Raw genomic sequence first — 115,343 nt, 5'->3', positions numbered from 1 at the left:
AAGCCCGCCCGAAAGATCGTCAGGGCGCGGCCGGTCAAGGCTGCGAAAGACGCGGTGTGATGCAGGGGCCCTTCGGGGCCCTTGTTTTTTGGCGATCCTTGACTGGTCGCTGTTTGCCGGCAGCGGGTCTCCGGCGCGTGGCTGGCGTGGCGGATTTTGCCGCGGACGCCACGATCATCACATTCCCGTGCAGGGCGAACGCACCCTGCATCAGGTGCAGAACAATCATACATTGTGCAAAAGGACATAGGACGAAAATCGGAGTTACAAAGTTCGCTGGCCGTGGTTCTATTTGACCAATGAGAAACCGCCTGGGAGGCTCCCGTGGCTGCGATCAAATTGACGGTCAATGGCAAACCGGTTTCGGTTGACGTTGAAGACCGGACGCTTCTCGTTCACCTGCTGCGCGATCATCTGGGACTGACCGGCACCCATGTCGGCTGCGATACCAGCCAGTGCGGCGCATGCACCGTTCATATCGACGGCCGTGCGGTCAAGTCCTGCACGGTCCTGGTCGGGCAGGCCAACGGCAGGAGCATTACGACCATCGAAGGCATCGCCAACGGCGATGAACTGCATCCGATGCAGGCGGCGTTCCGTGACAATCACGGCCTCCAGTGCGGCTTCTGCACGCCCGGCATGATCATGGCTTCGATCGACATCGTGCGCCGCCATGGCCGCGAGTTGACCGAGGACGTCCTGCGTCAGGAATTGGAAGGCAATATCTGCCGCTGCACCGGCTATCACAACATCGTCAAATCGGTGCTCGACGCCGCTGGCCGGATGACGACAGCGCAGGCCGCGGAATAACCGACCGGAGGTCGCTCGGGAAACACTGGTCGCGCCCCATTCGATGGAAGAGGCGCGTCATCACTCCGAAGGGAGCGAATGATGGGAATCGAGGGAATCGGCGCTCGCGCGCTGCGCAAGGAAGACAAGCGCTTCATTACCGGCAGGGGCCGCTACGTCGACGATATCCGCCTGCATGGCATGACCTATGCGGCGTTTGTCCGCAGCCCGCATGCTCATGCCAAGGTGGCCGCGATTGACACCGCGCCGGCGCTTGCGATGCCGGGGGTGGTTGCCGTCCTGACCGGCAAGGAATTGGTCGACGACAAGATCGGCAACTTGATTTGCGGCTGGATGATCCATTCCAGGGACGGCTCACCGATGAAGATGGGGGCATGGCCCGCGATGGCGCCGGAGACCGTGCGCTTCGTCGGGCAGGCCGTTGCCGTCGTCATCGCCGAGACGCGCAATCAGGCGCGCGACGCGGCTGAAGCTGTTGTCGTGACTTACGAGGAGCTTCCCGCGGTCGTCGATATGCGCGAGGCGGTCGCAAGCGGCGCGCCGCAGCTACATCCGGAGGCGCCGGGCAATGTGATCTTCGATTGGACGCTCGGCGATGAAGCGGCGACCGATGCGGCGTTCAAGGCGGCCGCGAATGTGGTTTCGCTCGACATCACCAATAATCGTCTGGCGCCCAATGCCATCGAGCCGCGCGCCGCGATCGCCGAGTATGATCCGGCGGAGGAGCACTTCACGCTTTATACCACTTCGCAGAATCCGCATGTGGCGCGGCTTGTGCTCTCGGCGTTCTACAACATCGCGCAGGAGCACAAACTGCGCGTGATCGCGCCCGATGTCGGTGGCGGCTTCGGCTCGAAGATCTTCATCTACCCCGAGGAGATGGTGGCGCTGTGGGCCGCGAAGAAAACCGGCCGCCCGGTGAAATGGACCGCCGACCGCACCGAGTCATTCCTGACCGACGCTCACGGCCGCGATCATCTGACCAGGGCCGAGATGGCGTTCGACAAGGACAACAGGATCACGGGATTGCGCGTGAAGACCCATGCCAATCTCGGCGCCTACATGTCGCTGTTCTCCTCGTCGGTGCCGACCTATCTCTACGCCACGCTGCTGTCGGGCCAGTACAACATCCCCAACATCTTCGCCGAGGTGATCAGCGTCTATACCAACACCGCGCCGGTGGACGCCTATCGCGGCGCGGGCCGGCCCGAGGCGAGCTACGTTGTCGAGCGGCTGATGGAAACCGCGGCGCGCCAGCTCAAGGTCGATCCGACCGAACTGCGGCGCAAGAACTTCATCACCCAGTTTCCGCATCAGACGCCGGTCATCATGGCTTATGACATCGGCGACTTTAGCGCGTCGCTCGACGTCGCCATGAAGGCGATCGACTATGCCGGATTCGCAGCGCGCAAGGCAAAGGCAAAGAGCGAGGGCAGACTGCGCGGCATCGGCGTGTCCTGCTATATCGAAGCCTGCGGCATCGCGCCGTCAAAGGCCGTCGGCAGTCTTGGAGCCGGCGTCGGTTTATGGGAATCCGCGGAGGTGCGGGTCAATCCGGTGGGTACTATCGAGGTGCTGACGGGGTCGCACAGTCACGGTCAGGGACACGAGACGGCATTCGCGCAAGTGGTCGCCGGGCGCCTTGGCATTCCGATCGATCAGGTCCAGATCGTGCACGGCGACACCGACAAGGTGCAGTTCGGCATGGGCACCTACGGCTCGCGCTCGGCGGCCGTGGGCTTGTCGGCCATCGTCAAGGCGATGGAGAAGGTGGAGGCCAAGGCGAAGAAGATCGTTGCGCATCAGCTTGAGGCGTCGGAAAACGACATCGTCATCGAGGAAGGCCAGTTCAAGGTGACAGGCACCGACAAGGCGATCGCGCTGCCGATGGTCGCGCTTGCCGCCTACACCGCGCACAACCTGCCCGAGGGCATGGAGCCGGGGCTGAAGGAGAGCGCCTTCTACGATCCGACCAACTTCACGTTTCCGGCGGGCGCCTACATTTGCGAGGTCGAGGTTGACGCCGATACCGGCAAAACGTCGTTCGTCAACTTCGTCGCAGCGGATGACTTCGGCCGCCTTATCAATCCGATGATCGTTGAAGGGCAGGTCCATGGCGGCCTCGCGCAGGGCATCGGCCAGGCGCTGCTGGAGCACGCGGTCTATGACGAGAACGGTCAGTTGCTCACGGCCTCGTTCATGGACTATGCGATGCCGCGGGCCGAAGACCTGCCGTCTTTCAAAATTCAGCACACCATGACGGAGTGTCCGGGCAATCCGCTCGGAGTGAAGGGTTGCGGAGAAGCCGGCGCGATCGGCGCATCTGCCGCCGTCATCAACGCCATCACCGACGCCATCGGCAATAATGATCTCGCGATGCCGGCCTCGCCTGACCGCGTCTGGCACGCGATCCACGGCTGAACGGCGGGCAGGGAGACGCGGCCATGTATCAGACCACCTATCATCGCCCGGCCAGTATCGATGAAGCCGTTTCGCTGTTCGCCAAGGCTTCCGATCCGAAATATCTCGCCGGCGGTCATACGTTGCTGCCGGTGATGAAGCAGCGGCTGGCGGCTCCCTCCGACGTGATTGATCTTGCCGGGATCAGCGAACTGATCGGTGTGGAGGCGTCCGGCGATACGCTCACGATCAGGGCGGCCACCACCTATTATGACATCATGACCAACGCCGATGTGAAGAAGGCGATTCCGGCGCTGGTGCATCTGACGTCGTTGCTCGGCGATCCCGCGGTCCGCTATCGCGGCACCATCGGCGGATCGATCGCCAACAACGATCCGGCCGCCGACTATTCGGCTGCCGTCCTGGCGCTTGGCGCAACCGTAAAGACCAACAAAAGGTCGATCGCAGCCGATGATTTCTTTAAAGGACTGTTCACGACGGCGCTGGAGGACGGCGAGATCATCACCGAGGTCGCTTTCCCGATTCCGGAAAGAGCCGGCTACGCCAAGATGCGTCATCCGGCTTCGCGCTTCGCACTGACGGGCGTATTCGTCGCGAGGACCAAAGCCGGCGAGGTGCGCGTGGCCGCGACGGGCGCGTCGCAGAATGGCGTGATGCGCGTCAGCGCGATCGAGACGGCGCTCGGGGCCGATTGGTCTCCTTCAGCGCTGGACGCGATCAGGATTCCGGACGCCGGCATGATCGCCGACATCCACGGATCGGCGCCCTATCGCGCCAATCTCGTCAAGGTGATGGCCCAGCGCGCCATCCAGCAGGCGAACTGATCCGGCCGATCTGAATTCTGACGTATTATGCGGTCCCGTCAGCGTGCCGCCTTGCGGCCATCTGTTGGCGTTTGCAGATGTGTCAAAAGATGAATTGACTATCGATCTTAATCGGGTGAATATACATACATACGAAGTGATTCTTTGTATCTCTGAATTTAGAGGATCGGCTGAAGACGAAGCTCTTTTCCGGCGACCCATTGAGGCGACAGGAGCGGTCATGTGTCAGACAACTGAAGAGGCTGATGTCGCCGAGATCGACTTCCGCAACCTGAGTTCGGCGCAGCGTCACACCAAGGCTTCTCAGATTGTTGGTGACCTGAGGGCAGGCGAGTCATTCATTCTGGTCAACGACCACGATCCGATGCCGCTCTACTCTCAGATCCAGGTCAGTTATCCCGGCGAATTCTCCTGGACCTATCTGGAGCAGGGTCCGTCGATCTGGAAGGTGGAGATCGCCAAACAGTTCAAGGTGGCTTGACCCACAAAGCGGTCGGAGACGACTGCTCTGCCACCTTCGTCGACAAGATGATCTTCCGCAGGGATCGCTTGTCGACCGCGCCGGCGGCTCTCACTCCGCCGGCGCCTCCCTTTTGAACGCTGGCCGCGGTGGTGTCCTCGTCGGCAGAGGACGCCATCGGGTCAGGGAATATTCCAGATATCCTCGGCATATTCCCGGATGGTGCGGTCGGACGAGAACCATGCCATGCGCGCGACATTTAGAATGCTTGAGCGTGTCCACTCCGGGCTGTGCCATTTCGTGTCGACGTCGCGTTGCGTACGATAGTAATCCTCGAAATCCGCCGACACCATGTAGTGATCGAGAAACCGCAGCGCGTGTGCGATGGGCGCAAAGCGCGAAGCGTCGTCCGGCGAAAACACGCCGCGTTCGATGGCTTCGATCACGCCGGCCAGCCTCGGCGACGACGAGATGACGTCGGTGGCATCCAGTCCCGCGGCGCGGCGCCGGACAACCTCTTCCGCCTTCATGCCGAAAATGAAAATATTGTCCTCGCCGACATGCTCCAGAATTTCGATATTGGCGCCGTCCAACGTTCCGATTGTGATCGCGCCGTTCAGTGCGAGCTTCATGTTGCCGGTTCCGGAAGCTTCCATACCGGCGGTGGATATCTGTTCGGACAGATCGCTCGCCGGGACGATGATCTCGGCGGCGCTGACGTTATAGTTCGGCAGAAAGACGACCTTGAGGAGGCCTCTGATCGCGGGATCGTTGTTGATCACGTTGCCGATGTCGTTGATGAACTTGATGATCAGCTTGGCCTGCCGATAACTTGCAGCCGCCTTTCCGGCGAAAATCTTGATGCGCGGCGTCCAGTTTCCGTCCGGGTTGGCAAGGATGGCCTGATAGAGCGCCACCGCCTCGATCGCGTTGAGAAGTTGACGCTTGTATTCGTGAATACGCTTGATCTGAACGTCGAACAGTGCCGACGGATCGACGGCGATACCAAGCCGGCTGGCAATGATCTGGGCGAGTGCAATCTTGTTGGCCCGCTTGACGGCCTGGAAGCGTTGTTGAAACGCGCGGTCATCCGATAATCGCTCCAGCATTCGCAACCGCTCGGGCTCATCAAGAACCGCGGCGGCGCATGCCTCCTGCAGCAATGATGTGAGTTTTGGATTGCATTGATGCAGCCAGCGGCGGAAGGTGATGCCGTTGGTCTTGTTGGTGATGCGGCCCGGATAAAGGCTGTTCAGGTCGGCGAACACGGTCTCGCGCATGAGCTCGCTGTGCATCGCTGAAACGCCATTGATGCGATGGGAGCCGACGAAGGCGAGATGGCCCATCCGAACGCGGCGGCCGCCGGTTTCGTCAATCAACGATATCGACGCTCTAAATCGACTATCGGCTCCCGAATGCTTTTCCGCCGCGGCAAGATGGTCCGCGTTGATCCGGTACACGATGTCGAGATGGCGCGGCAGCATTCGCTCGAACAGTTCGGCCGGCCATGTCTCGAGCGCTTCCGGCAATAGAGTATGGTTGGTGTAGGAGATTGTCCTGGTGGTGATGTCCCAAGCCTCGCCCCAATCGATTTGATATTTATCGACCAGCAGTCGCATCAGTTCGGGAACGGCGAGGCTGGGATGGGTATCGTTGAGCTGAATCGCGGCATGGGATGGCAGCGAGCGGATGTCACCGTCAGTATGCAGATGGCGGTCGAGGATATCCTGCAGCGAGGCCGAAACGAAAAAGTATTCCTGACGCAGGCGCAATTCGCGGCCGGCCGGCGTTTCGTCGCTTGGGTAGAGAAATTTCGAGATCGCTTCGGCGCGCGCCATCTCCGACATCGCGCCAAGATGATCGCCGCTGTTGAAGGTGTCGAGGCGCATCGAATCGACCGCGCGTGCGGACCACAGCCTGAGCGCATTGACGTGACGACCGCGCCAGCCGACGATCGGCGTGTCGTAGGCAACCGCCTGAATGGTCTCATCCGGTATCCAGAGTGTACGGACCGGCTTACCCGGCTGCTCGATGCGGTCCAGACGTCCGCCATACTGGATGTCGAAGATCACGTCGCTGCGTTCGAATTCCCAAGGGTTTCCCGAGAGAAGCCACTGCTCGGGAAACTCCTCCTGCCATCCGTTCGAAACAACCTGGCGAAACAGTCCGTGCTGATAACGAATACCGTAGCCCTGCGCCGGGATCGCAAGGGTTGCCATGCTTTCCATGAAACACGCAGCCAGTCGGCCCAGGCCGCCGTTGCCGAGCGCGGCGTCGGGCTCCACATCGCGCAGTGCGTCGAAATTGATGCCGAGATCCTCAATCGCCGTGCGAAACGGCTCCATCAGTGACATGTTGGTGAGGGCATCGGTCAGCAGCCGTCCGATCAGGAATTCGAGAGACAGATAATAGACGCGCTTGTCACCGTTGCTCTGAGCGGACCGATCGGATTGAAGCCATTGATAGACGATGCGGTCGCGCAACGTCAGCGCCGTCGCAACATACCAGTCGTGAATGTTGGCGTGTTTCACATCCTTTCCGACGACCAGAATGATCTTGGACAGGATCGCGCTTTTGATCTCCGCGACGATTCCATCGTTATCGGACCTGGTCCGCATCGACGGGTCGTCGTCAAAGCTACGATCCTGCTTGGCGAAAAGTTTGAAGACCATCCTGTCATCCAGATCTGTTTTGCGCCGATAGGGTACGGTCAACCGCGAATTGCCAGATTTCGCAAAGTTTAATGCTCAATTCCGTGCGCGATCAATTGGCGGTCTTATGGTTCTTGAGGTCGACGCTATCGCGGTTATTTCGTTTTTGGAACTCTTGTTTCAACCGCGCCGCACGACCAATCTCCGACCTCGTCGAAACTCGCGCGGTCAGAACGGCGACGGGAAGACGGTCAAGCAGTCGCTTGAGATCGAGTTTCTGGTCCATCACCGCCGGATGGATCAGCGTCAGATTGCCGAAATCCACACACGCGTCGAGCTTGTCAAAGCTCGGCCACATCATGCCGGAATCGGTGAAAGGCGCAAAATGTCGCAAGGCGACGACGACGATGGCCTCGCTGCGATGAGTGCGGGCAAATGCGATGACGTGGCGACGATGCGCGCCTTCGACGGTCAACGGCCTGAAATCTCCGTCATCGAAGATTTTCGCATGGCGCGCGCGCATGTCGAGCAAGTGATGTATCCATGCGAGCTTGATGCGGCCATCGGTCCAACTCCCGGTGAGAGCTGAGATATCAGCGACTCCCGCGTCGAGAATGGCTTCGCACGCCGTAAAGTCCACCGGCCGGCGGTTATCCGGATCCACTAGCGAGAAATCCCAAAGTTCGGTGCCTTGGTAGAAATCCGGAACACCGGGAATCGTCGCCTTCAAGGTGATCTGGCTCAGCGAATTCAGCGCGCCGATCAGCGATGTGCGGCGTGCGAAAGTTTTCAAGGATTGAATAAAGTCGGACGATTGGTGTTTGTCCAGAATGCCTGCCAGAAATTGCCTGACGCCGGCTTCGTAGGTCGCGTCAGGATTGAGCCAACTCGTCTGGAGCTTGGCTTCGCGGCATGCCTTCTCGGCATAGGACTGCATTCGCGCAACGAATGTGTGATCGATATCATCGAAGGGCAGGGCGCCGATCAGCGCCTGATAAAGCATGTATTCGTCCGCGACGGACGGGCTGCGGACGCCGTTGTTCGTGGATACCAAACCCGCATTGAAGGTCTTCCATCGCCCGACCATGCTCGCCCATTCGCTCGACAGTTCGGTCAGTGCGAGAATCCGCGTGCGCGCATCCTCGCCGCGCTTGGTGTCATGGGTAGCCGTGGCAATCAGTCCGTGGGTCCGGCGCCCGACGCGATCGAGCATCTTTCGATGGAAGCCGGCGACATCGAGAGCCGGCGCAGCAGGATCCCCGCCGACCTCGTTGAAAGCAAGAAGGCGGTGATAACGATAAAAGGCAGTGTCTTCGAGCGACTTGGCCATCGTCGGCCCGGTGAACTGCTGGACTTTGAGCGCGAACCGGCGAACCCGCTGACGGCTATGCGGCGGCCTTCCGGGAGCAAGCAGATCGAGCGTCAACGCATCCTGCAGGAAATCAAAAATCCCGTCGTCGGCCGCGAACCACTCCTGTCGCGCTTTGGCGATCGTCTCGGAGATGAGTTTCCGCTCGCTTTCGCTCGGCCCGGCCTGGGTGATGTAGGTGCGGTAAACCGGAAAATGCAGAACAAACAGTTCGAAAGCCTGGCGAAGACTATCGGCGGAATAGTCGCGTGTGGAATAATGACCCGCGGCGATGCGGGTCAGCAAACGTGTGAGCACGGTGAATTCGCTTGCGAGCAATGTCTCGATCACGCGTCGTTTCGAAGCCCGTAATACGGGATCGAAGGCGGGCGCGATATCGCTGGCCTGACGCCAAACTTCGTCGAGGGTCTCCAGACCATTTTCGTCGGCGAGAACCTGGGAAATGGCGTTCAGGCACTCGTAACCCGTGGTGCCGTCGATGCCGGCGAATTGCGGCGGCGCCTCGTGATCTCCGAGAATCTTTTCAATCAGCAGATAGAACGGACGCCGATCTGCGCCTTGCGCGTCGCGGATCAGTCGCCCCAGACGCCTGCAATACTGTGCAGGATCGTACAATCCGTCGATATGATCGAGCCGCAAGCCCTGTATCTTTTTCTCGGCAATCAGCCGGCGGACGAGACCATGGATGCGGTCGAACGTGTCGCGATCCTCGACGCGAAGTCCGGCCAGGGAGTTTACGTCGAAAAATCGCCGGTAGTTGATTTCGCTTGTTGCAAGCTTCCAGTGGGCGAGCCTGTAGTGCTGCCGTTCCAGCAGGTGGTGAAGGGCCTTGGTTTGCGCGGGATTGTCGGGGCGGGCCTGGTAGGCCTTGAGGCCTTGATTGATGGCAGCCTCACCTCCAGCAATAGCAGCGAGGTCACGCTTGAGCGCGGATGCCCGGCTGCGCCCGGGGCCGCCGTCTTGCCCGGCGACGGCAAGCAGATCGTCGCGGGGCCGCCCCGGCGGAAGCTCGCTGGTGATAGCCTTGAGGATGTCGCTGTAACGTTCCGGCGCAATCGGCAGCCGGTGTTCGAAATACCACGCCGAGAAACTTCCGTCCCGCGGATCATATTTCAACTCGATCTCGCCTCGCGTGAGCGAAACGCCGTAGGCCGCTCCCAATATCGGAAGCAGCAGTCCCGGCTTGGCGCGGAAGGGAAGAACGTCCCAATCGATATCGAAGGACCCGGCGAACGCCGACTTCGGCCCCCATTCGAGCACGTCCAGCCACCAGTCGTTGTCGGCATAGTGCACGCCCATGTGGTTTGGAACGAAATCGAGAATCAGCCCCATCCCGTGAGATGTCAAAACGTTGCTCAGGCGGTTGAAGCCGTCTTCACCGCCGAGCTCGGAGTTGATGACATTGTGATCGACGATGTCGTAGCCGTGGGTGCTGCCGCGGCGCGCCTTCATGAAGGGCGATGCATAGAGGTGCGTGATACCCAGCCTTTTGACATATGGAACGATCGCCGCGGCGTCGTCGAAAGTAAAATGCGACGTAAATTGCAGGCGATAGGTCGCACGCGGAACGGCGCTGTCCATCAGACCGCTCCGATCGACCAGAAAACGGACCAGGCTGGCAAACGCGCGGGCGGCTCTTCACCCCAGATCATCCGGCCCCGCATCGGCGAAGCATCGTTGGTGACGTTGTGATCGGAGATGTTGGCGCGAAGATGCAGGAGTGAACCATTGCCGAGGCGCCAGTATGCCAAGAGCAGGCGATCGTTCTGGCGGAGTTCGGCAGAGGCAAACGCTGTGTTGTTAAGATGCGGCATGAGTTCGTCATGGCGAATGCGCAATAATTTCTTGATGAACGCATATCGCGGCGGATATTGACCGTCCTTCGGCCATGCCAGGACCGCTGACTCGAACGTTGACTGCGCAAGGGGATCAGGCACATTGTCCCCGAACATCTCATAAGCCTCGGCGAATTCCCTGCGCCGTCCGGATCGCACCGCTTCGGCGAGGTCGCCTTTGAAGTCGCAAAAAAACGGAAAGGGCGTGGTTGCTCCCCATTCCTCGCCCATGAACATCAACGGCGGCATCGGCGCGAGCAGGGTGATTGCGAGCGCGGCCTCGATAGCTCTTGCGTCGGCGGTCCATTCGAGTCGGTCGCCCAGTGCGCGGTTGCCGATCTGATCGTGGTTCTGAAGGAAGTTCACGAAGGCGGCGGGCGGGAGCGCACCGATCTGCTCGCCGCGAGAGCGGCCGCCGCGATGGGCAGAAGGTTCTCCCTGATAGGCGAAGCCGCTGCACAGCGTTCGCGCGAGCAGGCGGCGGGGTTGCGTGGCGTAGTCGCCGTAATAGCCGAGCGTCTCCTGGGTGAGAATGACATGCCAGAGATGGTGGTAATCGTCATTCCACTGTGCGCGATACTTTCCATCCGGGATGGTGGACAATGGATCGAGCAGCACCGCGCGGTTATCGTCGTTCTCCAGTACAAGGTGGATATGCCGTCCGCTCTGCCGCGCAAGAACGCCGGCGGCGCGGCTGATATCGTTCAGAATCGTCGGTTCACCCATCTCGGCGAGAGCATGCACAGCGTCGAACCGCAGCCCATCGAACCGGTAGTTGCCGAGCCAATGCAGCGCATTGTCGGCAGCGAAGGCACGCACTTCGGTAACCCGATAATCAATCGCGGATCCCCAAGGCGTTTCCGCGCAGAAGAACTGCGGTGCGTAAAGCCCGAGATAATTACCCTCCGGTCCGAAGTGGTTATAGACGACATCGAGAAAGACCATCAGTCCGCGCAGATGAGCTTGATCGATCAACTCTCTGAGATCATCGGGCGTGCCGTAAACGTGATCGGGCGCATACCACAACACGCCGTCGTAGCCCCAATTCCGGGTGCCGGCGAAGTCGGCCAGCGGCATCAATTCGAGGGCTGTGATCCCGGTCGCAACGAGATGATCGAGCTTGCCGATCATCGCGCGATAAGTGCCCTCCGGAGTGAAGGTGCCGACATGGCATTCGAGGATGACCGCCTCGTGCCATAGCCGGCCACGCCAGTCGGTCGCCTTCCACGGAAAGCGGTCGTGGTCGACCAGCACGCTCGGACCGGACACGTCATCGGGTTGATACGACGATGCCGGGTCCGGCACGTCGAGACTGCCGTCAATTCGAAAACGATAACGTGTGCCGGGTCGGGCTGCCGCCACGTCGGCCATGAACCAGCCGCCGCCGTCTTTTGTCATCGGATACGCAGCGTCGGTTACGACTTCCACTTCGGCTGCCGCCGGCGCCCAAAGCCGGAACGTCGCGCCCTCCGGCCGGAGAATGGGGCCGAAGCGGCCGGCTGTCATGGCCGGCCTGCGAACGCGATGACGCTGCGAGGCGGCGCCTGCATCGTCGCATTGGGTTGGTGCGTACTGCCTTCAGTCTCGTCGTTGGAGGTATGGAGCACGACCGACCATGTCTTGTACTCTTCCATGCCCGGAATTCTGAATTCTATCGGCTCCGGAGCGGCGTTGAGTACGACGTAAAGGGCTTCAAGGTCGCGCTCCATCGGTCCAAGTACGTAGGACAGGAATCGACCCTCCGGAAAATTCCAGTCGGCGTCCGTCATCTCGTTGCCCTCGGGCGTCAACCACAGCACGCCATAGGAGCCGTCAGCCGTCTTGCGGACGACCCATTGCCGCGACCTGATCTGCGCAAACCGCTTGCGGATCGCGGTCAGACGTCCGACGAAATTCGTCATGTCGTCGCCCACATCGGCAAGACCGCTCCAGTCGATCCATCCGATCTCGTTGTCCTGACAATAGGCGTTGTTGTTGCCGTTCTGGCTGTTGCCGATCTCGTCGCCTGCGAGGAGAAGCGGGACACCCTGGGCAAGCAGCAGGCACGCAAGCTGATTCTTGCGAAGCTGACGGCGGAGCGCAACGATCGCCGGGTCATCCGTCGGTCCCTCGTTGCCGCAGTTGTTGCTGTGATTGTCGTTAGAGCCGTCCCGATTGTCTTCACCGTTGGCTTCGTTGTGTTTCTCGTTATAGGAAAACAGATCGGCGAGCGTGAATCCGTCATGGACGGTGACGTGATTGATGCCCGCGCGGGGTGAACGATCGTCATGATTGAAGAGGTCGGACGATCCGGTCATGCGGCCGCCGACATCGCCGATCAGATTTCCTTCGCCGGCCCAGTATCGCCGCAACGTGCTGCGATATCGGTCGTTCCATTCCGACCATTGTGAGGGGAAGCCTCCGACCTGATAGCCGCCGGCGCCCACATCCCAGGGCTCCGCGACAAGCTTGACGGCGGCAAGTGAGGGATCCTGACGGATCGCATTGAAGAAGGAACTGTTGCGGTCGAATCCATGGGGACCGCGCGCCAGCGTGCTGGCAAGATCGAAACGGAAGCCGTCGATGTGGCAGACCTCGACCCAATAACGCAGCGAGTCCATCACCATCTGCAGCACGCGTGGGTGAGTCAGATTCAACGAATTGCCGGTGCCAGTGAAGTCGTCGTAATAACGCGGATTATCCGGCATCAACCAGTAGTAGGACGCGTTGTCGATGCCCCGGAACGACAACGTTGGCCCGAGGTGATTGCCTTCAGCGGTGTGGTTGTAGACGACGTCGAGCATGACCTCGAAGCCGGCGTCGTGAAGGCGGGCAACCGACATGCGGAATTCGTTGAGCGCATCGTTCTTCGCGAAACGCTGTTCTGGCGCGAGGAAAGAGATGGAATTATATCCCCAATAATTGCTCAGCTTTCGCTCGACGAGATGCCGGTCGTCGACGAAGCCGTGAATCGGCAGCAGTTCGATTGTGGTGACGCCGAGCCGACGCAAATGGTCGATCATCGCGGGGGCTGCAAGTGCGCGGTAGCTGCCGCGCAAATCGGGAGATATATCCGGACGCGTCTTGGTCAGGCCTTTGACGTGAGCTTCATAGATGATCGTATCTTCCCAGGGAATGCTGGGCCGAGGTTCGCGCCGGCCCCAATTGAACGTCTCATCGGTGACGGTGGCTTTCGGCATTGCGCGCGCATTGTCGCGCCGGTCGAAGGACAAATCCTCGCGCGGGCTGCCGGTGCGGTAGGCGAAATGTGCGTCGCTCCAGACGAGTCGTCCGCTGACCTTCTTCGCGTAAGGATCGAGCAGCAGCTTATGAGGATTGAAACGATGCCCGTGTTGAGGATCGTAGGGTCCGTACACGCGATAGCCGTAGAGTTGACCGGGCGCTACGTCGCTCAGGTAACCATGCCAGACATCCTCATTGTGCTCGGGCAGGGCTATGCGCTCGATCTCCCGTCGTCCCTGGCTGTCAAACAGGCAAAGTTCGACTTTTTCCGCATGTGCTGAAAAAAGCGCAAAGTTCGTGCCGCGCCCATCCCAGTTCGAACCGAGGCGGGCATGTGTGCCTTCCGAGATTTTCATCATGCAGGTTCCGGCACCAGAAAGATCACCGCGAGCGGCGGGAGCGTCAGGCTGAGTTCGGGAATGACGCCGTTCAGTGTCTCGACCATGCCGTCATTGCCGACGTCACTTCCGCCGTAATGCGCGGAGTCGGTGTTGAGCGTTTCGCGCCACTTGCCTGCGAAAGGCACGCGTACGCGGTATCCGCGATGGACCGTAGGCGTGAAATTGGCGACCACGAGACAGCGTGATCGTCCGTTTTCGCCCTTGCGCATCCATGCGAAGACGCTGTGGTCGGCATCGTTCGCGACGATCCATTCGAAACCGGCCGGATCGCAATCCAGTTCGTGCAGCGCTGGCAGAGCGCGATAGAGCGCGTTGAGATCGCGAACGAGGTTCTGTATTCCCCGGTGACGGGCCTGATCGAGAAGATGCCAGTCGAGAGCGTGATCGTGGTTCCATTCGCGCTCCTGGCCGAACTCGGCGCCCATGAACATCAGCTTCTTGCCGGGGTGGCCGAACATGAACGCGTAGTAGGCGCGGAGATTTGCAAAACGCTGCCAGTCATCGCCCGGCATTCGGCCCAAGATCGAGCGTTTGCCATGCACAACTTCATCATGGGACAGCGGCAGGATGAAGTTTTCCGAAAACGCATAGTGCAGTCCGAAGAGAATTTGACCGTGATGGTGCTTGCGATAGACCGGGTCCTTGCCGATGTAGTTCAGCGTGTCGTGCATCCAGCCCATGTTCCACTTGTAGCCGAAGCCCAGGCCGCCGAATTCGATCGGGCGCGAGACTTGCGGCCATGCCGTCGATTCCTCGGCCACCGTCGTGGCGTGAGGGAATTGTCCGAATACTTCTCGATTGAACCGGCGCAGAAATTCGATGGCTTCGAGATTTTCCCGGCCCCCGTGCTTGTTGGGAATCCAGCCGCCTTCAGGACGGCTGTAATCGAGATAGAGCATGGAGGCGACGGCATCGACGCGAAGGCCGTCCACGCCGTAGCGATCGAGCCAGAACAAGGCGTTGGCGACCAGGAAATTGACGACTTCAGTGCGGCCGTAGTTGTAGATCAGGGTATCCCAGTCGAGGTGGCGGCCCTGCAAGGGATTGGCATGTTCATAAAGCGACGTGCCGTCGAAACGGCCGAGCCCGTGGGGATCGTCGGGAAAGTGGCCGGGTACCCAATCCAGCAGAATCCCAAGCCCTGCGCGGTGGCAGGCATCGACCAGATGCGCGAAATCCTCAGGCGGACCGAAACGACTGGTCGGTGCATAGAGGCCGGTGGGCTGGTAGCCCCAGGAGCCGTCGAACGGATGCTCGTTCACCGGCATCAGTTCGATATGCGTGAAGCCAAGGTCGCTGGCATAATGCGGCAGCGCGTCCGCGAGTTCGCGGTATGACAGCCAGCGGTTGCCGTCGCCGCGCCGCCACGATCCGAGATGGACCTCGTAGATCGAGATCGGCATGTTGCGCGCATTGATCGCGGCGGCTGCCGGCGTCGGGCGGGGCAGCGCGGTCTCGTCGAATACGATTGAGGCGGTATTCGGCCGCACTTCTGCGGCAAAAGCCATCGGGTCTGATTTCAACGGCAACAGGCCACCGCTCTGGTCGGTGATCGCGAATTTGTAGCGGTCGCCTGTCCGCGCACCCGGAATAAACAATTCCCAGAATCCGTTGGCTCGCACGCGCATCGGATGCCGGCGCCGGTCCCAGCAATTGAAATCTCCGACCACGGCGACGGCTCGCGCATTGGGCGCAAGCACCACGAATCCCGTGCCGTCGACGCCATCCATCGTCATCGGATGGGCGCCGAGTTTGTCATAGAGCCGCTGATGCGTGCCTTCGCCAAGCAGATAGAGATCGAAATAGCTGAGGATCGGCAAAAAGCGGTAGGGGTCCTCGAGTTCGACCGTGTCGGCGCCATAGCGTGCGCGGAGGCGGTAGCGCTCGGCGCCGTTCGGCAGGTCGCCGAGGAAAAGTCCGGCGTCATGAATACGCGTCAGCGCCGTCTCTTCGCCGCGCTCGTCGACAAGGCGCACCTCGGAGGCCTCGGGCAGATAGGCGCGGACCACTTTGCGGTCATTCTCGCGATGACAGCCGAGATAGTGGAAAGGATCGGAATGCCGTCCTTCGACAATGGCGCGGGCTTCGGAAGACAGTTCGGTCATGCGCGATCTCGCTTCCTATTTGCGCAGCACGCGCAGCGCGCCGCTCAAGGCAACCCGAAGCCAGTCGGGACGATGCGCGAGTTCGTAATCGATTTCATAGAAAGCCTTCTCGAGCAGGAAGAACCGCAGCGTGCTGTCGGCTTGGTCGTTATCCTGCGGCCATAGCCGGGAATCGGACATCGCTTCGCGGTAGGCGATCAGGAAGGTTTGCGTCGCCTCATCGCGCCATGCCGACAAAGCTGCGGCCAGCCGGCCGTCGTCGTCCGTTCCCGTCTTGAGGGCGCGCTCTTGTGCCGAAGTCACGGAATAGTCGATTGACCTGATCAACCCGGCGACGTCGCGGGCTGCCGGCGCCTTCATTCGACGCTCGAGAAGACCTCGGCGGGGCTCGCCTTCGAAGTCGATGATGAAGATATCGTCGCGGACGACGAGAATCTGCCCGAGATGAAAATCGCCGTGGTGCCGGATGTTGTACATCTGAATCGAAGGCGGGAGCAGTTCCGTGAGCTGGTCATGCAGCGACCGGCGGATGTCCAGGAGTTGGCCGGCAAGACGTTGATCCGACTCGGAAAGCTTCGCTTGGGCGAGGCGGTCGAATGTTTTCTCGGCGCGGGCCATCAGCCGATCGATAAGGTGCGCGACGCCCGAAGCAGTCAGGGGTTCAGGCCGGAAATCCGCGATGTCTTCGTGGCCGGCCAGCGCGACGTGCATTTCGGCGACCCGCTTGCCGGTTTGCATCATGTAGGGCTGGTATGCCGCCTTTTCCTCCAGCGCCGGAGCCGAATCGCTCGCCCCGACCAGCCGCTGCTCGTCGACAAAGCGATCCAGCGCGGCGCTGCTGACGGTCCATGCGTCGCCCTGATTGCCGACAAAGGCATGAACGATGGCGACGGCAGCCTGAACATCGGGTCCCGTCAACTCGACGCTGCCGAGCAGGGCCGGCGTATTCGCGAACCCGGCGACGTCGGTCAGGAAGCGGCCCACTTCCACTTCCGGATTGATGCCGTTTTCCAGTTTGCGATAGATCTTGACGACAAACTTGTCGTCCACCAGTGCGGTGCTGTTCGACTGTTCGGTCTGCACCGCGCGCACGTTGGAGATCGGCTCCTCTGCAATCGAGGCGAGCCGCTCCGTGGGGCGGTAGACAAGCCGCAATTCGCCTTCCTCGAACCTTGCCTGTTGGCGCAGGCAGTCGATGATGCCAGCGATCAAGTCGCTCTCATGAGCGGTGTCGATCAGCGTTCCTTCGCGCGATCCCTGCCGCACCGCGGCGATGTTTCGGGGATCGAAATTGCGACGATCGAGCCGGTCCCATCGGATCCGGATCGGCATCGCGTATCGTCCCGACTGGCCGCGATGGGTAACGTCGAAGATCATCAGCCATGGCCGGGAAACCTGATCTTCCATGAGAGGCACCGCCGCCGGAACGCGCGCGGTGATGGCGCCGGCCGATCGCTCCGGAAACCAGCGAGCGCGGGCGAGATGCGAAGGCAGAACGTCGCGCTCAAAAATCGAGCGGGTCCGCGCCAGCGACATCCAGGTCGAGCCCAGCGGAACCACGAGGGTCTCATAATCCGGCACAATCACCGTGGCGACATTCGGCGAGGGTGGCTTTTCAGTCAGTTGGAACCAGTAGAATCCATAAGGGGCAAGCGTGATGAGATAGGCCAGCTCGCCGATATCGGGAAATGTCGTTCGCCCCAGCATTTCGACCGGCGAGCGGCCCTTCCAGTGCGACAGGTCGAGTTCGGAGGCTTGTGCCGATCGTGACAGGTTGGCGACGCAGAGCAGAACCTCGTCGCCATGCTGCCGCACGTAAGCGAGCACGCTGCGATTGGAGGAACGCACGAAGGACATGGTGCCGCGGCCGAACCCATGGCTGGATTTGCGAACCGAAATCAGCTTCTTCATCCAGTTCAACAGCGATGAAAGGCTTCGTGACTGAGCCTCGACATTGACGGACTCATAGCCGTAGACGGCATCCATGACCTGGGGCGCGTACAGGCGCGCGGGATCGCAACGCGAAAATCCGCCGTTACGATCCGGCGTCCATTGCATCGGAGTGCGGACGCCGTTGCGATCACCAAGATAGATATTGTCGCCCATTCCGATTTCGTCGCCGTAGTAGATGATGGGAGTACCTGGAAGCGACATCAGCAACGAGTTCATCAACTCGATCTTGCGCCGGTCATTGTCCATCAGGGGCGCCAGGCGGCGGCGAATGCCGAGATTGATGCGCGCGCGTGGATCGGCGGCGTAGGTGGACCAGAGGTAGTCGCGCTCGATATCCGTGACCATTTCGAGCGTCAGCTCGTCATGGTTGCGCAGGAACATCGCCCATTGGCAATTTGCGGGAATATCTGGTGTCTGCCGCAGGATGTCGGTGATCGGAAAGCGGTCCTCCTGTGCGATCGCCATATAAATGCGCGGCATCAGCGGGAAATGATAGGCCATGTGACACTCGTCACCATCGCCGAAATAAGACTGGACATCCTCCGGCCATTGATTGGCCTCGGCGAGGAGCACCTTGCCCTTGGCGTAGGAATCGAGCTCGGCGCGAATGTGCTTGATCACCGCGTGCGTTTCGGGAAGGTTCTCGTTGTTGGTGCCGTCGCGTTCGCACAGATACGGGATGGCATCTAGCCGGAATCCATCGACGCCTGCGTCGAGCCATCGCTTCATGACCTGAACGACGGCCCTGACCACGCGCGGGTTGTCGAAATTGAGATCCGGCTGGTGCGTGAAGAAGCGGTGCCAGTAATAGGCGTTGGCCTCGGCATCCCATGCCCAGTTCGACTTCTCCGTGTCGGTGAAAATGATCCGCGTGCCTTGGTACTTCTTGTCGGTATCGCTCCAGACATACCAGTTGCGCGCGCTCGATCCGGGCGGACTGCGCTGCGCGCGCTTGAACCAGCTGTGTTGATCAGAGGTGTGGTTGATGACGAGTTCGGTGATCACGCGAAGTCCGCGACGCTTCGCCTCGGAGATAAAGCGCCGAAAGTCCTTCATCGTGCCGAAGTCCGGATTGACTGAACCGTAATCGGCAATGTCATATCCATCGTCGCGCCCCGGAGACGGATAGAACGGCAGAAGCCAAAGCGTGGTGACGCCCAATTCCTGAAGGTAATCGAGTTTGCTCGTCAGGCCGACGAAATCGCCGATGCCATCGTTGTTGCTGTCGGCGAAGGCCTTGACGTGAAGCTGATAGATGATGGCGTCCTTATACCAGAGATCGTTGGTGTGGACGTATCTGTCGGCACGGATTTGGGTCATGTCGTTCATGACGCGCCTCACGCCAGACAACGAAACAGGAGCGCGGGATCGCGGAGCGGATCAATCCTCAAACGCACACCGCCCCACTCGATGGCGTGCCGCTCTCCGGTCATGATGTTTTCCAATGCAACCGGAGGCGACAGGTCGCTAGCGACCCGGACACGGATAGAATCGAGCGGAAGCCAAAATTCGGAAGCATCGCGCGACAGCGCGATCGCGCCCACGATAACATTGCCGGCGTCCGTCGTTTGCTTGACGAAGGCGACGATCTGGTCGCTGTCGACCGGGAGGAATCTCAGATCGCGCGTTTGCAAAAGCGCGGGATTCTCGCGACGCGCGTGATTGAGCGCGGCGATATAAGACTTGATGTTGCCGGGTGCATTCCAGTCGCGGACCTTGATCTCGTATTTTTCCGAGTTGAAATACTCCTCGCGACCGGGAATGGGTTCGTGCTCTAGAAGCTCGAAACCGTTGTAGATTCCATAGTTACTCGACAGCGTTGCCGCGAGCGCCACGCGCGACTTGAACATCCAGGCTTCGCCGCTTTGCAGGTGGTAGGGGAGGATGTCCGGCGTGTTGACGAAAAAATTCGGTCGGTAGTAGTCGCGTTCCGGATACCCTGTCAGTTCGTTGAGATAGGACTCGATTTCCCACTTCCGCGTACGCCAGGTGAAGTAGGTATACGATTGCGTGAATCCGAGCTTCGCCAGGCCTTTCATGACCTTCGGCCGCGTGAACGCCTCGGCGAGGAAGATGATGCCCGGATCTTTCGTCTGGACCTCGCGGATCAGCCATTCCCAGAAATTGAACGGCTTGGTGTGCGGATTGTCGATGCGGAAGATGCGCACGCCCTGGTTCACCCAGAACAGTATAACGTCGCGCAGCGCGTTCCACAGCGAGCCGGCATCGTCGCAACTGAAATCAGGATTGACGATGTCTTCATATTTCTTTGGAGGATTTTCCGCATAACGCATCGTGCCGTCGGGGCGCCGCTTGAACCAGTCGGGGTGCTGAGTCAGCCAGGGATGATCGGGCGAACACTGCACCGCGATGTCGAGCGCGACCTCCATTCCATGAGTCTTGCAGGCGGCGATCAGATCACGGAAGTCGTCAAAGGTGCCGAGTTCGGGGTGGATCGCATCGTGCCCACCCTCGCGTCCGCCGATGGCGTAGGGGCTGCCGGGGTCACCTTCGGCGGCGGTCAGCGCATTGTTGCGGCCTTTGCGATTGGTTCTGCCGATCGGATGAATCGGCGTAAAGTAGAGAACGTCGAATCCCATTTCGGCGATATCGGGCAGACGCGCGATGCAGTCGCGAAAGGTGCCGTGCCGGCCGGGCACGGGGCTCTGGCTGCGGGGCACCATCTCGTACCACGCTCCCGCTACGGCCAGGTCGCGGTCGATCGTTAACGGGTAAAGCTGGGACCGCGTGAGGTCGCCGCGTTCGAGACTCTCGGCCATGGCACTCACCAGTTCCGGCACAAGCAGGCACGCGGGATTGCCGCTTTTCAGATAGTCCTCGCATTGGCGGACGATGACCGTGGTAGCTTCTTCGCCGCCGTACTGCGCGCGTGTCAAAAGCGTGGCTCCCTCCAGCGCATCGAGGGAGACATCCTGGCCGGCCTGTTGCTTCAGCTCGAAACTATGCTTCCATGTGGCGAATTCATCGGTCCAGGCCTCGATGGCATAGACGTAGCGGCCGGGATCGCGAGGCGTGAAACTGCCGAACCAGCGATCGTTGTCGTGCAGCGTTATCGGCGACTTCCGCCAGTCCCGATCCGTCTCGCGCCGCCAGATCAACTGCGCGGCGATGATGTCGTGACCGCTTCTGAAAATATCTGCCCAGACGTCGACAACGTCGCCTGCAAGGCGCTTGACCGGAAATCGGCCGCCGTCAATGCAGGGATATACGTCCTCGATGTGGAAACTGCCTGTGGCTGCGCCGCGCACGCCTACCCGTAACGGCATGTTTTTTTGCGTTGATACGGACATCACGCGCTGCCGACCTGCTAGTGAATGAAGGACCCGCGCATTAACCCGTGCAGTGCCGCAAAGTTCCCGGCGGAACCGTGATTGAGCTATCGTGTTAACTTCTTCCGTGACGTCGTTTCCGACAAAATCCCGGATAGTCGAAATCTCGGATGGTGGGCCTGCAGCTTGAGGCTGGGGAATGGACGTTTATTCAAAAGCGCGCGACCATGGCATCGATCTGGAATTTGTCGACGGGCAGGGTCACCGCCATGTGGTAAGCGGCGAGCGCCTGCGCGCCGTTATTGATGGTCTGCCGCCTCCTTCGCGACACCCGTTCCTGAAACAACCCGTAGTTATTGTCGCCGACGCCGGCAGTCGGCGGGTGTCGCTGGACGCTGAAGCGAATGGATTGGGCTGGCGGCTCGTTGAACTTAATCAGGTGCTCGCGCGAGGGGGCGTGGACGGCGGGGCGATCGATTTGCCGCCGGCGATTCCCATCGGAACCTATCGGTTGAAAATCGAGAACGAGCACGGAGATACGATCGATTCGATTCCGCTGCTGGTGACGCCGGAGAGAGCCTATCAAGGATCTTCGTTTGACAAAGCCTGGGTTCTGTCAGTTCAACTCTACGGGCTGTCTTCGTCGCGCAATTGGGGAATCGGCGATTTCACGGACCTCGCCGCGCTGATCGAATTGACTGCTGGTTGGGGCTGCGCCGGAATAGGACTCAATCCGCTTCATGCGCTGTTCGATGACCGGCCGCTCGAATGCAGTCCCTATGCGCCAAACAGCCGACTGTTTCTCAATCCGCTTTATATCGATCCCGAGAGTCTGCCGGATTTTCCGGGTTCGTGGCTGAAACGACATCGCGAACAGCTCGATCGTGCCCGCTCCGGCGACCTGATCGACTACGCGGCTGTTGCGGAATTGAAACTGGCGGCGCTTCGGCACACGTTCGGGATCTTCCAGACTACAGATACGGCCAATACTGCACGTGCGGCCGCTCTCGTTGCATTCGAGTTGTTCAGGCGGGAGCGCGGCGAATTGCTGCAGCGCTTTGCATGTTTCGAGGTGCTGCGACGGCAATTCGGCTTGCTGCCGTGGTGGCAATGGCCGGAGGAATGGCGGCGCCCCGATGATGCCAGAATTCAAGCCTTCCGAAATGGTCCACAGCGTACCGAGATCGAATTCGTGGAGTTCGTGCAGTGGTGCGCGGCCACCCAGTTGCAGTCATGCGCGGATATTGCTGCCAAACGCGGAATGGCGATCGGGCTTTATCTTGATGTCGCCGTCGGCGTGCAGGCCGGTGGGTTCGATGCCTGGAACGAGCAGGTTGCCATCTCGCGCGCGCTTTCGGTGGGTGCGCCGCCAGATCAACTCAATACGGCCGGGCAGGATTGGGGGCTGGCGGGGTTCAACGCGGCCGGACTCGAGGCCAGCGGCTTCGAACCGTTTCGAGAGATGCTGCGCGCATCGATGCGCTACGCGGGAGCGATACGGCTGGATCATGTCCTCGGTCTCAACCGGCTTTATCTGATACCGTCGGGAACATCGCCGCGGGACGGCGTCTATGTGGAAATGCCGCTGCAGGCGCTGCTCGGCGTCATCGCGCAGGAGAGCGTCGCCCAGCGCTGCGTTGTGATCGGCGAGGATCTGGGAACGGTGCCGGATGGCTTTCGTGATGTCCTCGCGACATGGGGTGTGTGGTCGTACAAGGTGATGATGTTCGAGCGTGGCCATGACGGCGCGTTTTTCGGGTCGTCCAGTTATGCCGCGAACGCGCTTGTGACCTTCAACACGCATGACCTTGCCTCATTCGCAGGCTGGCAATCGCATTCCGATCTCAAGCTGAAGCGAGGACTCGGTTTCGATCCAGGTGAGACCGACGAGATGCGGACGCACGCCCGCCGCGCGTTCGAATGGAAGCTTGGCGAAGAATATATCGCGCCGAAAAGCTTTTTCGGAGCCGTTGAATTTCTCGCGCGCACGCCCTCGCGCATACTTGCGATCGCGCTCGATGATCTGATCGGAGTGAGCGATCAACCGAACATTCCGGGCACGGTGAATGAGCACCCTAATTGGCGCCGGCGGCTGCCGGTTGAATTGAAGGATATCGGCCATTGGATCGATCTCGCCGCGCTTCGGCACGCGCTCCGCGATCGGTGAAATGTCTCGCGCCGCAGCGATATGATATTATGACACGACCTCCTTGACCGTAGTCGGGCTTTCGCGGCCGAGCGGATCGACGAGGGCGACATAGACGTTCGTGGTCCCGTTCGATGCAATCGCACCGGTCCACTGGAACGGATTGACGGTCGGTATCCCATCCGCAAGCAGGACGGGCGATGCGCCATCCTGCTCCGCCCATATCCGGATACGGTAGGGACCGACTGCTTGCGGATGAGAAACGGGTACGTCGGCAATAAGGACTTGAAGCGCAAATCCGCCGCTCGCAGCAGTGATGGTGGCGGTGATCGAAGCGGCGTCGAGCGCGTCCGGCGCGCCCAGCGGTGCGTTCACCACGGTAACCGGGGCTGACAGAAGACTGAACGCTGCGGGCGCATCCTCGATCTGCGCGGTGTTCTCCGCCGTAATCGCCCCCGGCGGCGGAAGCACCGTCGCGCCGCGAGGGAGACGCCGCTCCGCAGGCAGGCGGACCTCTGCCCACCAGGTATAACGTACGAACGGAAGCAACCCGGACGTATCCACGAACGTCGCTGCGAAGCGGGGCGTACCGCCGCTGCGATCGAGCGAAAGAGGGCGGATGCCGCCGATCATGCGCGCGTAGAGCGGATCGTTGACCGTGCCGCTGGCCCGGCGCAGACGATAGTGAGGCGGGTTCGCCGCGGTTGGCGGTTGCGCGAACAAACCGGGCTCTGCCGCCTCAATCGCATTCAGGTCGAACCCCACCGCCTCTACCGTCAGTTCTGGCTTGCCGTCGGTATTCAAGGCGAGGGTGAGGCGCGGGATCGCCGGGCGCTGATCGTTCGGCACGGCAACCGGTACAAGACCGCAGGCGTCGAAGTCCGCCTGCACGAGGCCGCAGACGTTTGAGTTCTCTTCGGGGCCCCCAGCGGTTTCCGGCACGATCCGCAGGAATCCGACCGTCTGCAACGTCCGCGGCAGCGTCGTTGCAAGGCGCGCGCGTCCGTCGCCGTCGGCGGTTATTGGCGTGTCGGTGATGAGCCGGAAACGGTCGGCGCGACCGTTCAAATGGCCTTGCTGTTGCTTCGTGTAGCCGTCGAGCGCAATAGCCGCGCGGGTTGGAGCCGCGGCTAGCTCAAGGCCGCGCTGGTCGGCGATCCACGCCCGATAGGTTTGTCCCGGCTCCGCCGGCCATGACAGGCGTAGTTCGACGTCTGGCGACGGGCCCGGACGGCTGGTCCAGATGATGCCGGGACCGGCGGGCGTCGGGCGCGGACGCCGGCTGTCGGTGATACTGATGGTCTGCGTAGATTGAGGAGAGGGATTGCCTTTATCGTCGATGAAGTGCGCGGTGAGAGACCATGCGTCGCTTTTTTGTGGAGCCAGCGCGGGCAGCGCGAACACCTGCGTGATCATTGTACCGGGTGTTGCGGCAAGTTTGTGCGTCTCGTCTGCGAAAGCGAGTTCCAGCGTTGCGATCGGGCGGCCACCGATACCGATCGAACTGTTGTCGGGAACGGGCACCCGCACATCGAGCGAGCCGGGCGATAGCTCGCCGGGGGCCTGATCGTCGAGCGCCGCGCGCAGCGGCATTGCGCGAAGCACCGGAGGCGGCGGAGCGGGGCGGTCGGGATCGGGCACGTCGATGTCTGACGGCTTGCCGAAGCGGCCGAACAGATCGCCGGAGCAAAAACGATAACGGTTCTTTGCGCCAGCGGAGATCGGCGCATCGGATGCAATCTGGTTGCCCGCACTGTCTTCTCCGCGCAGCAGCACGACGTGCCTTCGCACGGTCTTGGTCTTGATGCAGCGCGTCCGCGGCTTGAAGCCCTTGCCGTCGTCCCGCGCCATCGCCAGCAGCGGCGCGAACGGCGTGGTCGACAGGGCGAAGCCTTGCCGGAACGAGGTGCTGATGCCGCTCGCCGCCGCGATCCACTTTGCATCGGCGAGTGAAACGCCCGGCGCCGGCAGCGGATCGGGCGGGGGCACCGCGCCGGCGGCCGCCGTGAAGCAGCGGATGTCGAAACCCTTGTTGCGGAGTTCGTCCGCGATATCCCTGGCGCCGGTGAGGTCGAGTACGCGCTCGATCATCGCCTGTTCGTCGGCATCGAGCGGCGGCAGCCGGTCTTCGAGCCGCGTGACAAGCTTGAATGGACCGAACTGGATTTCGGAAATAACCCGCTTCGGATCGACCGCGAACACGCCGGAGACGACAAGCCCGATCATCGGCTGCGCCATGTCGCGGCGGATCGCCTTGCCGATATTGTCCGCGAAGCCGAGATAGCGCGCGAAGCCAGGGTCGCATACCGGCATCAGCACGCTGTCGAGCTGCGGCACATCGGCGCTTTGCGGCGGCGAGCTACCTTGGTTGGGGACAGCGAGCGTCACGTCCCACGGTGCCTCGGCGGGAGCACGAACCACTGCCTCCAGCGCGGCGTCGACCTCGGCGCGTTGCGCATCGATCCTGGCAACTTCGTCTTCAGGCGTGAGCGATTCGAGCTGTCCATCGGGCTGATCGAGCGCCGTATATCGACGCGGTGCGCCGCGCGCCACGCGCTTCAGACCTTCTTCCTGGGTGATGCCGCCGTAGTACCAGCGGCAGTCGTCGGAAATGGGCAACGGCAGGGTAGCAATGGGCTTCTCTTCGCGTGTCCGTTCGCTCGACTTCGAATAGATCGCATAGATCTTCAGACGGGCGCCTGCGACGTTGCCGCCAAGACGCACCCGACGCGTCACCGGACCGCCGACGATGGCAGCCTGTTTTGACCGTCGCGAAATCAGTCCGCCCGTGTCGGGATCGAGCAGCGAGATTGTAGTCCTGCCGCCGCTGGGAGGAACAGCCTCGACCGCGACATAGCGCGTCGTGTCCCGCTCCGACTCCGGCGGCTCGACCGGGAGGATGGTCTTGAGCCGTTTGGGCTCGCGCGGTGCTGCCACGGTGCGGGTGCTGACAGGCACCTGCCAGACGAGCCACGGCGCGACCGGGAGGCCGAGCAGCGGGGACGACTGAATGCGGATATGAACGCCGTCCGGCAGGTCGGCGTCATTCTCCGCTTGCAATGCGAACAGCGCGAGCCAGGCAGGCGAAGCGAAGCGGATCATCGGGCTTCTCCCGCGAACAACGGTGCTTTGGGAAGAAGGAGGAGTCCTGTGAGCGCCGCGATCGTTCCATCGGGTCGATGATCGGTCATGTTCAGCCGCAACATGGGTTGGTGACTCAGAGGTATCGGCAGCGGCTTCACTCCTCCGGGCTTAATGACCTGGCCCGCGTGACCAATGACCGGGGACGGCACGGCCGGCGCCTTGAGCGATTTCCGTGCGATCTTGGTGCGCGTCGTCGCGGCCTTGCCGGATCGTTGAGGCACGGTGCTGTTGGAGGAGGCCTTCGTTATCGGTTGGGCAAGCTGCTTGAAAATCCCGCCTGGGATTTTACTGCCGGGAACGAGATGACCGAAATCGAACCAGGGCGAGGGCAGGAACGGTGTGTCGGTCAGGAATAGAATGCGCGAGCCGGAGCGGTCGCGGAACTGGGTGTTGAAGGTCACGACCGGATGACTCGGTGCAAGTACGGCGCTCAATCCGTCGATGGTGCAGCGGCCGTCGCGATGGATCGGCTCGGGCGATTCGATGAGGACGCCGGCGCAATCCCAGCCGCTGCCGTCCGCGCGCGCCAGCCACAAGAGACTCGTGCGCGGTTTCTCCGCGATCGGCCAACCTTCGAGGCCGATCCGGCGAAGCGCATCGTCGAATGCGCCGTCGTCGCCAAGCACGGGTCCGCGCGCAAAACCGGAAACGGCTTGGATTTCGAGATCGCCCGTTGCATTGCCGGCCGTTGTCGCACCGAAGCTCAGGGCAGCGAGCATGTCGGCCGGCGCGAACCAGCGTGACGTTTGGAAGCTGACGCCCGGCAGCCGCGCGGCGGGCGCGCTGTGGATTGTGGAATCGATATGAACGTAAAGTTCGTACCAGGCCTGCGGCTCAAGCTCTGCGGTGGCGTCGAGGGTGAGGCCGGGCTTGGGCACGGGGCAGGGATTTGTCTCAGCCACAACGACATCGCCGTTGATCAGGGCGACCCCGGTCGCGACCTGGTAGCGGCGCTGGTCGGCTCCGCTCAGGAAGGCCGGATTGAGCGCTGCGCTGAGTGAGGCAACCAGCAGAGACAGGTTGCCGGAGGGTTCGGCCGTGTCGGTGCGGCGCAGGCCGAGCTTGAACGTGTAATTGTAGAGTTTGGCGAGCGCTTCGACATGCCCGACGTCGAAATGCGCGCGCAGCGGATCGTGGCGGAAGCGCGCGACCTCGCTTTGCGCCGGCTCATAGCCGGAGAGGTGTCGTTCCAGTAATTCCGGCGCGAACGTATCCTGCGCACGGCGCAGCGTCTGAAGATAGTTCGGCGATCCGAACTTCACGGCGGCGATCGGCTGCCCGTAATAGACGGCGCCGCCGGGCGCTGGCTGCGGCTGCGGCGCGGGCGTTGGAGGCACGGGTGTGGTCTTGACGAAATAGCTGCGCTTTGTCGGCAGCGTCGGATCGACGTCGGAGCTTGATGTCGCGACCGGCACGCGCACGCCATAGATGATCTGCCTGTAGAGCGTGCCGGTCCACGCCAGCTCCACGTCGAGGCGATAGGTCTTGCCCGGTTGCAGCAGGCAGCGTGAGGCGCCGCTTTGATGTGCGGTATCGGTAAGCGGTCCGTCATTCGCGGCGTGCTGCTGAGTGGCTGCGGCTGCGGCTTGCGCATTGTTGCGCGCCTGTGCGGCGGCGAGCGCCGTTGCCGTCATGCCTTCCAGCCCGAGCAGGCCAAGCTGCTGCGTCGCCGGCCATTCGATCCGTAGCGCCGTCACACTCCCCGGCGCCTTGAAAATCAGCACTTGCTGGCCGTTGCCGATGTCCTTCGCGTCCGGGTACCACGCATTGCTCCGATCCCTGGGATCATACACGCGCACGAGGCCCGGTCCTTTTCCGTCCAGGCTTGCAGACGGCACCCACAGAAACAGGAAGCCGTCGCTGGCGATTGGCTCATCGAGATAGATCGTCGCGTTGAAGCGAAGATTGAGCCTCTCGAACATGACTTCGTTGCCGTCGGCCGGGGTCGCATATTCCAGCAGCAACGCGCCGGTGAAGTCCCGCTCGACCTTGATCGGAGAGGGGAGGGACGCGTTGCGCGGCTTCACATAGTTCACCATCGGCGGCAGCGCCTGCCGTCCGATCTCGTCGAGCGCTGTGACGGTTTGCGCGTCCGACCGCGTGAATCCCGGCGTTAGCAGCCCGCCGATGCGGCTCTGCGTCGGATCCATGCTGACGGTCTCGGGCGACAGGCGCCAGAGTTCCTCATGCGCGACTGCATCGAAACCCAGCGTCCAGCCGATGCGCGCTCGTGCATCGGGCCGGCAGATGTGGCCGATCGCGCCGATCGGATCGCCCGGCAGCGACTGGCCGGCGTCGCTCATGCGGTCGATGAAGAACGTGCCCTTGATATCGAACAGGACCAGCTCGGCCGGCTCCGCCGACGTGCCCGGGTTGCCGGTACGCCCTGCCTGCCAGGCCGCACTCAATTCGCCTGACACCAGCGTTCCCGGACCTTGCTCGTCGCCGGTGACATCGAAAAGCTGGAGGCTGCGCAACTCCCATTGATAGTCGAGCAGATTGCTTCCGAACGGCCGGGCGCGATCACCCTCCGGATACTGGTCGATGGTTGGAAACTGCGCGCCGCCACAGCCGCCAGCGAGACGCGGCGGAAATGCGAAGGTGAGGGCGATAAGCGCGTCGGGCCAGACCGTCTGCGCTTCTTGCGGCGCCTGCGCCATTTCATGGAGAAGCTGATACTTGTCGTCGATCAGCATGGCGTTCTGGCCGACGATCTGGCCGCCTTCGAGCCGGTCGAGCGGCAGCGATGTCGGGGGAGGCACCGTCAACGGCGGCTCGGATCCGAACTTGAGTTCAACGCACTTGCGGACCTTCGTGAACAGCAGGTTCACATGTCCGCAAACCTTAGCGTAGATCGACGTATTGCCTTTGGCGACGAATGCCTGCAGGTCGGCGGAGACACCGACGGAGACCGGGCCGATATGCGCGGAGCCGTCGACATGACCGAAGCCTGCGAGGATCAGCGGACTCGTCGCAACCAGGATATCGGCCGATGCATGAACCTCGGCCCACACGATCGGTCGTGGACCGAAGCTCAAGTCGATGCCGAAACCAAAGGCGAGGATGAAGCCCTCGAAGCTCATCGGACCGCCGCGCGGCCACTTCTCGATGCCGTTCCCGCGCAGCATGAAGTAGCCGGAAGCGCCGACGTTAAAAATGTCCGGCAGAACCCTGACGGTTGCGGGACCAATGTTGCGCCCCTGGCCGTTGTAGCCGTCGGCGCCCATGTAGAGGTCCCAGTCGGACGTGTCGCCGGTGACCGGAAAGCGTCCGCCGGACGGAATCTTCGCCGTCAGCAGCACCGGAATGTTCAGCGTGCCCGATATGCCGAACGTCACCGCATCGTGAGGATCGACGATGATCGCGCCGCGCAGCGCGATGAAATCGGGATCTGGATCCGGCTTGTGCGTGATGCTCATGCGGCCCGAGAGAATCGTCGCATCGATCGCGCCGAGCACGACGAGGTCCGGCACCGTGAGGAACAGGCCGGCCTTGGCGCTGAAGGCGAAGCCCATGTCGGGCAACGTCCCGATCACGGCTTCCAATCCGAAGGTGAAGTTGCCGGGCGACTCGTTGAACGGCTCGGGGCGGCCGGGCGGCGGTGGCTCCTGCGGGTCCCACAGCAGCGCATGCTCGATCGGATCCTCGCCCGGAGCGGGCGGTGCGATCGTCGTCGCGATGCCGAAGGTGCCGCCGACGCCGAACAGGCCGAGCCCGCTGTTGGCGAGCGGCAACGGTCCCGGCAGGTCGGCTGCGAGTTCGAGCAGCACCATCTTGCCATGCAGCCGCAGCGACGCTTCGGCATTGAACCCGGCCGGCACGACCTGCACGCGGATCATCGCCTCGAAGCCGGCGTCGCTGACGCTGACCTTGCCTTCGCCTTCGATGACGCCGGGCATGGTGATCTGCGCGTCGAGACCGCGGATGCTGGCTGTGATCTTGTGAGTGCCGGGATCGAGCGTTGCGCGGATGGTCGCACCGGAGACGCGCACCGGGCCGAGATCGAGCTTGAAGCGAAGATCGACCTCGATCCAGATCGAACCCCGCCCGCTGCGTGAGCCCAACACGTCGAATAACGAGCCCGGGCCGTTGACGAGCCAGCGGCCGGGATCCTCGACCTCCATCGTGGCATGCCGGTAGTCGAGCCCGATCATGCCGAGGCCACTTTTGGAATGGTCGAGCGAGAGCGCCACCCCGCGCAAGCGGATACGCAGCGGCTCCTCGGGGGCGAGCGAGACCGACATCACGCCCAGGTCGATAGGACGGATCACGACATCAACAGCGTAGTCCAGCGTGAATGTCTGCTTGTCCGTGAGCGAGAGGCCCTTCGGCTTGCCTTCGGTGGCAAGCTCGACGCCATGAACAACCAGGCGCCCCTTATCGTTGAGCAGCGTGCTGAGCGCCATCCCCGCGGTGAGCAGCGCGGCCGCCGGTGTCCCCGCGCCGGCGCTGCCGAGATTCTTCTCCGCGATCAGTGCGGTCGCAAACGCCCCGGCGGCAATGAAGCCTTTCTCGGCGATGCCGCCGCCCGCGGCGCTGACGGCAAGGATGCCGTTATCGCCTTGCGCCTCGATGCCGATCGACAGCCGCGTGGGAGCGGCAGCGTCATTGGTCTCGCGCGAGAAACGGGCGCGCGCGATCAGCGGCCGGCTGGCGAGAACATGCAATGTCCCGCCGTCGACGTTCTCATGGTACTGGTCGACCGGCAATTCTGCTGCGACCTCGACCAGCGTCGGAAGAAAAGAAGCGAGACCGGTTGCGGTCGGATCGATGCATTCGATGCGCACCGTCATTGCAGGCCTGCCGTCCCGCGCCGGCACATGGGCCTCCGCCGACAGCGCGATGCCCGCGGGATCGAGGCCGATCTCGATCTGCGCATCGATGGCGGTGCGGCCGAGCAGCGGCACGCTCTCCGGCAAATAGAAGCGCGCATTGCGGATCGACAATCCCTTCCATGCCGGTGTGTCGCCGGGCACCACGATCGGATGACCATCGACCGATGCGGGTGGCGCGGCCGCCTGCGTGCTCATGTCGATGAAGAAGCCATCCGGTAGCTCGAGGCCGAAGCCGCTCGATCCCAGCATGACGGTCGGCGGATCGAGCGTGAGCTTGACCACGCCGTCCGGCTGATCGATCGACGGCCCAAGACGCATGGTCGCCTGCGCGCCCTTCCGTCCCTCGATCACGAGCGCGATCGTTGCGCCCAATACCTTGACCTGACCTGCCGCCGCGGTCAGCCATTCCTCGCCGCCGGCGGTGCCGTTGTGGATCGCGGGCGTGAATGCGCGTCCTGCACTGTCGGCCGCAAGATCGGTGAAGCGAGTGGCGGGAGGCACCTGTCCGAGGTCAAAGGCGAGATCAAAGCCGTCCGGACGAAGGGCGAAACGAAACAGCAGCGGAGGACCAAACGGCGCGAGCGAAAGGTCGAAGAACAGCGGATGCGCCGCAGCTCCCGCTTGCGCTTGACCCTTATAAGCTCCGCCGACCGGACTGCTGATGGTGGCGGTATCGACTTCGAGTGCGCTGAGCAGCGTGTCGATCTTCGATGTTAACAGTATTCCTTGAAGCCAATCATTACTCTCGATCCAGGATCGCAATGTCGTCAAAATGCCCTCCGCCGACACGGCAATGACGCGATACAAACAATTCCGTCAAATTGAGTTTGATCTGATCGGCTCATCCTTAGAGATAACGGATGACCTCCAAAATATGGAAAACAGGAGGCGATCGAGACGTAGCGAATCAACGCTTACAAGCTCTCAATCAAAGTGCGCATTTTTGTGACAAATGCCGTTCAAAGCTCGCGCCGCGGCCGCTTCAGCGATCGACGTGGGAATGTCATTGCCGTAGCATCGCGCGGGAAGCGGATCGACCCGCGCAATCGAACATCGCTTCAGGGATAGCCGTGCAGCATCAATCGGTCTGCGCGAACTTCCCAGCTCTCGAGCCTGTTGAGGAAACTCATCCCGAGAAGGTTTGTTTTCATCTGGCCGCGCGGCACCACGAGGGCCGGCACGGATCGCTCCACGAGCTTTCCGACCGCAAGGCGGTCGAGGGTTAGCCGCGCCGCGCGTGCGTGTCCGCCCGCCGTTTCAACGTCGACGTCGTAGTTCAGCAATTCCAGCGGCAACCCGGCCGCCTTCGCGGTCTCGTAGGTGAGGACGACGGAGGTTGCGCCGGTATCGATGATCATCGCCGTTTTCACGCCGTTGATCTTGGCGTGCAGCGTGAAATCGCCGCTCTGGGCGCGGGGAATCTGGACGCTGCGCGGGGGACCCGCCCCGGCCTCCCGCAGCATGGTCGAGACCACGCTTTTCGCCGCCGATATTCGTGCCGGATCGCCATAAGCGACCACGGCGCCCGCCGTCGCCGCCAGCATCCCGATGACAAGCAGGATACGGATCACGATGCACCCATCATGTTTTCGGCTGTCGTGGGTCGATGCGACGTGCTCGGCATGGCGGTTCGATACTCATTCAGGATCATGACGATCATTCATGCACTCCCGAACCCTTGTTTAAAGACCTGTGCCCGCGTTCATGATCGGCTTGTTCCGCAGGCGACGCCTTTCATCCATGGTCGGATCGGCTGCCGGAGCCGGTTGCAGCGGTGGAGCTTCCTCCGCCATTGGTGCCAAAGCGGACATCACGCGCTCCGGTGGAAACGTGACGATAACCTCAGTGCCGATCCGGAGCTTGGATCGCAGAGTGAACGTGCCGCCATGCATATCGACCAGGCTCTTCGCGATCGGCAGTCCGAGGCCCGCGCCTTGCTCGGCGGATTTGATCGAATTCGAACCCTGCCCGAATGAGGCCAGCACGATCGGGATTTCGTCTTCGGCGATTCCAGAACCATTGTCCTTGACGCTGAGATATTGCCCGCCTGAAGCGGTCCATCCGACCTTCAGCCAGATTTCGCCGCCCTGTGGCGTGAATTTGATCGAGTTCGACAGGAGATTGAGCACGATCTGACGGGTGGCGCGTTCGTCGCCCCAGATGCGCGGCATGCCTTGTTCGAACACCTCGTGAATGGTGATGCCGCGGCTGGAGGCCCGCAGCTTCAGGAGATGGTGACAGTCCGCGACGACATGGACCAGAGAGACCGCTTCCTCGTTGAGCTCGTAACGGCCGGCCTCGATCCGCGACAGGTCGAGAATCTCGTTGATGAGATTCAGCAGGTGAACGCCGGAATTATGAATGTCGGCCGAATAGTTCTTGTAGGCTGCGACCGCATGCTCGCCGAAGATCTCGCTCTTCATCACTTCGGAGAATCCGAGAATGGCATTGAGCGGCGTCCGCAGTTCGTGACTCATTTGAGCCAGGAATCGCGATTTTGCGACATTGGCCGACTCCGCGCGATGTCGCGCTTCGTCCGAAATGGCCTTGGCCTGCTCAAGTTCGGCGATCAGGGCGTCCTTTTCCGCGCGGGCTTCGAGCGTCGCCAGCGTGGTGGAATGAAGGCGATGCGCAAGCAGCGCGAAATACCCTTCCGCAGCCAGCGCGAGAACGGCAAGGATATAGTTGTTGAAGGTGCCGCCGATCGAGAACTTCAGCGCGATCGCCGAGGTCACCGGCGCGGTTGCGGCGAGCGCTGCGATGGGCAGGCTGGCGGCGAGCATGCTCGAAACCGCAACGATCAGCAGCATCAGGGACACCATCAGGGTAATGGCAACCGGGTCCGAACCGGAGGGATGGATCAGGATCGCCATCCAGCACAGGCCGTACAGCAGGTCGAGCAGGATGAAGCGCGCGCGCCATCTGCGCGTGCTGTTGTTCGATGAGGTCTCCTTGAGGAAATTGTTGCAGTTGTAGATGATGAGGGCATGGATGGAGAGCATCACGAACATCCATGCCGCAGCCGTGGTGGGCTCCATCCAGAAACCGAACAGCACGCCGGCGGCGACCACAAGCAGCATCACCACGAACGAGGCCGACAGCCGCGTTTGCGCATATTGACGGAGCAATTCGTGATCGAACGCGGGACGCGTTCCGCTCGTCGAGGTCAACCGGTCCCGCGCTTCGCGGACCCGCTGGGTAGCGGCGCGCCGATGACGCGCGGAAGGAACAATCGCGGGCGCGACCGGAACCTGGACGACTTCAGGTTTATCGGCGGGGGTACTCATCAAACAAACACGAATCCTGCACGCGGCCGCGCGAGTCTCTCACTCGCTTATCTCTGGCGCTAAATCATTAAGGGCTGCCTTAAAGTGCAGGCCAATTCAGTTAACGGGTGGTTAAATCCTGCTCGAAACGGGATTTCCTGCGGCGAATGGCCCGGGTCCCACTATCGTGAATCGGGCATCCGTTAACGTTCGAGCCGCGCCAGGAGACTGGACGTATCCCAGCGGCGGCCCCCCATTTTCTCGACCTCCGCGTAAAACGCATCCACCAGGCTCGTAATCGGAAGACTGGCGCCGTTGCGGCGCGCCTCAGATATGCAGATCGAGAGGTCTTTGCGCATCCATTCGACGGCGAAGCCGAAATCAAATTTGCCTTCGTTCATGGTTCTGGAGCGGTTTTCCATCTGCCACGATTGAGCTGCGCCCTTTGAAATCACTTCAATCACCGAAGTGACGTCGAGTCCCGCCTTCTTGGCGAAATGGATGCCCTCCGACAGTCCTTCCACGAGTCCCGCAATGCAGATCTGATTGACCATTTTGGTCAACTGACCCGCGCCCGCCGGGCCGAGCCGTTTGCACATCCTGGCATAGGCTGCGATGACCGGTTCGGCGCCTGCGTAAGCGCTCTCCGCTCCACCGCACATGACGGTGAGAACGCCGTTTTCAGCGCCGGCCTGGCCACCGGAGACCGGGGCGTCGATAAAATCGAAGCCGCGCCTGGTCGCTTCGGCGTCGAGTTCGCGCGCGACCTCTGCTGAGGCGGTCGTATGATCGACAAAGGTGGCTCCTCGTTTCATTCCGGCAAAGGCGCCGCCGGCGCCGATCGTGATGGCGCGCAAGTCGTCGTCGTTGCCGACGCAGGCCATCACGAAATCCTGATCTTCGGCTGCCGCCTGTGGGGTCGGTGCGGTTTTGCCGCCGAATTTCTCCGCCCATGCCCTGGCTTTGGCCGGCGTTCGGTTGAACACGGTCACCTCGTGGCCGCCCTTTACGGCGAGATGTCCTGCCATGGGGAATCCCATGACGCCGAGACCGAGAAATGCGACTTTGGCCATGTCCGAACCTTATTCAAAAAACCTGGGGTGTTTTCCTCATCGCGGCCAAGCCGACCTGACGGACACTTGCGGGTGAGAGCGGGACGAGGGTGTCGCGATCGAGTGTTGCCCACCATCCAGCATAGCCCCTGAGGTCGCGACGGCAAAGAAGGGAATATTCTGAAAGAGCGCGCGCAACGCGATGCAATGAGAAGATGGAGGGTTGTCGCCGGCGGAATTCCAAGGCGCTACAAAACGCGTTAGAGTTGGATCGGCATCGGTTTATCAGTTGGACACAGGAGCGCCGCGAGATGAGCGTGGGTACGCTTGATCATTTCAACATCCGGACCCGCAAACTTGCCGAGACGGTACGCTTTTACGAGGAGATTCTCGGTTTGACCAAGGGCGATCGGCCGAACTTCGCGTTTCCCGGCGCGTGGCTGTATAGCGAGGGCAGGCCGGTGGTTCACATCGTCGATATCTCACCGACGGCCGAGCCGCAGAAGCCTGATTCCGGTGTTGTTCATCACATCGCCTTCGCCAGCCGCGATTTCAGGGGCATGAAACAGCATCTGGAGTCGAAAGGCTTCGCTTTCAGGGCTCGCGAAGTCCCCGGCGGAGCCTTGTGGCAGATTTTCGTCAACGACCCAAACGGGGTGATGATCGAGCTGAACTATGATGCGGCGGCCGAACGGGATTGATCTCCGCCATTTCGAGCCTGGACTTGCCGTTCGATTAGTCAGGCAGGGACGTTGACCGGGGTGAGCCGGGTAGCCATGTTGAACCTGTTTCGCAACTGGGGATCCGATTCCAGTGTTTGCATCCCGTTGCGGCTGGCTTTCTTGCTCTAGTGAGCCGATCCCGGAGTGATGATTTGACTGTAACGCCGCAACAAGTTCTCGATCGCGTGGCCGGGGTTCTTTCTCCGGGCGGCGTGGCATTGACTGACGCCGGCGTCCTGTCGGAGATCGCCATTAACGGCGACAGGGTGTTTTTCTCCATCAATGTTCAGGCGTCGGAGACTGGCGCGTGGGAGGACGTTCGCGCCCGGGCAGAGGCGGCTGTGCGTGTGATGCCCGGAGTGTCGGTGGCGATGGTTGCCTTGACCGCCGAACGCGAGCCAGGCAACGCCGCCACTCCGCAGCCGCGGCGCGGAGAGGGGATTCCGCATGTGTCGGCACATCGATCGCCGCAGAAGCCGTCAGCTTCGCCGATGTCGCGACAGGCGGAGATTCCCGGAGTTGCCGCCGTTATTGCCGTTGCGTCCGGGAAGGGCGGCGTCGGCAAGTCCACGACCGCGCTCAATCTTGCACTCGGTCTGCGGGCTCTCGGTTTGCGCGTTGGTCTGCTCGATGCGGACATCTATGGACCCTCGATGCCGAGACTGACAGGTATTCGGGAAAAGCCGCAATTGAACGACGAGAAGAAAATGGTTCCGATCGAGCGTTTCGGGCTCGCGATCATGTCGGTCGGCTTTCTGATCGAAGAAGAAAGCGCGATGATCTGGCGCGGCCCGATGGTGACATCCGCGATCAGGCAGATGCTGGGGGATGTCGCCTGGGGCGAACTCGATGTGCTGGTCGTGGACATGCCGCCGGGGACCGGCGATGCGCAACTGACGCTGGCGCAGACCGTGCCGCTCAAGGGGGCCGTCATCGTTTCGACCCCGCAGGATTTGTCGCTGATTGATGCGCGGCGCGGGTTGGCCATGTTCAGAAAGGTCAACGTGCCGGTTCTCGGAATCGTCGAAAACATGAGCTTTTTCCAGTGTCCGCATTGCGGGGCGCGAAGCGATATTTTTGGTCACGGCGGAGCGCGGCATGAAGCGGAACGGCTGGGAGTACCGTTCCTCGGGGAAGTCCCGCTCCACATGTCGATTCGCGAGACATCAGATTCAGGTCATCCAGTGGTGGAGAGCGATCCCGACGGACCGCACGCGGCGATCTACCGTACGATTGCCGGACATGTGCGCGACCGGCTTCAGGAAACGATCGCTACCGTCTAGATCCGTCTGCCGATTGCACGCAGGAATTCAAAGAAACGTCCTCACAAGGAGTGCCTGAATGAAACGCCGTGATTTTTTGAAGGTCTCAGCAGCCGGTGCCGCCGCGGCAGCCGTCGCCTCGCCCGCAATCGCGCAATCGGCGCCTGAGATCAAGTGGCGCATGACGTCGAGCTTCCCGAAGTCGCTCGATACGATTTATGGCGCCGCCGAATTTTTCGCGAAGCAGATCGCGGAAATGACCGATAACAAATTTCAAATCCAGCTTTTCGCTGCCGGAGAAATTGTTCCGGGATTGCAGGCGCTCGATGCGACGGCCAACGATACGGTCGAGATGAGCCACACGGTTTCCTACTATTATGTTGGAAAGGATCCGACGTTCGCGGTTTTCGCGTCTGTTCCCTTCGGGCTCAACGCACGTCAGCAGAATTCCTGGCTGTATCAGGGCGGAGGGAATGAACTTGCCAATGAGTTCTTCAAGAAGTTCGGCGTCATCGGCTTTCCCTGCGGCAATACCGGCACGCAGATGGGCGGTTGGTTCCGCAAGGAGATCAAGACGGTCGCCGACTTGTCGGGCCTGAAGATGCGAATCGGCGGCATCGCCGGGCAGGTGCTTCAGAAGGTCGGGGTCGTGCCGCAGCAGCTTGCAGGTGGCGACGTCTATCCCTCGCTGGAAAAGGGCACGATCGACGCGGCTGAATGGGTCGGCCCCTACGACGATGAAAGGCTGGGTTTTCAGAAGGTCGCGAAGTACTATTACTATCCCGGCTTCTGGGAAGGTGGACCTACGGTTCACGCATTCTGCAATCTCGAAAAGTGGAATACCTTGCCGAAGGCCTACCAGACGATCGTCATGAATGCGGCTGCGAACGCCAACACCTGGATGACGGCTCGCTACGACATGCAGAATCCCGCCGCGCTCAAGCGTCTCGTCGCAGGCGGCACCCAACTGCGGCCGTTCAGCAACGAGATCCTCGAGGCCTGTCTGAAAGCCACCAACGAGTTGTGGTCCGAAATCTCGGCGAAGAATCCCGAATTCAAGAAGGCGATTGATACGATGCAGGCCTATCGCTCGGACGAATATCTGTGGTGGCAGGTGGCCGAATATACCTACGACAGCTTCATGATCCGGTCACGCACCCGCGGCTGAAGGCGTGCTCACGCCACTTGGGCATGCAATACTCTATTGCTGTGGTTTCGGCGGTGGACCGAAATCGAGCGGCGCGACGTCGATATCAGGGACCTCGATCTTGATCTTGTCGAGATCGACGGTCGCCGGTTTGCCGAGCAGTCCCGTCACGGTTGCGGGGAACGCGATCACGAGCACGACCATGATAATCTGCAGTCCGATCCAGGGCATGGCGCCCCAGTAGATATCGGAACTCTTCACCTCGCGCGGCGCAACTCCGCGCAGGTAGAACAACGCGAAACCGAACGGAGGGTGGAGAAACGAGGTCTGCATGTTGACGCAGATCATGACGCCGAACCAAATCAGGGCGGCGTCCGCGCCGACGATGGGAGCGAGAAGCTTCTGTGCCACCGGGGCGACCATCGGCAGGATGATGAAGGCGATCTCGAAGAAATCGAGGAAAAACGCCAGGAAGAAGATGAAGACGTTGATGAAGGCGAGAAAGCCCCACGCGCCGCCTGGCAACGACGTCAGCAGATGCTCGAGCCATTCGCCGCCGGATACGCCGAGAAACACAACGGAGAAGCAGGTCGAGCCGATCAGGATGAAGGTCACCATGGTGGTGAGGCGCATCGTCGATTGATAGCCCTGTTTGATGAGGCCCCGAAGCTCCGGAATGCGGACGGCTTCCAGGCAAATCCACACGACCGCGAGATAGGTAACGGCGAACGCGATCTTGAAGACCAACCCTTCCGCGACGAAGATGCCGACGAGCGTGCCGATGCCGCCGGCGATCACGCCGACAATCAGGAATCTTCGGCCGGTGGTGCTGAAATCCTTGTGGTGAATGGCCGCAAGAACGATGGCGCCGACGGCGCCCATCGCGCCAGCCTCCGTTGGCGTCGCAAGCCCCATCATCATGGTGCCGAGCACTACGAAGATCAGGACAGCGGAGGGAATGATCCCCATCAGGCATTTGCGCCACAGCGGCCAGCCGGTGAGCGTGCGGAATTCCTTCGGCACCGCGGGGACGTGATCGGGTTTGAAGATGCCGAGCAGAAAAGTATAGCCGGCGAACAGCGCGATCTGGAACAGCGAGGGGCCCCACGCGCCGAGATACATATCGCCGACCGACTTTCCGAGCTGGTCGGCAAGAACGATCAGCACCAGCGATGGCGGAACCAGTTGGGTGATGGTGCCGGATGCCGCCAGCACCCCGGTGATGTAGCGCGTATTGTAGCCGTAGCGCATCATCACCGGCATCGAGATCAGCGCCATCGCAATCACCTGCGCCGCGACCGTGCCGGTGATGGCACCGAGAATGAATCCGACGAGAATGACCGAATAGCCCAGGCCGCCGCGGATCGGCCCGAACAACTGGCCCATCGAGTCGAGCATGTCTTCCGCGAGACCGCAGCGCTCCAGCACCGATCCCATGAAGGTGAAAAACGGAATCGCGAGCAGCAGTTCGTTGGACAGTACGCTGCCGAACACGCGTCCCGGAATGGCTTGAAGGAAATTCAGGTCGAAGAAGCCTAGATGGATCGCAAGGAAGCCGAAAGACAGCCCGACCGCAGCCAGCGTGAAGGCCACCGGAAAGCCGATCAACATCGCCAGAACCAGCCCGCCGAACATCATCGGCGGCATCATCTGGAGCGTAATCATTGGGTCGGTCTCTCGTACGTCGTATCGATCGTGACGCTGCCTTGCAGTGCCGCGATGCGCTTGATCACTTCCGAGACGCCCTGAAGCGCAAGCATGACGAAACCGGCCGGGATGACGAGCTTGATCGGCCAGCGGACCAGGCCGCCGGCATTCCCCGACATTTCGCCGACCGCGTAGGACTGCATGAAGAATGGCCAGGAGAGGTAGCTCAGCAGCAGGCAGGCTGGAATCAGAAGGAATAGCGTGCCGAGAAGGTCGAGCCAGAGCTTGCCGCGCTCGGAGAGAAACAAATAGAAGATCTCGACGCGGACATGTTCATTGCGTTTGAAGGTGTAGGACGCACCGAACATCACGAGGACGGCGAACATGTACCACTGCAATTCGAGCCAGCCATTCGAGCTGTAGCCGAATGCATATCGGATCATCGCATTGCCGGCGCTCACCAGAACGGCGAGTAGCACGAGGATATTGCAGACGTACCCGATCTTTTCGTTGAGCTGGTCGATGGCCGCGCTCAGGGCCAGAAACGGACGCATCACATCCTCCTCGCGACACGCCGCGATTTTGGAAGCCGGACTGCAGACCAGCAGCGCTCACGCAGGTCACTGCAGGACAGGGCACTCGTCGCGCAGCGAAGTTTCGGCGCTTTCCCGGAATGGAGCGGAACGCTGGCCTGCGCCACCCATGCAGCCAATGCACCATTCCAGCGCCGGGCTGCCGTCGTCAACCGGAGGCTTGTCGATATCGGGGGAGTATAGAGCGGCACACGCGCCGTCCGGGGGGCTGCCTAGAAAATGATTTCCGAAAAGTGCGAACCGGTTTTCGGATAAGATCATGCTCGATCAAAAGGATAGGACTGGCATCTGATCCAGGAAATTGGGTCGGACTCTAACCGCCGGTTACGCTCATGTGCCGGCTGACGCTCGGGCGGTTGTGGCGGTCGATGATGAAGTCATGGCCTTTCGGCTTCAGGCCGATGGCGCGATCGATCGTTTCATATAGCAGGTCGTCGCTGGCGGATGCACGCAGCGGTCGCCGCAGATCCGAGGCGTCTTCATGGCCGAGACAGGTATGCAGGGTCCCCGTACAGGTGATGCGAACGCGGTTGCACGACTCGCAGAAATTGTGGGTCATCGGCGTGATGAAGCCGAGTTTCCCGCCGGTCTCGCTGACACGGACGTAGCGGGCAGGGCCGCCCGTGCTGTCATCGACGTCGGTGAGAGTGTACTGGCTGGCGAGCCGCGCGCGCACCATCGACAGCGGCAGGTACTGGTCGGTGCGGGACTGTCCGATATCGCCCATCGGCATGACCTCGATGAGGGTCAGCGCCATGCCTCGGCCGTGCGCCCATTCCATCAGAGCGGGAATTTCATCTTCGTTGAGGTTTTTGAGCGCGACCGCGTTGATCTTCACAGCAAGGCCGGCGGCTTGCGCCGCATCGATGCCGGCCATGACCTTCTGCATGTCGCCCCAGCGCGTGATCTCGCGAAACTTGGCGGGATCGAGCGTATCGAGCGACACGTTGATCCGCCGCACGCCGCAATCCTTCAGCTCAGAGGCGAAACGCGCCAGTTGCGATCCGTTGGTCGTGAGCGTCAGTTCGTTCAGCGCTCCGCTCTCCAGGTGACGTGACAGCGAATGGAATAGCGACATGACGTTGCGGCGAACCAGCGGCTCGCCACCCGTCAGCCGCAACTTGCGCACGCCCTTGGCGATGAACGCCGAGCACAGACGGTCGAGTTCTTCGAGCGTAAGCAGATCGACCTTCGGCAGAAACGTCATGTCCTCGGACATGCAATAGAAGCAGCGAAGATCGCAGCGATCCGTGACCGATACGCGCAAATAGCTGATGGACCGGCCAAACGGGTCGACCATTTTCCGGGAGCTTGAAACCTCGGTGAGGACAGAAGAACCGGTCATTCAATTTGCCTTGTCGCAACGGCAAGCGGCGCCTATCCCGCAATGTAGGCAGATTGCAGCTACCATACAATGCGCAATGCGCTAAGGTTTGTGTTTGCTGCAGTGCGTAAGAAGTTAACGGTCAGGGGCGGGTGCCGAAACTGTCGCCGGTTCGGGGAAAGGCGAGGCTGACGCGGGCGAGGAGGCTGCCGGAGTAGCGGCGGCGGCGGCTTTGGGTGCGCGTCGTTTGCGGGGTTTTTTCCGAACAGGTTTTGGAGGCGTGACCGGCTGCAGTTCACCGACTACCGGGTTTGGATCGGCCGTCGTTGTCGCGGGGGATGTCAAATCGCCGGGCTGATGCGTCACCTCAACCGGCACCGTCAAAGGTTGATAGTTGGCCAGGGTATACGACACGCTGAAGCCTTCGGCGGCCGGGACTTCCACGGAGCAGGGGGTCTTGCAGGACTGTCCCTGCGAGGTCCGGGCCTCCGCGCCCTGCGGCACCGAGTCCAGCTCAACTGTTACCTTCGGTGGCGCGGGCTTGAACGCATCAGGCGAGAACAGCCGGCCAGACCGATGCCTGCCAAGGCGATCACGATAAACCGGCGCATGGTTGATAAATCCGTCACTTGCGGTTGCGGCGAGCCGCCGCAGCCTCCCCACGCAGACCATAGAAGCGGGATAAGACTATCGCAATACCGCCGACCACCCTTGTCGAGGGGGCTGTTGATATCCGTAGTCGCCGACTTTATTTACTGCAAAATCAGCAGTTTATGTCAGTGCCGAGGCACGAAGGGCGAGGACGGCTGCCGGCAATTCCCGCATATGCGCCACGAGACGGTCGGGCTTGAGTTCTGCAATTGGAACCTCAGTATAGCCGAACTCGACCCCGATTACGGGAATGCTGGCCCGGCGCGCCACCCCGATGTCGGGGCCCGCATCGCCGACCATGATCGTGGTCTCGGGGCGGCCGCCGGCTTGCGCGATTGTCTGCAGCAGAATAGCCGGATCCGGCTTTGACACGCCGAAGGTGTCGCCGCCGCAGATCGTGGCAAAACGCGGGCTCAATTCCAATTCATCGAGAAGTTGTTTGGCAAGCGCTTCCAGCTTGTTGGTGCAGACCGCGAAGCGATATCCCCGCGCCGCCAGGTCGTCGAGCGCCTCGATGAGCCCATCGAAGGGGCGGGATTTGTCGGCGATATGCGCCGTATAATAGTCAATGAAGTCACCCATCATCCGCGTGACATCATCAGCCGTCGCGGGGTGATCCTCGCGTTCGAGGCCGCGCTCGATCATGCGCCGAACTCCCGCGCCGATCATCGAGCGGGCCGTCGGCAATGATACCTCGGACAGACCTTCGCGGTTCAAAACGAAGTTCAGCGCTGCGGCGAGATCTGGTGCGGTATCGACCAGCGTCCCATCGAGGTCGAAGACGACTAGAGGAGAGGGTGAAGACGTCATAATGGCGGATCGGTACCTTCCTTCAGCCGGACATGCAAGGACGACGTGCGAAGGGAGATTTGAGCGGCTGAAAACACCGGAAGGCCCTGTTCCTTACAGCCGAACGACGCTAGTGTGGTTTGGTTTAGGCTCAGAAGTTCGCCCTTTTTCTTTGCAAGTCCTTCCTATCTGCAAATTCTTCAGGCGAACTTCTAAACCTAAACCACGCTGGAATCACAAATTTGCCAGCGTTCCGACCGACATGTCCTTGCGGCAACCCTTGACGCGGACTTCGGGATCAACGGGACGCCAGCAACCCCACAATTCGTGCGGATCCGGGAGTTCGCTTGACCGACCCTCGGCGGCGAGTCACCGGAAACGCCTCGCCGGACAGGCGGACTGCGTAAAATCGAGGTCGGAATGACGTTGGATGAATTGAAAAGACAGGCTGCTGCCCGTGCCCTTGAATACGTCCAGGACGGTATGAAGCTGGGTCTCGGAACGGGATCGACCGCCAAGCACTTTGTCGAGCTTTTGGGTGAGCGCGTCCGGGACGGGCTGAAGGTCGTCGGCGTGCCGACATCCGAAGCAACGCGAGCCGATGCGGAGCGGTGCGGTATTCCGCTGACCACTCTGGACGATCTTGACCGGCTCGATCTGACGGTCGATGGCGCCGACGAAGTCGATTCCGACCTGAATCTGATTAAGGGCGGCGGCGGGGCGCTCCTGCGCGAGAAGATCGTGGCTGCGGCCTCGGAGCGCATGATCGTAATCGCGGACGAGACGAAGTGGGTGGAAAGGCTGGGCCGCTTTCCCCTTCCGATCGAAGTCATTCCGTTCGGGCTCGCGGCGACGCGGCGCGCGATTGCCGAGGCGTTCGAGAAAGCCGGCGCTTCCGGTCAAATGGTCGTCAGAAAGGGACCGGACGGCCATGCTTTCGTCACCGATGGCGGCCACTGGATTTTCGATGCCCATCTCGAGCAAATACCCGATGCCTCCCATCTGGCCAGGTTGTTGAATCCGATACCTGGCGTCGTCGAGCACGGGTTGTTCATTGGCATCGCGCGTGTGGCGATGTTGGCGGGCGCACAAGGAATTCGTGTTGTTGAGCGGCCGTCGAGCCGCAACCAGGAGAGTTGAGATGAAGGGTCTTTCAGGGTTTCTGTCGGCGGCTTGCCTTGCCGCGGCGCTGATGTTCTCGGGCATGGTGTCGGCTCAGCCGTCCGCCCAACCGTCAGCCGCCGCCATTGCCTCGGCGAAGGAGCTTCTGACTCTGAAGCACGCGGATGCGATGTACGCAAATGCCGTTCCAGGGATGGTGGAGCGGACCAAGACCACGCTGCTTCAATCCAATCTGAACTACCAGAAGGATCTCAACGAGGTTGCCCTGGTCGTCGCCAAGTCGCTGGCGGGTCGTGAAAAGGAGATCGGCGACGGCATGGCGAAGATCTATGCCAGCCAGTTCACCGAGCAGGAGTTGAAGGACCTGGTCACCTTTTACAAGTCTCCGCTCGGACAGAAGCTGCTCGCGCAGGAACCCAAGGCGATCGAGCAGAGCATGGGATACATGAACCAGTGGGCTCAGCAGTTCGCGGAGATCGTCAACGGCGAATTCCGCTCGGAAATGCGCAAGCGCGGCAAGGAAATCTGAGTCGGGTCTAAGCTGCGGATGGCTGATTTCGACGTCGATCTGTTCGTCATAGGCGGAGGATCCGGCGGCGTGCGCGCCGGTCGTATCGCCGCCGGTTACGGCGCGCGCGTCATGATCGCCGAGGAATACCGGATGGGAGGCACCTGCGTCATCCGGGGCTGCGTGCCGAAGAAACTGCTGGTCTACGGATCCCACATCCGCCACGACATCGAGGATGCCGCGGGCTTTGGCTGGTCGATCCCGTCTGCGACGTTCGACTGGCCGACGCTGATCGCCAACAAGGACAAGGAGATCGCCCGGTTGGAGGCAGCCTATACATCCAATGTCGAGAAGGCGGGCGCGCGCGTCGTCAAGGCGAGGGCCGTATTCGAGGACCCGCATACGCTGAGGCTGGCGACAGGCGAAACCATCCGTTCGAAATACGTGCTCATCGCAACGGGTGGCGCGCCCAACCACGGGCGGGTCATTCCCGGCATCGAGCACGTGATCTCCTCCAACGAGGTGTTTCATCTCAAGGAGTTGCCGAAGCGAATTGCGATCCAGGGCGGCGGATACATCGCGCTCGAGTTCGCCTGCATCTTTGCAGGATTCGGCAGCGATGTGACGGTGATCTATCGCGGCGACAATATCCTGCGCGGTTTCGACGACGATGTTCGTGCGCACGTCCGTGCGGAGATGGAAAAAGAGGGCATCACCGTTCTTACGGGATGCACTGTCGACAAGGTTGATCGGCACGGTGACGAATTCACATCTCATTTGTCGAACGGGTCGAGCGTCGCCTCCGATCAGGTGCTGTTTGCGATCGGCCGGCATCCGAATGTTGCAAATCTCGGTCTCGAAAAGGCAGGCGTCGCCATCAATCCGGAGAACGGCGGCATTGCCGTTAATGGTTTTTCGCAAACCAACGTGCCGCACATCTACGCCGTCGGGGATGTCACGCACCGCTTCAACCTGACGCCGGTTGCGATCCGCGAAGCTCATGCATTTGCGGATACGGTGTTCGGAAACAAACCCACGCGGGTGGATCATGCGGACATTCCGACCGCGGTGTTCTCGCAGCCCGAAGTCGGCACGGTGGGACTGACAGAGGCGCAGGCGCGCGCGCAGTTCACCCATGTCGATATCTACAAGACGAGTTTCCGGCCGATGAAGGCGACGTTGTCCGGTCGCGACACCCGCATTCTGATGAAGCTCGTCGTGGACGCGACGACGGATCGCGTGCTGGGCTGCCACATCGTCGGCGACGGCGCTGCCGAGATGGTGCAGGTTCTCGGCATCGCGATCAGGATGAAGGCGAAGAAGGCGGATTTCGATGCGACGATGGCATTGCATCCCACTGCGGCGGAAGAACTCGTGACCATGCGGACGCCGGTCGCCCGTCACGTGCGCGAAGCGGCAGAGTGAGGGCTTTCCGAACGCTGGTTTCAAGTCGTTGCCGATGACCCCGTGCCCGTAAGCGAATATCCATGGCCAAACGAACCGGATTCGCCCGATGCCGACTCAACCGGTGGCCCGACGAAGCCGGTTGGTAAAATTACATTTTATTTTCAATGCCTTGCATTGAGAAACTTAATGCCAACTGGCGCGGCGCGGCCAGCCTGTGTATATACGGCCCGTCGCCTCTTCCCCGGTAAGTGGCGGTTTTTCCTCAGGAGTTGACCTCATGTCCGAGCGGTGGACACCCGATAGCTGGCGGGCCAAGCCCGTGCAGCAAATGCCGGATTATCCGGATGCGAAATCATTGGGCGAAGTCGAGGCACAGCTTGCCACGTTTCCGCCGCTGGTTTTTGCGGGTGAGGCGCGCAATCTGAAGAAGGCCCTGGCCCGAGTCGCAAACGGCGAGGCCTTCTTGCTTCAAGGCGGCGACTGCGCCGAGAGCTTCGCCGAGCACGGCGCCAACAACATCCGCGACTTCTTCCGTGTGCTGTTGCAGATGGCGGTGGTCCTGACCTATGCCGGTGCGCTGCCGGTCGTGAAGGTCGGCCGCATTGCCGGCCAGTTCGCCAAACCGCGCTCGTCGCCGATGGAGAAAATCGACGGCGTCGAACTGCCGAGCTATCGCGGCGACATCGTCAACGACATCGCCTTCACCGCGCAGTCGCGCGTGCCCGATCCCCATCGTCAGATCATGGCCTATCGGCAATCGGCCGCGACGCTGAACCTGCTGCGTGCGTTCGCGACCGGAGGTTTCGCCAATCTCGGCAGCGTGCATCAGTGGATGCTGGGTTTCATCAAGGATTCCCAGCAGTCGCGGCGCTACAAGGAACTGGCCGACCGTATTTCTGACGCGCTCAATTTCATGCGCGCCTGCGGGCTCAATCTCGAGAGTCACCCGGAACTGCGCGCGACCGATATCTACACCAGCCACGAGGCGTTGCTGCTTGGCTACGAGCAGGCTCTGACGCGGATCGATTCCACGACTGGCGACTGGTACGCCACTTCAGGCCATTTCATCTGGGTCGGCGACCGCACCCGTCAGCTCGATCACGGCCACGTCGAATATTTCCGCGGCATCAGGAATCCGATCGGGCTGAAGTGCGGCCCCTCGCTCAAGCCGGACGAACTGTTGAAGCTGATCGACGTGCTCAATCCGGACAACGAGCCGGGGCGGCTGACGCTGATCGGCCGCTTCGGTTCGGACAAGGTCGGCGATTACCTGCCGCAACTGATCCGCGCGGTGCAGCGCGAGGGCCGCGTTGTGGTGTGGTCGTGCGATCCGATGCACGGCAACACCATCACTTCGACCAGCGGCTACAAGACCCGTCCGTTCGACCGCATCCTGTCGGAGGTCAAATCGTTCTTCAGCATTCACGCCGCGGAGGGCACGCATGCCGGCGGCGTTCATCTGGAAATGACCGGACAGAACGTCACCGAGTGTATCGGCGGCGCGCGTGCCATCACGGACGAAGACCTCAACGATCGCTATCACACCGTCTGCGATCCGCGCCTGAATGCCGAGCAGTCGATCGACATGGCGTTCCTGATCGCCGAATTGCTCAGGCAGGATCGGGCGGGCAAGGTCAAGCCGATCCCCGCGGTCGCGGGCTTCTGAGGTGTCGCGCTTATGGCGCGCCACTAATCGGGGGCCAGCAAGGTGTTGTCATTCCGGGGCGCGCGAAGCGCGAGCCCGGAATCCAGCCAGATCGAATGCGTCATTATAATTGCTGGACTTCGGATCGCCGCCGGTGCGGCGTCCGGAATGACCGGAAAGGTTTTTCAACAACCTGCTATGACGGAACATCGTGCGGGCAGGGCGGGGAGGTTTCTGATGCCGGTCGCTGTTCACCTCCCTCGAAACCGCTATAAGCGTGACCATTGCAGAAAGGCGAGGCCCGCGGGCAACGTGCATCCATGACCGTAACCAGCTTCAAGATCACGCTCGGCCAGTTGAATCCAACGGTCGGAGACATTGCCGGCAACGCCGCCAAGGCTCGCGCCGCGCGCGCGCAGGCCAGGGCCGAGGGCGCCGCGCTGGTTGCGCTTCCGGAACTGTTCATCGCGGGCTATCCGCCCGAGGATCTGGTGTTGAAGCCTTCGTTTCAGGCGGCGTGTCGCGAGGCGGTCGAGGATCTCGCGCGCGAGACCGCCGACGGGGGACCGGCCGTACTGATCGGCACGCCATGGGTGGACGACGGTAAACTTTACAATGCATATGCGCTGCTGGATGAGGGACGGGTTGCGGCGATCCGCTTCAAGGTCAACCTTCCGAACTACGGGGTGTTCGACGAGAAGCGCGTATTCGCGCGGGGACCTGTCGGCGGACCCTTGAAAATTCGGGGCGTGCGGATCGGCGTTCCGATCTGCGAGGATACCTGGGTCGAGGAATCCGCCGAGTACGAGAACGTGGTCGAGTGCCTCGCGGAAACCGGCGCGGAAATTCTCGTCGTTCCCAATGGCTCGCCCTACGCGAAAGGCAAAAACGACATCAGGCTGTCGATTTCTGTCGCGCGCGTAACCGAGAGCGATCTGCCGCTGGTCTATCTCAATCAGGTCGGCGGTCAGGACGAACTGGTGTTCGACGGCGCGTCGTTCGTGCTGAACGCCGATCGCTCGCTGGCCGCGCAGCTTCCCTCTTTCGAGGAAAGCGTCGTGACGCTGCAATGGACCAGGTCCGCGGCGGGTTGGCAGTGCGCGGGGCCCGTGGCGTCTCAACTCGAAGGGGACAAGGCCGACTATGCCGCGTGCGTGCTCGGCTTGCGCGACTATGTCCGGAAGAACGGATTTCCCGGCGTGCTGCTCGGCGTGTCCGGCGGCATCGACTCCGCTTTGTGTGCGGCGATCGCTGTGGATGCGCTCGGGGCGGAGCGCGTTCGCGGCGTCATGCTGCCGTTCCGCTTCACCGAACAGGTCTCGCTCGACGATGCTGCGAAGCTCGCAACGGCGCTCGACATTCGCTACGACGTGCTGCCGATCGCGCCGGCCGTGAACGGCTTTGAGGAGATTCTCTCCGGCACGTTCGCGGGGCTTCCGCGCGATATCACCGAGGAAAATCTACAATCGCGCGCCCGCGGCACGTTGTTGATGGCGATCTCCAACAAGACCGGCGCGATGGTGGTGACCACCGGCAACAAGTCGGAAATGTCGGTGGGCTACGCGACGCTGTACGGCGACATGAACGGCGGCTTCAATCCGATCAAGGATATCTACAAGACCGAGGTGTTCCGGCTTGCCAGCCTGCGCAACGCATGGAAGCCGGACGGCGCGCTCGGACCCGCGGGCGAGGTGATCCCTTCCACCACGATCGCCCGGCCGCCGACGGCGGAACTGCGCGAAAACCAGCTCGATCAGGATTCGCTGCCGCCCTACGATCTGCTCGACGCCATCCTCGAGCGGCTGGTCGAGCGCGAGGAGCCGCTGGCGTCGATCGTCGCGGAAGGGTTCGATCGCGAGACGGTCGTACGGATCGACCGCCTTTTGAACCTCGCCGAATACAAGCGCAGGCAGGCGGCGCCGGGCGTCAAGGTCACGCGCAGGAATTTCGGCCGCGACCGCCGTTATCCCATCACCAACCGGTTTCGCGATTCAGGCAAACCGTTGCCGAAGCCGGATGAAGACCTCGTCTCACGCGCCGGCCGGGCTTCAGCGGAAGCCTTCGAGGGCTGACGGCGAAAAATAACTCACGATGAATTCGCGTTTTCTTCACGCGAACCGATGTCCGCTTCTCGAAAACCCTGTGACGGGCTGTTCGAAAAAACTTTTCCAGTCATTCCGGACGCCGCGCCAGCGGCGATCCGGAATCTGGATATTCGACGATGGTCCAAGAATACTGATTCCGGGTTCGCGCGTCGGCGCGCCCCGGAATGACATCCGTCGAGACTTCAACATCCTGTTAAAGCAAATCCACTCTGCGGGATGCTCTATTGAGCGGGTATGAACGTCGGTCCGACAGAGCGGATCGGCTTGTTCGAAGGCGCAGGGCCAGTGGGCACTGCGCTCGTCGTCGCAGGTACGCCGGCTGGCGCCGCGGCTGCGTCCTTCTTTTGCGAACCTTTACTCCCGCCGGGCTGTGACATCTTTTTCGCGCCGTCTTCGGTAACGATGATGTCACCCTGCTGCGCTGCCTTATCGTCGAGTCCTTTCAGCGCCTCCGACCAGGTCTGGCCCGCAGCCTTGCACGAGCACGATGGATTGAATTCCTGACGGTACCGGAACGCATTCGGGGACGACGAATAGGGTTGTCCGTTGATCGAGACGGCCTGATTGATGTCCTCGCCCGGATTGCGATAGGCATAGAGGGTGGCGTCCGCTGCCGGACATAGGTTCTTGCAGGTGCGTTCGTCGTCGGCAAAACGGCTCGGCACGGTGGCGAACGAGATCGGGAAATAAAAGCCGTCGCATGAGCGTGCGCAGACGGTTCGATAGGTTCCGGACTGCACGCCAGAATCGGCCGGCGGAAGCTCCGCACTGTCGATATGCTCGGGCGAATTGCCGAACAGGTTATCGAAAAAATTGCCTTGGTTCCGCACCGCCGCGGCGTATTGCGGACCGCAATTGTTCTGCGCGAGCGCTATCAGCACGGAACGGCGCTGGTTGTCGTAGTCCGGGCCGCCGATGCCACCGCCGGCCCGCAACCGCTCCAGACTGGTGGTGATCTGCTCCAGATTGGTCCGCATCCGCTGGATCTGCTGAGTGACCGGCCCGCACTGCTGCGACTGGCCGTTGAACAGCGAGAAGAATCCCGAACTGTCGCAGCCCATCCGCCTTGCTTGCGCGGTGACGCGTTCGAGTTCGGCCTGCTGCCGGCCTGCGGCATCCTCGTAGCGTCGGATCTGGCCGGCTCTCGCCGGATCGGCGCCGCCGCGCTCGATGTTTGTGAGTTGCGCCTCGAGCCGCGGGCAAATCGGATTGGCGCCTGGCGCGCCTTGCGCCATCGCGTTGCCAACAGGGACCGCGATGCCGAGGGCGGCAGCGCAAGCCAGAATTCGCATGATGCGGCGGGCAAACAAAAGGTCAGGCATGATCCGCCATCAGAGCGATCCCGGGGCGATTCTGCAAACGCTACGATGAGGTGATGTCTTTCGAACGCAGACGCCCATCGCGGTGATTTTTACAATCCGGGCGGAGCCTGATTGCGTTGCGAGACGCTGAGGGGGAGGCCCGATGAGACCGTTCGCCAGCGTGGTCATTTCTTATTCGCTTCTCGCGGCAGCGTCACGTCGTTTCCGGGGCGCGAGTGTGGCGGACGCGGCGCGACACCGTCTTTCCGGCCAGTCAGCGTTGACAGGTGATCGCGACGAATTCGTTGCAGCCGCTGTGCCGGCACGAGCCTGTCGATCCTGAAATCGAATCCGTCATCTCGTCGGGCTTGACGCGCCTATAAGCGGTGGCTTGCACAAAATCGCGTGACCGGCAGTAGGAGTGAGCAGCGTGTGCGCCGCATCTCTCCCCCAGAGCGAGGCACTGATCGATGCCATAGCCGTCGGCGTGATTGGCGACGATAAAAACATGGCTGTCCGCTTGGGCGGTGGCGCCGGCGAGGAAAGTCGTACCCGCCAGAAACAGGGCGGCCAAAAATATGGGGATAATGCGCATGATGTGCCGGAAAAACGAGATAGTCGCCGACCTTGCGGGCCACGACGAGCCGGCGCGATTTCGCGGCGAAATGAGGCGTTTGTGGGGCGTGGCCTTGACGCTGCACCCCCGGCTGTTCCATGGTGCCGGAATGAACGGTCTGCTCGCCTTTTGTGGCCTTTGCCGCGAGATTATTCGCTAGCGATTCGCTGGCCGACCACCGTCTTTATCTCACAAACGTGATCCAGACGCCCGGCCAGCGAGCGGAGCGGATTTGACATTCGCTATTCAGCCGATGCGACTTCGGAACGGAATTCCATGGAACTGCGCCTTTACGATACCCTGACCAAGGAGAAGCGGGTTTTCACGCCGATCGATCCGTCGAACGTGCGGATGTATGTCTGCGGTCCGACGGTCTACGACTTCGCCCACATCGGCAATGCGCGGCCGGTCATCGTGTTCGACGTCTTGTTCCGCCTGCTGCGGCATCTCTACGGCGCCGACCACGTCACCTATGTTCGCAACATCACCGACGTCGACGACAAGATCAACGACCGCGCGGCGCGGGATTTCCCTGGCATGCCGTTGAACGAGGCGATCCGCAAGGTCACTGGAAAAACCGCCGACCAGTTTCAGGCCGATGTCGCCGCGCTCGGCTGCCTGCCGCCGACGCATCAACCGCGCGCCACCGAATTCGTGTTGCCGCGCGCCGACGGCCGGACCGACATGGTGACGCTGATCAAACAGCTCATCGCGCGCGGCCATGCCTACGAGGCCGGCGGCGAGGTGCTGTTCGACGTGCAGTCGATGCCGGACTACGGCGCGCTGTCAGGCCGCAGGCTTGAGGAGCAGAAGGCCGGCGCGCGGGTCGCGGTGGACGCGCACAAGAGAAATCCGGCGGATTTCGTGCTGTGGAAACTGTCGTCGGAGAACGAGCCGGGCTGGGACAGCCCGTGGGGCAGGGGGCGGCCCGGCTGGCACATCGAGTGCTCGGCGATGAGCGCGGCTTATCTTGGCGGACCTGATGGCAAAGACGTCTTCGACATCCATGGCGGCGGCCTCGACCTGATCTTCCCGCATCATGAAAACGAGATCGCGCAGTCGCGCTGCGCCCACGGCACGCCTGCGATGGCGAACACCTGGATGCACAACGGCTTCCTGCAGGTCGAAGGCGAGAAGATGTCGAAGAGTTTGGGCAACTTCTTCACTATCAACGAATTGCTGAATACCGAGAAATTCGGCGGGCGGAAGTGGTCTGGCGAGGTGCTGCGGCTCGCGATGCTGAAGACCCATTATCGGCAGCCGATCGACTGGACCGTTCAGGGACTTCAGGAAGCCGAAAAGATGCTCGATCGCTGGTATGATGCGATCGGCGATGTCGAGGCAGGTGAGATATCTGCTGAGGCCCTCGACGCGCTCGGCGACGATTTGAATACGCCGAAGGTGATTTCTGAATTGCACCGGCTGGCCCATCCGGCGGTCGCCGGCGAAATGATGATAGGTCTGACATCGATGGGGCAATCGGCTGCTCCCGAGGTGTTAAAGGCCTCGGCCAATGTCCTCGGTCTGTTGACGCAGACCGCCACGCAATGGTGTTCGGGCCGAGCCGGAGGACACGGTATCGATAACGATACCGTCGAAGCCTTCATTCGGGAACGCGCCGAAGCTCGTGCCCGAAAAGACTTCAAGGAATCCGATCGCATCCGCGACGAGCTTGCGGCCATGGGCGTCGTGCTGAAGGACGGCAAGGACGCCGACGGCAAGCCGGTGACGACATGGGAGATCGCGCGATGACGAAGCCCGACACGCCGTTTCCGAGACACTGGCGCTATTACATTTTCATCAAGTGGGCGGTGATCGTCGGCGCAGTCGTGCTGGCCCTCCGCCTGTTCGGAGTGTTTTGACGCGATGGGACAGGCGCTTCCCAAACCCGCGCTGCGGCCGATGCTGCCCGTCGATGTTCCCATACTGGCGGCGATCTTCGTCGCCAGCATCGAGGAACTGACTGGCGACGACTACAGCGAGGCGCAGCAGATCGCGTGGGCGAGCGCCGCGGACGATGAAGGCAAGTTCGGCGCGCGGCTTGCGAAGCAGTTGACGCTGGTGGCGACGCTGCAAGGCTCGCCGGTCGGCTTCGCATCGCTGAAGGGTGCGGATTGCATCGACATGCTCTATGTGCATCCGGCTGCGGCGAGGCAGGGTGTCGCGACCGTGTTGTGCGATGCGCTGGAGAAACTTGCGGGCGCGCGGGGGGCCACCGCGCTGACCGTCGAGGCCAGCGATACCGCGGAGCGGTTTTTCGCAAGCCGCGGCTACGTCGCGATGCAACGCAATTCGGTGACGCTCGGCGACGAATGGCTGGCCAACACCACGATGAAGAAGACGCTGGCCGCTGGAGGCTCGTCATGAGCCGCGAGCGCCTTTATCTGTTCGACACCACGCTGCGCGACGGCGCCCAGACCAACGGCGTCGACTTCACGTTGCAGGACAAGCAGATCATCGCGAAGATGCTCGACGATCTCGGCATCGACTATGTCGAAGGCGGCTATCCCGGCGCAAATCCGACCGATACCGAACTGTTCTCGCAAAAGCCTGCGCTCGCCCACGCCAGGTTCACCGCGTTCGGCATGACGCGGCGACCGGGCCGCTCGGCGTCCAACGATCCGGGGCTGGCCGCGCTGATCGAGGCCAGGGCGGATGCGATCTGTTTTGTGGCTAAATCCTCCGCCTATCAGGTCAGGGTCGCGCTGGAGACCACGAACGACGAGAATCTGGCGTCGATCCGCGACAGCGTGAAGGCAGCCACGGCGGCCGGCCGCGAGGTCCTGGTGGACTGCGAGCATTTTTTCGACGGCTACAAGGAGGATCCGGCCTTCGCGCTCGCCTGCGCCAGGACCGCGTATGACTCCGGCGCACGCTGGATCGTTCTGTGCGACACCAATGGCGGCACCATGCCGAAAGAGATCGAAACGATCGTGTGCGAGGTCGCTACGCAAATTCCCGGCGACCATCTCGGCATCCACGCCCATAACGACACCGAGCAGGCGGTCGCCAATTCGCTCGCGGCGGTGCGCGCAGGCGCGCGCCAGATCCAGGGTACGCTGAACGGCCTCGGTGAACGCTGCGGCAACGCCAATCTCTGCTCGCTGATTCCGACGCTGAAACTGAAGAAGGAATTTTCCGACGCCTTCGAGATCGGTGTGACGGACGACAAGCTCGCGACGCTGACGCAGGCCTCGCGCACGCTCGACATCATGCTGAACCGCGCGCCGAATCGCCACGCGCCTTACGTCGGCGAAAGCGCGTTCGTCACCAAGACCGGCATTCATGCGTCAGCGATTCTCAAGGACCCCACGACTTACGAACACGTCGCGCCGGAATCGGTCGGCAATCGCCGCAAGGTGCTGGTGTCGGATCAGGCCGGCCGCTCCAACGTGCTGGCCGAACTGGAGCGGGCTCACATTGCGTTCGACAGAAACGATCCGAAGCTCGGACGGCTGATCGACGAGATGAAGGAGCGGGAAGCGGCGGGCTACGCCTACGAATCCGCCAACGCGTCGTTCGATCTTCTGGCGCGGCGCACGCTCGGCCGCGTGCCGGAGTATTTCGATGTCGAGCAGTTCGACGTCAATGTCGAGCAGCGTTACAATTCCCACGGCAAGCGCGTCACCGTCGCCATGGCGGTGGTAAAGGTGAGGGTCGATGGCCGGACGCTGATCTCCGCCGGTGAAGGCAACGGCCCGGTCAATGCGCTCGACGTCGCCTTGCGCAAGGATCTCGGCAAATACCAGAAGTACATCGACGGGCTGAAGCTGATCGACTATCGCGTGCGTATTCTCAACGGAGGCACCGGAGCGGTGACGCGCGTGCTGATCGAGAGCGAGGACGAGGAAGGCGAGCGCTGGACCACGATTGGCGTGTCGCCCAATATTATCGACGCGTCGTTCCAGGCGCTGATGGATTCAATTTTCTACAAGCTGGTGAAAGCCGACGCGCCGTCGTGAGCAACGCGGTGTGGGTTGCGGGCTGTCAAGAACCTTCCCGGTCATTTTGGACGCGCACCAGCGGCGATCCGGAATGACATCCGTCGAGCCTGTTTCGACCGCCTGTTCAGTCCGCAGGGGCTAAAGCCGGTCGGCGACGTCGGCCGGCATCTCCTTCGAGGCATCGCGCGCGAGGGTCGCGGCGGCGCGAAGTTTCGGCAGGATATCCTCCACGCGTTCGGCTTGCAGAACGTTGACCGCGAGCGTCGGTCGGATGAAGGCGGTGGAGCGCATGTGAGCGAGTAGCGCGAGCAGCGGCTCCCAGAAGCCGTCGACATTCGCGAGCAGGATCGGCTTGGCGTGCCGCCCGAGTTGCTGCCAAGTGAGTTGCTCGACCAATTCCTCCAGCGTGCCAACCCCGCCGGGCAGGGCGATGAACGCGTCCGATCGTTCGAACATCAGCCTCTTGCGCTCGTGCATGTCGCGCGTGACGATCATTTCCTGCACGCGCGCCAGCGCATGTTCGCGCGACGTCAGGAAGTCCGGAATGATGCCGGTGACGGTGCCGCCGTTGTCGAGGACGGACGTCGCGATGGCGCCCATCAGGCCGACCGAGCCGCCGCCGTAGACCAGCCCGACGTTATTCCGGGCGAACGCTTTACCAAGGGCGACGGCAGCTTTGACGAAGTTGGGATTGGTACCGGGGCCTGAGCCGCAATAGACGCAGACCGTTTTGATGATGTTCATGGGAATCGATGTGGCCCCGCACAATTACGTCGTCAAGGCTCGGCTATTGCCGGCGCCGGGTCAAGTGCCTGCCGCGCCGCCTCCGCAGCGAAAAGATCGCCCGTCAAGGGTGTACGCGGCATCCAAACGCTTTATATGACAGTCCATATGACCTCGATCGGACGATATTTTCGGCTGCGGAAGCCGTTTTGCGGTTCGGGCGCTACGGATGCGTAGCGCCGTTTCGCATCCGGCGGATGCGCCGGCAAAACCCTCCGACGACCCGGCCCGAAGCGCGACGCTCGGCAGGGCGCTGCTGCATCTGTGGCCCTATATGTGGCCCGGCGACCGCGCCGACCTGAAGATGCGCGTGGTCTGGGCGATGCTGCTGTTGCTGGCGGCGAAGGTCGCCACGCTGATCGTTCCGTTCACCTTCAAATGGGCGATCGACGCGTTGAACGGCGCGGGAAGCGCGCCGGTGCAGCCCGACAACTGGGCGATGTGGCTGATCCTGTCGCCGCTCGCGATGACGCTAGCCTACGGCTTCGTCCGCGTGCTGATGGCGCTGCTCACCCAATGGCGCGACGGCATCTTCGCCAAGGTCGCGATGCATGCGGTGCGCAGGCTCGCCTACCAGACGTTCGTCCACATGCACGAACTGTCGCTGCGGTTTCACCTCGAGCGCAAGACCGGGGGCCTGACGCGCGTGCTCGAACGCGGCCGCAACGGCATCGAGGAAATGGTGCGGCTGGTCATTCTCCAGCTTATTCCGACCGCGGTCGAAGTCGGGCTGCTCACTGGGGTGCTGCTCTGGCAATTCGACTGGCGCTACGTGCTGGTGACGCTCCTGACCGTGTTGGTCTACATGGCCTTCACCTACAGGGCGACGCAGTGGCGCATCGAGATCCGCCGCCGGATGAATGAATCCGATTCCGACGCCAATGCCAAGGCGATCGACTCGCTGCTGAACTACGAAACCGTGAAATATTTCGGCGCCGAGTTGCGGGAAGCGAAACGCTACGACCGCTCGATGGAGCGCTTCGAGGTCGCCAGCGTTTCCACCTACACTTCGCTGGCTGTTCTGAACGGCGGACAGGCCATCATCTACACGGCCGGGCTGACGACGGTGATGATCATGTGCGCGGTGGGCGTGCGACAGGGCACCCACACGGTCGGCGATTTCGTGATGGTCAACGCCATGATGATCCAGCTCTACCAGCCGCTCAACCTGATGGGGATGGTCTATCGCCAGATCAAGCAGGCGATCATCGATATCGAAAAGATGTTCACCGTGCTGACCCGCAATCCGGAAGTGAAGGATCGCGCCGGCGCGAAGCCGCTGCGCATCGGGCACGGTGCGGTGCGGTTCGAGAATGTGTGGTTTTCCTATGATCCGGAGCGTCCGATCCTCAAGGGCGTGACGTTCGAGGTGCCCGCCGGAAAGACGGTGGCGATCGTCGGACCGTCGGGGGCGGGCAAATCGACATTGTCGCGGCTGCTGTTCCGTCTCTATGACGTGACCGAGGGCAGCATCCTGATCGACGGACAGGACATCCGCGACGTCACGCAGGTGTCGCTGCGGTCGGCGATCGGCATGGTGCCGCAGGACACCGTGCTGTTCAACGACACCATCCGCTACAACATCCGTTACGGCCGCTGGAATGCGACCGACGAAGAGGTCGAGGCCGCCGCCCGCACCGCGCAGATCGACGGTTTCATCCGGATGTCGCCCAAAGGCTACGAGACGGAAGTGGGCGAGCGCGGATTGAAATTGTCCGGCGGGGAGAAGCAGCGTGTGGCGATTGCGCGCACCATCCTGAAGGCGCCCCCGATCCTGGTGCTGGACGAGGCGACCTCGGCGCTCGACAGCCACACCGAGCATGAAATCCAGGAGGCGCTGGACCGGGTCTCACGCAACCGGACCTCGCTGGTGATCGCGCACCGGTTGTCGACCATCGTGGCCGCGGACGAGATTATCGTGCTTGATCAAGGCCGAATTGCCGAGCGTGGCACGCATGGCGAGCTTTTGGCGGCAAACGGGCTCTACGCCAGTATGTGGAATAGGCAGCGGGAGGCGCAGGCGGCACGGGAGAAACTGGCCCTGATCGGCGATGACGACGATGCGCCGAATCGGGCTCCTCCGCCCGTGGACGATCCGCTGGTAGCGCCGGCGGCGGCGGCGGAGTAGAATACCTCCAAGATCGATTTCCCGAATCAGGCTTCGGGTTTTCGCCGCGGCGCTGGCTTGCGGATCGGGATTTTCTGTGCAAGACGCGCGTTTCCGTAAAGCCCGCCTTCAGGTTCATCTTAGATCATCAGGTTTTCAAATCCATGGATCGACAGACTCTCTTATCCATAGCGAAATCCATTCGCGCCAGCGCGAAATCCATTCGCGCCCAGATTTCACCTATTCATCCGAAGGGTTATCCCTTCGTCGGCGGCTTCGCGCTCGCCAGTCTTATCTTCTTTTGGATCTGGACCCCGCTGGGCTGGATCGGAACGCTCCTGACGATATGGTGTGCGCTGTTCTTCCGCAATCCGGCCCGTGTGACGCCGGTTCGCGAGGGTCTCGTCGTGTCGCCGGCGGACGGCCGCATCTCGATGATCGCACCGGTGGTGCCGCCTGCCGAACTCGAACTCGGCGAACTGCCGATGGTGCGTATTTCGATCTTCATGAGCGTGTTCAATTGCCACGTCAATCGCAGCCCGGTCGCGGGAAAGATCGAACGGATCGTCTATCGTCCCGGCAAATTCATCAATGCCGATCTCGACAAGGCAAGCGAGGACAACGAGCGCAACGCGTTGGTCATAGCGACGCTAAACAACGGCCTGATCGGAGTTGTCCAGATCGCCGGACTGGTCGCGCGCCGTATCGTCACGTTCGTGCATGACGGACAGACGATCGAAACCGGCGAGCGCTTCGGGCTGATCCGATTCGGCTCGCGGTGTGATGTCTACTTGCCGGAGGGAACGCCGCTGCTGGTCTCCGAAGGACAGACCGCGATCGCCGGCGAGACGGTGCTGGCCGACTTCCAGCTTGCAGAGAGCGGACGGGTTTTCCGCAGCAACTAGCCGTTAGGCTGCTAGAGCCTTTCCGCTTCTGATGAAAATCAGAAGCGGGGCTCCATGATTTTTGATTTGACGCGGTTTCTTCACGCGAACCGGTATCCCCTTCGCTCGAAAACGCCATATATAACTGTTCGGACGGCCAGTGCCCTGTTCCGAAGCTCGCATGCCCTGCAGCAACCTTTGATGCGAACTTCGGGCCTTGCTATATAGGAGGCGTGCAAACGCCCTACGATCAGAAATCCGAGATACGCCGCCGCCGGTTTCGCCCGATCCCGGTGCGAATGCTTGTGCCGAATTTCATCACGCTGCTTGCGATTTGCGCAGGCCTGACTGCGATCCGGCTTTCGACCGAGGGACGGATGGAGCTCGCGGTCGCCGCGATCGTGTTCGCGGCCGTGCTCGACGGGCTCGACGGCCGGGTGGCCCGGATGATCAAGGGGCAGTCGAAGTTCGGCGCCGAACTCGACAGCCTCGCCGACTTCGTCAATTTCGGTGTCGCGCCCGGCCTGATCCTTTATTTCTGGCAGTTGCACGACCTCAACAATGTGGGCTGGATCGCATCGATGATATTCGCGATCAGCGGCGGCCTGCGGCTTGCGCGCTTCAACGCAACGATGAACGATCCGAACAAGCCGGCCTTCGCCGCGAATTTCTTTACCGGCGTGCCTGCGCCGGCAGGCGCGATCGCGGTGCTGCTGCCGGTCTATCTGGTGTTCCTGGACGTCCCGCAGCCGCCCGCGGTGCTGACCGCGCTTTATACGCTGCTGATCGCGATCCTCATGGTTTCCCGGCTGCCGGTTTTCTCCGGCAAGATGATCGGTATGCGCGTGCCGCCGGAACTGGTGCTCCCGGTCTTCGTGACCGTGGTGTTCGTCATAGCGCTCCTGATCAGCTACCCCTGGGTTGTCCTTTCGTTTGGCTCGATCATTTTCCTGGCGAGCCTTCCGGTCGGCTGGAAGTCCTACCGCGACCAGGAGATCAAGGCGGCCGTCAAGGAGACCTTTCCTGATGCAGCGTCGGCCTCCGACGCTGCGTCGCCGGTTGTGCCGCCCGCCGAGGCGAAGCCGCCAACCCCTCCGATCCGGCAGCGCAGGCAGGATAACCGGCCTTCACGGCCGCACTGAGAAGCTGCCCTTGCTACGATAGCCGGCGGAGACGAGGAGAGGTCCTTGGTGCGAGGTCGCGCTCGCGCCATAGCGGGCCATAGCGTTTTTGAACGAAGTGGATACCGGTTCGCCTGAAGAAAACGCGTCAAACGACAATTCAAAGCTTCGCTTCTGATTCAATCAGAAACGAAAATGTTCTAGGTCCGGCCGTGCGGCTCAAGCCGTTTGGTTCGGACGATCAGCAACCCTCACGCCAACTTCATGGCGGCACCAGCGTCCCCGGAAATTCAGCGAAAAAAAACATGGCCGGGACAAGCCCGGCCATGACCATGTTTCTATTAGACGTAAATCGCTTCCGTTGCGTTGGTTCTTTTCGAACCTCCGTGAACGGCCCCTTAGAGTCTTTCACCGTTTCATGGAAAGGTGAAAGACGCTAGCTTCTTGATTTGAGGCGTTTTCTTCACGCGAACCGGTATCCACTTCGCTCGAAAACGCTCTAGTGCGCTGGCACGGTCTCCGCGATCGCGGCAGAAACCGGTTTGACATTCCGGAAACCCACTCGCGAGAACGAGACGTAGAACGCGGCGATGTTCATCAGCGCCCAGATGACGAAGCCCATCGTATAGCCGCCCAGCAGAAACTTGCTGGCGGCCAGGATGGAGGTCATCGTGAAGCCGCAGGCCGCGCCGGCGGCCTTTGCCAGTCCGCTGACCGCACCCACGTGGACAAAGTAGATCGGGATCAGCTTGATGACCGCTGCCGCAGCCGCGCCCGACACCAGGGCAAGGCTGAATATGACGAACAACTGAACGGTCAGCGAAATCTGCATGGCCATCAGCACGGCGAGGATCGACATCGCGCCGAACATCCAGCTCAACAGCGTGAAAACGTCCCGACGGTCAGCCAGCCAGCCGCCCAGCGGTCTTGTAATCGCCACGCAGACCACCAGAATCGGCGTGTAGACCGCGACCGCTGTCGTCGGGTCGACGTGCCAAAAATCGACCAGATAAGTGGGCATGGTCGACGCGAAGAAAACGAGCGTACCGAAGGCCACCCAATAAAGAGCGGGAACGAGCCACACCACGACGCCCGAGCGGTAGACGGCGAAGATTTCCTTGACCGAGGTGTTTTTCAGCTTCCGGTTCGGCGGATCCGACGTGAAGAACATGTAGACTGCCGCCATGCCCAGCGTCGGAATGGCGAAGATCGGGAAGATCAGACGCCAACCGTCCGGATCGCTGGTGTCCAGCACGTTTGTGATGAGGAACGAGACGGCCATCATGCCGACCGTGATTCCGACGTTACCCAGAGCAAAGAGACCCAGCGCCGTGCCCTGTTTTGATTTGGGGTACCAGGACGACACATGGGCGTTGCCGACCACGAAGCTCGCGCCTCCGAGGCCCAGCATCATTCCCAGGAACAGGAAGGCGATATAGCTCTCGGCGAAAGTCCCCAGAATCAGGACCACGGAGAGGCAAACCAGCAAAATCGTGAAAACCGTCCGTCCGCCGAACTTGTCGGTCCAGATTCCGAGCGGGATGCTGATGGCGGCCGCGAAAAGGGGCTCCATCGCAGCCAGGATCAAGACCTGGGTGCTCGTGAAACTGTACCATTTAATCAGAAACGGGGCGAGTGCGGAAAACATTCCCCAGATCGCGAAACCGAGCGCGAACGCTACGGTTGAAATGCATAAAACCTTCGGGTTGCCCGACGGCTCTGCCGCCGGCACGTTAGCCCCTAAAGCTGAATCTTTCACGGTGGCTCCTGACCAAAGAGATCGCCCTTGCACCAATTTTCCGAGCGCCTCTCCGGTTATGGGTGGTGGAGCGGCTCTCGGAGTCGTACGATAAGTAGTTTACATAGTATCTGCCGGCGATGTTGACGTCTATCAATTTCAGAAAGACCACATCGCTCGTTCGGACGTACGCCTCTTGCCACTGGGGTGGCGGATGAGGTTGGCTCCGCCCCGAGGCGTCGAGAGGGATTTCGGGGGCGATCGTCCTGCAAGATCATCTGAAAGATCGCACGATGGCTGCCGAGTTCTGACTGGTCGCGACGGGCAGGGGCCCTTCTGCGGGCGCCTTCATGGGAATGCCGTCGTTTCCGCCGGCCTTTATCCGGGCCGCGCACGTCTTTGATCCGGCTCATGTTTCAGGACGTTGCAGCCGGACTTGAACTGGAGACGGCGGTTGCTGTCTCCGTCCAATCCTCCGACTTGATTGCCGGGACGCTTGCGCCAGTGGTGCCCGGCTTTACGCGTCCTTAATCGCGCCAAAGTTAGGATTGGGCCGCGTGGCTCAGAACGGGCTGCGTCGCCGTCCAGGATGGCCGGCGGTTCGCGTGCGTTGGAGTTTCCCATGGATATCATGACGGGTGCCGGACTTGCTTTCGGCATGCTCGTAGTCGCCGTGATGGTCTTTATGGGCGGCGATCTCCATATGTTCGTCAGCGAACACGCCATGATCATCATCTTCGGTGGTGCGACCGCCGCCACCATGATCCGCTTTCCGCTCGGCGCGATTCTCCACGGCTTGCCACTCGGCGCCAAGTTCGCCTTCACCATGAGCCGGCTGTCGGCGCGCGACCTGGTCGACGAACTGGCGCGGATCGCCGAGATCGCCCGCAAGCAGGGACCGGTGGGTCTCGAAAAAGTCGAGACCAACGAGCCGTTTCTCGCCAAGGGAATTCGTTTCGTCGCGGACGGCTACGATCTCGAATTCATCCGCGACAATCTCGAGCGCGATCGCGACAATTTTCTCATGCACCTCGACGAGGGAAGCAAGATCTACCGCGCCATCGGCGATTGCGCCCCGGCGTTCGGCATGATCGGCACGCTGATCGGCATGGTGCAGATGTTCGCCAACATGACCGATCCCTCCAAACTCGGTCCGTTCATGGCGACCGCGTTGCTTGCGACGCTTTACGGCGCGCTGGTCGCCAACCTGTTCTGCCTTCCGATCGCGGACAAGCTGCACGGCAAGTTGCTCGACGAGGAAACCAATCGCACGTTGATCATCGACGGCATCCTGATGATCCGGGATTCCAAGAGTCCGGCGCTGGTGCGCGAAATGCTGCTGGCCTATCTGCCGGAGAAGCATCGCCAGGAGGAGGGCGAGCCGGTTCCTGCGTGATCGGATCGCAAAACCGGTAGCCGCTTTTGCGGAATACGCGTGAGTCGGGGAATCGGCGATGGCCAAGAAAAAACGCGGCGATGCGCATGGCGGCGGGCACGGCTGGTTCGTCACGTTCGCCGATCTGATGGGCCTGATGATGAGCTTCTTCGTGATGCTCGTCGCGTTCTCCACAATGGACAATCAAAAACTCAAGATCGTCGCCGGCTCGATGCGCGACGCCTTCGGCTCCCAGACCGAGGTGCGATATTCCGGAATCGTCGAATCGGACGGCCTGCCGACGCGGCCGAAATTGAAGAACGCCGCGCACGTCCCGCCGGAGGAAACCTCTACCACTCCGACCCCCAACGAGCAGGAGCGGTCCAAGACCGCCGGCGCGCGCCTCGAGACGGATCGCGAGTTCGCGCTCGCATCTGCATCGCTCCGGCAGGCGCTGCAGGACATGCCGGAACTGACCGAGCTTTCCAAGCACATCATGTTCGAGGAGACCAAGGAAGGCCTCAACCTGGAGATCGTCGACCAGGACGGACGATCGATGTTCGCCGACGGCTCCAAGGAGCCTTACGAACGCACGCGCATGCTGATCAGAAAGCTCGCGGCTCCGCTCAAGGCGACGCCTTTGCGGATTTCGATCACCGGCCATACCTCATCGACCTTCGTGCCCTCGCGCAGCGATTATGACGGCTTCGACCTCTCTGCCGACCGCGCCAACGCCGTTCGCCAGATCCTGGAGCGGGAGGGCTTGCCGTCGAGTCACATCTTCGCCGTGTCGGGCAAATCGGACAGCATGCCTCTGTTTCCGGACGATCCCTCGCTGGCGGCGAACCGGCGGGTGACCATCACCCTGATGCGCGAGGCGCCGCCGTTGCCTCCGAATCTGAAACCTTGATTTTCTGAAGTACTATTTTACCGTAAGCGGGATTGCTGCCAGACCGATCTGTCAATGCTATTCCTCGGATTGACGGCCCGGTGCTTGTGGGCGATAGCCCCGGATCGAAACCATCACCAGAGCGTTGCAAGAGACCATGGCCGTCAGCGATCCACCCGCCGAAGCCACTGGCGAGGCTTCGGCCAATACGACCGGCTTCTGGCCGCTGACGCTTGGAAGCATTGGTGTGGTCTTTGGCGATATCGGGACCTCGCCCCTCTATGCGTTTCGCGAGGCCGTCAATCATGCCGCGCAGCAGGGAACGGTGACGCCGGTGATCGTGCTCGGCGTGCTGTCATTGATCCTGTGGTCGCTGTTCATCGTCGTCACCGCCAAGTACGTTCTCCTGCTGCTGCGAGCCGACAACAACGGGGAGGGCGGCACGCTCTCGCTGATGGCGCTGGGGCAGCGGGCGCTGGGGCGCAGAAGCGTGCTCCTGCTGGCGCTGGGCGTGGTTGGCGCTTCGATGTTCATCGGCGACTCCATGATCACGCCGGCGATCTCGGTGCTCTCCGCGGTCGAAGGATTGAAGCTCGCAGCGCCCGGGCTCGACCATTACGTCGTCCCGCTGACGATGCTGATCCTGGTCGTGCTTTTCGCGGTGCAGAGTCGCGGCACCGCGCGCGTCGCCTCGGCGTTCGCTCCGGTAATGGCGCTGTGGTTCGTGACCATTGCGGTTCTTGGCGTCCTGCACATCCACGAAGACCCGAGCGTGCTGTTGGCGGTCAATCCCTGGCACGCCATTCACTTCCTGCTCAACCATGGCCTGATCGGCCTCGTTATCATGGGGCTGGTCTTTCTGTCGGTCACGGGCGGCGAGGCGCTGTATGCCGACCTCGGCCATTTCGGCCGCAAACCAATCCAGGCCGCCTGGTTCTGTCTGGTGCTGCCGGCGTTGCTGCTGAACTATTTCGGACAGGGTGCACTGATCCTCGCCCATCCCGACGCGATCGAGAACACCTTCTACCGCCTGGCGCCGGCGCCGATGATCCTGCCGCTGGTCGTTCTCGCAACCGCGGCGACGGTGATCGCGAGCCAGGCCGTCATTACCGGCGCCTATTCGCTCATTCGCCAGGCCGTGCAACTCGGCCTGTTGCCGCGTTTCGAGGTCCGCTACACCTCTGAGACCCATGCCGGCCAGATCTATCTGCCGCGTGTCAACTTGCTGCTGCTGATCGGCGTGCTGTTGCTGGTGCTGCTGTTCCGCACCTCGAGCGGGCTCGCATCGGCCTACGGGATCGCGGTGTCCACGACGATGGTCGCCGATGGCATCATGGGTTTTGTCGTCATCTGGAAACTGTGGAATTGGCGGGCGGCGACGGCCGCCGCTCTGGTCGTTCCGCTTGTCGCCGTCGACATGATGTTTTTCAGCGCCAATCTTCTCAAGCTGCTCGATGGCGCCTGGGTGCCGCTTCTGTTCGGCTTCACCATGGTGGTGCTGATATGGACGTGGCGCCGCGGTACGGCCATCCTTGTCAAGAAGACCCGGCGCACCGAAGTGCCGCTGCTCGATCTCATCAAGAGTCTTGAAAAGCGGCCGCCGCATATCGTCAAGGGTACTGCGGTGTTTCTGACCAGCGATCCGAATTTCGTGCCGACCGCGTTGCTGCACAATCTCAAGCACAACAAGGTTCTTCACGAGCACAACGTCATCCTCACCATCGAGACCGCGCAGACGCCGCGTGTCGATCCCGGCGATCGGGTTCGCATGGAAACGATCAGCGAGAAGTTCTCGACCGTCAGTCTCCGCTTCGGGTTCATGGAATCCCCCAATGTTCCGAAGGGGCTGGCGATCGCGCGCAAGCTCGGCTGGCAGTTCGACATCATGGCGACGTCGTTTTTTGTCTCGCGGCGGTCGCTGAAGCCGTCCGCGCATTCGGGTATGCCGCTCTGGCAGGATCGCCTGTTCATCGCGCTGAGTCGCTCCGCCAACGATGCGACCGATTATTTTCAGATTCCGACCGGGCGGGTCGTCGAGGTCGGTACGCAGGTCATAATTTGATCGCCAGACTTCTTCATGCGTTTATTGCATAGCTGAAGTCTGAAATCAGAATAGGTCATGCGTGACGGCGCGGACTTATAAGCCCCGGCGCTTCGCATGATGCAGCGCAAGGACCTCGAGGTCTCATCCATGACAAGCGACGGTGCAAGTTCAGCCTCGGCGGTGCCGGCGGCGAATGGATCCGGTGACGCCCACTCCACGGCCGGCTTTCAGGCGCTGATGCTGGGCAGCATCGGGGTGGTCTATGGCGACATCGGCACCAGCCCGCTTTACGCGCTACGGGAGGCGGTCGTTGCCGCCGGTGGGGCAGGAAATGGAACCGACCCGGCCGCCGTGCTGGGCGTGCTTTCGCTGATCCTCTGGGCGCTCATCGTGGTGGTGACGCTCAAATACGTCCTGATCCTGCTGCGGGCGGACAACCACGGCGAGGGCGGAATCCTGGCGCTGATGGCGCTGGCGCAACGCGCCGCGAGCCGGAGCGGGACCGTCATCGTGCTGCTCGGCATCATCGGCGGCGCGCTGTTCTACGGGGACGCCGTGATTACGCCGGCGCTTTCGGTGCTGTCGGCCATCGAAGGCATCAAGCTGACGACCTCGGCGCTGGACCACTATGTCGTACCGATTACGGTGGTGATCCTGCTGGCGCTGTTTGCGGTTCAGTCGCGGGGAACGGCTCGCGTCGCCGCTTTCTTCGGACCCGTGATGTGCGTCTGGTTCGTCGTGATCGCGGCAGCGGCCATTCCACAGGTCGCAAAACATCCCGAGGTTCTGCTGGCCTTCAATCCGCTCCATGCCATCGGTTTCATGGTTCATCATGGCGTCATCGGGTTCGTCACGCTGGGCGCCGTGTTTCTGGCGGTCACCGGAGCGGAGGCGCTTTATGCCGATCTCGGCCATTTCGGCAAACGGCCGATTCAGACCGCCTGGCTCGCGATCGTGCTGCCCTCGCTCGTGCTGAACTATCTCGGACAAGGCGCGCTGGTGATCGCCCATCCAGAAGCGATCGAAAATCCTTTCTTTCTGCTGTTTCCGGCGTGGTCGCTCGTGCCGGTCGTGGTCATGGCCACGATCGCGACGGTGATCGCAAGCCAGGCCGTTATCACCGGCGCCTATTCGTTGACGCGTCAGGCGACCCAGCTCGGACTGTTGCCGCGATTTGAAATCCGTCACACCTCGGAAGAGCACTCCGGACAGATCTACATGCCTCGCGTCAACATGATGCTCGTGGTCAGCGTCGTGCTGCTGGTGCTGATGTTCCGTTCGTCAAGCGCGCTGGCCTCCGCCTACGGCATTTCCGTTACGGGAACGATGGTCGTCACCGCGATGATGGGATTCGTCGTCATCTGGAAAGTCTGGAACTGGCCGGCGCTCGCCGCCGCCGCGCTGATCGCGCCGTTCCTGCTGCTCGATCTCACGTTCCTCTCGGCGAATCTGCTGAAGGTCTTCGAGGGCGGCTGGATGCCGCTCGCGCTTGGCGGGGCGGTGATGCTGCTGATGTATACGTGGCGTCGCGGCAGCCGGCTCTTGTTCGAGAAATCCCGCAAGCTCGAATTTCCGCTGCTCGAACTGGTGGAGATGCTGGAAAAGCGGCCGCCGCACCGCGTTCCCGGGACCGCCGTGTTTCTGACCAGCGATCCGGATTTCGCTCCCGCCGCGCTGATGCATAGCCTGAAGCACTACAAGGTGCTTCACGAGAAAAACGTCATCCTCACCATCGAGACAGCGCAGACGCCGCGTATCGAGGTTCGCGACCGGGTGCGGCTGGAGCAGATCAGCGCCACGTTTTCGCGCGTGACGTTGCGCTTCGGTTTCATGGAAAGTCCCAACGTGCCGAAGGCGCTCGCCATCGCGCGGAAGCTCGGCTGGCAGTTCGATATCATGGCGACCTCGTTCTTCCTGTCGCGACGCACACTCAAACCGGCTGCACGCTCCGTGATGCCGCTCTGGCAGGACCGCCTGTTCCTCGCGCTGAGCCGATCCGCCAACGATGCGACCGATTACTTCCAGATTCCGACCGGGCGGGTCGTCGAAGTGGGGACGCAAATCAGCATTTAGGTGAGTGGCGCTTGATTTTATCGGCCCAAGGGGCGACCTTGCGCGGCCGGAAAGCGGACGAAAATCGGCGTGCATGCGCCTGAATGCAAAGTACGAGGAGGTTGCGTTGGCGGATCAGAATTTTGTCGTTCACGACCTGACGCCGGAAGACGTCTCGAAAGGCGTTGCCGAGGGACGCTATCTGCTGGTTGACGTCCGCGAGCCCAACGAGGTCGCGGCGGAGGCTTTTCCGGACGCGACCGTCGTCGCCTTGTCGGTCTTCGATCCCAAGGCTATTCCCGATCCGCAAGGCAAGCAGGTGGTGTTCGCCTGCCGTTCGGGCAAGCGCTCGGTGACGGCGTCGATGATGGCGCAGGCTGACGGCCTTGCCTATGACAAGCATCTCGCCGGCGGAATCCTGGGGTGGAAAGCGGTAGGGCTGCCGACGCGAACCGGCGGTTGAGATTTGACGCCTTCGATGAACAAGGTCTTCGCAGGCCTTCCGGTCACGATCTTCGAGACGATGTCGCAACTCGCGCGCGACAACGATGCCATCAACCTCGGGCAGGGCTTTCCCGACGATCCGGGTCCGGAGGATATCCGGCGCGCGGCGGCTGATGCCGTTCTCGACGGCTACAACCAGTATCCGTCGATGATGGGAATCCCGCAGTTGCGTCAGGCGATCGCCGCGCATTACGGGCACTGGCACCAATTGTCGCTCGATCCGGTGAGCGAGGTCATGGTCACCTCGGGCGGCACCGAGGCGCTGACGAGCGCGATCCTTGCCGTGGTCGAGCCCGGCGACGAGGTCATTGTCTTTCAGCCGGTTTACGACTCCTATCTTCCCATCATCAGGCAGGCCGGCGGAGTTCCGCGGCTGGTGCGGCTGGAGCCGCCGCACTGGCGATTGACGGAAGACGCGCTTCGCGCCGCCTTCACGCACAAGACGAAAGCGGTTGTCTTCAACAATCCGCTCAATCCCGCCGCGGTGGTTTATCCGCGCGAGGACCTGGAATTGCTGGCGCGGTTTTGCCAGGAATTCGACGCGATCGCGATCTGCGACGAGGTCTGGGAGCACGTCGTCTTCGACGGCCGCGAACATATCCCGCTGATCACGATTCCCGGCATGCGCGAGCGCACCATCAAGATCGGCTCGGCCGGGAAGATATTTTCGCTGACGGGCTGGAAGGTCGGGTTCGTCTGCGCCGCGCCGCCACTGCTGAAAGTGACCGCGAAGGTGCATCAGTTTCTGACCTTCACAACGCCGCCCAACCTTCAGGCTGCGGTCGCTCGCGGCCTCGCCAAGCCGGACGATTTCTTTCTCGCGATGCGTAGCGATCTGGCGCGACGCCGCGATCGCCTGACTCGCGGACTCGAGGACATCGGATTTCCGGTGCTGGCCTCGCAAGGAACCTATTTCCTGACGGTCGATCTCGCGCCGCTCGGCCTCAATGAAACCGATGAAGCGTTTTGCAGACGCATCGTGACAGACCACAAGGTCGCGGCGATCCCGGTATCGGCATTCTACGAACAGGACGCGGTCACCTCGGTGGTGCGCTTCTGTTTCGCCAAGACCGACGCCACGCTCGACAGCGCGCTGGAGCGTTTGTCCGACGCCGTGCACGCTCTTTAGGACGGTGCAGCGATGATTCCAAATCGACACACATGGCTTTATCGATACACTTGGCTTTGGGTTGCCGCCGCGTTCGCGCTCGGTTTCGGCGCGGCATCGTCGCGCGCGCAGGCGGCTGATCGGGTCGTGAATTTCTACAACTGGTCGAGCTACATCGCGCCCGGCGTGCTCGATGACTTCACCAGGGAGACCGGCATCAAGGTGGTCTACGACACCTTCGACGCCAACGAGACGCTGGAGACGAGGCTTCTCGCCGGCAAGTCGGGCTACGACGTGGTGGTGCCAACGGCCTATTTCCTGCAGCGACAGATCGGCGCGAATATTTTCCAGAAGCTCGACAAGTCGAAGCTGCCGAATCTCGCCAATGCGTGGCCGGCGGTGACGGCGAAGCTCGCGGTCTACGATCCCGGCAACCGATACGCCGCGAACTACATGTGGGGAACGACCGGCATCGGCTACAACGTCAAAGCTGTGCATCGCATCCTCGGACCCGAGGGCAAGATCGATAGCTGGGATATCGTCTTCGATCCGGACAAGCTTGCAAAGTTCAAGGATTGCGGTGTCCAGATGCTCGATTCCGCCGACGATATCCTGCCGGCGGCATTGAATTATCTCGGCCTCGATCCGAATTCCATCGCATCCGCCGATCTTGAGCGCGCGGCCGCTCTCGTCAGCAAGGTGACGCCTTTTGTCAGGAAGTTTCATTCGTCGGAATATCTGAACAGCCTCGCAACCGGCGAGATCTGTCTCGTCGTCGGCTGGTCGGGCGATATCAAGCAGGCACAGAGCCGCGCGGCGGAAACCAATAACGGCGTGGAGATCGGCTATGCGATTCCGAAAGAGGGCGCGCAGATGTTTTTCGACAATCTCGCGATCCCGGCGGATGCGAAGAACGTCGCCGAGGCCTATGAACTGATCAACTATCTCTATCGGCCGGACGTGGCGGCGAAGAATTCCGATTTCCTGTCCTATGCCAACGGCAATCTGGCCAGCCAGAAGCTGATCGATCCAAAAATCTTCAACGACAAGACGATCTATCCGGATGCGGCCACAATGAAGCGGCTGTTCGTCATCACGGCGCGCAACCCCGCGACCCAGCGCATGATCAACCGGCTCTGGACCCGCGTGAAAACCGGACGGTGAAAAGAACTACAGCGGTTCGCGCTTACACGGAATCAATCGGTGCTCGGGCGTCAGGGCGACGATAGCCGTTCGAAGAACGACTATCGCGGCATGAATAGCCGAGATCTCTCTGTTCAAATGTGAGACGCTCTACCGCCAGCGGCGGTGCAGCCACAGCCATTGATCCGGATATTCGCGGATCCAGCCTTCGATCACCGAGGTGACAGCCTGCATCGTGCCCTGCACGTCGATGTCGCCGTCCACATCGCGCACGGGCGCGATCTCCTCGGACAATTCGGCGCGGAAGCGATGGCCGGGCAGGCGGATGATCCGCACGCCGTGAATCGGGCACTCGATCTGCCGCAACAGACGCGCCAGCATCGGATTGGCCTTGGTCTTGCGCCCGAAGAACGTGACGTCAACGCCGTTGGTCAGATACTGGTCGACCAGCATGGCGACGTGCTGGCCGTTTTGCAGCGCGTGTGCCAGCTTGAACGGTGCGTCGCGGCCGGCCGGGATCAGCGTGCCCATGTTGACCGAGCGCATCTGCTCGATCACGCGATCGGCCGATGCGATGTTGGGCCTGCGGTACAGCACCGCCGCGTCGAGTCCGTGCGCGACGGCGGCGACGGCCGGGAGTTCCCAGTTGCCGAGATGGCTTGCGAAGATCAACGCCGGCTTGCCGTCGAGCCGCAGCTTGTGGAACAGTTCGCGGGTGCGCGGCCCGATTTCGACCCGGCTTTGATCGGGACGGTCGGGATCGAATGTCCAGACGCGATCGAGATGGGCGAACTCCGCGCCGATGCGTCCGAGATTGTCCCACACCCCAGCGAGTATGGTCTCGATCTCCTCCGGCGACTTGTCGGGAAACGCCGCGCTGAGGTTGGCGCGACCGATCTTCTGCTCGCGCAGCATCGGTCCGATCTTCTGCGTGATGCGGCCGAACAGGTTCGCCGTCTTGATCGGATCGAAATAACGCGTCGTGCGCAACATGGCGATCGTCAGCGCGCCGATCGTGGCTGCGCCCACCGGTTTGATCGCGTCGCGCAGTCGCGCGCGGGTTCGAAGCAGGAGGCGTCGCATCAGAGGCGGACAGTGATTGTGCCGCACATCGGTCGGCTTCTCCGGCGCGTCGACACGTCGCCGTCAGACGGGTTCGCGCGTCAGGATCAGCGACGCGTTCTGGCCGCCGAAGCCGAACGAGTTCGACATGACTGTGGTGACGCGCGCATCGCGCGCCGCGTTGGGAACGACATCGAACGGGATCGCCGGGTCCGGCACGTCATAGTTGATGGTCGGCGGAATGCGCTGATGCTCGAGCGTCAGGAGCGAGAACACCGCTTCGACGGCTCCCGCTGCCGAGAGGGTGTGGCCGACCATGGATTTGTTCGACGAAACCGGGATCTGCTTGGCGCGCTCGCCGAACACGGACGAGATGCCGAGATATTCCATCTTGTCGTTTTCCGGCGTGCCGGTGCCGTGCGCATTGATATAGTCGATCTGCTCGATGGTCACGCCGGCATCCGTCAGCGCATTGCGGACGCATCCGATGATCGGCTTGCCGTCGGGACTCGACCGCGTGCGGTGGAAAGAGTCCGCCAGTTCGCCGCACCCTGCCATGATGCCGAGGATCTTCGCGCCGCGCGCGGTCGCTGCTTCATAGCTTTCGAGAACCAGCGCGCCGGCGCCCTCGGCCATCACGAAGCCGTCGCGGTTTTTGGAAAATGGCCGGACCGCAGTGTGCGGAGGATCGTTGTGCGTCGATAGCGCCGACAGCAGCGAGAACCGGATCAGCGCTTCGGGATTGACCGAGCCGTCGGTTGCGACGCACAGCGCGGCGTCCGCTTCGCCGCGACGGATCGCTTCGACGCCGAGCTGGATCGCGGTTGCTCCCGACGCGCAGGCCGTCGAGAGCGAGATGGGCGAGCCCTTGGTCCCGAAGGTTTCGGCGAGATGATCGGCGACGGAGCCAAACAGGAAGCGGCGGTGATACTTCTTGAACGCGCCGCCGCCGCTGACCCGCAGCATCTGGTCGTAGTCGATTTCGGTATCCGTACCGATGACGCGGCCGAGTTCGTGACGCTGCGGCCATTCGAGTTCAACCGGAGCGACTGCGAGAAACAGCGGGCCTGGAAAATCGCCGGCGCGGCCGATGCCCGCCTGCGCGACGGCTTCCTCGGTCACAATGTTCGCGAGCCGCTCGGAAAGATCGGTCGACGAGAACGGCTCGACCGGGACGAAATCGACGGTGCCGGCCATCGTAGTTCTGAGGCCTTCGGTCGGGAAGCGCGTGATGGTCCTGATGCCGGATTCACCTGCGCAAAGCCTGGCCCAGTTGTCGGCTTTACCAGCGCCGAGAGACGTCACGACGCCCATGCCCGTGACGACGACGACGGGCCTGCCGGATTTGTCGCGCATTGCGGTCATGGTTTCCCCCGTCAAACGCCAGAATCTGCTGAATCAGACTCTACCCTTATCCTTTTGATCGAGCATGATCTTATCCGAAACCGGTTTCCACTTTTCGGAATCGTGCTCCAGCCCGGTTCAGCGGATCGCTTCGACCAGCGCCATGCCTTCGCCGCGCCAGTGTCCGGCTCCGATCACGACAATCTGGGCCGGCGGCGAAGCCATATCAATCTCCTGATCCGATGAATTGTCCGGCGCAAACAGCGCGCCTCGCGACAGCGACAACGCGGCGACGGCCAGTCCGAGCGGGAACTGCGCTTCCAGGGTGTGACCGAACATCGTTCCGGTCGCGCGGACCGGGATGTCGGAATGAGCGCGAAGGAAGGCGCGCTCTTCGGAGGTGACCGGCTCGGCGCCGGTGGCGCCGGTAATGATCGCGGTCGCCTTCGTGGGGCTGCCGAGCTTGGACCACAATGATTCCAGCGTCGAGGTGACGTCGCCGGAGTGTTTGCGCCGTGCATGGTCTGCGACGATGCTGGTCAGGCGCGCAAACGGCTTCGCGCCGCGGGCCTCGGCATGAGCGCGGGATTCGATCACCAGGAAAGCGCCGCCGGATCCGAGCGCGAAACCGCTGCTCTGCTCACGCATCCAGACCGGCGCGAATTTTTCTTTCAGGTTGAAGTCGCCGAATTCGTAGAGGAGGAGCAGGTCCTTGCGCTCGCCATTGTGAGCCGCGCCGACCAGCGCGATGTCGCTCTGGCCGGCGGCGATACGAGCCAGCGCGATGCGCACCGCGTCGACGCCGGCGGCTTCTTCGCCCATGAACGTGCGCGACGAGCCGGTCACGCCGTGGACGATGGCGATGTTGCCGGCGAGAAGGTTGGACAGCTGCGCCAAAAAGAGCGTCGGTCTCAACTCGTTCATCAGCCGTTCGTTGAGAAAGCCGGGTGCGACGTTGCCCTTGGTTTCGGCGTTCAGAATACCGGCGTCGACGACGAGGTCGCGTTCGCCTCCGCCGGCGGCGACGATCATGTCCATTCGCGATAGGATATCCGTGTTACCTTTGACGCCGGCGGAATCGAGCGCCAGGCCGGCGGCGTATGTGCCAATGCGTTGCCAGGCTTCCATCTGGCGCTGGTCGCCCTTTTTCGGGATCTGCGCGTCGAAGTTGACGGGCGCCAGCGGATGAACGACGTAAGGCGCGAAGCCCTTCTCGTCGGCGTTGATGCGGCGCTGGTTCAGCGCGTCCCAATGCGCGTCGAGACCCTCGCCAAGCGAGGTGGCAAGGCCGATGCCGGTGATCCAGGCTTCGATAGGCTTTGAATGCGATGATGTCTCAGCCATGCGAGATCGTCTGTTGCGGAAATCCGATGCGATTGGCCATGGCTTCCATATGCCCGCGCAAATCCGCGTTCGGGAAGGCGGCGATGCCGAACGTGATTGTCGCGTTGCACCGCGTTTTGCCGCCGACGCTGACTTTGGCCTGGGTCACGGCGTAGCCGGACCCTTCGTGAACGACACTCGCCTCGACGCTCAGGAGTTCGCCGGGAGTCACAAACGTTCGCATTTTGGCTTCCTTGACCGCGGCGAGGAATGGCATGCGCTCGAACTTCATCAGCGCGATCAGCAACCAGCCCGACGCCTGTGCCATCGACTCGATCAGCAGAACGCCCGGCATCAGCGGATATCCGGGGAAGTGACCCTCGAAGATCGTACTCTGCTGAGGCACCTGGGCCTCAACCGCGATCGTTTTCCTGCCTATATCGAGGTCGGCAATGCGGTCGATCAGGTGAAAGTATGCGAAATCCATGGCCGCGCGATTAGGCGCCCTTGGCGGCGACCAGCTCGTCGATGCGCGCGCTGAGATTTTTCAGGACGAAGTATTGCTCGGTGGTCGCCTTGCCGTCATTGACCTCCTGAGTCCACTTCTCCAGCGGCAGCTTGATGCCGAACGCCTTGTCGATCGCAAAGGCGATGTCGAGGAAATCCAGGCTGTCGATCCCCAGGTCGTCGATGGCGTGGCTCTCGGGCGTGATCGTATCGCGTGGAATGTCGCAGGTTTCCGCGATGATGGTGGCGACCCGATCGAATGTGGAAGACATCTTTAAGCCTTTGATAGTTTAGAGATAAATGTCGTACCGGCGTTCGACGGCGGCGCCGGCTCCGCAACGGCCAGCCCATCGCGCGGAGTCGAGTGCCCATATATCGGAGCGCTGTCCCGAGTTCAATGGCGCGGGCCTCTCGCCACGCCGTATTCCGCAGCCGAATCAGGGTGCTCCAGTGGTCCGATTCTGGTTTGCATCTTGCGGACGTTGCACTAGCGGCGCAATCCCGAAGTCCCACTCAGGGCAGGGTCCCAACGCCGCGCAAAGCGGCGATGTTCACGGCCAGCCACAGTCCCACTGCGGTCAATGCGATCGTGAAGGCGAACGCAGCCATATTTGCGAGCATCCGGTGGCGGAAGTCGTCCGGTTGTTCGGAAGGAGGTTGATGGTGGGGACGATCGGGGAAGTCGGCGAAGTGGTGCTGGTCGGCGGAATTTGCCGGCTTTCGCCGGTCGGGCAATCCTGCAGAGCGGCGCGGCCGGAACGGGATCACGACCTGCTCGTCGTCGGAGATTTTGGGTCGCTGTTTTCCCATCGGTTACAGTTCCGCAGAATCCGGCGCGATCTTAGCACATTGCGCGCGATCCTCACATGGAAAGTCACCAGGAGCGAGGGGGACAACCCGGCCCCGCAGCCCTTTCGTCCGATCCAATCAGGCCGGTTCGGGTGGCTTTGGCAACCGGCCCATCAGATAAAACTCATCGTTGGGGCGCATGTCGGTGACGTTCGCCATCCGGTTCGACAGCGCGAAAAACGCGGCGATGGCGGCGATGTCCCAGACGTCGTCGTTCGTGAAGCCGTGATCGGCAAGTCTCCCAAAGTCCGCGTCATTGACCTTGTGCGCCTCGGCGCTGACCTTCAGCGCGAAATCGAGCATCGCTTTCTGACGCGGCGTGATGTCTGCCTTGCGATAATTCGCAGCGATCTGGTCGGCGATCTGTGGATTCCTGGCGCGGATGCGAAGGATCGCGCCGTGAGCCACGACGCAGTACTGACATTGATTGGCGATGCTGGTGGCGACCACGATCATTTCGCGTTCGGCTTTGGTCAGCCCGCCATCTTTCTCCATGAGCGCATCGTGGTAGGCGAAAAATGCGCGGAATTCATCGGGTCGATAGGCCAGCGTCAGGAAGACGTTGGGAACGAAGCCGGACTTCTCCTGCACCGCCAGAATCCGCGCGCGGATGTCGTCAGGCAGCGTGGCGAGATCGGGTATCGGGAAACGTCCGGCGGCTGGCGACGTCATCAGGTCCGTCCTGTTCGATCCAGATGCGGATCATAGAGGATGACTGTCCGACCCGAAAGCGAGGCTTGTCGGTGGCGATGCAAAAGCGCTTCGCTTTTCATCCGGAGCAGCGCGGACCTGCCCTTAATCTCCGCTCTACCGCAACGGCCTTTTCAGGAGCGTGAAGCGGTCGGGATCGAGGCCGAGCGACGGCTGCAGCATCGGTGCGTCCAACATGCGTGGGACCGGCTTTTCCGCGGAGCCGATATCGTTGGGTGCGTCGCGATGCGAGGTCGCGCCCCGCCAGCGTTCCAGAACGGCGTCGACGAACTGCGCGTCATGGCCGGGGGCGCTCGACGGTACGGTCGAAATCGTCGCCTCGCTGCGCGGCAACTGATGCGTCGGAACTTCCTTGAAACGCAGACGGGTGGGGAGCGCGACGCCTTCGCCGAAGGCCAGCACCTCGCGGGTTCCGAGCGATGGCACGAACGAGAGCAGGTTCGCCGCCGCATCCGAGACGGCCGAACGCAGCAGCGCCTGGTCGCGCTCGTTGGCGAGCCGCATCGTGAACAGCGTGTTGCACTGGGAAATGATGGTGGCATCGAGTTCAGCCGGGCGCTGCGTCACGAGGCCGAGATAGACGCCGTACTTGCGGCCTTCCTTGGCGATGCGGGAAATCGCCTTGCGCGTCGGGCCGAAGCCGATGCTGCGGTCGGCCGACGCATAGCGGTGGGCTTCTTCGCAGACGAACAGCAGCGGCGAGACGCCGTCGCTCCACAGGCCGAAGTCGAATGCCATGCGGCAGAGCACCGACACCACGGAATCGACGACCTCGGCGGGGAAGCCCGCAAGCTGCATGATGGTCATCGGCTTGCCGTTGGCGGGCAGGCGGAACAGCAGGCTGACGACCTCGGCCATCGTATCGCCGCCGACGTTCGCATTGTCGAACATGAAGGCGTAGCGGGGATCGTTGCGCACGGTTTCGATGCGCGAGATCAGCTTGTGGTAGACGATGCGCGACGAGCGGTTCTCGAGTTTGCCCATGCGCTCGTCGATCAGCGAGATCATGTCGACCAGGCGATAGGGCACCGGCGTATCGGCAGTGAAGCCGACGCTCTTGGGATCGACGCGCTTGAGGCCGACACGGTCGGCGTGCTGATATTGCGTATAGATTCCCTTCGCGATCGGGATCACCTCGGCGAGGATGTCGAGTTCTTCCGGCACGCCGGGCCGACCTGCGAACAGGACGTCGACGATTTCCTCGAAATTGAAGAGCCAGAACGGCAATTTCAGATTGCGCGGGTTGAGTACGATCGAGCGCTCGCCAAAACACCTGCCGTACTCGTTGTGAACGTCGAGCAGGAAGATGCGGAGACTGGGCCGCGATTTCAGGATTTCGTTGATGAGCAGCGAAACGCCGCTCGACTTGCCGACGCCGGTTGAGCCGAGCACAGCGAAGTGCTTGCTGAGCATTTCCTCGATGTCGACATAGGCTATGACGGACTTGTCCTGCTGCAGCGTGCCGATGTCGATCTGATCCGCTCCGTTGGGTGTGTAGATGGTGCGCAGTTCCTGGTTCGTGATCAGTTCTGCCGGGTCGTCGATCGCCGGATAGTTGGTGACGCCGCGCTGGAATCGGGGGCAGGAACCGGAGCTGTCGAAGATTTCGCCCAGCAGGTCGACTGAGGCGCTTGCCATGAACTCGTCCGAGGACGGCAGATTCTCGCAGGAGACCTCGGTGATCATGGCAACGATCGTGGAGGTCGCGCTGCTGCGCAGACTGACGGATCGCCCCACCGTGGCGCGCACTGCGGCGGCGGACATCCGGCTGGTCTTCAGAATGCCGACGCGCGCCTGCGATCCGCGTACCGAGATCACGCGTCCGAACGAACTGGCGGAGGTCGTATGAAGCATTTTGCTGATCACAATTCTTGTGCTGTCGACCCCGACTGTCGCATGCAGTTATTGTCAAAACGGTTAAACCCGGAACCTCTCGGACAGCATGACGGATCTGCGATGTGCGTTGCGCAGTTCGGTGCGACGTGCTGATATCATTGGAGAATGGGCTTTGAGGGCGCGAGCCGCCCGGATGTGGCTCCGCCCGCGGAAATTAGCGGTTCATTAACCGCTAGGGGGAGGCTGCAGCGCCGGCGGGGATTGCCGGTGGTGGAGGTTGCTGTCGGAAGTTCGGGTGGGATTCGCCCCCGAAATAGATGTGCGGTCGGAAGCCGCTGCGCAATAAGCTGCCCGCCGATCAGAAGAAATGGGTTCGATCCCATCCGCGCGCTTGCCAAGAGAGGGAACGAGCGGGTAGAACGACCACGTTTCGGTCGCGCCCGCTTTGAGCCTCGGCCGTATCTGTAACGCCTTGCAGGCATTACAGAAACTTGGGGAATGGTGTAACGGTAGCACAACAGACTCTGACTCTGTTTGTCTAGGTTCGAATCCTAGTTCCCCAGCCAGCCTCTATTCTCTCCTCGCAGATCAAAGACGTCGAACCCGCGGCTTTCGAAAAACCGCGGTGGTCCGTCACAATGGTCCACAACAAGGGCTCGAATGGCATCGGGCGGTGCCTGCGGCGGCGGGTCATCCATGGTTTTTCGCTTCCCATGGCTGCGACGCCTGCCGCTTGTCGTATTTCGGGCGAGCTTATTATGAGCCTGGTAAGGCGTGACGACGCGGAGCGAGGAACGGGGTTAGGAGGAACATCCCGAGCGCTACCGCGAACAAAAGCCAGGTTGGAGCTTGGAAGGTGCCGGTGACATCTCGCAGCAAACCGACGAGCAAAGGTCCAGTGGCGGCGAGCAGGTAACCGACGGTCATCATGAATGCATTCCAGGTATTCGCTTCGTCCGCGCTATGCGCGTTATCGAGCGGCAAGGTCATTGCGAGCGTAAAGCCGCCGCCCACACCAAATGCAGCGATGGCAATCGAGATGTGAGGCAGTGATGGCACCAATGCCATCCCGAGAGTCCCCATGCCCGAGAGCGCCGCACAGACCGCGAGCCACGCCCGTCGGTCATGCGCCCGGCTCAATAAACCGAGCACCGGCATCGCAACCGTGAAAACCACCGTGAAGGTTGCAAGCACGAGACCCGCAGATGACGCGGACAGGCCATGCTCCCGGTACATCGGAGAAGTCCATGCCAGGAACGCGAAGAACAGAAAATTGTCGCAAGCAAAGAAAAGCGCCACGAGCCACGCGGTTGAATTCCTGAGCGGTAATCGTACAGCCGTGATGGCCTTGGCCGTAGCTCCGGCCAGTTCTCGCCGTTCCCGCATGAGGATTCCAAGTGCCGCGAAAATCGCAATCAACGCGACAGGACTCCAGATACCTGTTCCGATCCGCCATCCGCTTGATCCGTTTGCGTCCGCAATCGCCGCAATCGGGCCGGTCGCGGCGGCGGAGATCGTCGTGCTGCCCGCGAGCGAGGTCGTATAGATGCTCATCATCATGGCGATGTTCGTCGGAAATCGGGCCTTGATGATCCCGGCGAACAGCGTCCCCGCTATCGCGATTCCAGCCCCCACGCCCACCGTGGTCAGCAACAGCAGCGTGACGTCCGAGACGAACGTGCGCGCTACCATCGAGATAAACAGCAGCACGAGTGACCCAAGCAATAACTCATTTTTTCCAAGTTGCCGCGCCAACCACGGGGTTGGCAGCGCCAGTAGCCCCATCAGTAATGTCGGGATGGTCGTCAGCAACGATGCAGTTGCATGCGAAAGCGAAAACTCTCGACTGATGAGTGGCAGAACCGGACCAATGGACGCGATGCCAGGCCGAAGCGCCATCGCGATTACGATGATCGCAACGACGAGCCACGCTGTTTTTCTCGCGCCATCCGAGCCTTCGCGAGTCGGTTTGGTATTGCAGATCGCTGCTGCCGATCCGGCTTCCTGCATGTTGCGCTCCGTCAGGCTATGATATCGAGCTGTCAATAAGTCTGCGCCAAGCAGTCAGCGACCTTACTCACGTCGACCTCGTCGATCGGCGCGCCGTAATGCTTGATCATCTTGTTGATCCCCCAGACCCGTGGACCAAAATAGAACCTTCTCGATCACGCGATCCAACTCATAGTTTTCATCGTTCCAATCGATGCTATCGATAAGTGGGGAGGCGAGCGGCTAACCGTCATGCCGCTTGGATTCGCGGCACGGTGTCGTGTAGTAAACCGACCTTTGCTGTTGCGGACGATGTCGACGTGATTGGTGATCGAGCCGTATCAAATGATTTCACAACGTCAAGCGCAGGTGCATTGAAGGCCACGGCTCCGACAAATCCTTCAACGTGCCTGCCGTCAGGTAGCGCTCCATGACACTGGAACAATTGCGCATCTTCATTGCCGTCGCGGAAAAGCAACACGTCACGCGAGCCGCGGGCTCGCTGAATTTGTCGCAATCGGCAACGAGCGCCGCCATCGCATCGCTGGAGACGCGTTACGGCATAAAGCTGTTCGATCGCGTCGGACGTGGCATCGTGCTGACACAAACGGGACGCGATTTTCTTTACGAAGCGCGTGCCGTCGTGGCCCGCGCCGAAACGGCGGAGCAAGTCCTGAATGATTTGGCCGGTCTGAAACGTGGATCGTTGACGATCGCAGCCAGCCAGACCGTGGCGAATTACTGGTTGTCCGCGCGCATCCAACAATTTCAAATGGTCTACCCAGGCATTCACCTTCAAATCGCGATCGCAAACACGGAACAGGTGACTCAAGCTGTTCATGATGGCGTTGCAGACCTCGGATTTGTCGAAGGCGAGACCAGTGACCCTTTACTGGAGGTTCGGAAGATTGAGGGGGACTCGTTGATCGTCGTCGTCGGCATGAAGCATCCCTGGGTCAGTCAGACCAGGATTGCACCGGAAAGCCTGACAGCCACGGGCTGGATCTTGCGGGAGCCCGGCTCCGGCACGCGATCGATGTTCGAGGCCGCACTTGGAAAATTTGGGCTGAATATCTCGGACCTTACAATCAGGCTCGAGCTGCCGTCGAACGAGGCCGTGCGCGTGGCCGTCGAGTCGGGCGATTGTGCAACCGCGATATCGGATCTCGTCGTGACGCAATCGCTGAAAGCCGGAACGCTTCATCGCGTCAGGATCGAGCTTCCGCGGCGCTCCTTCTTTGTTTTACGACACAAAGAGCGTTATGCCAGTCAGGCACAGAAAGCGTTGCTCGCATCGTTCCGGATTTGAGGGCGGCTCAACCACGGAAATCGTTTCGAAGCGGAAAGCGATCCTGGGCTGGCTGACAAGGTTGAAGCGGCGCGCGCGCTGGCGCCCGCAAATTCGAAGCCGCTGGCGTCGGCTTCTGATCCGCGCGCTATTCGGCCGCTTCGTTGATCGCGGCGCCTCCGGGCACGTTTCGATCGCTCCCGGCATCTCCTCGGCCCCAACCGGACAGCCAGTTGGAGAACTGGTCGAGGTAGAGATAGACCACCGGCGTGGTGAACAGCGTCAGCACCTGGCTGACCGCCAATCCCCCGACCATGGCGTAGCCGAGCGGCTGGCGGATTTCCGCGCCGGTACCGGTGCCGAGCATCAGCGGCACACCGCCGAGCATCGCGGCCATGGTCGTCATCATGATCGGGCGGAAGCGGAGCAGGGCGGCCTTGCGGATCGATTGCTCCGGCGACAGGTGCTCCTCGCGTTCGGCCGCGATCGCGAAGTCGACCATCATGATGCCGTTCTTCTTCACGATGCCGATCAGCAGGATGATGCCGATCAGCGCGATCAGGCTGAAATCGTAACCGAACAGCATCAGCGTCGCGAGCGCGCCGACGCCCGCCGACGGCAGCGTCGACAGGATGGTGATCGGGTGGATGTAGCTTTCGTAGAGAATGCCGAGGATCAGATAGACCACGACGAGCGCGGCGAGGATCAACAGCGGCACGGTGCCGAGCGATTGCTGGAAGGCTTGCGCGGTGCCCTGGAAGCTGCCGCTGAGAGTAGCCGGCGTGCCGAGCTGGCGCATGGCGTTCTGCACGGCGTCGGTGGCCTGTCCCAGCGCCACGCCCTGCGCGAGATTGAAGCTGATGGTGATCGCCGGAAACTGGCCCTGATGGCTGATCGACAGCGGCCGCACCGGCACGGTCGTCCACTTGGCGAACACCGAGAGCGGCACCTGTTCGCCGGTGAGCGGCGACTTCACATAGATCTTGTTCAGCGTATCGACCTTGCCCTGTAACTCGGGAAGGATCTCGAGGATCACGTGATAGCTGTTGAGCTGGGTGAAGTACTGCGCGACCTGCCGCTGGCCGAACGCGTCATAGAGCGTGTCGTCGATGAGTTGCGGCGCAATGCCGTAACGCGAGGCGGCGTCGCGATCCACCGTGAGCGTCAGCGTGGTGCCGTTGGTCTGCTGGTCGGTGGCGACGTCGCGCAGTTGCGGCAGCGTCTGCAGCTTGCTCAGCACCTTCGGCGCCCAGGTGTTCAATTCGTCGAGATTGGCATCCTGTAGCGTAAACTCGAACTGCGTGCGGGTGGCGCGCCCGCCGAGCCGGACGTCCTGCGCCGCCTGAAGAAACTGCCGCGCGCCTTCGACCTTGTCGAGCTTGGGCCGCAGCCGCGCGATGATCTGCTGCGCCGAGGCGTCGCGCTCGCTGCGCGGTTTCAGCGTGACGTACATGCGGCCGTTGTTGAGCGCGCTGCCGCCGCCGCCGATGAACATGGCGATGCTGGCGACGGCGGGATCGGACATCACGATCTGTCCCAGTTCCTCCTGCTTCCGCTTCATTTCGTCGAAGGAGATGTCCTGCGCCGCCTCGGAGGTGCCGAGGATCATGCCGTTGTCCTGCTGCGGGAAGAAGCCCTTCGGGATGATGACGAACAGGTAGATCGACAGGGCCAGCGTCACGAAGAACACCAGAAGCGTGGTGCGCCGCCAGCGCAGCACGAGGTCCAGACCGCGGCGATAGGCGTCGAGCATAGCGTCGAAGCCGCGTTCGCTGAGCTGATAGAGCTTGCCATGCCGGACGTCGTGCTGGTTTCGCAGGAAGCGCGACGCCATCATCGGCGTCAGCGTCAGCGACACGACAAGCGACACGAAGATCGCCATCGCCAGCGTCACCGCGAATTCGCGGAACAGACGTCCGATGATGCCGCCCATCAGCAATAGCGGGATCAGCACCGCGACCAGCGAAATACTGATCGACATGATGGTGAAGCCGATCTCGCCCGCGCCTTTCAATGCCGCCGCCATCGGCGTTTCGCCTTGCTCGATGTAGCGACTTATGTTTTCCAGCATGACGATGGCGTCGTCGACGACGAAGCCGACCGAAATCGTCAGCGCCATCAGCGAGAGATTGTCGAGCGAATAGCCGAATGGCCACATCAGCGCGCATGCGCCGAGCAGCGCCAGCGGCACGGTAACGCTCGGAATGATGGTTGCCCAGAAGCTTCTCAGGAACAGGAAGATCACCATCACGACGAGGACGATGGTGATGAGCAGGGTGATCTGCACGTCTTCGACGGCGGCGCGGATGGTGGTCGTGCGGTCGCTGATGATGTTGATCTTGATCGCCGGCGGGATCGCTGCGATCAGTTTCGGCAGTTCCGCCTTGATCCGGTCGACGGTGTCGATGACGTTGGCGCCGGGCTGCTTGAAAATGACCAGGAACACGCCGCGCTCGCCGTTCGCCCACGCCGCCCGCTTGTTGTCCTCGGGGCCGGACACCGCCCGGCCGATATCGCGGATGCGCAGCGGCCCGCCGTTGCGGTAGGCGATGATGACGTCGTTCCAGTCCTTCGACGCGGTCAACTGGTCGTTGGCATAAATGGTGTAGCTGCGCGTCCCGCCGTCGATGCTGCCTTTCGGGCTGTCGACCGTCGTCATGGTGATCTGGCTGCGGATGTCCTCCAGTGACAATCCCTTGGCCACGAGCTTCGCAGGATCGATCTGGATACGGATCGCGGGTTTCTGCTGGCCGCCGACGAACACCTGCGCAACGCCGGCGATCTGGCTGATCTGCTGCGCCATCTGCGCGTCGGTGTCGTCGCTCACCGTGGTCAGGGGCAGGGTGTCGGATGTCGCCGACAGCAGCATGATGGGCGAGTCGGCCGGATTGACCTTGCGATAGGTCGGCGGACTCGGCAGGTTTTTCGGCAACTGGCCGCCGGCGGCGTTGATGGCGCCCTGAACGTCGTTGGCGGCGCCGTCGATATTGCGGTTGAGATCGAACTGGATCGTGATCGAGGTCGATCCGATCGAACTGGTCGACGTCATCTGCGCGATGCCGGGAATCTGCGCCATTTGCCGCTCAAGCGGCTGCGCCACCGACGACGCCATGGTTTCGGGACTTGCGCCGGGCAGGTTCGCCTGGACCTGGATGGTGGGGAAATCGACCTGCGGCAGCGGCGCGACCGGCAGCAGCGGGAACGCCACCAGTCCGACAAACAGAATGCCCGCCATCAGCAACGAGGTTGCGATGGGGTACCTGATAAACGGTGCGGAAATGCTGCCGTTCATTCTAATGTCCTGATCCCGAAGTTCGCATGTCCCCCAGCAACCACGACGCGAGCTTCCGGACTAACGGGTTTTGCCGTCGGACGGTTCGGAGTCCGCGACTGTCGTGGTCACGGCCGATCCCGGCTCAACCCGATATTGTCCAGCAACTATAACACGTTCTCCGGGTGTCAGGCCGTTCTCGATCACGGTTTCGCCGTCAATCGACTGGCCGGCCTTGATCTTGCGAAACTCGGCCTTGTTGTCCTGATTGACGGCGTAGGCATAAAGCCCGTCGGTTCCGTGCTTGACGGCGTCGTCGGGAACCACGACGGCATCCTTCACCGTGGACACAAGCAGGCGGGTCGAAACCGACTGCCCAGGCCACAGGACGTGATCCTTGTTCTGGAAAACCGCCTTGAGGCGAATGGTTCCGCTGGTGGTGTCGACCTGATTGTTGATCAGCGTCAGCGTACCTTCGGAAAGAACCCGCTTGCCGTCGGTGGAGTAGGCGATTGTTTTCGGTGATCCGGCGGCGAGGGCGTCCTTGATCTGCGGAAGCTGCTCTTCCGGCGCGGTGAAAACCACGGCGATCGGCTCGATCTGCGCGATGGTGACGATGCCGGTCTGCGTCGAGGCGTTGACGATGTTGCCCTGATCCACCTGACGGAAGCCGGTGACGCCTGCGATCGGCGCGCGGATGTTGGTGTAATCGAGCTGGGTTTGCGCGTTGGCGATCGCGGCGTCATCCGCCGCGATCTGCGCGGTGAGTTGCTGCACGGTGGAGCGCTGGGTATCGGTCTGTTGTCGGGTCGCGAACTCGCCGAGCTTGGTATAACGCTGCAAGTCGAGATTGGCATTGGCGCGATTGGCTTCATCCTGCGCCTTCTTGGCCTTGGCTTGATCGAGGGCCGCCTGAAATGGCCGCGGATCGATATGGGCGAGCAGATCGCCTTTCTCGACCAATTGGCCTTCCTTGAAGGCGATCCGGTCGATCTGGCCGTCGACCCGCGTGCGGACCACGACGGTATTGAAACCCTGAACGGTCCCGAGCCCGGTCAGATAGACCGGGAAATCGCTTTTTCGAACGGTCGCGATCTTGACCGGAATCGCGCGCGCGTTCGCGGCGCTGGTGTGATCGGCACCTTTATGCTTTCCCGCGCCGTGCTGCCACAGCGCATAGCCACCCGCCAGGGCGATCACCGCGACGAGGGAGGTCCAACCGAGGATTCGCGACCGTGACATGGGGGCTCGCGTTGAAAAATCCGGACTTCAAAAATTGTCCGATTAGCCGTAGATAGATGCATGCATATAATGTGTAAACACACCATCCTTTGATAATTCTAAACAATCGGAAACCTTTAAGGCCAGTGCGCTGCTGATGTCTCTCGATCGCAAACGCCAGTTCGTCTCGCAATTGATCGAAAGCTCACGCCTGCTGCGCAATTATATCGACCTGCGCGCCAAAGGCTGCGGGACCACGCGGGCACAGTGGATTGTGCTGTTCCAGCTCCGTCAAAAGGAAGGCCTGTCGCAAGTCGATCTGGCCGACGTCCTGGAATTGCAGCCGATTTCGCTGGTGCGGCTGCTCGACCGGCTGGTCGATCACGGCTTCCTGGAGCGCCGGCCCGATCCTCGGGACCGTCGCGCCAACCGTTTGTTTCTGACCGGGGCAGGGCGCCGGCTCGTCGACGATCTGGACAGCCTCCGCGACTCCATCGCCGCGGATGTCCTGCAGGGAATTCCAGAGGAGACGGTCGAAACGAGTCTCGAGACCCTTCGGGCCCTCAAGCACCGTATTAAGAGTGTCTCCGACGACAAGGGCTCTGAAAAGCCGGGCGATGCCGCGAGCAAATAACGGCTGCGCACGGGACGTCAGCCGAAACGTTGCGCCTCACGGGACGGCGCCGATCAAGTTGTCAGTTGTCACTGAATATCGCTTCTCCCATATCAGCCCATTGCAAACCGGACGCAAAGCCGGGATGCACGAACAAATAGGGGTCTACGATGGACGAACTGAACGGCCGGATGATGGCCTGCCAGATCATGATTACCGGTTTGATCGCGCACGTGGCCAACAACTCTCCGGATCCGCTTCGTTTCCTGACCGATTTCCGCGACGAGATCAAAGCCGTGGTGCGGCAGGTCAATATCGCCGGGACGGACGATACCGATCGCATCAGAAGCGTTGCGCAAAAGACCGTCGATGAAATGCTGTCGCTGATGAAGCCTCCGAGCGTCACCTGATGATTATGGCGCTCCGGCAGTTAGAATTGTTTCAAATATAACGCAGTCAAGAGAATTGGGTGCAAAGTCCTGCGACGGATTGGTCAGGTAATTTAGAATCGCTATGATTTAGATAGATTCAAAAAACTAAGCAGTACCGGCTCGCCGAAACGCGTTGACCCTCAAAATGTTGATCGATAGTGCTCCCCATGCGGTAAATGACCGCAGCGTCAATCACGCGCATTGACCTGTTACCAATTGGGGGAACGTTTCATGAGCAATGCAAGGGTGCCGAGGTCGTTGCGGACTGTCGTCGCGGCCGGGTCGATTGACAGGTCGCTGGAGGTCAATTCCGTCGGCAAGGTATCCGCCGTTGCAGGCCTCATCGCGGCCGCCTCCTTCTCGCCAGCCGAAGCGCAGCAATCCAGCCTCCCGCCGGTGACGATCGATGCCCCGGTCGCCCGTCCGCATCGCGCCGCGCCGAAGCCCACCGCGGACCACGTCCGGGCGCGCACTGCATTGCGCCGTGCGGCGCGGCGCGCCCAACCCGCGCACGTCGCTCCGGTGCCGTTTCCCAACGCCGGCAACCTCGCGGCGGATCGTAATCCCTACGCCGATGCGGCCGCGCCCTATAAGGTTGATCACCTGCAGGCGTCTGGCAAATTTCCCGAGCCGCTGCTGAACACGCCGAAGACGGTCACGGTTCTCAGCAAGGAAGTGCTCGCGGACAAGAGCGCCACCTTGCTCAAGGATGTGGCGCGCACCACCGCCGGCGTCACGCTCGGAACGGGCGAGGGCGGCAACGCTTTCGGCGATCGCTTCTTCATCCGCGGCTTCGATGCGCGAAACGACGTTTTCATCGACGGCGTTCGCGATCCGGGCGTCAGCGTTCGCGAGAACTTCTTCACCGAGCAGGTAGAAATCTTGCGCGGGCCGGGCTCGTCCTTCGCCGGCCGCGGCACCACTGGTGGCGCAATCAACATCGTCACCAAGCAGGCCAATACCGAAGGCAACTTCTACAACATGGATACGATCTTCGGCACCGACCAGACCAAGCGGGTGGTGCTCGACGTCAACCAGGTCATCAGTCCGACACTAGCCGTTCGCGCCGGGGGTCTGTTCCAGGACGCAGACATCGCGGGCCGAAAATACATCACGGACGATCGCGGCGGCGGTTTCCTTGCGGTGACCTGGAAGCCGATCGACGCGATCAAGGTCCAGGCCAACTACATCCACACCGATCTTCACGGCTTGCCCGATTTCGGCGTGCCGTATTACCGGCCGGCGAGCGCGCTTTCGGGGACACAATATACCTCGACCGCAGGCGGACCGTTCCCGCAATTCGGCCTCAACCGCAACACCTGGTACGGCTTCCTCAATCGCGACTACCAGTCCTACAGGCAGGACATCGGCACGCTGAACCTGGAAGCCCATATCACGCCCGACCTCATGGTCACCAACAAGACGCGCGTGCAGCACTCGATCCTGGACTATATCGGGACGCTGCCGGAAGGTCCGAAGGTGACCGATCCGAACCCCGCTAACTGGACGCTCAGCGCCAATCCGCAGAGCCGCTTTCAGCCGACCAATGTCTTCGCCAACCAGACCGAGGCAGCCTACAAGTTCGGCACCGGATTGTGGCACCATACCGCGGTTGCCGGCGTGGAAATCTCCGCCGAAAGGTCGAGCATCGACAAGTATGCGGGCCTGAGTTCGGAGGCACTGCCAGGTGGTTTCAGCGGGAGCGGCTCGTTGACGGGCGTCAATATTTTCAACCCGCAATACACCAATCTTCCGTTCGGCACGGATCCGTCGCTGACGGGTCGCCCGACAAAGATCAATATCGACACCAAGAGCGTCTATCTGCTCGATACCGCCAACTATAACGATTTCATCATTCTGAACGCCGGCATCCGTTACGACGACTACCACATCGGCACCAGCGGCTACGGCACGGTGAACGGCGTTGCGAACACGTTCGGCACCCAGTCGCTCGACTCCGGCCTGACCAATTACAATTTCGGCGCGGTGGTGAAGCCGCTCCCCTATGTCAGCCTTTATGCCGCCTATGCGACGTCCGCCAATCCGGTCGGCGCCGAGTTCGACGGCACCAGCGCGACGTATGGCGGACTTGCACCCGTTTTGAACGGCAATTCGAACCAGATCTTCGGGCCTGAGAAGAATCGCGCCGCCGAAGTTGGCACCAAGTGGGAGCTGTTCGACCGCCATCTTCTGGTCCAGGCGTCGCTGTTCCAGACTTGGAAGGATAACGCGCGCGAGTCGCAGAACATAGCAAGTGCTGGAGCGGCCACGCCAACGTGTCCCTATCCGGCAGGCAGCACCGGTACGGTGTCCTGCATCACGGCAGGCGCGGCCTATTGGATTCGCGGCATCGACATCGAAGCCGCCGGCAAGATCACCGACAAATGGAGTGTGTTCGGCGGCATCGTGCTGATGCAGTCGGAAGTGACGAAGTCGCTCGCTCCTTCGGCGCAGCCGCTGCTTTACGCGAGCAATGTGGGCCTGCCGCTCGCCAACATCGCGCATCAGTCCTTCAACATCCTCACCAAGTATCAGGTGACGGATATCTGGGAGGTCGGCGCGCAGGCCACATACCGCTCGAAGATCTACGGCGGCACGTTGCTCGCGGCCAACCAGGGGACGTCACTGCCTGACTACTGGCGCTTTGACGCCTTCACCGAAGTGAAGATCAATCCGAACTGGAAGGTGAAGCTCGCCGTCAACAACATCACTAACCAGCTCATCTATGATGCCTTGTATCAGAGCGCCACGCCGTTCGTGTTCGTCGCGCCGGGCCGTGTCGCCTATCTGACGCTGTCAGCTCGTTACTGATCGATCCACGTTCGGGATGCGGACACATGCTGATCTGCGTCCCCGGCGTATTGACCAAGGATGACGTGGCGGATTTCCGCCGCGTCATGGACGCCGCCGAATGGGAGGACGGTCGTTCCACGGCGGGCGCCCAATCGGCGCTGGTCAAGAAGAACGAGCAGTTGCCCCCGGACAGCGAGGTGGCGCGGACGCTCGGCAACCGGATCATCTCGGCGCTGACGGCAAATCCGCGGTTCATCTCGGCGGCGATTCCGCTGCAGATTTTTCCACCCCTGTTCAACCGCTACGTCGCGTCCGACGGACATCATTTCGGCGTTCACGTCGACAATGCCGTGCGGGGCGATCGTTTGACCGGCTTGCGAATTCGCACCGACCTGTCGGTCACGTTGTTTTTATCGGAACCGGACGATTACGACGGCGGCGAACTGGTAGTTGAAGACAACTATGGTTCGCATGAAATCAAGCTGCCGGCGGGCGATTTGGTGCTCTATCCGGCATCAAGCCTGCATCTGGTGACGCCGGTGACCCGCGGTGTCCGGGTTGCGTCTTTTTTCTGGCTGCAGAGCATGGTACGGGATGACCACGCGCGCAGCCTGATCTTCGACCTGGACACGGCGATTCAAAATCTTGTTGAACGTCTTGGCCGCGATGATCCTGAAACGGTCAAATTGACGGGCATCTATCACAATCTCATCCGCTACTGGGCGGAGGTATGAGTAGCCGCAATGTTTAGAATCATTCTAAGAATTCTACCGATGGCGGCTGCGTTGACGTTTGCGTCGCTGGCGTCACCCGTGGCCGCACAGCAGAACAAGACCGCCGGGCCGCCACCGTCGGCCCAGATTCAGCCGCCGGTCCAGACGGCCTTACCGCCGCCCCCCAGCATATCACCGCCGACTGCCGCCGATGCCGCGCCCGCTTCGGGTGCGACGGCCATCAACCCGCTGAAGGCGGAGACAACGCCTCACGAACTGTCGCCGTGGTCGATGTTTCTGTCGGCGGACGTGCTGGTCAAGTTCGTGATGATCGGTCTTGCGTTTGCCTCGCTGGTGACCTGGACGATCTTCATCGCAAAAATGGTCGAGCTGTCGCTTGCGCGGCGCAACCTCGGCGCGGCGCTGGCACAGATCAGCGAGTCGCGCTCGCTGGCGGAAGCGCAGATGGCGCTCGGCGACAAAAACAGCGTGCTGGCGTCCTTGCTGGGGGCAGCCATGCGCGAGGCGCGGCTGTCGGCCGGAATCTCCAGCGACGCCGGCATCAAGGAACGGGCGGCGTCGAGTTTCGCCGAAATCGTCCGCGCGGAGTCGCGGCGTATCCGGCTCGGAATGGGCCTGCTTGCGACCATCGGTGCGACGTCGCCTTTCGTCGGCCTGTTCGGCACCGTCTGGGGCATCATGAACAGCTTCATCGGGATTTCCAAGGCGCAGACCACAAACCTCGCCGTGGTCGCGCCCGGCATCGCCGAAGCGCTGCTCGCGACCGCGCTCGGCCTCGTCGCGGCGATCCCGGCGGTCATCATCTACAATTATTTCGCGCGCGTGACGCGGGGCTACATCGAACTGGTCAGCCGCGCATCCGGGTCGTCCGGACGATTGCTGTCGCGCGACCTGGACCGGACCCACGGCGGGTCCCTCGGCGCAGCGCATTCGCGCGCGGCGGAGTAGGCGATGGGCGCATCGATTGCAGAAGGCGGCTTTGACGACGACGAGGATTACGCCGAAGCGCACGAGATCAACGTCACGCCGTTCATCGACGTCATCCTGGTTCTGCTGATCATCTTCATGGTGGCCGCGCCGCTGTCGACCGTCGATCTTCCGGTCAACCTGCCGACGTCGAGCGCGACGCCGCAGAAGAAACCGGACAAGCCGACCTATGTGAGCATCAAGGCCGATCTTGCGGTTGCGATCGGCGAAACGCTCGTGAAGCGGGTCGATCTGGTCCGGACGCTCGACAGCACGCCGAACATGACCAAGGACAGTTTCATCTTCCTGCGGGCGGATCGCGCGGTGCCTTACGGCGACCTGATGGACGTGCTGGAGATCCTGCGCGCAGGCGGCTTCACGAAAATCAAGCTGGTGGCGCTCGAAGGCGTTCCGGACGCCCAGTCCGTTCCGGCCGCGGCCACCGCTCCCGCAAAGCCTTGAACCATGTCTGAGATCATCGCAGAGCCTCCGCCGTCCCGCCGCTTGTGGGTTTTCTCCGCGGTCGCTGCGCTTACGATCCACATCGGTTGCGTTGCGCTGGCGATGGCTCACATGCAGTCCGACGAGGCCGAAGACGATCTCGGCGCGCCGGCGATCGAGATCGGGCTCGATCTGGCTTCGCCGCATCGCGAGGCGACCGACCTTCCGCCCGGACCGGACACCGACGCATCTGTCGCTTCACCCGCGCTTGCCGAGCAGAAGGCGGTGGTGAAGGAGACCGATCTGCCCAAGGACACGCCGACGGAGGCTGAGGATCCGGATCGGATCGTCACCGAAAACGAATCGAAGAAGCCGGTGGATGACGATCCCGAGAAGGCGGCGGTGCAGACGTCCGCCTCGCAGGAATCGGTAGCCGCGGAGGCGACCGCGATGCCGAGCGTCGAACATGCGCCGGAGTCGGAGCGTTCGGTCGCGCCGCAGCAAGGCACCGGCGCGAGCGCCCGCCGCATCCGCGCCACATGGCAGAAGGAACTGGTCGCGCACCTCGACAAGCACAAGCGCTATCCGCCCGAACGCTCACAGAAGAGTGCGGAAATTCTCGTCAACTTCGTGCTCGACCGTCTCGGCCATATCGTTTCGGCCTCGATCGTGAAGGGATCGGGCGATGCGGTCTTCGACCAGGCCGCGCTGGCCATGTTGCACCGGTCCGATCCGGTGCCGCCGCCGCCGCCGCTGATCGCGGACGAGGGATTGAGCTTTACCCTGCCGGTGGTCTTCCGGGTCAAGAACAAGGGCTGACGCCGTTGTTGTCGCTGACGTTGTCCCGGCTGTCGGGAGGCTGCGCGCGTTATCGGAAAAAATAGTACCGGATGCCGACATAGATTGCAGCGAGCAGGACGAAGATCAGTGCGACGGGCAAACGCTGGCGTGGTTTCGTCCCGGAATTTTTGCCCTGTTCTTGTTGCGGTGCGGGACGCTTGAAGGCGGTGACATTATCGAGTTCCACGATCGGGTCTTTTGGCACCGACTTGATGTCCGGCGGCGTGCCGGTGCCGCCCATCTCCGCGTAGTAGGCGTTGTAGATCAGACCGATGGTAGTCTCGCTCGCTTCCGTCTCGGGCATCGTTTCGAGAAAACCCTTGTAACTCGAAAGGAATGCCAGGGCCTCCGTGGGCAGCGATGACGAGCCGTTCAGTTTCGTCATCATTTTCCAGGTTGCGAAGTCGGCGCGCGCCTTGGTGTCGGCGCGCCTCGCAATCATTTTGTCCTGTGCTTTGATCAACTGACTACGCCCCTCGCAACTGCTTTTATGTATTGCCCGTGACCAGCAGAAGAAACTGTATCACATATCCGGTGACTGTTCTCACGATGGTGGAGATCACGTCAAGATTGAGTCCGAGCTGGCTGCCGAGCATCGGAAGCAGGAGGAGGACCCCGATCAGGATCAGCAGCCCATAAGGTTCCAGCCGGGCGAGGGGGGCTGCCAGGACGTTCGGCAACAGACCAACCGCGACCCGTCCGCCATCCAGCGGCGGGATCGGCAGCATGTTGAACACCGCGAGAATGACATTGATGATAAGCGCGTTCTGCAGGTTGTCGGCGACCCACTGGGCGCCGTTGGCCGGGACCAGGCCGAGCCCGTGAAATGCCAATGCCGCGGCCAGCGCCAGCAGGATGTTGGTGGCGGGGCCGGCGAGCGCCACCCAGACCATGTCGATGCGGGGATGGCTCAGGTTGCGGAAATTCACCGGTACCGGCTTTGCGTAGCCGAACAGGAACGGCGCGTGCGACAGCAGCAGAATCCCCGGCAACATCACGGTACCGAAGGGATCGATATGTTTCAGCGGATTGAAGCTGACGCGGCCGAGCTGCCAGGCGGTGTTGTCACCCAGCCGGTGCGCGACAAATCCGTGCGCGGCTTCGTGAAAGGTGATCGCGATGACGAGCGGCAGCACCCAGACCGACAGCGTGTAGAGTGAAATGCCCGACAATCGGCGCCTCGTGCGGTTCGACGGATACGATCCATACCATAGGTCGCAGCGGCGATGACAGAGGATTAGGGCGCGGCGGGGCCTGCCGCTTCGCCCTTTCGGGCATTGCGGAAGCCCGCCCCGCGCATTCGTCAGCCATTTCGCGGGAAGGAGGCATGATCGCCTACCGCTGGCGCCGACCTTTGCAGATACACAACCTGTTAGGCGTCTTTCAGATAGTAGTTGGCGCGTTTGCCGAGCGCGATGCGGCGCAGGATTCGCCGCATCGTCATCGAGCCGCGCAACGGCCTGACCGCTGCCGTGCCTGCGCGATAGAACGCCAGCTTGGCCGCATCGAACGCGGGTTGCGTGCCCGGAGACTTCTGGGGCCAGCCGAGACCGCGCAGCATCGAATTGAAAAAATGCAAATCGTTGATGCGGCGGACCTCGCGCGTTTTCCAGGTGATGGCCATCGAGATCGAGTGCGATCCGGCGGTGCGTACCCAATGCGGCCACTGGTAAGGCACGAAGCAGCCGTCGCCGCCGAACATGTGGAATTCGATGCCGCGCAGCGCGAAGCTCGGGTCGAATTTCAGATTGCGATGTTTCGTCATCGAGTGCTCGATCTCACGTTCGGAGACCAGACTGCGGTCGCTGTTGTCGTAGATCGTGAAGAACTTTTCGCCATGGATCTGGACGAAAAAATTGTCTTCGCTGTCGAGATGGAATGGCGTGGTCGAATTCGGCGATGAGACAAACAAAAAACCCTCGAGCTGCTCGAATCCGGCGTCGCGCAGGCTGTCGAAGCCGCGGGCGCGTGCGACCGAAAGCAGCGCATCCTCGATCAGGCGGCGGTACTGCGGCGAGTTCTCGACGCGCTTCAACACCATCCAGGCACCGGCGGTCTCGATCCGCTTCACCACCTCGACCGGATCGAGGTCGATCGCGGGAATCGCATCGGGATCCTGGCTGATTGCCACCTTGCCGGAATTGTACTCGATCAGGTCGCGCGGCAGTTCGGCAGCCAGTTGCGCGATGCGCGGCAGCGTCAGCAGCGGATGTCCGGCAAGCCCGTGCCGGATCGCGAACGGCTTGAGCGGGAAGTCGCGTCGAAGCGCATCGTCGGCCGCGGTGATGGCCGGCGCCGATTCGGAGACGCTCATGTGTTTTTTTCCTGACGCTTGCGGATGGCATGAATGGCGCGGCGCGCGGATGAGCGCATCTGTCCGCGCAGCGCGATCGCCGCCTTTGCGAGCGGAACGACGTAGCTGCGGCGCAGCGGGAGCAGCACATCACCGATCGTAAGCCGGCCGCGCCAGATCGGGTCGATCATCGGATGACCCGGATGCGCCGTGGAATCCGCGAGCGCGATCGCCGGATCGGCGCAGAGGTGCCGCGTGAGATCGAGCGTCAACTGCACGCCCGGTGAAAATTTTGCGAATTTTTCGTCGACGCCAAGCTTGAAATAGAATGCGTGATCCTGATGCCGTAACACGATGGCTGCCGCCACCGGCGTCGTGCCCGCGCGCAGGGTCACGACTTCACACTGGCCGCGCTCGGCCAGCGCCGGGCTTGCGCGGCGGATGAAGGCCGCGTCGCCGTCGTGCTGGAGTAAGGCGGTGCCCCGTTTCCCCTTCCAGCCGCTGGCTTCCAGTTCAAGGAACGTTTCGAGCGCCGGCACGACATCGTGGGGGCTGCGCGCGACCTGGAACGAGACCTCGCCTTGCTCCGCAAGGCGGTTACGCTGCCGGCGCAGCTCTTTCAGCTTCTTGACGCCGAGCGCGTCGCGCAGCAGGTCGTCTGGGTCCTGCGTCGCGTCGAGACAGGCTCGCACGTGTGTCTGCAGTATGTGCGGCCTGAGGCCGTCGCGTTCCAGCACCGCGGTGAGCGCTTTCATCGCGGCGCCGTCGAGCGCGGCGTTGCGCAGGATCAGCGCGTGCTGGCCGATGGCGCGAGCCTTGTGCAGCAGCATGGCCGCGGCTTCAGTTGCAACGTCATGATCGAGCAGCGGAGTGCTCAGCGTTCCATAGGGATCGGCGCTCACAAGAACTGGGAGCGGAATCCGGTAGGCTCTCCAGGCGGAGACGACCGGAATCAGGCCGATGAGCGTACCAGCGTGGGGGTCGGCGGATGACGCGGCGCGTGCCGCCAGCGCGGACGCATTGGTCCGGTCGCGCGCCGTTGCGTCGAGCGGCAACTCCCAGTCGGCGAGATTGTAGGCGTTCGGCTCGACCGCGCGGTCGGCAAGGTCTCGCCATTGGTCGACGTCGATCGATGCGAGTGCTGCGGCGTCACAGCGTGATGCGGTTCGGGGTGCGCGCATCGCGAATCCTTGCGCCGACGAGCGGCGCACCGGAGCCCAATTGACGATTTCGGCCATGTCCCCAAATTCCCATGCACGACGGATGGCGAGGTCACGAGCTGCAGCGCTGCGACCTTGCTTCCGGCAGAGGTTATGGGAAACATTCGAAGATAACCTTGGCGCCGACGCTTAATATACGCATCGGCATTTACCGGGCATTTACCGTAGCCGGGACCGGGCGCGGGCGACGGGGCGGGAGGATTTTTTGCGGCGGCCGGCGTCCCCTGCTGCTATCCTGAAAGCGGGAGCGTTTCCGCCACCGCGATAGGCCATGGTCCAATCGTGGTGGAAGCACGTCAAAGCAGGCGGCTCACGATCAAAATATTTTTGGTTCGCTCAATGGTTTGCGGTCCGGAGTTGCCTTAATATCGCAGCCAGCCCGGCGTCTTGTCCCGGCGTCTTTTCAAAGTGTGCACACACTGAGCAACGGCCATCGCACCGCGACATGGCAATTGAGGGGAAGGCCATGAAGCTGGCAGCATTTGCATTCACGGTCGGTGTTGCGATGACGGCGGCCATGGTGTCGGCGACACCAGCCGATGCCCAGATGGGCGGCGGTCATCATCGCCGCGGCGATAGCGGCGATCAGAAACCGGCCAAGAAACCGAAGGTGGACGAGAGGGCTTACAACGAGGCGCTCAAGACGATTCCCGATTCCAAGGAGAAATTTGACCCCTGGGGAAGTCTCGGCGTTTCATCCGCAGAAAAAAAGCCGAAGTAGCGGTTCGTCCGCGGGTACCGTTAGGGGAGAATTTCGATGAGGGTTCTACGCGCATCCGTGCTGATGACGGCACTGCTGTCGGGGCCAGCCTTTGCCCAGTCGCCGCATATCAATATGCTCGCCGATAAGCCCGGCAAGACGCAGGAAGAAATCGAGAAACAGCAGGCCATCGAAAAAGCCTACAAGGATACGCTGCGGACGATTCCCGACGCCGCAAGATCCAACGACCCCTGGAGCGGCGTGCGTAATGAAGGCCAGCCCAAAGCCAGCGCCAAAAACAAGGCCAAGTCGAGGTTGGGCGCTACGGGCACGGCGAACTAGCGAGATCCCGACCCGAAGGGCCGCGCGAACGCAAAGCGGAAACCGATTTTCGGGTAAGACCGCGCTTCATCAGAAGGATACACCAGAATCTGTTCACCGTAGTTGAATCAGTCTGGTGTCTTTCCGCGTCCGAGTTGCTGTCTTCGAACGCACGCTCAAACAACAACGCCACCTGAGCGGAATATGATCGCCCGGTGACGTTGTGCCTAGACTGGGCAGTGCAATCCCCCAGCCCATTGTGGGTCGTTTCATCGAGCGAAAGGTTCAGTCGGGTCCCGGCCGAGAACGAATGAACGGTGTTTTGCCGGAAGACAGGCGAAAGCTACTGGGCGTGAGTCCAGATCGCGTAGGGGACTTCCCGGCCCGTGGTCTTGTCGAGCTTCACGCCGACGTCCAGAACGTTGCCATCGGGGGAGCGGATCTCATAGGCCCAGGTGAGCCCGCCACTGACGAGATCGATCTCGTCGGTTGTCAGGTTACGGATGCCTGTGATCGGTTGAGTCATGTCGGTCTCCCGTCGGTGCGGCGGGAAGGCTTCCCGCAAATCTCCGAACAGGTGTAACGGCCTGCGCGCGACCGCGGCGTGATCCGGATCACATAGCCACTTCTGATTCTGTGCGAATCTCTCCTTCAGCCTCGCCGCCGGGGTGATTCTGAAAGAATTGATTAAGTTTCTGCGCTCATTCTACGAAAACTTGTTTTGCGTACCGGGAGAAACATCATGCTGACCACCGAACCTGGATTGGCCCGGAATTTCCTCAATATCGCGTTCGCCGGCTTCGGCGTGCTCGTCACGGTTCTGATCGGGGTGGCGCTAAGCTGACATCCCGCAAGATATTCGCTGGCTAGCTAAAGCGGATAAGTAATGTGTGGTGCGGCTTTCGGCCCGCATCCCGTTCTGGAATATGGAATAAATCCCGGTCATGATCTGGATCGATTCGATCCAAAATCATCCTGATCCAGAGGGCGTGAGACACTTGTCCCGCCGCCTCGATCGACCGGAGCGACCGACGTGGGCAACAGCAGCGGCTTGGACAAGGGACTGCTGGCCCTGATCCAGAACGTTTTGGGTGCGCGCCACAACGCGCCTCAGCCCGAACAGCCTGACGACGATCCGCTCGCCGCACCCGAATCGCCCGAGGCAGGAATTCGGGAGCCGGCGGAAGCGGGTGATCCAACTGCCGACGCCACCATGCGGTCGGATCAACCGGAGGAGAGCCACAACCGCCGTAAAACCGCGGACGAACTGGCCGGTATCATCCTGAAAGCGCTGCGAACGCTCGACGGCGCGCCGGCCAGCGGGTTCGTGGTGACCGTCTATGGCGCAAACCCGTGGAATGCCATGCTGACAATCAAACCGGAGGCCGGCCCGGTCGCCGATCCAGGCCTGTGGCGTGGACGCGTCCGGGACATGGCGGCGCGGTTACGTCAGGATTTCGACCTGGCGGAGGCGTAACGGATAAACGGAGCAGGGCGGGGTCCGAACAGTGGCGGGCACGTCGTTCGGGTCAGGGCCGCGACCAATATCCATCGATCGCGTGGGCCAGGAAAATGCTGACGCTCATTATTCCAAAGACGGCGGTAATCATTTCCAGCATGGTACTCATCCTATTACCCAGCGCCTGCCAGCAAAATCAAATCGCGTTGCACAGTCAAAAGGATTCTAAATTCGCGTCCGACTCCCTTCCGTGCTGATGATTCCGAGCAACACTGCCGGCTGTCGGCGACAGCGAAGGTGGCATAGCACGCAGGCCTGGCCGGTCGATCCGAGGCTCTGACAATCGGGACAACCTGGCGAAACCCGTATGAGCCGGCAGGACAGGACGTTCCGTTTCTCCACCTGGCCTGCCGGGTCCGCCAGCACGCGCGAGGCAACTGATCCCGGCTGCGCTTAAACGGCTCGACTGCCGCGAGCCCGGGCTTTCATCCGCGCGTCCGCGCAGGCTTCACCGTCTGGCGGAAGACCGTACGCCGCCGATCCCAACCCTCACTTGCCCGCCGAAGCCTTGTTCGGAACGAGATGCCCGTCCCGGATGGAGGCCAGGCCTTTGCGGAACGTCGTGACGCGGAAGTCTGGAAACCGCGTCTTGAATTTGTCCGAGACGAAGATGTTGTCGGTCTCGTAGCGCGGCAGCAGTTCCGCGGCATCGCGGATCCGCCTGTTGAACAGGCCTGCCAGTCGCAACTGCCAGCGCTTCAGCACCCGGTATCGAGGCTCGGTGCCGAATTGCTCCGCGGCGAGTGCAATGAACGCGCGATAGGTCAGGCGATCGTCGTCGCAGGGCAGGTGCCAGGTCTGGCCGTAAGCGTCGCCCGTGTTTCCCAAGAGCGCCATGGCCCGGCTTGCATCCGGCGTGTAGATCAGGCTGCGCAACCTATCGTCGCGCAGGAAGACCCGCGCGGCCTTTCCCCGGGCAAGGGGCTCGATGATGGAACTGTTGGTGATGCTCTGTGTGTTGCCGGGGCCGTAGAACTCGGGCGCCCTGCAGATCAGCGCGGTCAGCCGCTTCTTTTCCATCGCCGAGAGCAGATCTCCGGCGATGGCGGCGCGGATGCGCCCCTTCTCGCCATGGGGACGGAACGTGGTGTTTTCCGTCTGAGGCTCGTCGGTCTGCGGATACATGTAGGTGTTGTCGAAGAACACCAGCCGCGCTCCCTGCGCAGCGCAGGCGTCGATCACGTTCGTCATGATGACAGGCCATTGCTCGACCCAGAGCCTTGTATCCATCGGCAGCCCGGCTGTCAGATAGACGATTTCAGAGCCTTCGACCGCGCCCAGCGTATCGCTGGCGTCGAGCAGGTCCGCTCGATGAAGTTGGTTGCTGCCGTTCACCTGTTTTGGATTTCGGCTCACCAGCCGGATATCGCTGGTGAAGTCGCGCTTGAGATAGATGGCCAATTCGTGCCCGATCTGTCCGGAGGCGCCGAGAATTGTTTGCATCCAGTTCTCCTCCTTCGCGCTTCGCGCGCAACGCGCCGCTTCGCCTGGGATCGAAAGTGGGAACACCTTACATAATCTGTAGCCGGGCTTAGGTAACGAGGGCGATGGCGCGATTGCCGAAACAACTAAGAGAGGCGGTGCCGACGAATGCGTTTCGCGTTCCCTCACAGTCATGCTTTCCGGCGAGGTCGCGTCTCCGTCGATGACGACGGCAAGGCAGAGCCGGAATGCCTGGTCGAGTTTGGCGATGGCGTCACCGTCCTCGCGGAATGGCAGGCCGATGACGATGGCCTCCGCCTTTCCGTCCCCGATTATCGCACCGCAAAGGGCACGCTCGTAACGGCGCGGATCTGGCGGCTCGCTCGCGGCAAAGATGGCCTGTGGCGGTCGGAACGCCTGTCGTGACTTTCGAAAGAAGGACATTCATTTGACCAGACGCATTCTCCACGTGGTCACGAACGTGTCCCATTATGCCGATCCGGGCGAGCCGACCGGTCTGTGGTTGTCCGAATTGACGCACGCCTATGATATTTTCGAGGCCGAAGGATACGAGCAACGCATCGTCAGCCCCACGGGAGGAAAGTCGCCGCTCGAACCGCGTGCGCTCAAATGGCCGCTGCTCGATGCGTCGGCGAACGCGTGGCTGAACAGCCCTGCGCGCATGACGCTTCTCGCTGAGACGGCGCGGCCGGACGAGATCGACGCGGCGCTGTTCGACGTGATCTATTTCACCGGCGGCCATGCGGTGATGTGGGATTTCCCGGACGATGCCGGATTGCAGAAACTGGCACGCGGCATCTGGGAGCGGGGCGGCATCGTGTCATCGGTCTGCCACGGCTATTGCGGCCTTCTCAACCTCGCTCTCAGCGATGGAACGATGCTGGTGGCCGGCAAGCGCATCACTGGCTTTGCGTGGTCGGAAGAGATTCTGGCAGGCGTCTCCGGCAGGGTGCCCTACAACGCCGAAGCCGAAATGAAACGACGCGGCGCGCGATACCAAAAGGCGCTTCTGCCGTTTCTGACCTATGCCGTAGCGGATGGACGTCTCGTGACCGGGCAAAATCCCTTCTCGGCCAAGGCCACAGCCAGGAAAATCGTGGCCATGCTTTAGGACAACAGACAAAAGGAACGATTGGTCATGAAAGCGAAACTGGTTTCTGTGGCAACAGCCGTGCTCGCTGTCTCGACCGTCGCATTCCAGGCTGGCGCGGGTGGAGCGGGCAGCGCCACGCGAGGCATATGCCGGCCTGGCGCAGCGAAGGCGTTGGCTGGCATGGCTCGGTTGACCGACAAGCAAGCCAGGAAAATGACTGGCGCAACCATCGTGCGCCAGATCTCACCCGGCCAGGGCGTGACCATGGACTATCGTCGCGAACGGGTGACGATCGAAACCGACCCCAAAACGGGCAGGATCGTTCGCGCCTTTTGCGGCTAGGCGAAATTCATTCGTTCAGCAGACTGATTCCGTGTGTTGCCGCCGTTTTTGATGACAGAATCAAAGATGCTTCAGCGTAAGGCGGTGAGCGGGGCCTGTGCCCGTTGATAGGCACACGGTGATCGGCGGCAATGTCGCACTATAGAGGGCAATCGGCGTTGTCTGGCGGAGCCGGAGGGATTCGAACCCTCGATAGGGCTTTACAACCCTATAACGGTTTAGCAAACCGCCGCCTTCAGCCACTCGGCCACAGCTCCGTCAATGCTCGATATGCCCGACACGCTCGCCAGCCGCAAGCGCCGGATCGTGCGATATGTCCTTAGCACGCCATCATCCGGGACTTTCGACGATGGCCGCGCTGCTCCCGAAGTTTTTTTCGCCGTAAACGGGCATCGAGCGGCTGTCGAATCAGGTCGGGCGGTGCCCTCGATGATTCGCCGCGATCGGGCCATTCGAACGGACGGAAGGTCCGCGAAGCAGGGGCGGAGCGTTCGCACGTCCTCGAATGTCGTCTTTGAAAAAGATATGACAAAACAATAGCTTGTCTGTCCGTTTGCAACGGTAAGGCGTGGTGTTTGTGCAACACACCGCCAAAAACGGTTAGACACGTTCTATTCTGAGACGTTCCTTCATTGCGTGTGCACATCGGTTCGGTAATTGTGGTCACACGACGGAGGGGGGCATCCCGAGGTCGTTCCGTTTTTGGTGGTTCGCTGTTTTTGGGTAGTTCGCTTGAGTCCCTCGCGTAGGCGGGAGTGTCCGAACAAGCGCGAACGGCTGGGCGGTTAGTCAGGGACTGAGGGAACGTTTTCTTCGAGCGATTTGCGCTTAACGGATCCGGAACCTGCCCTAAAGAGCAACTTGGAGGTTGAAATGAAATTGATGAAGAGCCTTTTCCTCAGCTCGGCGGCGGGTTTGATCGCCATGAGCGGGGCACAGGCTGCCGATCTTCCGTTGAAGGCCAAAGCGGTCGAATACGTGAAGATCTGCTCCCTGTACGGCGCGGGCTTCTACTACATCCCCGGCACTGACACCTGCATCAAGCTCGGCGGCTATATCCGTGCGGATATGGGCGTTAATACCAATTCGATCTTCGGCGGCAATACTTCAGGCGCCGCCGGCGCGCAAAACCGTTTCAGCAACGCCTTCACCTGGCGGTCCCGCGCAGACCTGAACATCGATACCCGCACCGCCACCGAATACGGTGTGGTCCGCACCTATATGGATACGGTCTTCACCTGGACCTCGGGCGGTTATGCCGGTTCGTCTACCGGCTTGTCCACGTATGACGCTGCTCCGGCTGGAGCGAGCGGCAACGGCGCCGTCTCCGGCGGCCAGATCGGCGTGTACTACGCCTTCATCCAGTTCGCCGGCTTCACGATGGGTAAAGCTGCTTCGCAGTTCAGCACCCCATGGGGCAGCTATCCCGGCAACATCTACGACGGTCTCGTCGGCGGCGGCGGCGCGCTTACCGGCGTGAACCAGTTCACCTATACGGCGGAATTCGGCAACGGCGTGTCGGCATCGGTCGGCGTTCAGGATCCGAGCGCCTATTACCAGGCTGGTATCAACAACCTCAGCCCGAACGCGATCGCTCCCGCCGCGGCGGCGAACAACTTCGGTTACGGCGTCAACGCCTACGGCGGAACGACCGTTCCGGACGTTGTCGGCCAACTCCGCGTCGATCAGGCCTGGGGCCTTTTCCAGGCGTCGGTTGCGGCCCACAACAACAATCCTGCTTATTATGGCACCGATCAAACGACCGGTGGTCCCGGAGACAAGTGGGGTTGGGCCGGTCAGCTCGCCTTGCAGATCAAGAACATCCCGACCGGACCGGGTGACACGATCAACATCCAGGGCGTCTACACCAACGGTGCGACCCGTTACAACATCCAGGATCTGGGTCCCGCGGCGGGCGCAGCCACGATCTATTCCGGCGTGACCGGCGTTGGATATGGCTTTGCACCGGATGCAGTCTATGCTCCCGGAGGCTCGCTCCAGCTCATTTCGACCTGGGGTATGCGCGGTGCTTTCAATCACAACTGGAACCCGTACTGGGCCACGTCGGTCTTCGGCGCTTACGCATCGGTCAGATACACTGGCGCGGCCAAGAACATTATGTGCAACGTGACGATCCCTGTTGCCCTTGGCGCCGGTGTCACCACCTGCAACCCGGATTACAACATCGGGCAGATTGGTGCGAACCTGCGCTGGACTCCGGTCAAGAACCTGACGTTCACGACGGAAGGGGTTTATACTATGCTGGATCAGAAGTATGCCGGCACGGCTGTCCTTCCAATTAACCAGGGTATCGGCAAGCCGGGAGGTGTCTACGCCCTGAAGGACCAGGACATCTGGACCGTTATGTTCCGCGCTCAGCGCACCTGGTAATTACAGGTTGCTGAAGACATCCTGAACGAGCCCCCGGTAGGAAACTGCCGGGGGTTTATTTATCGGCAACGCGAAGGTGATGACGCAATGCCGCTGAGCGACGACGAAGCTTGATGCCATGATGGGCCGGATTGGCGGGGCAGTCGTGGCTGTCCTCAGCTTGCGCGGCGTGGGAGCCATCACAACCTCTTGAGGTTTGCCAGGCTGCGATAGTACTCTCTCAATCATCTTCCGTGATTCTCTTGGTAGCTTGCGAACAGCGGTGCGCGAGCTGTGCTACTTGGCAACATAGAAGTTTCAAATGAAATTCATGAAGAGCCTTTTCCTTGGCTCGGCGGCAGGTCTTGTCATCATAGGCGGGACGCAGGCCGCTGATCTTCCGTTGAAGGCCAAGGCCGTCGAATACGTGAAGATCTGCTCCCTGTACGGCGCGGGCTTCTACTACATTCCCGGCACTGACACCTGCATCAAGCTCGGCGGCTATGTACGAGCCGACATGGGCATCAACACCAACTTGATGTTTGCGGGTAATACTCTCGGCGCCCCGGGAGCGCGGAATCGTTTCGGCAACGCCTTCACCTGGCGGTCCCGCGCAGACCTGAACATCGATACCCGCACCGCCACCGAATACGGTGTGGTCCGCACGTACATGGACACGGTTTTCACCTGGACCTCCGGCGGTTATGCCGGTGACGGTACGGGTGCGACTGTCTACAATTCGGCTCCGCCTGGAGCGAGCGGCAACGGCGCCGTCTCCGGCGGCCAGCTTGGCGTGTACTACGCCTTCATCCAGTTCGCCGGTTTCACGGTGGGTAGAGCTGCTTCTCAGTTCAGCACTCCGTGGGGAAACTATCTGGGCAACAATATCTTCGACGGTCTCGTCGGCGGCGGCGGCGGTATCATCGGCGTGAACCAGTTCACCTATACGGCCGAGTTCGGCAACGGGGTGTCGGGCTCGATCGGCGTGCAGGATCCGGTCCAGTATTACCAGGCTGGCATTCTGAACCTCGGGGTAGCGCCAAACGCCGTCTTCGGCACAGCCAACCTTGGCTATGGTGCGAATGATTACGGTGGGACCACCGTTCCTGACGTCGTGGGTCAACTTCGCGTCGATCAGGCTTGGGGCTCGTTCCAGGCGTCGGTTGCGGCCCACAACAACAATCCCGCCTACTATACCGATCAAGCAAGTGGCGGCCCGCGAGACAAGTGGGGTTGGGCCGGTCAGCTCGCTCTATCAATTAAGAACCTTCCGACCGGTCCGGGCGACACGGTCGACTTTCAGGGCGTCTACACTAACGGTGCGACCCGTTACAACATCCAGGATCTGGCCGCTGCGGCAGGTGTCAACACGATCTATACCGGCATAACCGGCATTGGATACGGCTTTGCGCCGGATGCGGTATTTGGCCCTGGCGGTCAGCTTGAACTGGTCTCGACCTGGGGCATGCGCGGTGCTTTCAACCACAACTGGAACCCGTACTGGGCCACGTCGGTTTTCGGCGCTTACGCGTCCGTCAGTTACACCGGGGCGGCCAAGAACATTATGTGCAACGTGACGATCCCTGTTGCCCTTGGCGCAGGTGTCACCACGTGCAACCCGGATTACAACATCGGACAGATAGGTGCGAACCTGCGCTGGACTCCGGTCAAGAACCTGACGTTCACGACGGAAGGAGTTTATACCATGCTGGATCAGAAGTATGCCGGCACGGCTATCCTTCCATCCAACCCGGCCGTCGGCAAGCCGGGAGGTGTCTACGCCCTGAAGGATCAGGATACTTGGACCGTCATGTTCCGTGCTCAGCGCACCTGGTAATTACAGGTTGCTGAGGGCATCCTGAACGAACCCCCGGCCGGAAACTGCCGGGGTTTGATTTTTCCGATGAGGCAGGGGATCAGTCGCGCGATCCGCGCCATGCGCGATTGTATCCGTGGAAGGAAGTCCGTGGTCCCTGTGTTCGCCGTGACGAGCCATGTGACGGCGCTACGCGGCAAAACGGCGGGATATCTTCCAGCAAATTGTGGTGATGGCGAAGGCGACTCTGGCCGATCGCGCGCTTTCGCAATATAAGTCCGGCAGACAAAGCGGGATATCAATGGGTAACAGTGAAATGCGCGCGGTCAAACATAAGGTAGCGACTTACAGGTTTTCGCTTGCAGCCGTATGCACCGGCGTTGTGGTCTCATTCCTTACCCTTGCTCCCTCAGCCGCGCAGGCTCGGGATTATCCATACTGCATCAAGGGCGAGTATTACGAGAGCGGCACTGGCGATTGCAGTTTCGACACCTATCAGCAATGCCTGGCGACAGCCTCTGGCCGCCGCGCCTATTGCGACGTGAATCCGTTCTATCGTTTCCCCGAAGATGGCCCCACCGCATATCCCGACATGCGACGTAACTTCAGGCGATAGTTCGGACGTGGTGACGGCGCACGAAGGCGCATCACGCGCCGTGAATGCGAGTTAAAATAGCCGCGCGGAAGACCCTGCATCTATTCGATAGAACCGCGGTGCAAGTCCGCCTCAATCTGCAGCTTCGAGCCTCCGCCGAAGCGGGCGCGATAGACCTGCAGGTTCTCCATGATGCGCTGCACGTAGTTGCGCGTCTCCGAAAACGGAATCAGTTCGACCCAGTCCACCGCATCGACACTTGGATCGCGCGGATCGCCGTAGCGCGCGATCCATTTTTTGACACTGCCGCGTCCGGCGTTGTAAGCCGCAAAAGTCAGGATGTACGAGCCGCGATAGTCTTCGAGCAGGCCGCCGAGTTCCGCCGCACCGAGCGCGGCATTATAGGCGGGCTCGGTTTTCATGCGCTGAAGGTCGAAGCCGACGCCGTATTTCTTGCAGACATATCGCCCGGCATCAGGCGTCACCTGCATCAGACCGTAGGCGTGGGCCGGTGACACCACCGACGGATTGAAGGCGCTTTCCTGTCGGGCGATTGCATAGACGATGCTGCGCTCGATATCCGGTCCGATCGATTTGAACGACGGAATTCCGCTGACGGGATAGGCATAGAAATCGAACGGCAGCCCGCGATTGAGCGCAGCCTTGCCGGCCAGCAGCATCGCCCGGGCGTCGCCCTGGCGCGCGGCGAGTTCGCCAAGTCCGAGAACAGCGTCCGGATCGCCGTTCTCGCCCATGTCGGCAAAGATCGGGAGTGCGAATTCGCCGTTGCCGATTGCATAAAGAAGCTGCACGGCGCGCACGATCTCCAGCCGCTCGACACCGCGCGACCGGCTGCCGGGAACGCCGCGCAGTTCGATCTGCGGCAGTCCGAGTTTCGCGCGCGCAAGCTGGCCGTAGTAGCTGGTGGAGTGTTCGGCCGCCGCCGCGTAGGCGTGACGGGCTTCCTGGATGCGGCCTGCCGCCTCGGCGGCGCGGCCCTGCCAGTAGCCGGCCCGCGCCAGCGCGGTCGGGTTGACGCTGCCTACGCCGATGCGGGCGAAATGCCGGGCGGCGGTGTTGGGATCCCTCAGGAAACGCAGCGCGATCCAGCCGGCGGTGAACTCCTGCTCGGTCTTGTAGATGTCCCGCGCAGGAAGCGCCGCGTCGCGCGCAATGAGGTATGCGGTGCGATACTCGCCGACGTCGATCATCTTGCGCGCAAGCAGGCGTCGCTCGATCCACCATTCATCGACGTTGTAAAGCCGGTTGGGATCTCGCGGTGCATTCAGCATCAGCCGCGCCGCTTCCCCGAACTTCTCTTCACGCCGCAGAAGCTGAATGCGGGCGAAGATGTAGCCGGGATCGCCGTGCAACTCGCGCGGAACGTTTTCAAGCAGCGCGCGCAAGCTGGACGATTTACGGTCGGCGGCGATTCGTGCTCTGGCGAGGGCGACTTCGGCGCTTCCGAGCCGCTTTGCCGCGCGCAACGCCGCATCGCTTTCGCGACCGTAAAGCAGATAATCCATCCGCGCCTTCTGGTCGCCCGGCGTCAGCATTGCGCCGAATGCCTCGAGTGCCTTTTCCTCGAGCGGTTCCGACATCGAATCGGTCCGCCATGCTTCGCGGATCAACTGCACGGCATTGGCGCGGTCGCCTCGCGCGAGCAGGGCGCGCGCCAGCGCGAACCGTCCCTTGGCCGACAACGGTCGTTCGTTCTCGAACCAGGCCAGCACAGTGCGATCGTCGCGGCTGTCATCCCACAGCGCAGCTTCCGCGCGCCGGCGCAGAAATGTCTGCGATGGCCAGCTTGGATTGGCTTCGATGAAGGCGCGATAGCGCTCGGTCGGCGCGCCGTTGTCTTCGCTGCGCAGGATGATCCACTCGGCGAGCTTGCGCGCCACCGGGTCTGTCATGCTCGCCTCGACCTGCGTGGCGTCGGACGTTCTGCGCTTGCGGGTCAGGTCGATGACGTTCTGAAGCGCCTCGAGATCGGCGCGCGGCGTCGACGATGTCGCAGCCATGGCGGCCCTGGGAACGGGCGTGCGTTTCGGCGGCGGCGGAAGCACCGCGTGCTTGCGTGTGGCCGGTTGAATTGCCGGGGCTGCGGTGGCCTTGTCCTTGTCCGGAGTTGAGGTCTTGCCATGCGCGTGGCTGGCGGCTGTCTTCGAGCCGGCGACGGATTTTGGGGAGGCGTGGTGTGGAGTCGGCCGCGGCTTCGGTGCGGGAGTCTTGGCGGCCTTCTCGGTCTTCTGAACTTTCTCGGTCTTCGGAGCCTTTTCAGCACTTGCGGGTTCAGTCCAGAAGCCGGCAGCCAACACCACGCCCGCGCCGAGCACAGCTGTTCGCAACCTTGATGCACGGGCAGGCAATGTCACGGCAACCCCTCTCGGCAAATCTCGCAGGCCTTAAAAATCCCATGACTATTTCATTGAATATGTGGACAAAACACTAAAATTCGGGTGGCTGACTTATATGCGCCCCAACCGCGGCGAAATCGCGGCTGTCGGGTCGGAAGCGCGGACCTTTCGTCGCGGCGTCAGACCCGATATGACTGAGGAAACATGGAAATTGGCGCGGCGAAGTCGCGCAGCGTTGGAGCGGATCATGGCAAGCAAGGCGAGATTCCAGGGGTCGTATACCGCCCTGGTGACGCCATTCAAGAACGGCTCCGTTGATGAAGCGGCCTTCCGCGCACTGGTGAGTTGGCAGATCGGCGAGGGCGTCCAGGGGCTCGTGCCGGTCGGCACAACCGGCGAGAGCCCGACGCTGAGTCACGACGAGCACCGCAAGGTTGTGGAATGGTGCGTCGACGAGGCGAAAGGCCGTGTTCCGGTGATTGCGGGCGCGGGCTCGAATTCGACTCGCGAGGCGGTCGACCTGGCCGTCCACGCCGAGAAGGCCGGAGCCGATGCGGTGCTGGTGGTGACGCCCTACTACAACAAGCCGACGCAGGAGGGCATGTACCACCACTACAAGGCGGTGAATGACGCGATCGGCATCCCGATCATCATTTATAACATTCCGTCCCGCTCGGTCGTCGATCTCTCGGTGGAGACGATGACGCGGCTGTTCGAACTGAAGAACATTGCCGGCGTCAAGGATGCCACCGCCAATGTGGCGCGGGTTTCCCTGCAGCGCCGCGCGATGGGTCCGGACTTCATCCAGTTGTCGGGCGAAGACATGACGGCGCTCGCCTTCATGGCGGCAGGCGGGCACGGCTGCATCTCGGTATCCGCCAACGTAGCGCCTAAGCTGTGCGCGAGCCTGATGTCGGCGGTGCTGAGCGGCGACTATGCCGCCGGGCTCACGATTCAGGACCGGCTGGTGCCGTTGCACGACGCCATTTTCAAGGAGCCAGGGGTAGCCGGAGCCAAGCACGGTCTCAAGCTGCTCGGCCGTCTCGATGAAGTCGTGCGCCTGCCGCTGATGCCCGTGACGCCGGCGACCGGAAAGATTATTCGCGACGCCATGGTGCACGCGGGCTTGCTGAATTGAGGTCTGGTCTCTCACTTGGGTTGCCGCTGCTGCGCGACGCGGCGAAATATCGGGGAGAATTGCGATGCTGAAGGAATTTCGCGAATTCGCGATGAAGGGAAATGTCGTCGATCTCGCTGTCGGCGTCATCATCGGTGCTGCGTTCGGAGCTATCGTCTCCTCGATGGTCGCCGACATCATCATGCCGATCATCGGAGCCGTTACGGGCGGCCTCGACTTCTCGAACTACTTCACGCCGCTGTCGAAGGCGGTGAACGCCTCGAATCTGGCCGACGCCAAGAAACAGGGCGCGGTGTTGGCGTGGGGCAACTTCCTGACCCTGACGCTGAACTTCGTGATCGTCGCCTTCGTGCTGTTCATCGTTATCAAAGGCATGAACAGACTGAAGCGAAAGGACGAGGCAGCCTCCGCGGCGCCGCCAAAGCCGACCCGCGAGGAAGAACTGCTGACCGAGATCCGCGATCTGCTGAAAGCGAAAAGGTAAGGCGCGGCGTGTGGTGTGGTGATCGAAAGCTCGAAGTTCGACATCAGAGATTGCTGCAAGGACATGCGAACTTCGGAATCGAGACCCTAGAAGGGTAAAAGGATCGGGCGTTGCCGCTATTCGTTGAAAAGGCGACGTCCGGAGGTTTTCAGATATGGCCGAGAAGAACGAACGCGCGATCAAGGTCGTCGCTGAAAATCGCAAGGCGCGGTTCAACTATGCGATCGAGGACACCGTCGAGGCCGGCATTGCGCTGACCGGTACGGAGGTCAAATCGATCCGTAACGGCAAGACCACCATTGCCGAATCTTATGCCGATTCAAAGAACGGCGAAATCTGGCTGATCAATTCCAACATCCCCGAATATCTGCAGGCCAACCGCTTCAATCATGAGCCGAAGCGGCCGCGCAAGCTGCTGCTTCACAGGAAGCAGATCAACAAGCTGATGGGCGCGGTCGATCGCGAGGGCATGACGCTGATTCCGCTCAAGCTCTATTTCAACGAACGCGGACGGGCCAAGCTGCTGCTGGCGATCGCCAAGGGCAAGAAGCTGCACGATAAGCGCGAGAGCGAGAAGAAGCGCGACTGGGGCCGCGAGAAAGGCCGGTTGCTGCGGGCGAGGGGGTGAGAATACTCTTCACCGCCAAAGACGGAGCGAAGCGACCGGTTCGGACGGCTTCGTGATTTCGCGGCGATGACTGCGAACTCCGTGGAGGACCTCGCGATGAATCAGGAGAATCTGTTCGAGGTCGACTGGAGCAAGATTCCGGCGCCGGTCGACGATGGCGCTGCGCGGCACTTGCCCGGAAGAAGGATTCCGCCTCTCGATCTGGTTGCGACCGACAATTCTTCGGTGAGGCTGTCGGCGTTGAAAGGTCGAACGGTGGTATTCGCCTATCCGCGCACTGGCGAGCCGGGCAAGATCAGCCCGGTCGATGACTGGGACATGATTCCGGGCGCGCGAGGCTGCACGCCGCAGGCTTGCGCATTCCGCGATCTGTTCGCCGAGTTGAAGGCTGCCGGCGCAGGTCATGTGTTTGGTCTGTCGACGCAGGATCACCGCTACCAGTGCGAAATGGCCGCGCGACTGCACCTGCCGTTCGCCGTGCTGTCGGACGAGGGGCTTTCGCTGACCCGCGCGCTCGAACTACCGACCATGGAGGTCGCGGGGTTGACCCTGATCAGGCGACTCACGCTGGTCATCGATGGCGGCAGGATCAACCACGTATTCTATCCGGTATTCCCGCCCGACCGGAATGCTGGCGAGGTATTGGCGTGGCTGCGAGCGAATCCCGTTTCGCAATAGATGCGAGCGAAAAGCGCCTGCCTCGGTGATTTTGGACCCTAGCCGTTAAATTTTGATCGATCGATTCAAGGTTATTTCAGGTTTACCGTGATTTGCTCACGGCATGCGGATCAAACAGAAGCGCGCCACTCGGCGCATGCGACGCCGGCATCAACGGGCCTGGCTTGTACTCGACTCGGTCGAAGGCAGATCGGAGTGCGAGGTCATGGACATCTCCAGCGACGGCGCGCGCCTTGTGATTGCCTCCGCCGGCCTCACCGTGCCAAAGCGTTTCGGCGTCGCTTTGGTCCCGAATTCGCCGCCGCGGGAGTGTGAACGAGTCTGGCGAAACGGCGAGATGATGGGCGTCCGTTTCACTGAGCCGCGATAACTCCCGCGGCCGGCTATAGCGTGTTCGAGCGAAGTGGAATCCGGTTCGCGTGAAGAAGACGCGTCAAATCAAGACGCGAGGTCGTCGCGTACCCGTGCGAACACGTTCTCGAACATTTCGGGCGTCAGGACGCGAGTGTTGGTGTTGTAGCGGGAGCAGTGATAGCTGTCGTAAAGCCTGACCGCGCCGGCGTCATGCACGGCGCCATGCGCAAAGGATGCGGCCTTGGCGCGCAGCCCAAGTCCCTTCACCACGGAATCGTGAGCGATGCGGCCAAGCGCGACAACCGCCCTCAGGCGTGGCATCGATGTCAGCGTGGCGTTAAGGAACGTGCGGCAGGTGTTGATCTCGGCCGGCAGCGGCTTGTTTTGCGGCGGGACGCAGCGCACCGCATTGCTGATGCGGCAATCGAGCAAGGTGAGGCCATCGTCGGGCCGGGCCCGGTAGTGACCTGTCGCAAAGCCGTATTTCAGCAATGTGGCATAGAGCAGGTCGCCGGCGTAATCGCCGGTGAAGGGCCGCCCGGTGCGATTGGCGCCTTGCACGCCCGGCGCGAGGCCGACGATCAGCAGGGCGGCATCCGGGCTGCCGAAAGAGGGCACGGGGGCGTTGAACCACTCCGGTTCGCGCGCTCGCACTGCCAAGCGATAGTCAACCAGCCGCGGACAAAGCGGGCAATCGCGGCCGGGTTCTTCGTTTGCGGGGTTGGTGCCGGAGGGAGCAGGTTCGGCGCGCGACTGCGCCTCAGTCCTCGAAATCGTCGTCATCATCCCGATGCGCCATGGCGGTGGACCGCTGCAGGAATTGCGGCGCATGGTGGCGCGGCTCGCGCGATGTCTGCCGTTCCGACGGATCGCGCCCGAGTTTCGGCTGCAGGTCGACGAGGTCGGTGAAAACGTCCGCCTGGCGGCGCAATTCGTCGGCGATCATCGGCGGCTGGCTTGCGATCGTGGAAACAACGGTTACGCGCACGCCGCGGCGCTGCACCGCCTCGACGAGCGAGCGGAAATCGCCGTCGCCCGAGAACAGCACCATCTGGTCGACGTGTTCGGCAAGCTCCATCGCATCGACCGCAAGTTCGATGTCCATATTGCCCTTCACCTTGCGGCGGCCGCTGGTGTCGACGAATTCCTTGGTGGCTTTCGTGACCACCGTGTATCCGTTGTAGTCCAGCCAGTCGATCAGCGGCCGTATCGAGGAATATTCCTGGTCCTCGATGATCGCGGTGTAATAGAAGGCGCGAAGCAGCGTGCCCCTCGACTGGAATTCCTTCAGCAGGCGCTTGTAGTCGATGTCGAAGCCGAGCGTCTTGGCAGTTGCGTAAAGATTGGCGCCATCGATAAAGAGCGCGATCTTGTTGGAAGCGGGTGACATCAAGCGTTCTCGTGATCGTTGTTGGCGTTATTGGTGCGGCCGAGGCCAGCCACGCTTTCCAATGATGC

At 61.6% G+C, this 115,343-nt stretch carries 89 protein-coding genes and 2 tRNA genes (1 of these 91 running past the window's edge); 50 read left to right on the top strand and 41 right to left on the bottom strand.

From position 1 onward, the window contains the following. The 5 genes from ACS3WB_RS06725 to ACS3WB_RS06705 form a co-directional block, all read left to right on the top strand. On the top strand, window positions 1-60 hold the end of the coding sequence (locus ACS3WB_RS06725) for an HU family DNA-binding protein (RefSeq protein WP_292612135.1). Its footprint begins 240 nt before the window's first position; only the last 60 of its 300 coding nucleotides appear in the window; its start codon lies off the left edge, out of view; its stop codon occupies window positions 58-60. A gap of 264 nt (window positions 61-324) precedes the next feature. Continuing rightward, entirely contained in the window at window positions 325-810 is a 486-nt protein-coding gene (locus ACS3WB_RS06720) for a (2Fe-2S)-binding protein (RefSeq protein ID WP_438274792.1), read from the top strand. Window positions 811-891: 81 nt separating this feature from the next. Continuing rightward, window positions 892-3,231, top strand: coding sequence for a xanthine dehydrogenase family protein molybdopterin-binding subunit (locus ACS3WB_RS06715; protein WP_438274889.1), 2,340 nt, complete (start codon window positions 892-894; stop codon window positions 3,229-3,231). A gap of 23 nt (window positions 3,232-3,254) precedes the next feature. Continuing rightward, entirely contained in the window at window positions 3,255-4,055 is an 801-nt protein-coding gene (locus ACS3WB_RS06710) for an FAD binding domain-containing protein (protein WP_438274791.1), read from the top strand. Between the two features lie 220 nt (window positions 4,056-4,275). Next, window positions 4,276-4,536: a DUF2249 domain-containing protein gene (locus ACS3WB_RS06705; protein WP_438274790.1), complete on the top strand. Its 261-nt coding sequence runs from the start codon at window positions 4,276-4,278 to the stop codon at window positions 4,534-4,536. Between the two features lie 161 nt (window positions 4,537-4,697). Here the strand turns inward: ACS3WB_RS06705 and ACS3WB_RS06700 are convergent, their stop codons facing one another. The 7 genes from ACS3WB_RS06700 to ACS3WB_RS06670 all read right to left on the bottom strand — a co-directional run bounded on the left by ACS3WB_RS06700 (window position 4,698) and on the right by ACS3WB_RS06670 (window position 21,362). Continuing rightward, window positions 4,698-7,187: a glycogen/starch/alpha-glucan phosphorylase gene (locus tag ACS3WB_RS06700; RefSeq protein ID WP_438274789.1), complete on the bottom strand. Its 2,490-nt coding sequence runs from the start codon at window positions 7,185-7,187 to the stop codon at window positions 4,698-4,700. Window positions 7,188-7,278: 91 nt separating this feature from the next. Further along, window positions 7,279-10,116 carry a malto-oligosyltrehalose synthase gene (gene treY, locus ACS3WB_RS06695; protein WP_438274788.1) on the bottom strand — a complete coding sequence of 946 codons (2,838 nt, stop codon included), beginning with the start codon at window positions 10,114-10,116 and terminating at the stop codon, window positions 7,279-7,281. Further along, window positions 10,116-11,876: a malto-oligosyltrehalose trehalohydrolase gene (gene treZ, locus ACS3WB_RS06690; RefSeq protein ID WP_438274787.1), complete on the bottom strand. Its 1,761-nt coding sequence runs from the start codon at window positions 11,874-11,876 to the stop codon at window positions 10,116-10,118. The genes treY and treZ overlap by 1 nt, the downstream gene beginning before the upstream one ends. Then, window positions 11,873-13,948: a glycogen debranching protein GlgX gene (gene glgX / locus ACS3WB_RS06685; RefSeq protein ID WP_438274888.1), complete on the bottom strand. Its 2,076-nt coding sequence runs from the start codon at window positions 13,946-13,948 to the stop codon at window positions 11,873-11,875. The genes treZ and glgX overlap by 4 nt, the downstream gene beginning before the upstream one ends. After that, window positions 13,948-16,098: a 1,4-alpha-glucan branching protein GlgB gene (gene glgB / locus ACS3WB_RS06680; RefSeq protein WP_438274786.1), complete on the bottom strand. Its 2,151-nt coding sequence runs from the start codon at window positions 16,096-16,098 to the stop codon at window positions 13,948-13,950. The genes glgX and glgB overlap by 1 nt, the downstream gene beginning before the upstream one ends. 15 nt (window positions 16,099-16,113) lie before the next feature. Then, a complete protein-coding gene (gene treS / locus ACS3WB_RS06675) occupies window positions 16,114-19,380 on the bottom strand; it encodes a maltose alpha-D-glucosyltransferase (protein WP_438274785.1) in 3,267 nt (1,088 codons plus the stop codon). Window positions 19,381-19,388: 8 nt separating this feature from the next. After that, window positions 19,389-21,362 (bottom strand): alpha-1,4-glucan--maltose-1-phosphate maltosyltransferase, encoded by a 1,974-nt coding sequence (locus tag ACS3WB_RS06670; protein ID WP_438274784.1) that lies wholly within the window; start codon window positions 21,360-21,362, stop codon window positions 19,389-19,391. Between the two features lie 178 nt (window positions 21,363-21,540). Between ACS3WB_RS06670 and malQ the strand changes: the two genes are divergently transcribed. Next, entirely contained in the window at window positions 21,541-23,508 is a 1,968-nt protein-coding gene (gene malQ, locus ACS3WB_RS06665; RefSeq protein WP_438274783.1) for a 4-alpha-glucanotransferase, read from the top strand. A 27-nt stretch (window positions 23,509-23,535) separates the two neighbouring features. Here the strand turns inward: malQ and ACS3WB_RS06660 are convergent, their stop codons facing one another. The 5 genes from ACS3WB_RS06660 to ACS3WB_RS06640 form a co-directional block, all read right to left on the bottom strand. Beyond that, entirely contained in the window at window positions 23,536-26,589 is a 3,054-nt protein-coding gene (locus tag ACS3WB_RS06660) for a hypothetical protein (protein WP_438274782.1), read from the bottom strand. Then, window positions 26,586-32,237 carry a hypothetical protein gene (locus ACS3WB_RS06655; protein WP_438274781.1) on the bottom strand — a complete coding sequence of 1,884 codons (5,652 nt, stop codon included), beginning with the start codon at window positions 32,235-32,237 and terminating at the stop codon, window positions 26,586-26,588. Before ACS3WB_RS06655 ends, ACS3WB_RS06660 begins: the two co-directional genes overlap by 4 nt. A 287-nt stretch (window positions 32,238-32,524) precedes the next feature. Then, window positions 32,525-33,037 (bottom strand): TIGR02281 family clan AA aspartic protease, encoded by a 513-nt coding sequence (locus ACS3WB_RS06650; protein WP_438274780.1) that lies wholly within the window; start codon window positions 33,035-33,037, stop codon window positions 32,525-32,527. A 111-nt stretch (window positions 33,038-33,148) separates the two neighbouring features. Continuing rightward, on the bottom strand, window positions 33,149-34,753 hold the full coding sequence (locus tag ACS3WB_RS06645; protein WP_438274779.1) for a sensor histidine kinase: 1,605 nt from the start codon (window positions 34,751-34,753) through the stop codon (window positions 33,149-33,151). Between the two features lie 182 nt (window positions 34,754-34,935). Continuing rightward, window positions 34,936-35,805 (bottom strand): NAD(P)-dependent oxidoreductase, encoded by an 870-nt coding sequence (locus tag ACS3WB_RS06640; protein WP_438274778.1) that lies wholly within the window; start codon window positions 35,803-35,805, stop codon window positions 34,936-34,938. A gap of 290 nt (window positions 35,806-36,095) precedes the next feature. Between ACS3WB_RS06640 and ACS3WB_RS06635 the strand changes: the two genes are divergently transcribed. From ACS3WB_RS06635 to ACS3WB_RS06625, 3 genes are all read left to right on the top strand, one after another. Beyond that, window positions 36,096-36,485 (top strand): VOC family protein, encoded by a 390-nt coding sequence (locus tag ACS3WB_RS06635; RefSeq protein ID WP_438274777.1) that lies wholly within the window; start codon window positions 36,096-36,098, stop codon window positions 36,483-36,485. Window positions 36,486-36,658: 173 nt separating this feature from the next. Then, window positions 36,659-37,789 carry an Mrp/NBP35 family ATP-binding protein gene (locus ACS3WB_RS06630; protein ID WP_438274776.1) on the top strand — a complete coding sequence of 377 codons (1,131 nt, stop codon included), beginning with the start codon at window positions 36,659-36,661 and terminating at the stop codon, window positions 37,787-37,789. A 58-nt stretch (window positions 37,790-37,847) separates the two neighbouring features. Further along, the gene (locus tag ACS3WB_RS06625; RefSeq protein WP_438274775.1) at window positions 37,848-38,936 is read left to right on the top strand and encodes a TRAP transporter substrate-binding protein; all 1,089 of its coding nucleotides are present in this window, start codon (window positions 37,848-37,850) and stop codon (window positions 38,934-38,936) included. A 33-nt stretch (window positions 38,937-38,969) separates the two neighbouring features. Here ACS3WB_RS06625 and ACS3WB_RS06620 read toward each other — a convergent pair whose 3' ends face one another. From ACS3WB_RS06620 to ACS3WB_RS06605, 4 genes are all read right to left on the bottom strand, one after another. Next, window positions 38,970-40,580, bottom strand: coding sequence for a TRAP transporter large permease (locus tag ACS3WB_RS06620; RefSeq protein WP_438274774.1), 1,611 nt, complete (start codon window positions 40,578-40,580; stop codon window positions 38,970-38,972). Continuing rightward, window positions 40,577-41,116 carry a TRAP transporter small permease subunit gene (locus tag ACS3WB_RS06615; protein WP_438274773.1) on the bottom strand — a complete coding sequence of 180 codons (540 nt, stop codon included), beginning with the start codon at window positions 41,114-41,116 and terminating at the stop codon, window positions 40,577-40,579. Before ACS3WB_RS06615 ends, ACS3WB_RS06620 begins: the two co-directional genes overlap by 4 nt. 352 nt (window positions 41,117-41,468) lie before the next feature. Further along, entirely contained in the window at window positions 41,469-42,500 is a 1,032-nt protein-coding gene (gene moaA, locus ACS3WB_RS06610; RefSeq protein WP_438274772.1) for a GTP 3',8-cyclase MoaA, read from the bottom strand. 750 nt (window positions 42,501-43,250) lie between these two features. Continuing rightward, window positions 43,251-43,940 carry an HAD family hydrolase gene (locus ACS3WB_RS06605; RefSeq protein WP_438274771.1) on the bottom strand — a complete coding sequence of 230 codons (690 nt, stop codon included), beginning with the start codon at window positions 43,938-43,940 and terminating at the stop codon, window positions 43,251-43,253. A 399-nt stretch (window positions 43,941-44,339) separates the two neighbouring features. On the opposite strand from ACS3WB_RS06605, the gene rpiA reads away from it, so the two are divergent. The 5 genes from rpiA (at window position 44,340) to ACS3WB_RS06580 (ending at window position 50,673) form a co-directional block, all read left to right on the top strand. After that, window positions 44,340-45,059: a ribose-5-phosphate isomerase RpiA gene (gene rpiA, locus ACS3WB_RS06600; RefSeq protein WP_438274770.1), complete on the top strand. Its 720-nt coding sequence runs from the start codon at window positions 44,340-44,342 to the stop codon at window positions 45,057-45,059. Between the two features lies 1 nt (window position 45,060). Beyond that, window positions 45,061-45,570 (top strand): DUF2059 domain-containing protein, encoded by a 510-nt coding sequence (locus ACS3WB_RS06595; RefSeq protein WP_438274769.1) that lies wholly within the window; start codon window positions 45,061-45,063, stop codon window positions 45,568-45,570. Between the two features lie 18 nt (window positions 45,571-45,588). Beyond that, complete coding sequence (gor, locus tag ACS3WB_RS06590) at window positions 45,589-46,974, top strand: glutathione-disulfide reductase (RefSeq protein WP_438274768.1); 1,386 nt, start codon at window positions 45,589-45,591, stop codon at window positions 46,972-46,974. 259 nt (window positions 46,975-47,233) lie between these two features. Further along, window positions 47,234-48,622 carry a class II 3-deoxy-7-phosphoheptulonate synthase gene (locus ACS3WB_RS06585; protein ID WP_438274767.1) on the top strand — a complete coding sequence of 463 codons (1,389 nt, stop codon included), beginning with the start codon at window positions 47,234-47,236 and terminating at the stop codon, window positions 48,620-48,622. Window positions 48,623-48,921: 299 nt separating this feature from the next. After that, window positions 48,922-50,673, top strand: coding sequence for an NAD+ synthase (locus ACS3WB_RS06580; RefSeq protein ID WP_438274766.1), 1,752 nt, complete (start codon window positions 48,922-48,924; stop codon window positions 50,671-50,673). A 254-nt stretch (window positions 50,674-50,927) separates the two neighbouring features. Here ACS3WB_RS06580 and ACS3WB_RS06575 read toward each other — a convergent pair whose 3' ends face one another. Further along, window positions 50,928-52,028, bottom strand: coding sequence for a DUF2865 domain-containing protein (locus ACS3WB_RS06575; protein WP_438274765.1), 1,101 nt, complete (start codon window positions 52,026-52,028; stop codon window positions 50,928-50,930). A 253-nt stretch (window positions 52,029-52,281) separates the two neighbouring features. Further along, entirely contained in the window at window positions 52,282-52,602 is a 321-nt protein-coding gene (locus tag ACS3WB_RS06570) for a hypothetical protein (RefSeq protein WP_438274764.1), read from the bottom strand. 297 nt (window positions 52,603-52,899) lie between these two features. Here ACS3WB_RS06570 and cysS point away from each other — a divergent pair, with 297 nt between their 5' ends. The 3 genes from cysS (at window position 52,900) to cimA (ending at window position 56,585) form a co-directional block, all read left to right on the top strand. Then, window positions 52,900-54,375 (top strand): cysteine--tRNA ligase, encoded by a 1,476-nt coding sequence (gene cysS, locus ACS3WB_RS06565; protein ID WP_438274763.1) that lies wholly within the window; start codon window positions 52,900-52,902, stop codon window positions 54,373-54,375. A 114-nt stretch (window positions 54,376-54,489) separates the two neighbouring features. Then, window positions 54,490-54,990 carry a GNAT family N-acetyltransferase gene (locus tag ACS3WB_RS06560; protein ID WP_438274762.1) on the top strand — a complete coding sequence of 167 codons (501 nt, stop codon included), beginning with the start codon at window positions 54,490-54,492 and terminating at the stop codon, window positions 54,988-54,990. Then, window positions 54,987-56,585 carry a citramalate synthase gene (cimA, locus tag ACS3WB_RS06555; RefSeq protein ID WP_438274761.1) on the top strand — a complete coding sequence of 533 codons (1,599 nt, stop codon included), beginning with the start codon at window positions 54,987-54,989 and terminating at the stop codon, window positions 56,583-56,585. The genes ACS3WB_RS06560 and cimA overlap by 4 nt, the downstream gene beginning before the upstream one ends. A 120-nt stretch (window positions 56,586-56,705) precedes the next feature. Here the strand turns inward: cimA and ACS3WB_RS06550 are convergent, their stop codons facing one another. Beyond that, window positions 56,706-57,311 carry a TIGR00730 family Rossman fold protein gene (locus ACS3WB_RS06550; protein ID WP_438274760.1) on the bottom strand — a complete coding sequence of 202 codons (606 nt, stop codon included), beginning with the start codon at window positions 57,309-57,311 and terminating at the stop codon, window positions 56,706-56,708. 208 nt (window positions 57,312-57,519) lie between these two features. On the opposite strand from ACS3WB_RS06550, the gene ACS3WB_RS06545 reads away from it, so the two are divergent. The 3 genes from ACS3WB_RS06545 to pssA all read left to right on the top strand — a co-directional run bounded on the left by ACS3WB_RS06545 (window position 57,520) and on the right by pssA (window position 61,483). Next, window positions 57,520-59,478, top strand: coding sequence for an ABCB family ABC transporter ATP-binding protein/permease (locus tag ACS3WB_RS06545; protein WP_438274759.1), 1,959 nt, complete (start codon window positions 57,520-57,522; stop codon window positions 59,476-59,478). A 143-nt stretch (window positions 59,479-59,621) separates the two neighbouring features. Then, entirely contained in the window at window positions 59,622-60,362 is a 741-nt protein-coding gene (locus tag ACS3WB_RS06540; protein ID WP_438274758.1) for a phosphatidylserine decarboxylase, read from the top strand. A 278-nt stretch (window positions 60,363-60,640) separates the two neighbouring features. Beyond that, on the top strand, window positions 60,641-61,483 hold the full coding sequence (gene pssA / locus ACS3WB_RS06535; protein ID WP_438274757.1) for a CDP-diacylglycerol--serine O-phosphatidyltransferase: 843 nt from the start codon (window positions 60,641-60,643) through the stop codon (window positions 61,481-61,483). 478 nt (window positions 61,484-61,961) lie between these two features. Here the strand turns inward: pssA and ACS3WB_RS06530 are convergent, their stop codons facing one another. Continuing rightward, the gene (locus ACS3WB_RS06530; RefSeq protein ID WP_438274887.1) at window positions 61,962-63,194 is read right to left on the bottom strand and encodes an MFS transporter; all 1,233 of its coding nucleotides are present in this window, start codon (window positions 63,192-63,194) and stop codon (window positions 61,962-61,964) included. Between the two features lie 628 nt (window positions 63,195-63,822). Here ACS3WB_RS06530 and ACS3WB_RS06525 point away from each other — a divergent pair. From ACS3WB_RS06525 to ACS3WB_RS06495, 7 genes are all read left to right on the top strand, one after another. Continuing rightward, complete coding sequence (locus ACS3WB_RS06525) at window positions 63,823-64,596, top strand: motility protein A (RefSeq protein ID WP_292610162.1); 774 nt, start codon at window positions 63,823-63,825, stop codon at window positions 64,594-64,596. Window positions 64,597-64,654: 58 nt separating this feature from the next. Further along, window positions 64,655-65,485, top strand: coding sequence for an OmpA/MotB family protein (locus ACS3WB_RS06520; protein WP_438274756.1), 831 nt, complete (start codon window positions 64,655-64,657; stop codon window positions 65,483-65,485). Between the two features lie 136 nt (window positions 65,486-65,621). Further along, the gene (locus ACS3WB_RS06515; protein WP_438274755.1) at window positions 65,622-67,526 is read left to right on the top strand and encodes a potassium transporter Kup; all 1,905 of its coding nucleotides are present in this window, start codon (window positions 65,622-65,624) and stop codon (window positions 67,524-67,526) included. A gap of 129 nt (window positions 67,527-67,655) precedes the next feature. Beyond that, window positions 67,656-69,581, top strand: coding sequence for a potassium transporter Kup (locus ACS3WB_RS06510; protein ID WP_438274754.1), 1,926 nt, complete (start codon window positions 67,656-67,658; stop codon window positions 69,579-69,581). A gap of 73 nt (window positions 69,582-69,654) precedes the next feature. Next, complete coding sequence (locus ACS3WB_RS06505; protein WP_438274753.1) at window positions 69,655-70,023, top strand: rhodanese-like domain-containing protein; 369 nt, start codon at window positions 69,655-69,657, stop codon at window positions 70,021-70,023. A 15-nt stretch (window positions 70,024-70,038) separates the two neighbouring features. Beyond that, on the top strand, window positions 70,039-71,193 hold the full coding sequence (locus ACS3WB_RS06500; RefSeq protein ID WP_438274752.1) for an aminotransferase: 1,155 nt from the start codon (window positions 70,039-70,041) through the stop codon (window positions 71,191-71,193). A 12-nt stretch (window positions 71,194-71,205) separates the two neighbouring features. Then, entirely contained in the window at window positions 71,206-72,336 is a 1,131-nt protein-coding gene (locus ACS3WB_RS06495) for a polyamine ABC transporter substrate-binding protein (RefSeq protein ID WP_438274751.1), read from the top strand. Window positions 72,337-72,465: 129 nt separating this feature from the next. Here ACS3WB_RS06495 and ACS3WB_RS06490 read toward each other — a convergent pair whose 3' ends face one another. The 8 genes from ACS3WB_RS06490 to ACS3WB_RS06455 all read right to left on the bottom strand — a co-directional run bounded on the left by ACS3WB_RS06490 (window position 72,466) and on the right by ACS3WB_RS06455 (window position 79,749). Further along, complete coding sequence (locus tag ACS3WB_RS06490) at window positions 72,466-73,398, bottom strand: lipid A biosynthesis lauroyl acyltransferase (RefSeq protein ID WP_438274750.1); 933 nt, start codon at window positions 73,396-73,398, stop codon at window positions 72,466-72,468. Between the two features lie 63 nt (window positions 73,399-73,461). Further along, window positions 73,462-74,742, bottom strand: a complete 1,281-nt coding sequence (locus ACS3WB_RS06485) for a beta-ketoacyl-ACP synthase (protein WP_438274749.1) — start codon at window positions 74,740-74,742, stop codon at window positions 73,462-73,464. A gap of 117 nt (window positions 74,743-74,859) precedes the next feature. Beyond that, entirely contained in the window at window positions 74,860-76,065 is a 1,206-nt protein-coding gene (locus tag ACS3WB_RS06480) for a beta-ketoacyl-ACP synthase (protein ID WP_438274748.1), read from the bottom strand. Then, entirely contained in the window at window positions 76,058-76,531 is a 474-nt protein-coding gene (locus ACS3WB_RS06475; protein ID WP_438274747.1) for a 3-hydroxyacyl-ACP dehydratase FabZ family protein, read from the bottom strand. Before ACS3WB_RS06475 ends, ACS3WB_RS06480 begins: the two co-directional genes overlap by 8 nt. A 10-nt stretch (window positions 76,532-76,541) precedes the next feature. After that, complete coding sequence (locus ACS3WB_RS06470; RefSeq protein WP_011510017.1) at window positions 76,542-76,823, bottom strand: acyl carrier protein; 282 nt, start codon at window positions 76,821-76,823, stop codon at window positions 76,542-76,544. A 241-nt stretch (window positions 76,824-77,064) separates the two neighbouring features. Continuing rightward, complete coding sequence (locus tag ACS3WB_RS06465) at window positions 77,065-77,361, bottom strand: hypothetical protein (RefSeq protein ID WP_438274746.1); 297 nt, start codon at window positions 77,359-77,361, stop codon at window positions 77,065-77,067. A 117-nt stretch (window positions 77,362-77,478) separates the two neighbouring features. Beyond that, window positions 77,479-78,072 (bottom strand): peroxidase-related enzyme, encoded by a 594-nt coding sequence (locus ACS3WB_RS06460; protein ID WP_438274745.1) that lies wholly within the window; start codon window positions 78,070-78,072, stop codon window positions 77,479-77,481. Between the two features lie 135 nt (window positions 78,073-78,207). Then, window positions 78,208-79,749: an ATP-binding protein gene (locus ACS3WB_RS06455; RefSeq protein ID WP_438274744.1), complete on the bottom strand. Its 1,542-nt coding sequence runs from the start codon at window positions 79,747-79,749 to the stop codon at window positions 78,208-78,210. Between ACS3WB_RS06455 and ACS3WB_RS06450 the strand changes: the two genes are divergently transcribed. Both ACS3WB_RS06450 and ACS3WB_RS06445 read left to right on the top strand, forming a co-directional pair. Continuing rightward, entirely contained in the window at window positions 79,748-79,960 is a 213-nt protein-coding gene (locus ACS3WB_RS06450) for a hypothetical protein (RefSeq protein ID WP_438274743.1), read from the top strand. The two genes, ACS3WB_RS06455 and ACS3WB_RS06450, sit on opposite strands and share 2 nt — an antisense overlap. A 479-nt stretch (window positions 79,961-80,439) precedes the next feature. Next, window positions 80,440-80,513, top strand: a tRNA-Gln gene (locus ACS3WB_RS06445). Window positions 80,514-80,703: 190 nt separating this feature from the next. Here the strand turns inward: ACS3WB_RS06445 and ACS3WB_RS06440 are convergent. Continuing rightward, entirely contained in the window at window positions 80,704-81,957 is a 1,254-nt protein-coding gene (locus tag ACS3WB_RS06440) for an MFS transporter (protein ID WP_438274742.1), read from the bottom strand. A 409-nt stretch (window positions 81,958-82,366) separates the two neighbouring features. Here ACS3WB_RS06440 and ACS3WB_RS06435 point away from each other — a divergent pair, with 409 nt between their 5' ends. After that, on the top strand, window positions 82,367-83,245 hold the full coding sequence (locus ACS3WB_RS06435; protein WP_438274741.1) for a LysR family transcriptional regulator: 879 nt from the start codon (window positions 82,367-82,369) through the stop codon (window positions 83,243-83,245). Window positions 83,246-83,372: 127 nt separating this feature from the next. Here ACS3WB_RS06435 and ACS3WB_RS06430 read toward each other — a convergent pair whose 3' ends face one another. After that, window positions 83,373-86,516, bottom strand: a complete 3,144-nt coding sequence (locus ACS3WB_RS06430; protein ID WP_438274740.1) for a multidrug efflux RND transporter permease subunit — start codon at window positions 86,514-86,516, stop codon at window positions 83,373-83,375. Between the two features lie 60 nt (window positions 86,517-86,576). Then, window positions 86,577-87,737, bottom strand: a complete 1,161-nt coding sequence (locus ACS3WB_RS06425) for an efflux RND transporter periplasmic adaptor subunit (RefSeq protein ID WP_438274739.1) — start codon at window positions 87,735-87,737, stop codon at window positions 86,577-86,579. A gap of 136 nt (window positions 87,738-87,873) precedes the next feature. Between ACS3WB_RS06425 and ACS3WB_RS06420 the strand changes: the two genes are divergently transcribed. The 7 genes from ACS3WB_RS06420 (at window position 87,874) to ACS3WB_RS06390 (ending at window position 94,513) form a co-directional block, all read left to right on the top strand. Beyond that, window positions 87,874-88,350 carry a MarR family winged helix-turn-helix transcriptional regulator gene (locus ACS3WB_RS06420; RefSeq protein WP_438274738.1) on the top strand — a complete coding sequence of 159 codons (477 nt, stop codon included), beginning with the start codon at window positions 87,874-87,876 and terminating at the stop codon, window positions 88,348-88,350. 149 nt (window positions 88,351-88,499) lie between these two features. Next, window positions 88,500-88,739, top strand: coding sequence for a hypothetical protein (locus ACS3WB_RS06415; RefSeq protein WP_438274737.1), 240 nt, complete (start codon window positions 88,500-88,502; stop codon window positions 88,737-88,739). Between the two features lie 252 nt (window positions 88,740-88,991). After that, a complete protein-coding gene (locus tag ACS3WB_RS06410) occupies window positions 88,992-91,571 on the top strand; it encodes a TonB-dependent receptor (protein ID WP_438274736.1) in 2,580 nt (859 codons plus the stop codon). Between the two features lie 26 nt (window positions 91,572-91,597). Continuing rightward, on the top strand, window positions 91,598-92,287 hold the full coding sequence (locus tag ACS3WB_RS06405) for a Fe2+-dependent dioxygenase (RefSeq protein WP_438274735.1): 690 nt from the start codon (window positions 91,598-91,600) through the stop codon (window positions 92,285-92,287). Between the two features lie 9 nt (window positions 92,288-92,296). Next, the gene (gene exbB / locus ACS3WB_RS06400) at window positions 92,297-93,235 is read left to right on the top strand and encodes a tonB-system energizer ExbB (RefSeq protein WP_438274734.1); all 939 of its coding nucleotides are present in this window, start codon (window positions 92,297-92,299) and stop codon (window positions 93,233-93,235) included. A 3-nt stretch (window positions 93,236-93,238) separates the two neighbouring features. Further along, window positions 93,239-93,715, top strand: coding sequence for a TonB system transport protein ExbD (gene exbD / locus ACS3WB_RS06395; protein ID WP_438274733.1), 477 nt, complete (start codon window positions 93,239-93,241; stop codon window positions 93,713-93,715). A gap of 3 nt (window positions 93,716-93,718) precedes the next feature. Next, window positions 93,719-94,513: a TonB family protein gene (locus tag ACS3WB_RS06390; protein ID WP_438274732.1), complete on the top strand. Its 795-nt coding sequence runs from the start codon at window positions 93,719-93,721 to the stop codon at window positions 94,511-94,513. Window positions 94,514-94,562: 49 nt separating this feature from the next. On the opposite strand, the gene ACS3WB_RS06385 is transcribed toward ACS3WB_RS06390, so the two are convergent. From ACS3WB_RS06385 to ACS3WB_RS06370, 4 genes are all read right to left on the bottom strand, one after another. Further along, on the bottom strand, window positions 94,563-94,976 hold the full coding sequence (locus ACS3WB_RS06385; RefSeq protein ID WP_438274731.1) for a hypothetical protein: 414 nt from the start codon (window positions 94,974-94,976) through the stop codon (window positions 94,563-94,565). 46 nt (window positions 94,977-95,022) lie between these two features. After that, window positions 95,023-95,706, bottom strand: a complete 684-nt coding sequence (locus ACS3WB_RS06380; RefSeq protein ID WP_438274730.1) for a site-2 protease family protein — start codon at window positions 95,704-95,706, stop codon at window positions 95,023-95,025. Window positions 95,707-95,906: 200 nt separating this feature from the next. Then, entirely contained in the window at window positions 95,907-96,848 is a 942-nt protein-coding gene (locus ACS3WB_RS06375; protein WP_438274729.1) for a cupin-like domain-containing protein, read from the bottom strand. Continuing rightward, entirely contained in the window at window positions 96,845-98,065 is a 1,221-nt protein-coding gene (locus tag ACS3WB_RS06370) for a GNAT family N-acetyltransferase (RefSeq protein WP_438274728.1), read from the bottom strand. The genes ACS3WB_RS06375 and ACS3WB_RS06370 overlap by 4 nt, the downstream gene beginning before the upstream one ends. A gap of 448 nt (window positions 98,066-98,513) precedes the next feature. Between ACS3WB_RS06370 and ACS3WB_RS06365 the strand changes: the two genes are divergently transcribed. Together ACS3WB_RS06365 and ACS3WB_RS06360 are read left to right on the top strand one after the other, a co-directional pair. After that, on the top strand, window positions 98,514-98,768 hold the full coding sequence (locus ACS3WB_RS06365; RefSeq protein ID WP_438274727.1) for a hypothetical protein: 255 nt from the start codon (window positions 98,514-98,516) through the stop codon (window positions 98,766-98,768). Between the two features lie 36 nt (window positions 98,769-98,804). Beyond that, on the top strand, window positions 98,805-99,089 hold the full coding sequence (locus tag ACS3WB_RS06360; protein ID WP_438274726.1) for a hypothetical protein: 285 nt from the start codon (window positions 98,805-98,807) through the stop codon (window positions 99,087-99,089). A 322-nt stretch (window positions 99,090-99,411) separates the two neighbouring features. Here ACS3WB_RS06360 and ACS3WB_RS06355 read toward each other — a convergent pair whose 3' ends face one another. Then, entirely contained in the window at window positions 99,412-99,594 is a 183-nt protein-coding gene (locus ACS3WB_RS06355; RefSeq protein ID WP_438274725.1) for a hypothetical protein, read from the bottom strand. A 507-nt stretch (window positions 99,595-100,101) separates the two neighbouring features. Here ACS3WB_RS06355 and ACS3WB_RS06350 point away from each other — a divergent pair. Then, window positions 100,102-100,545 carry a hypothetical protein gene (locus ACS3WB_RS06350; RefSeq protein ID WP_438274724.1) on the top strand — a complete coding sequence of 148 codons (444 nt, stop codon included), beginning with the start codon at window positions 100,102-100,104 and terminating at the stop codon, window positions 100,543-100,545. A 531-nt stretch (window positions 100,546-101,076) separates the two neighbouring features. Here the strand turns inward: ACS3WB_RS06350 and ACS3WB_RS06345 are convergent. Further along, entirely contained in the window at window positions 101,077-102,030 is a 954-nt protein-coding gene (locus tag ACS3WB_RS06345; protein ID WP_438274723.1) for an NAD-dependent epimerase/dehydratase family protein, read from the bottom strand. A 147-nt stretch (window positions 102,031-102,177) separates the two neighbouring features. On the opposite strand from ACS3WB_RS06345, the gene ACS3WB_RS06340 reads away from it, so the two are divergent. Genes ACS3WB_RS06340 through ACS3WB_RS06330 form a run of 3 tightly spaced genes read left to right on the top strand, consistent with a single transcriptional unit; the run spans window position 102,178 to window position 103,465 of the window. After that, window positions 102,178-102,435 (top strand): hypothetical protein, encoded by a 258-nt coding sequence (locus ACS3WB_RS06340; protein ID WP_438274722.1) that lies wholly within the window; start codon window positions 102,178-102,180, stop codon window positions 102,433-102,435. 22 nt (window positions 102,436-102,457) lie between these two features. Continuing rightward, window positions 102,458-103,141: a type 1 glutamine amidotransferase domain-containing protein gene (locus tag ACS3WB_RS06335; RefSeq protein ID WP_438274721.1), complete on the top strand. Its 684-nt coding sequence runs from the start codon at window positions 102,458-102,460 to the stop codon at window positions 103,139-103,141. A 27-nt stretch (window positions 103,142-103,168) separates the two neighbouring features. After that, window positions 103,169-103,465 (top strand): I78 family peptidase inhibitor, encoded by a 297-nt coding sequence (locus ACS3WB_RS06330; protein WP_438274720.1) that lies wholly within the window; start codon window positions 103,169-103,171, stop codon window positions 103,463-103,465. Between the two features lie 163 nt (window positions 103,466-103,628). Here the strand turns inward: ACS3WB_RS06330 and ACS3WB_RS06325 are convergent. Next, a tRNA-Ser gene (locus ACS3WB_RS06325) sits at window positions 103,629-103,722 on the bottom strand. Window positions 103,723-104,338: 616 nt separating this feature from the next. On the opposite strand from ACS3WB_RS06325, the gene ACS3WB_RS06320 reads away from it, so the two are divergent. The 3 genes from ACS3WB_RS06320 to ACS3WB_RS06310 all read left to right on the top strand — a co-directional run bounded on the left by ACS3WB_RS06320 (window position 104,339) and on the right by ACS3WB_RS06310 (window position 108,267). Continuing rightward, complete coding sequence (locus tag ACS3WB_RS06320; RefSeq protein ID WP_438274719.1) at window positions 104,339-105,856, top strand: porin; 1,518 nt, start codon at window positions 104,339-104,341, stop codon at window positions 105,854-105,856. A 301-nt stretch (window positions 105,857-106,157) separates the two neighbouring features. Then, complete coding sequence (locus tag ACS3WB_RS06315; RefSeq protein WP_438274718.1) at window positions 106,158-107,672, top strand: porin; 1,515 nt, start codon at window positions 106,158-106,160, stop codon at window positions 107,670-107,672. Window positions 107,673-107,952: 280 nt separating this feature from the next. Beyond that, a complete protein-coding gene (locus ACS3WB_RS06310) occupies window positions 107,953-108,267 on the top strand; it encodes a DUF3551 domain-containing protein (protein ID WP_438274717.1) in 315 nt (104 codons plus the stop codon). An 80-nt stretch (window positions 108,268-108,347) separates the two neighbouring features. Here ACS3WB_RS06310 and ACS3WB_RS06305 read toward each other — a convergent pair whose 3' ends face one another. Beyond that, a complete protein-coding gene (locus ACS3WB_RS06305) occupies window positions 108,348-110,621 on the bottom strand; it encodes a transglycosylase SLT domain-containing protein (RefSeq protein ID WP_438274716.1) in 2,274 nt (757 codons plus the stop codon). Between the two features lie 229 nt (window positions 110,622-110,850). Here ACS3WB_RS06305 and dapA point away from each other — a divergent pair, with 229 nt between their 5' ends. From dapA to ACS3WB_RS06285, 4 genes are all read left to right on the top strand, one after another. Further along, complete coding sequence (dapA, locus tag ACS3WB_RS06300; RefSeq protein WP_438274715.1) at window positions 110,851-111,741, top strand: 4-hydroxy-tetrahydrodipicolinate synthase; 891 nt, start codon at window positions 110,851-110,853, stop codon at window positions 111,739-111,741. 64 nt (window positions 111,742-111,805) lie between these two features. Continuing rightward, window positions 111,806-112,225 carry a large conductance mechanosensitive channel protein MscL gene (gene mscL, locus ACS3WB_RS06295; protein WP_438274714.1) on the top strand — a complete coding sequence of 140 codons (420 nt, stop codon included), beginning with the start codon at window positions 111,806-111,808 and terminating at the stop codon, window positions 112,223-112,225. 154 nt (window positions 112,226-112,379) lie between these two features. Then, window positions 112,380-112,853, top strand: a complete 474-nt coding sequence (gene smpB / locus ACS3WB_RS06290) for an SsrA-binding protein SmpB (RefSeq protein ID WP_438274713.1) — start codon at window positions 112,380-112,382, stop codon at window positions 112,851-112,853. Window positions 112,854-112,949: 96 nt separating this feature from the next. Continuing rightward, complete coding sequence (locus tag ACS3WB_RS06285) at window positions 112,950-113,531, top strand: peroxiredoxin (protein ID WP_438274886.1); 582 nt, start codon at window positions 112,950-112,952, stop codon at window positions 113,529-113,531. 438 nt (window positions 113,532-113,969) lie between these two features. On the opposite strand, the gene ACS3WB_RS06280 is transcribed toward ACS3WB_RS06285, so the two are convergent. Further along, window positions 113,970-114,668: a uracil-DNA glycosylase gene (locus ACS3WB_RS06280; RefSeq protein WP_438274712.1), complete on the bottom strand. Its 699-nt coding sequence runs from the start codon at window positions 114,666-114,668 to the stop codon at window positions 113,970-113,972. Further along, window positions 114,646-115,275, bottom strand: a complete 630-nt coding sequence (locus ACS3WB_RS06275) for a LabA-like NYN domain-containing protein (protein ID WP_438274711.1) — start codon at window positions 115,273-115,275, stop codon at window positions 114,646-114,648. Before ACS3WB_RS06275 ends, ACS3WB_RS06280 begins: the two co-directional genes overlap by 23 nt. Between the last annotated feature and the right edge of the window lie 68 nt (window positions 115,276-115,343).

The sequence above is a fragment of the Nitrobacter sp. genome, assembly GCF_051535215.1.
Classification (GTDB): domain Bacteria; phylum Pseudomonadota; class Alphaproteobacteria; order Rhizobiales; family Xanthobacteraceae; genus Nitrobacter.
The sequence above is the reverse complement of the archived record's forward strand: the minus strand, read 5'-3'. Positions and strand labels throughout refer to the sequence as shown.

What these genes read in the sequence shown, in the direction of transcription:
- ACS3WB_RS06485 (WP_438274749.1), bottom strand. Translation starts at nt 74,742, where the DNA reads ATGACCGCAATGCGCGACAAATCCGGCAGGCCCGTCGTCGTCGTCACG.
- ACS3WB_RS06460 (WP_438274745.1), bottom strand. Translation starts at nt 78,072, where the DNA reads ATGACGTCGCCAGCCGCCGGACGTTTCCCGATACCCGATCTCGCCACG.
- treS (WP_438274785.1), bottom strand. Translation starts at nt 19,380, where the DNA reads ATGAACGACATGACCCAAATCCGTGCCGACAGATACGTCCACACCAAC.
- ACS3WB_RS06625 (WP_438274775.1), top strand. Translation starts at nt 37,848, where the DNA reads ATGAAACGCCGTGATTTTTTGAAGGTCTCAGCAGCCGGTGCCGCCGCG.
- ACS3WB_RS06715 (WP_438274889.1), top strand. Translation starts at nt 892, where the DNA reads ATGGGAATCGAGGGAATCGGCGCTCGCGCGCTGCGCAAGGAAGACAAG.
- ACS3WB_RS06370 (WP_438274728.1), bottom strand. Translation starts at nt 98,065, where the DNA reads ATGGCCGAAATCGTCAATTGGGCTCCGGTGCGCCGCTCGTCGGCGCAA.
- ACS3WB_RS06640 (WP_438274778.1), bottom strand. Translation starts at nt 35,805, where the DNA reads ATGGCCAAAGTCGCATTTCTCGGTCTCGGCGTCATGGGATTCCCCATG.
- ACS3WB_RS06570 (WP_438274764.1), bottom strand. Translation starts at nt 52,602, where the DNA reads ATGCGCATTATCCCCATATTTTTGGCCGCCCTGTTTCTGGCGGGTACG.
- ACS3WB_RS06340 (WP_438274722.1), top strand. Translation starts at nt 102,178, where the DNA reads ATGCGTTTCGCGTTCCCTCACAGTCATGCTTTCCGGCGAGGTCGCGTC.
- ACS3WB_RS06545 (WP_438274759.1), top strand. Translation starts at nt 57,520, where the DNA reads ATGCGTAGCGCCGTTTCGCATCCGGCGGATGCGCCGGCAAAACCCTCC.
- ACS3WB_RS06470 (WP_011510017.1), bottom strand. Translation starts at nt 76,823, where the DNA reads ATGTCTTCCACATTCGATCGGGTCGCCACCATCATCGCGGAAACCTGC.
- ACS3WB_RS06425 (WP_438274739.1), bottom strand. Translation starts at nt 87,737, where the DNA reads ATGTCACGGTCGCGAATCCTCGGTTGGACCTCCCTCGTCGCGGTGATC.
- ACS3WB_RS06430 (WP_438274740.1), bottom strand. Translation starts at nt 86,516, where the DNA reads ATGAACGGCAGCATTTCCGCACCGTTTATCAGGTACCCCATCGCAACC.
- ACS3WB_RS06620 (WP_438274774.1), bottom strand. Translation starts at nt 40,580, where the DNA reads ATGATTACGCTCCAGATGATGCCGCCGATGATGTTCGGCGGGCTGGTT.
- glgX (WP_438274888.1), bottom strand. Translation starts at nt 13,948, where the DNA reads ATGAAAATCTCGGAAGGCACACATGCCCGCCTCGGTTCGAACTGGGAT.
- ACS3WB_RS06450 (WP_438274743.1), top strand. Translation starts at nt 79,748, where the DNA reads ATGAACTCGTCCGAGGACGGCAGATTCTCGCAGGAGACCTCGGTGATC.
- ACS3WB_RS06700 (WP_438274789.1), bottom strand. Translation starts at nt 7,187, where the DNA reads ATGGTCTTCAAACTTTTCGCCAAGCAGGATCGTAGCTTTGACGACGAC.
- rpiA (WP_438274770.1), top strand. Translation starts at nt 44,340, where the DNA reads ATGACGTTGGATGAATTGAAAAGACAGGCTGCTGCCCGTGCCCTTGAA.
- dapA (WP_438274715.1), top strand. Translation starts at nt 110,851, where the DNA reads ATGGCAAGCAAGGCGAGATTCCAGGGGTCGTATACCGCCCTGGTGACG.
- ACS3WB_RS06375 (WP_438274729.1), bottom strand. Translation starts at nt 96,848, where the DNA reads ATGAGCGTCTCCGAATCGGCGCCGGCCATCACCGCGGCCGACGATGCG.
- treZ (WP_438274787.1), bottom strand. Translation starts at nt 11,876, where the DNA reads ATGACAGCCGGCCGCTTCGGCCCCATTCTCCGGCCGGAGGGCGCGACG.
- ACS3WB_RS06465 (WP_438274746.1), bottom strand. Translation starts at nt 77,361, where the DNA reads ATGGGAAAACAGCGACCCAAAATCTCCGACGACGAGCAGGTCGTGATC.
- ACS3WB_RS06315 (WP_438274718.1), top strand. Translation starts at nt 106,158, where the DNA reads ATGAAATTCATGAAGAGCCTTTTCCTTGGCTCGGCGGCAGGTCTTGTC.
- smpB (WP_438274713.1), top strand. Translation starts at nt 112,380, where the DNA reads ATGGCCGAGAAGAACGAACGCGCGATCAAGGTCGTCGCTGAAAATCGC.
- ACS3WB_RS06710 (WP_438274791.1), top strand. Translation starts at nt 3,255, where the DNA reads ATGTATCAGACCACCTATCATCGCCCGGCCAGTATCGATGAAGCCGTT.
- ACS3WB_RS06405 (WP_438274735.1), top strand. Translation starts at nt 91,598, where the DNA reads ATGCTGATCTGCGTCCCCGGCGTATTGACCAAGGATGACGTGGCGGAT.
- ACS3WB_RS06605 (WP_438274771.1), bottom strand. Translation starts at nt 43,940, where the DNA reads ATGACGTCTTCACCCTCTCCTCTAGTCGTCTTCGACCTCGATGGGACG.
- ACS3WB_RS06595 (WP_438274769.1), top strand. Translation starts at nt 45,061, where the DNA reads ATGAAGGGTCTTTCAGGGTTTCTGTCGGCGGCTTGCCTTGCCGCGGCG.
- malQ (WP_438274783.1), top strand. Translation starts at nt 21,541, where the DNA reads ATGGACGTTTATTCAAAAGCGCGCGACCATGGCATCGATCTGGAATTT.
- ACS3WB_RS06410 (WP_438274736.1), top strand. Translation starts at nt 88,992, where the DNA reads ATGAGCAATGCAAGGGTGCCGAGGTCGTTGCGGACTGTCGTCGCGGCC.
- ACS3WB_RS06490 (WP_438274750.1), bottom strand. Translation starts at nt 73,398, where the DNA reads ATGCGACGCCTCCTGCTTCGAACCCGCGCGCGACTGCGCGACGCGATC.
- treY (WP_438274788.1), bottom strand. Translation starts at nt 10,116, where the DNA reads ATGGACAGCGCCGTTCCGCGTGCGACCTATCGCCTGCAATTTACGTCG.
- ACS3WB_RS06645 (WP_438274779.1), bottom strand. Translation starts at nt 34,753, where the DNA reads ATGAGTACCCCCGCCGATAAACCTGAAGTCGTCCAGGTTCCGGTCGCG.
- ACS3WB_RS06475 (WP_438274747.1), bottom strand. Translation starts at nt 76,531, where the DNA reads ATGGATTTCGCATACTTTCACCTGATCGACCGCATTGCCGACCTCGAT.
- ACS3WB_RS06670 (WP_438274784.1), bottom strand. Translation starts at nt 21,362, where the DNA reads ATGTCCGTATCAACGCAAAAAAACATGCCGTTACGGGTAGGCGTGCGC.
- ACS3WB_RS06455 (WP_438274744.1), bottom strand. Translation starts at nt 79,749, where the DNA reads ATGGCAAGCGCCTCAGTCGACCTGCTGGGCGAAATCTTCGACAGCTCC.
- ACS3WB_RS06560 (WP_438274762.1), top strand. Translation starts at nt 54,490, where the DNA reads ATGGGACAGGCGCTTCCCAAACCCGCGCTGCGGCCGATGCTGCCCGTC.
- ACS3WB_RS06480 (WP_438274748.1), bottom strand. Translation starts at nt 76,065, where the DNA reads ATGGCTGAGACATCATCGCATTCAAAGCCTATCGAAGCCTGGATCACC.
- gor (WP_438274768.1), top strand. Translation starts at nt 45,589, where the DNA reads ATGGCTGATTTCGACGTCGATCTGTTCGTCATAGGCGGAGGATCCGGC.
- pssA (WP_438274757.1), top strand. Translation starts at nt 60,641, where the DNA reads ATGCTTGTGCCGAATTTCATCACGCTGCTTGCGATTTGCGCAGGCCTG.
- ACS3WB_RS06510 (WP_438274754.1), top strand. Translation starts at nt 67,656, where the DNA reads ATGACAAGCGACGGTGCAAGTTCAGCCTCGGCGGTGCCGGCGGCGAAT.
- ACS3WB_RS06575 (WP_438274765.1), bottom strand. Translation starts at nt 52,028, where the DNA reads ATGCCTGACCTTTTGTTTGCCCGCCGCATCATGCGAATTCTGGCTTGC.
- ACS3WB_RS06585 (WP_438274767.1), top strand. Translation starts at nt 47,234, where the DNA reads ATGTCCGAGCGGTGGACACCCGATAGCTGGCGGGCCAAGCCCGTGCAG.
- ACS3WB_RS06330 (WP_438274720.1), top strand. Translation starts at nt 103,169, where the DNA reads ATGAAAGCGAAACTGGTTTCTGTGGCAACAGCCGTGCTCGCTGTCTCG.
- ACS3WB_RS06390 (WP_438274732.1), top strand. Translation starts at nt 93,719, where the DNA reads ATGTCTGAGATCATCGCAGAGCCTCCGCCGTCCCGCCGCTTGTGGGTT.
- ACS3WB_RS06495 (WP_438274751.1), top strand. Translation starts at nt 71,206, where the DNA reads ATGATTCCAAATCGACACACATGGCTTTATCGATACACTTGGCTTTGG.
- ACS3WB_RS06360 (WP_438274726.1), top strand. Translation starts at nt 98,805, where the DNA reads ATGAGGGTTCTACGCGCATCCGTGCTGATGACGGCACTGCTGTCGGGG.
- ACS3WB_RS06505 (WP_438274753.1), top strand. Translation starts at nt 69,655, where the DNA reads ATGCGCCTGAATGCAAAGTACGAGGAGGTTGCGTTGGCGGATCAGAAT.
- exbD (WP_438274733.1), top strand. Translation starts at nt 93,239, where the DNA reads ATGGGCGCATCGATTGCAGAAGGCGGCTTTGACGACGACGAGGATTAC.
- exbB (WP_438274734.1), top strand. Translation starts at nt 92,297, where the DNA reads ATGTTTAGAATCATTCTAAGAATTCTACCGATGGCGGCTGCGTTGACG.
- ACS3WB_RS06540 (WP_438274758.1), top strand. Translation starts at nt 59,622, where the DNA reads ATGGATCGACAGACTCTCTTATCCATAGCGAAATCCATTCGCGCCAGC.
- ACS3WB_RS06500 (WP_438274752.1), top strand. Translation starts at nt 70,039, where the DNA reads ATGAACAAGGTCTTCGCAGGCCTTCCGGTCACGATCTTCGAGACGATG.
- ACS3WB_RS06550 (WP_438274760.1), bottom strand. Translation starts at nt 57,311, where the DNA reads ATGAACATCATCAAAACGGTCTGCGTCTATTGCGGCTCAGGCCCCGGT.
- moaA (WP_438274772.1), bottom strand. Translation starts at nt 42,500, where the DNA reads ATGACCGGTTCTTCTGTCCTCACCGAGGTTTCAAGCTCCCGGAAAATG.
- ACS3WB_RS06345 (WP_438274723.1), bottom strand. Translation starts at nt 102,030, where the DNA reads ATGCAAACAATTCTCGGCGCCTCCGGACAGATCGGGCACGAATTGGCC.
- ACS3WB_RS06320 (WP_438274719.1), top strand. Translation starts at nt 104,339, where the DNA reads ATGAAATTGATGAAGAGCCTTTTCCTCAGCTCGGCGGCGGGTTTGATC.
- ACS3WB_RS06365 (WP_438274727.1), top strand. Translation starts at nt 98,514, where the DNA reads ATGAAGCTGGCAGCATTTGCATTCACGGTCGGTGTTGCGATGACGGCG.
- glgB (WP_438274786.1), bottom strand. Translation starts at nt 16,098, where the DNA reads ATGACCGAACTGTCTTCCGAAGCCCGCGCCATTGTCGAAGGACGGCAT.
- mscL (WP_438274714.1), top strand. Translation starts at nt 111,806, where the DNA reads ATGCTGAAGGAATTTCGCGAATTCGCGATGAAGGGAAATGTCGTCGAT.
- ACS3WB_RS06615 (WP_438274773.1), bottom strand. Translation starts at nt 41,116, where the DNA reads ATGCGTCCGTTTCTGGCCCTGAGCGCGGCCATCGACCAGCTCAACGAA.
- ACS3WB_RS06660 (WP_438274782.1), bottom strand. Translation starts at nt 26,589, where the DNA reads ATGATCCGCTTCGCTTCGCCTGCCTGGCTCGCGCTGTTCGCATTGCAA.
- cysS (WP_438274763.1), top strand. Translation starts at nt 52,900, where the DNA reads ATGGAACTGCGCCTTTACGATACCCTGACCAAGGAGAAGCGGGTTTTC.
- ACS3WB_RS06420 (WP_438274738.1), top strand. Translation starts at nt 87,874, where the DNA reads ATGTCTCTCGATCGCAAACGCCAGTTCGTCTCGCAATTGATCGAAAGC.
- ACS3WB_RS06355 (WP_438274725.1), bottom strand. Translation starts at nt 99,594, where the DNA reads ATGACTCAACCGATCACAGGCATCCGTAACCTGACAACCGACGAGATC.
- ACS3WB_RS06580 (WP_438274766.1), top strand. Translation starts at nt 48,922, where the DNA reads ATGACCGTAACCAGCTTCAAGATCACGCTCGGCCAGTTGAATCCAACG.
- ACS3WB_RS06385 (WP_438274731.1), bottom strand. Translation starts at nt 94,976, where the DNA reads ATGATTGCGAGGCGCGCCGACACCAAGGCGCGCGCCGACTTCGCAACC.
- ACS3WB_RS06415 (WP_438274737.1), top strand. Translation starts at nt 88,500, where the DNA reads ATGGACGAACTGAACGGCCGGATGATGGCCTGCCAGATCATGATTACC.
- ACS3WB_RS06310 (WP_438274717.1), top strand. Translation starts at nt 107,953, where the DNA reads ATGGGTAACAGTGAAATGCGCGCGGTCAAACATAAGGTAGCGACTTAC.
- ACS3WB_RS06525 (WP_292610162.1), top strand. Translation starts at nt 63,823, where the DNA reads ATGGATATCATGACGGGTGCCGGACTTGCTTTCGGCATGCTCGTAGTC.
- ACS3WB_RS06635 (WP_438274777.1), top strand. Translation starts at nt 36,096, where the DNA reads ATGAGCGTGGGTACGCTTGATCATTTCAACATCCGGACCCGCAAACTT.
- ACS3WB_RS06440 (WP_438274742.1), bottom strand. Translation starts at nt 81,957, where the DNA reads ATGCAGGAAGCCGGATCGGCAGCAGCGATCTGCAATACCAAACCGACT.
- cimA (WP_438274761.1), top strand. Translation starts at nt 54,987, where the DNA reads ATGAGCCGCGAGCGCCTTTATCTGTTCGACACCACGCTGCGCGACGGC.
- ACS3WB_RS06435 (WP_438274741.1), top strand. Translation starts at nt 82,367, where the DNA reads ATGACACTGGAACAATTGCGCATCTTCATTGCCGTCGCGGAAAAGCAA.
- ACS3WB_RS06280 (WP_438274712.1), bottom strand. Translation starts at nt 114,668, where the DNA reads ATGACGACGATTTCGAGGACTGAGGCGCAGTCGCGCGCCGAACCTGCT.
- ACS3WB_RS06275 (WP_438274711.1), bottom strand. Translation starts at nt 115,275, where the DNA reads ATGTCACCCGCTTCCAACAAGATCGCGCTCTTTATCGATGGCGCCAAT.
- ACS3WB_RS06515 (WP_438274755.1), top strand. Translation starts at nt 65,622, where the DNA reads ATGGCCGTCAGCGATCCACCCGCCGAAGCCACTGGCGAGGCTTCGGCC.
- ACS3WB_RS06285 (WP_438274886.1), top strand. Translation starts at nt 112,950, where the DNA reads ATGAATCAGGAGAATCTGTTCGAGGTCGACTGGAGCAAGATTCCGGCG.
- ACS3WB_RS06520 (WP_438274756.1), top strand. Translation starts at nt 64,655, where the DNA reads ATGGCCAAGAAAAAACGCGGCGATGCGCATGGCGGCGGGCACGGCTGG.
- ACS3WB_RS06705 (WP_438274790.1), top strand. Translation starts at nt 4,276, where the DNA reads ATGTGTCAGACAACTGAAGAGGCTGATGTCGCCGAGATCGACTTCCGC.